We start from the raw sequence: 114,912 nt of genomic DNA, 5'->3' as shown, positions 1-114,912 counted from the left end.
TCAGAAAGGGGAATGCATGAAAAAAGGCAAATGCTGGACACGGTTGCTAGAAAGCTAGCTAAACTGCCTAAAGACTGTAAGGTTCAGAAATTGGAAATTGAAGGATTGTACGCTGAATGGCTTTCCTCCGAAAACAGTTCGGAAGAAAAAGTAATCCTTTATTTACATGGTGGAGGATATGCATTTTGCTCAGCTAATACCCATCGACCACTTGCAGCTAGTATCGGGAAGGCAGCTGGTATGAAGGTTCTTTTTCCAGAATATCGTCTCGCACCGGAACATCCTTTTCCTGCTGCCATTGAAGATGCCGTCATTGTGTATCGCTGGCTCTTGCGTCAAGGGTATGATCCAGCCAATATTATTTTTGCAGGTGATTCAGCAGGCGGGGGCTTAAGTGTAGCAGCCACCTTAGTCTTAAGAGATCAGAATGAGCCGCTGCCACGGGCAATAGTTTGTTTATCACCATGGGTCGACTTAACCAGCAGCGGGGAAAGTTATCGGAAAAATAAAGTGGTGGATCCTTATCTAACGATTCAAGGTGTTAAAGATGCCGCCCTAATGTATTCAGGGCATAAGACTCCCCTCGATCATCCGCTTATTTCACCTGTCTTTGCAGACCTTACTGGTTTCCCGCCCTTACTTATCCAAGCAGGGAATCATGAAATTTTGCAAAGTGACGCGGAGCTGCTGGCAAAAAAAGCACGACAGGCAGGCGTAGAGGTCACCTTTAAAATATGGGACAAAATGTGGCATGTTTGGCAGATTAGTGGTGGTCGATTACCAGAGGCGAAGAAAGCTTTAGGTGAAATAGGAGACTTTATAAAAAAAGTATTCTATTCATAAAAAACAGTACTCCTGCACCGTAATTGCAGGAGTTTTTCACGTGTTGATCATTCAATATTTACACCATGAACTTTATGAACAAAATGGTAATTAAGTTTTTAATGCATTTTAAATGAATAATCTATGAAATCTTAAAAATTTTTGTAAAATTAAGAAAATGTTTACAAAGGGGGAAATGAAATGTTTTCGTTGAAAAGAATTTCAGCAGTTATGTGTGCAGGAGCTTTGGCACTAAGTTTGGGGGCTTGCAGCAGTAAAGAAACTGCGAGCTCAGGGAAAAAAGAGGCAGGAACTGGTTATCCAACTAAAGCGATTAGTGTTGTCGCACCTTCTGGAGCAGGTGGAGGCTGGGATTTAACCGCTCGATCGTTCACAAAAGTGCTAAGCGAAACAAAGCTAGTAAAACAACCATTAACTGTTGAGAACAAGCCTGGCGGCGGTGGAGCTGTATTTATGGCGGAATATTCCACCCAGCAGGCAGAAAATAACGACATGTTGTTTGTTAATTCACCGCCAATTATTATCAACAATTTAAAGAAAGAAGGAAACAGCCCTTACGGTTATAAGAATACCACTCCATTAGCACAGCTTACCAAAGACTATGGCGCGATTGTAGTCAAAACTGAATCAAAATTTAAAGATTTAACATCAGTTTTGGAAGAGGTTAAAAAGGATCCAGCAAAGTTGACTTTTGCAGGAGGATCCGCACCGGGCTCAATGGACCATTTAGTTTCGATTCTACCAGCCTATAAATACGGGGTGGACCCAACTAAAATTAAATATGTTTCCTATGATGGCGGTGGAGAGGCCATTACAGCATTACTTGGTGGAAACGCGGATGTCATTGGGACAGATGCCTCTAGTGTGAAAGAATTCCTTAAAGCTGGTAAAGTTCGCGTGCTTGCAATTACTTCATCTGAACGTTTAGCTGGCGATTTTAAAGATGTTCCAACTGCGAAGGAACAAGGTGTTGATGCAGAATTTACGATTTGGCGTGGAGTTTTTGGACCTGAAAAAATGTCAGCGGAAGCAAAATCATATTGGGAAAAAACAATTGATAAATTAGTCCAATCACCTGAATGGAAGAAGGAAGTTGAGACACAAGGCTGGGAATTAGAATATAAAAACGGTGCAGATTTTAAAAAGTTCTTAGAAGATCAAGAAACACAAGTTCAACAATTATTAGAAGCATTAGGAATGCAGAAGTAATTAAAGAGGGAAGGATGACTTTCTCCTTCCCTTTCATTTTTTAATGTAAACGGATTGGAGGGATTTAAATGGACATTAAATTTGATCGTATAGCTGCTATATTGTTTCTAACTGTAGGAAGCTTATTTATTATCGGAAGCAGGAATATTGCCAGCTCCTCATATGGGAGTGTAGTTGGTCCGGATATCTTTCCATTTTTTCTCGGGGGTCTGTTAGTGATCTTAAGTATTCGGTTATTTTATGAAACCTTTAGTGGAAAAAAGCAGGAGAAGGAAAAAGAAAAATTGCAGTACAAGCCTTTTATCATCATTTTTATCGCCACTCTCGTTTATATTTTGACGCTAGAATCCGTGGGCTATGTGATCACAACCTTCCTATTTCTTTTTGTCTGCTTTCAAACAATGGAACGAGGAAAATGGCTTACCTCACTATTCATTTCTGGAGGTTTCTCTGCCTTGGTTTATTTCATTTTTGTCGAAGTCCTAAAAGGAACACTTCCAGGGTGGCCCATTTGGTTTAATTGATTAGATCATGGTGTCAGGCACCATATTATTTAGGATGAAAGGAGGAGATAGAATGAATACTCTGGATTATTTGTTGCATGGATTTGGTTCTGCACTTATTTGGTATAATTTGATTTTTGCTTTTGTTGGGGTATTAATTGGGACAGCTGTCGGGGTGTTACCGGGGATTGGCCCGATGAGCGGTGTTGCCTTACTTATTCCTGTTACTGCTTCCATTACAGGAGGTCTTCCTCCTGAGCAAGCGGCCACGAGCGCTATTATTCTCCTTGCTGGTGTATACTACGGGGCTATGTATGGGGGATCGACTACTTCTATTCTATTAAATACTCCTGGAGAGTCATCGTCCGTGGTGACCACATTAGATGGTTACCAAATGGCTAAGAAAGGACGGGCAGGGAGTGCCTTGTCAATTGCCGCGATTGGGTCGTTTGTGGCGGGTATCGTGACATTAATTGCCCTAATTGTTTTGGCGAAACCATTGTCAAATCTAGCCCTTAAATTCGGACCCGCTGAATATTTCTCGCTTATGCTCTTAGGCCTTGGGGCTGTTAGTGGGTTGGCAGGTAAGTCCGTTACGAAAGCATTGATTATGACGGTATGTGGCTTGCTGCTTGCTACGATCGGAATTGACAATGTTTCAGGGATTGGTCGGTTTACCTTTAATATCCCTTGGTTATATCAAGGCATTGAATTCTTAACGATTGCGGTAGGCTTGTTTGCCCTAGGAGAGGTATTCAAAACGATCTTGGAAAAAGAAGAAGAAGATACACAAATGGCAAAGATTAATAATTTAATCCCTTCTAAAGAAGAGTTGAAAGAATCGGCCGCACCAATCGCTAGAGGTTCCATCTTAGGTTTCTTTATCGGGATTTTACCCGGAGCGGGAGCGACCCTAGCATCCTTTTTTTCGTACATTTTAGAAAAGAAGATAGCTAAAGACCCATCTAAATTTGGAACGGGGGCCATTGCTGGTGTGGCAGCGCCGGAATCGGCAAACAATGCGGCCTCAGGCGGAGCAATGATTCCATTATTAACCTTAGGAATTCCAGGATCGGGTACAACCGCCATCCTGATGGGGGCACTGATGATGTATAATGTTCAGCCAGGTCCGTTATTATTTGAAGATCATCCCCAAGTTGCGTGGGGGTTGATTGCTAGTATGTTTATTGGAAATATCATGTTGCTCATTCTTAACCTGCCGCTCGTAAAGGTGTTTGCAAAAATTATTCAGACTCCAAAGCGGTATTTAATTCCTCTTATTATTGCAATCTCTATTTTCGGCGTTTATGCGGTACAAGTCTCTGTTTATGACCTGTTACTATTATTAGGCTGCGGTGTCATTGGCTATTTCTTAAATAAACATGATTACCCGATTGCCCCATTAGTGTTAGGACTTGTTTTAGGGCCAATGGTTGAGAATAATCTGCGTCGGGCTTTAACGATTTTCAATGGAGATTTTGGACCATTTTTCACTCGTCCGATTTCATTAGGATTCCTAATTATGACGGTTCTTTGGTTGGTGATCCCGGTATTAATGAAGATGAGAGGAAAAAATGTGGTCATAAATGAAGAAGGATGACATTCTAAAAGTTCTGATTATTGCAAAAAACTCCTTTTTTTAAGGAGTTTTTTTCTATATGATAGAAGTAGAGGTGCATGTATGCGATTACATACGAAATTAATGCTAGGAATTTTTATAGTAATTATCTTCATCGGCGGGATTTTCGAACTAACCTTTAAAAATATTATGGAATCCAATCTTAAGCATGAAAAAGGAACGAAGGCTTTATCTGTGGCTCAGTCCATTTCAAATATGCCTGAGATACAAAAAGCTTTTTCTAATAAAAACCCTTCTGCCATTATTCAACCAATCGCTGAAAAAATTCGCAAACAGGTTGGTGCGGAATTTATAGTTATCGGTAATCGCCAGGAAATTCGCTATTCTCATCCCGATCCTAACCGTTTAGGGAAAAAAATGGTAGGTGGAGATAATCAGCGAGTCTTTAAAGGAGAATCGGTTATCTCTGAATCAATCGGAACTCTCGGTCCTTCTCTAAGAGGGAAAGCGCCTATTTTTAGTGAGGGCAAAGTAATTGGTGTTGTTTCAGTAGGCTATCTTCAAACAGATATTGAAAAAGAAGTAGGAAAGATACGAAGGAAAATTTTTATCACCACCATGATTATTTTACTAGGAGGATTACTAGCTGCATTATTAATCTCGTTAAATATAAAAAGAGCTATTTTTGGACTTGAACCGAAAGAAATCGCCTGGATGTACCAGGAAAAACATGCCATATTAGAATCCATCCATGAGGGGATTATCGCCATCGATACGAATGGACGAATAACCGTCGTCAATGAAACTGCACATAAAATTCTCAATGTTCCATTAAACGTTCTCCTCCGTGGAAAGAAGATTGATGATGTTATTGAAAATACTCATCTATATGAAGTAGTTCGGACAGGGTTGGCAGAGTATGATCGGGAATTTACGATTTGGGGTGAGATATTTTTGGTGAATCGTATCCCTATTTTTAATAAAAAAGATGAGGTAATTGGAGCTGTTGCCAGCTTCAGAAACAAGTCAGAGTTATCTAATTTGATTCAGGAATTGTCTCATGTTAAAGCATATGCTGAAGGCCTGCGGGCTCAGACACATGAGTATTCCAACCGGCTCTATACACTGCTAGGTTTGATCCAGCTTGGTTCCTATAAGGAGGCGATTGATTTCATTTCAAGGGAAGTGGATGTCACACAAGGATTTATTAGCTTCTTAATGAGGGAAATTCCTGATCCGATTATTGCTGGATTTATTTTAGGAAAGGTTAGTTTAGCCAGTGAATTGAAGATTCATCTTACAATCGATCGTGACAGCAGTTTTAGAGATTTGCCTGATGAAATTAACAGGGATACGTTAGTGACGATTATCGGTAACCTTGTTAATAATGCTTTTGATGCTGTGAGAGAAAATGGGAAGGTAGAAAAAAGAGTTTCTCTGTTTTTAACCGACTTAGGAAAAGACCTGATCATCGAAATTGAAGATAACGGGAAAGGCATAAACAACAGCATTGGTGAAAAAATTTTCCAAAATGGCTTTTCTACGAAAAACCGTCAAAGCAATTCCGGAATCGGGTTAAGCCTTGTAAAAGAAGCGATTGCAGGTTTAGGGGGATATATAACTTTTTCCTCGCATGAAGGCGAAGGGACGATTTTCACAGTTGTGATTCCAAAACACAGGGGGTGTTTAAATGAATCTGAAACCCAATATAGAAGTGTTAATAGTTGAGGATGATTTACGGATTGCAGAAATTCAAAAACGGTTTATCGAGCAGATTCCAGGATTCCAAACAGTAGGAATTGCGGCAAGCTATTTAGAGGCAAAGACGTATATTGATTTATTACAGCCAGACTTACTTTTGTTAGATGTCTATTTTCCGGATATGAATGGAATTGATTTGCTTAAAGAAACAAAGCAGCAAAGGAAGCAAATGGACGTGATCATGATCACCGCCACAAAAGAGATTCATAAAGTTCAAGAGGCAATTAGTATTGGTGTTTTTGATTATATTATTAAACCTGTGGTGTTTGAGAGGTTTAAACAATCGTTGCTGAGGTATCAAGAATATTATACAAAGCTAGCAGAATTGAAGAATGAAAATCTCCATGTCACACAGCAACAGGTGGACAAGCTGCTGCGAAAAGAAATAGAGGGAACCAAAAGCGACAAACCTTATCTGCCTAAGGGAATTGATCCACTGACGCTGGAAAAGGTACTCGAGGTCCTATCTAAGGTTGCTGATGGCTTAACGGCCGAGATAGTTGCTAAAGAAATAGGTGTAAGTAGAACGACGGCTAGAAGGTATCTTGAGCATCTCATGTCAGAGGAAAAAATTGATGCGGATTTAGCTTACGGAACGGTCGGGCGCCCAGAACGTGTTTATTTGGTTAAGGGGGCAATCAAACAGAATAACCACATCTAAAGAAGAAGGCTCAAATGGAGTCTTCTTCTTTTTACAGCAGAGTATTGGAAATTTTCTAGGGTAAAATCGAGAGTAGCCCTAAATTGTTTTTACTTAAATAAGTTTCCCTTTTGGGTATGATACAAGTGCGTTTCTTTAAAGAAAAATTTGTGGTAAACTAGACTATCTTTGAAAAAGAATTATAAGGTGTTTGATTATAAATGGAAATTAAACAGTTGCAATTTTTTATTGAAATTACGCGTACTGGTAGTTTTACCAGTGCAGCAGAAAATCTTTTCATTACCCAGCCTGCCCTCAGCCGAACTATCAAATCATTGGAAGACGAACTTGGTACAAAGCTTTTTGTTCGAACTAGGAAAAAGTTGATCTTAACTGATGCAGGACGTGTCCTAAAAAAACATGCATTAAAAATTGAAGAACAGCTGCAGCAATTGGATGAGGAAATGGATAAGATGTTAATGCCAAAAAAAGGACATATCCGTATCGGGCTCCCTACAGTAACCAATTCTACTTTTTTCTCAAAACTTCTTGCTTCTTTTCATCAAGAATATCCAGAAGTTACGTTCCAATTGGAAGAGGACGGATCAAAGACAATTGAACAGAAGATTGTCAATGGCCTACTGGATTTTGGTATTGTCTTTCTCCCTGACAAAAATGAAAGTATTGACTATTATACGTTTATTAATGAGAAACTAAAACTGGTTATACCCGCCTCCCACCGTTTTATCGGCAAACAGGAAGTGTCATTGCAAGAGCTGAAAGAAGAAAATTTTATTATGTTTAACCGAGATTTTGAATTAAGGAGTCTGGTTATTGCTGCATGCAAAGGAATTGGTTTTCAACCGACCATTATTTCGGAAACATCACAATTAGATTTTATCCAAGAAATGGTTGCTTCTAATTTGGGTATCACCTTGCTGCCTGAGAGTATATGTAAGGATTTAACACATGATATTCAAACAATCTCAATAACCAACCCGACAATCCGATGGAGTTTAGCCTTGATCTGGAAAACGAATGGATACATGTCACAGGTTGAGAAAGAATTTATCCGGTTTGCAAAAGTGAAGCTGTCGGAAGCATCCTTACCGTGATTCATAATCTATTGTAGAAGATTTCAGCAATGGATTTTAATACCGTGTCTACAAACAAAATGAGGCTTGGAGGGTAATTTCCTCACAGCCTCGTTTTATTAATGAATCACAGTTGGACCGGCTAGTTCCCTTGGCGGGTTTCCTAATGCTAACTTGCTGATATTAGCATAACTCAATTGTTCATACTCTTTTAGCAACTGTTTTAGTTCAGAAAATTTTTGGTCCTTTTTTAACTCTTCGATTTCCTTTTGATAGACGGACAAAACATATTCATCTTGTCCTACCGGCTTAAATTCGCTTGGGTCTTCATCCATGAGTAATGCTCCCATATATTGGTATCCAAAATTAAGTTTACGAGTTAGTTCAATGATATTTAAGAACATATGATAAATTGATGGTTTTGTTTCACCTAAGTGTTCAATGGCCATTTTTGCGTCAATCAAATCTTCATAATTTGCTGAGACTAACATGTTTCAACCCCCTAAGTACATGCTTTTTTCGGTGAGAGTCTGGATACGAGTTCTTTATTTTGCTCCCTTTTGAGTTTGCGGATTTTTTCGCGTTCTTTTCCGGTTTCGTAAAGAAATTTTTCTTCGTCTGTCTCTGGAATAACTTTTGGCACTTCCAATGGTCTTTTATTTTCATCTAGAGGGACGAAAGTAAAGAAAGCTGTAGCGGCAATTTTACGTTCCCCTGTTTCGAGATCTTCAGCAATTATTTTACAGAAAATCTCCATCGACCTTTTACCTGTATAGCAAACAAATGATTCGATACCGACCGAATCGCTTTGCTGAATGGGGTGAAGAAAATTAACGGAGTCTGTCGATGCCGTAACACATTGCTTTACTCGTGAATGCCGGCGAGCCGAAAGTGTCGCACATGCATCCATCTTCTTCATAAGAACCCCGCCAAATAATGTATCATAATTATTCAAATCATTAAGTAACACCTGATCGGTATGAATTACACGCGTTTCACTAATTTTTTTCGCTTCCATTTTATCACCCTATATTGAGCAATTTCTTCATATTTCCCTTCCGCTTTTCTTAGTGTTGGGAGATGTTATCTCAATTAAACCAGTTAGATATTTCCTGAAATAATGAACAAATGAGGATCAGTTAATTTGTTATTTTGTACACCTCATATTGGAATGGTTTACTTGTCTTTTAATGTTCCTGCCAAAAACGCTTCCATACAGTTTTGTTATGAATTCCATATATTATTGGCATTGTACCTTTCTACTGTGGTTATATTATAATCACCTATGTGATGTATGAGAAGCGAACGCTTCAAAAACATTATATTTATATAGGGAGAAATTAAATGGAAGCAAAAAAAATTAAAAACACACGTGTTGTTCAAACCGATCAAGTGCTCATTAACGATTTGAACAATTATTCTACATTATTTGGTGGAGTTCTAATGAAGAAGATGGATGCTTGCGCGACGCTTTCCGCCCGTAGGCATTCACGGGTAAAGGAATGTGTTACTGCATCGACAGACTCTGTTAATTTCATAGAACCAATCCGACGAAGTGATTCAGTTTGTATCGAGTCATTTGTCAGCTATACAGGTACAAAATCAATGGAAATTTTCTGTAAAGTGATTGCAGAGAATCTTGAAACCGGGGAGCGAAGAATTGCTGCTACTGCATTTTTTACTTTTGTCCCTCTAGATGAAAATAAAAGACCGTTGGAAGTGCCAAAAGTAATTCCAGAAACAGACGAAGAAAAATATCTTTACGAAACGGGAAAAGAGCGCGAAGAAATCCGTAAGTTAAAAAGAACACAAAATAAAGAACTTGTGGCCAGACTTACACTAGATAAACCATGGGATTAATAGTGAAACAAAGGGGAAGATAGTATGATAACACAATCAAATTACACTGAATTGAAAAATGCACAACTTGCTATCGAAAACTTACATGCAACAAAACCTTCTATTTATAAAAAATTTATCAATATCGTAAAACTAACACGTCAATTGCATTGTGGATATCAGTATATGGGAACAGTCATTATGGATGAAAACACAAGTGATTTCTACCCTAAGTCCCAGGATGACTACGTAATGTCCATCTACCATCGTGAAATTGAAAAATTAAAAACAGACGAAAAATTCTCTGAATTAAAACAGGTTCTAAAAAAGTATAAACAAGTATCCTATGTCAACATTAGCAAGTTGGCATTAGGCGAAAATCCAAAAGAATTAGTTGGTCCAATTTTGATCCATTAATAGTTCGAAGGAAACAAATGGGGCACTTATATTTTTCAGTCTTTCATTGATATCTTATATTAATAACCTAAAACATATTAGTTGGGTGAATCGAAAATTTAGTTCGATTCACCCAATTTGCTTTTAACACTCCATTGCCAGTGGGATATTTACGGAAAACCGCAAATGTGGAGATTCTTCAATAATTTTGTGGTTATTATAGAGTAAGATGAGTTTTTTTAAAATAAAAAGTACCGGACCGAATATAAAATAAGGTCAACCAGTAATATTTTCTTATCTGGCTGACCTTATAATTCCAACGGGTGCGTTAGTCGAACTACCAGAACACATATTTTAATTATACAAAAGTGAATATTTCTCCCTTATGTGATACAATTCCAAAGAATAAAATTACGTGCTAATATGGAGGAGCCTGTCACCATGGGATTATTATGCCTATTTGGTAACAAGCTCCTTTTGTGTTTTCATGACAAATGAATAATTTTTTACTCATGTTTAATTGAATTTTTATATACGATCTAACAAGCTATGTCTAAAAACACATATTCTCTGTGATTTTTAAAATATATAAATATAAGGGGTAAGCTTTATGAATACAAGTGAAGAAAAAAAGAAAATAAATCATAAAAAATTATCTGTAAGAAATGTTGTCAAAAGGTCTTTTTTTATTACAATAGGTGCTAGTATTATGGCTTACGGGTTAGAAGCTGTTTTAATTCCGAATAATATAATTGACGGTGGAGTGACGGGCTTATCTATGATTTTAAGTCACGTTACTTCAATCAGCCTTAGTATATTTTTAGTCATTTTAAACTTACCTTTCTTCTTCTTAGGTTATAAGCAAATCGGTAAAACATTTGCTTTTAGTATGCTCTATGGAATCATAGCTCTTTCTGTGATTACTTCATTCATGCATCATATAGACCCAATGGTACATGATCAGCTTCTGTCAGTTGTTTTTGGCGGTGTCATATGTGGAATTGGGGTAGGTTTAGCAATCAGAAATGGAGGAGTTTTAGATGGTACTGAAACATTATCTATTTTAATTGAAAAAAGGGTGCCATTTTCAGTCGGGGAGATCATCATGGCTGTGAATGTGATTATCTTCTCATTGGCTGCCTTTGTATTTTCTATAGAAAATGCTTTGTTTTCAATGCTTACCTATTTTATTGCGTTTAAAACCATTGATATCGTGGTAAAAGGATTAGGTGATATGAAATGCAAATATATCATTAGTGATAACACCGATGAGATAGCAGATGCCATTACAGAACGATTAGGGCGTGGCGTCACTTTTCTCCATGGAGAAGGTTCTTTCAGCGGTGAAGATAAACGTGTTATTCTATGTGCTTTTACAAGGCTAGAGGATACAAAGCTAAAAGATATTATTAAGGAGATAGATCCTGAAGCATTTACCATTACTTCAGATGTTTCTGCAGTTTATGGTGGTCGGTTTAAGAAAAAGGACATTCATTAATCCGTAATCGAATAGGTAGTGGATATAAAAATTAAATAGCTGCTGCTAAAGCTCAATTTTTAACGGGTATATTATAAAATTTAAGATAATCAAACTAGACAAAAGAAAGCTAGACAAAACACATTATTAAAAAATGTCTTATCTAGCTTTTTTATAATCTTATTTATTATTCTTAATCGTCGTTACGAGGGCGAATTAAGCGATTGTTTTCATACTGTTCCAAAATATGAGCGATCCAGCCTGACGTGTGGCTCATCGCAAAAATAGGTGTGAAAAGGTTTTGTTTTATCCCTAAGCAGTGATAAACCGACCTCAGAATAGAAATCAACGTTTGGCCTTTACGCTAGCTTTTTCATCTGGTAGATTACAAGTTTACCGAAAACAAGATAAAAAATATTTTTATATTATAAAATTCTATACAACCAGTAAACTTTCACGAATACCTAAACGAGACGTATCCCTTGCAATCATGATTTCTTCATTAGTCGGAATGACCATCACTTTGACCGGTGAATGCTGATAACTAATGAACGTTTCTCTGCCGCTTACTCTATTAAGGCTAGGATCCCAATACACGCCCATAAATTCTAGACCTTCCAAAACACGAGCGCGGATAAGGTCACTGTTTTCTCCAATACCAGCAGTAAAGATAATCGCATCAAGACCTTTCATCCTTACCGCGTACATCCCGATATATTCCTGAATTCTTTTTGCAAACACTTGCAGCGCAAGCTCTGCCCGTTTGTGTCCCTTCTCTGCTGCCTCCTGAATATCTCGGAGATCACTTGAATAACCAGATATCCCCAGCAAGCCACTTTCCTTATTTAATATGCTCACCACTTTCTCAGCGCTCTGACCTGTTTTCTCCATGATATAGGTGATCAGTGCTGGATCAATATTACCTGAACGTGTTCCCATGGTCACCCCTGCCAACGGCGTAAATCCCATCGACGTGTCAATTGATTTACCTCCATCTATCGCTGTAAGGCTTGCTCCATTTCCGAGATGGCAGGAAATTAGACGAAGCTCTCTTATTGGACGTTTTAACAACTCTGCGGAACGTTGTGATACATATTGATGGCTTGTCCCGTGGAATCCATATTTACGAATGCCATATTGTTGATAATACTCGTATGGCAAACTGTAAAGAAAAGATTGTTCTGGCATCGTTTGATGAAAAGCAGTATCAAATACTGCTACTGAAGGTACATCAGGCAATATTTCACGAAACGCATTTATCACGATAAGGTTGGCAGGATTGTGAAGCGGCGCGAGCTCCGATACATCCTCAATTTCTCTTAATATATCATCGTTGATCAGTACCGATTCACTAAATTTTTCGCCCCCATGAACAACTCGATGACCAATCCCATCGATCTCATCAAGCGATGAAATAATTTCTAAATTGATCAGCTTATGCAATAGGATTTTAACTGCCTCCAGATGGTCATTGATCGTTTGAACTAATTTCATTTTCTTGTTGTGGACTTCAATAGTAAACATTGAATCTTTTAAACCGATCCGATCCACCATACCTTTTGTTATTATAAATTCTTCTGGCATGTGCAATAGTTGATATTTCAATGAGGAACTTCCAGCATTAACTACAAGAATTTTGGACATTCAATTCATCTCCTTTAGTTGAATTTATTAAATGTACTAACCTTTCTCTAAGGAAAAATCTCTATAGTTTTGTTAAATCAAGCGCTTTCAAAACAAGTAAGTGTTTTTCCTTTATCTACTCTTCTCCTTACTTAAACAATTTTGGCACTTCGTCATGGACGATTCATGTTCATCTTCTATAATGGAACCACAATAGATGCAAACACTTGGCGGAAATAGTTTTTGATAGTTTTTATGATTAGAAGCTTTCAGTTCCTTCATTTCTTGTTCGCTCATAATAAGTCTTCCTCATCTTTTTTATTGTTACTGTTACTTCAAAAGATACTTTTCTATTTGCAGTAAACTATCCAAAATCACTAAGGGTTCAACTTAAATCGAACTAGAAATCTTTTGATATGACTTGATCCTAATCAATATCCGCCTTTCTGAACTATTGTCTTATAACAGACTGATTATTTGAGATTATTTTACAGTATATTTGTTACACTTGTCTGAATTTTTGGATATAACATTCTATTTGAGGATGAAAGAGAATAATAGATGGATAAAACAGAATTTTTATGAATAATTAATTTAAAAATCAAATAATTTAAATGATTGACATAATATCCCGATAGGTGTAAATTACATATATAGAAGAATTAAGGAGAAAATCCAAATGCAAAAGATAGCGCCAATAAAACCATTCAACCATCAAAGAGTTTTGTTCTGCCTTTATATTATTAATTCTTAGTAGAATGTCACTTCATGGATACGAGCTATTTCAAAAGCTTGAAACATTTGGGTTTCATCCGATTGATCAAGGAAGCTTATATCGGCTCCTTCGTCAACTTGAAAAGGAAAACCTTTTTTCATCTGAATGAGATACTAGGGGAAATGGTCCGGCAAAGAGGTGTTATAAAATTACAGAGGTAGGAGTTACATACTTAAAGGGATATGCAAATCAATTAGAAACCTACCAATCAATGTTAGATCAATTCCTCAAAACGTATTCTAATTTACTAAAGCTCTTTATCCCTTCATTTAAAAGGAAGGATCTAATAGAGAAAGGCACCAGTGACAAGAGGAGGAATGAAAATGAGTACAACGTCAAAAAAAAGTGAGCAAGTAAAAAAAGCTGTAGTTAAGGAAGAAGGTTATCAAGTCATGCCATTTGTAGACACAATATGGAATCAATTCGCGCTATCGTTAGATTGGGCAAAGAAACTACAAGAAAGTGGAGAAGAAGTTTATCTAAAGACTGTAAAAGAAACGATTAAGTTTAATAAAGACTTTAGAAATTCTTTTTTAAATCTTTATCAAGAATCAAAAAGGACCAACAGTGAAATCGTTGATAGTGTAAGCGCCCTTTATGAAAAAAATGATGCCTTACAGATTGATTTTCCAGAGCTTACAGACCAATTTCGAGATGTAACTGATCGTGTAGAGAATCTAGCATTAACCCCAATTAAATTATCTTTCGATCTAATGGATCGATTTGATAATAACCTTGTGGAAAATAGTGAGAATTATGTACTCTTTGTAAGAGAGCGTCGTAACGACTTGCTAAAAGTTACAAGTAATTATGTAGAAATTGTAAAAAATAACCATAAAAACATCTATTCCATGATCGAGAAAAGTGTAAAAGTGCATGTAAATAATTAATAATGATAAATCATTAAGATTCATACCTTAAAAATAGTAAAGAGACAATCGTTCGGGCGATTGTCTCTTTTTTAAATTCAAAATCTATTTTTTAAAAGTATTTATTTACGTCGCATTGCAGAACATTTTTTTTGCGTTTATACAGAATATAGGTGTTGTTTTTCGAAGAATTGCAGCAGGAAATGAATTTTTTGTCATATTTTGCTTATAAAAAATGTCCAGTAGGACAATAATGAATGAGGTCTTATTACAACAAGAAAGAGGATTGAAATGAAGATTTGGTTTAACAGATGGTTTACAACGGTTTCCCATTTCATCGACATGATTCGGGATAACGAAGAAAAGCGAAAATTTATTATTTATGGCACCAGTCCGAACAAGGATGCCCTGTATTTACAATATTGTGATTATGCCTTCGTCGAGCCGGATATATCTGGGGAAGAATATATTGATTTTTGTCTTGATTTTTGTCAACGGCACGAGATTGATATTTTTATCCCGCGGAAGGAAAATGTCCTCATCTCCCACCGACTGAGTCAATTTGAGAAGTTGGGAGTGAAGGTGTTAGTTTGCCCAGATGCTAGTCTCATGGAGAGCATGGATAATAAAGCTGAGACATATCAAATGTTTACACGTGGACCGGCAAACTCGTTGATCCCTGATTATCACGTCGTTAATAATCTTGAAGCGTTTAAAATAGCGTATGAACAATTAAAGGAAAAAGGCCATACTGTGTGTTTTAAACCAGTGATTGGTGAAGGTGCGAACGGATTTCGTGTCATTAAAGACCAGATTGATTCGATTACCCAGCTTTTCAATCATGGAACGAGCTACCGTATTCCTTACCACTATGCCTGCGAAATTTTAGGTCAGCAAGAAACATTCCCTGACTTAATGGTGTTGGAATTTTTAGAAGGCAGAGAATATAGTATCGATTGCCTATCCTCCCAAGATAAATTGTATGCCGCCATACCTCGAATGAAGGGGGATGGAAGGATAAGGGAGATTGTGGAGCAGACTGAACTTATAAAATTGGCTCACGATTTTCACCAAGAATTTAAGGTGCCATATGTATTTAATATTCAAGTCAAATACAACAACAATGGTGAACCCAAGCTGTTGGAAGTCAATCCGCGTATGAGCGGCGGCATGCACTTTAGCTGCTTATCGGGGATCAACATCCCGTATTTGGCTGTTAAAATCTTGCTAGGTGAAGATGTAAATTTGATTAAACCGAGGTTTGGCATTCGGGCAAGTCATATTGAAAAAGAAATGATTTTGAAATACGGAGAAATTAGTTAAAAAAAAGAGCAGGTTTCGTAAGTGAACCCGCTCTTTCAACTATTTATAGAACACTTTATCAATGTTGTATTTAGCATGTAACGTATTGATGAGGTAAGTTTCGTAAATTTCTCTTTCCATTGGATCTTCCACAACGCATACTGCAATTTTATAAACTTCATCACGGTGCAATTTGATCGGTGAGACAGAATCTTCGAAATGTCTTTTTACGCGGGGGCGTAATTTCCTAGCTTTGCCGACAAACAGTAATTCATCATTTGCGTTTGAAAAAAGGATAATCCCGCCTTTGTCTCTTGGAATTTTATTATAATCTGTAAAACCATAAACGCTGCTAAGCGGCGCCTCTACTTTTTCACCAACTTGATTTTTTTTCGTAATCACTATATCAGGATTAGGGATTTCAATTTTAATCATTTAGAAAATCTCTCCTTGCCTTACTTAAAATAAACGGGTTTCCCGTTTTGCTAGCAGTTCATTATAGCATAAACAATTAATAATAGTTATCTTAACCATTTTTTGATGCTCAAAACCAGTGAATCTTGTATTTATTAAGAAGAAGGTCATTAAAAAGTAGAAAAATATTCCTTGTTTTTGTAAACTTAAAGTGAAACATTGATAATATTAAGATTGAAAGGGTGTTTGTATGGCTATTTCCTTATCTAAAGGTCAAAAAATTGATTTAACAAAAACAAATCCTGGTTTATCGAAGGTCATTGTTGGTCTTGGCTGGGATACCAATCGTTATGATGGCGGAAATGATTTTGATTTAGATGCAAGTATCTTCTTGTTAGCATCTAACGGAAAAGTTACGTCTGAAAAGGATTTCGTTTTCTACAATCAACTTGAAGGTGGAAATGGATCTGTAGTACATACCGGTGATAACCGCACAGGAGAAGGGGATGGGGATGATGAGCAAGTAAAAGTGAATCTTAGCGCGGTCCCTGCTCAGATTGAAAAAATTTCCTTTGTTATTACCATTCATGATGCAGAAGTTCGTGGTCAGAATTTTGGTCAGGTATCTAATGCATTCTGCCGCATCGTTAACGAAGAAACGAACCAAGAACTCATTCGCTATGATTTAGGAGAAGATTTTTCGATTGAGACTGCTATCATCGTTGGCGAACTGTACCGTCACAATGGTGAGTGGAAATTCTCAGCCGTAGGTTCAGGCTACCAAGGCGGCCTAGCCCGTATCGCAACAGACTTCGGCCTAAACGTAGGCTAAAAAATATATATAAAGGACAAAAACTGTAGAGTAACTGTTTTTGTCCTTTTTTTGTTTATTAGAAGTGTCTCAATTATTTATTTGTAGAGACGAGGTATTTGCGTTATGGTAGAAATAAAATAACATATTTGATTTGAGGCTGGTGCTATTACCAATGAAATTTTTGCTGAAAACACAGATTCTTGCTATTATTATTGCGATTTTTTGGATTGTGTATCTTAATGTAGTGGCTATTTTTGATCGGCCTAGTCCGATCCTCCAATATTTGAATTGGTTCGTTTATGGATTTGCTATACTGTTTGCCATCATTTATTTACTATTGACGAAATACATAACTGGTCACAAATGGCTGGCGATTCCTTTGGTGATTCTACCCTATCTGATGATATACAAACCGATACTGGAACAGATCCTACTAAGTCTAGTAAATAAAAGCTATGGTATGACAATCAACTTTTTGTCTTTATCAACTGGCTCCACGCATTTAATGGCGATCTTAATTGGATTAATGTTCGGTGTTATCATTTCTAATCGATATAATAGGGAGCAGCAACACTAATAAGCATTATTTACAAAAATGCCGCGAAAAAGGCTTAACTAATCAAAAGTATACAAATGAAAGAAGGACAAAAGATGGAAGGAAAGTGGCTGATTGCCGATCGCGATTTGAACGAACGTGAAGGATTAAAATGGTTATTGAAAACCTCTTCCATCCCCGTTACCACTATTTTGTCAGCTTCTCATTATCAGGAATTCGTCGTATGGTTTGAACAGGAGAAGCCTGATGTTGTCTTAATAGAACTTGATATGATCACGAAGGATGATTGGTCCACCTTTCGTGACCTGATGCAGATTTATGACCCCATTTTACTATTAACATCGGCAGAAGGAACCTTTGAAAAGGCGCGACTGGCCATCGATATGCAAGCGTTAGATTTAATGATTAAACCTTTTTCGGCAACCAAGGTGAAAAGCGCCTTTCAAAAAGCCGCACGTAAGCTTAGGTCCAAAAGTCAGGCGGATGGAATTCACCATGCAAATTCCTATAAAGATATATCATATGAAGCCTTATTACTATCGCAAGACCCAGGAGCAGAAATATACCATGTAGCTGCTTTTCAAACGGAAAGTATCACTGCCAACCGGACTTTGCATTCGTTCTTAGCAGAATATCCATTCAAGGATGTTCACGGAATTTTTGCATTAGACGACATGGTCGTTGTTTTGTTTTCTGCGATGGGTAATGATATCACGGAACAATGTCAAAAAGCGATGAGAAAGTGGGAGGAGGAATTTTCTGAGCCTCTAGCGGTCGTAGTTCATAAGGGAAATTCATCAGCCGTTACTTTGAATCAAAAATATCTGCAAACGAGGAAAATGCTGGAGTTGACCTATTATAAAGGGTACCGCCAAGTGGTTGAATTTGGACACTCACCCGCATGGGTCCATATCGATCCTTTTTTAGCTCCGCCTGAACAACGAACGTGGGTCGACATGTTAACTAACGTTGATTTAGAGAAAATAAAAAATTGGCTGTATGATGAATTTTTGCAATTGAACGATCCTTACCCTGACCCAGGTTTGGTCCGAATTAGACTAACGAGTATCCTGGCCCAGGTTAGAAGATATATGAAGACGTATCATTTAGACGAGAATCAAAGCTATGAACAGGAATACCGCTATATTTTCAATTCGATTTTATATGATCGTGTCCTTTATCGTACGGTTCAAAATCTCATCTTATTTATTCAAAAATTGTTTTTGGGTACTGAGAGCAGTAATAGAAATCAGATACAAGATCCAATTGAACGCGGCATAGTTTTTATGGAGGAAAATTTTTCAAACAGTATGCTCAGGCTGGAGGATGTGGCAGCCTATGTGGACCGTAACCCTTCTTATTTCAGCCATTTGTTGATCACGAAAACAGGCTCTAGCTTTACGGAATCACTAACAGCGATTCGAATGAAGGAAGCGAAAAGGTTGCTGATTGAAACAAATAAACCGATTAAAGAAATTTCAATCCTGGTGGGCTATCAAAATGCCAATTATTTTAGCCGGATGTTTAAGGAATTAATAGGTGCTTCTCCTAAAGAATTTCGATTATATAAAACGGACGAGTATGGTTGAATTAATAATTAATTTGAAATAGATCAAACTGTAGACCGATCATCAAAGTGAGCGGTCTTTTTACATAAATCAAACCTAAAAATAATATACATTTATGAAAGTTCTATTGGTTATTTGAACAAACCACCTAAATAAATTCTAGTTAAACCTATAAATATTATCTTATATCTAATGTTCCTTTCGTATTTTTCAGAAGATTTTATTTTTATAATAAAAATAGATCGATAATGAAAAAGGGAGTGGAATGGATGGAAACAAACACAGCGAAATCAAGAGTGATAAAAAATTATAAAGGTACGGAATTACATGCGAAAGGCTGGATTCAGGAGGCAGCACTTAGGATGTTGATGAACAACCTGGATCAAGAAGTGGCAGAAAGACCAGAGGATCTAGTTGTTTATGGCGGGATTGGTAAGGCCGCTCGGAATTGGGAGTCCTATGATGCCATTGTGAAAACATTGTTAGAATTGGAAAATGACGAAACCTTATTGATTCAATCTGGTAAGCCGGTGGCTGTATGGAAGTCGCATAAGGATGCCCCGCGTGTACTTCTTGCTAACTCCAACTTAGTTCCTGCTTGGGCAAATTGGGAGCATTTCCACGAGCTAGATAAAAAAGGTCTAATGATGTACGGTCAAATGACAGCGGGGAGCTGGATCTATATCGGCAGCCAGGGAATTGTCCAAGGGACGTATGAAACGTTTGCCGAGCTTGCGCGTCAAGCCTTTGGCGGTACATTAAAACACACAATCACATTAACTGCTGGACTTGGCGGCATGGGTGGTGCTCAGCCGTTGGCAGTAACAATGAATGATGGAGTGTGTTTAGCGATTGATGTCGATGAGACTAGAATTGACCGCCGAATTGAAACTGCTTATCTTGATGTGAAAACTAAGGATTTAGATGAAGCTTTGAAATTAGCACACGAGGCAAAAGTGGCTGGAAAGGCACTATCGATTGGATTATTAGGAAATGCCGCAGAAATTTTGCCATTGATGATTGAAATAGGCTTTAATCCAGATGTATTAACCGATCAAACTTCTGCACACGACCCATTAAATGGTTATGTTCCAGTTGGTTTCACATTAGAAGGAGCGGCTGGATTACGAAAAGAAGATCCAACTAAGTATGTAGAACTTTCCAAGCAAAGCATGGCACTGCATGTGAAGGCCATGCTGACGATGCAGCAAAAAGGTGCGGTTACCTTTGATTATGGTAACAACATTCGTCAAGTTGCGAAGGATGAGGGAGTGGAAAATGCATTTGATTTCCCTGGTTTCGTACCAGCATATATCCGTCCATTATTCTGCGAAGGAAAAGGTCCTTTCCGCTGGGCAGCACTTTCAGGTGATCCGGAGGATATTCGCAAAATTGATGAAGCATTGCTTCGTGAGTTCAAAGATGATGAACATTTATGCAAATGGGTAAAAATGGCCCAAGAAAAAATTAGCTTCCAAGGTCTTCCTGCTCGGATTTGCTGGCTTGGATATGGTGATCGTGCCCGTTTTGGTAAAGTTATCAATGATATGGTTGCTTCGGGAGAAGTATCGGCACCCATCGTTATTGGCCGTGACCACTTAGATGCAGGTTCTGTTGCTTCACCAAATCGTGAAACAGAAGCGATGAGAGACGGAAGCGATGCAGTTTCTGACTGGCCGATTTTAAATGCGATGATCAATGCAGTGGGCGGCGCGAGCTGGGTTTCATTACACCATGGCGGCGGTGTTGGCATGGGATATTCTCAGCATTCCGGAATGGTTATTGTAGCTGATGGCACGAAGGATGCGGAAGTACGATTAGAACGTGTATTAACAACGGACCCTGGCATGGGTGTGGTCCGCCATGCCGATGCGGGTTATGAAATTGCGATTAAGACGGCAAAAGAAAAGGGCATTAAAATGCCTATGCTACAACAAGACTAAGACAGAGGGGATGGAAGATTAATGAGTACACCAATTTTTATTAGAAATGCCTCTCAACTCGTTACATTACAGGGGAGTTCCGAGGCTCCCCGTGTAAAGGGGGCCATGTCTGAGCTTGGCATTATTGAGAATGGCAGTGTTTGGTTGGAAGACGGAGTGATTCAGGCAGTTGGTCCGGATGAGGAACTTGCCCGAAAATATGCAGATCGTTTAGGGGAAGTTGAAGTGGTGGATGCGAGTGGTAAACTCGTAACTCCTGGACTTGTGGACCCACATACACATATTGTTTTTGCAGGCAGCAGGGAAAATGAGTTTAACATGCGACTGCAAGGTGCTACTTATATGGAAATTATGAATAGCGGCGGCGGGATTTATGCGACCACTAGAAGGACACAGTCTGCGACACATGAAGAACTTTTTCAGGAAAGCTATGAGCGCTTGAATCAATTCCTGCGTCACGGCGTCACAACGGTTGAAGCAAAAAGCGGCTACGGGATGGAATGGGAAACCGAATTAAAGCAGCTCGAAGTAGCAAAACAGCTCAATGAGAAGCATGTGATTGATGTGGTTTCAACCTTCATGGGCGCTCATGCTGTTCCGAATGAGTACAAACCAAATCCGGATGAGTTCGTTCACTTGTTGATTGAGGAAATGATTCCAAAAGTGGCAGAGCTCGGATTGGCTGAGTTCAATGATGTCTTCTGTGAACACGGTGTGTTTACTCCAGAGCAATCCAGGAAAATTCTTGAGGCCGGTCGTCGCTATGGCTTGATTCCGAAGATTCATGCGGATGAAATTGAGCCCTATGAAGGAGCAGAATTAGCGGCTGAGGTTGGGGCCATTTCGGCTGACCACTTATTAAAGGCATCGGAAAAAGGTATGAAAGCGATGGCTGAAAAAGGGGTAGTCGGTGTGTTGCTCCCGGGGACAGCGTACTTTTTAATGGCAGAATCGGCAAATGGCCGTAAAATGGTCGATTTGGGTGTACCGGTGGCACTGTCCACAGATTGCAATCCTGGGTCATCACCTACGGTATCCCTGCCATTCATTATGAACTTAGGTTGTTTAAAAATGGGGATGACACCGGCAGAAGTCATTACGGCAACGACCATTAATGCGGCCCATGCCATTAATCGCGGCAAAGAAATTGGCAGTTTGGAAGTGGGTAAAAAAGCAGATATTACGATTTTTAACGTCGGGAATTATATGAAACTGCAATACTCTTATGGCGTGAATCATACCGATACGGTGGTGAAAGGTGGTCAGGTAGTTGTCAGGGGAGGTCAGTTAATTGAAGAGCTTTCTCTATCCTAAGTTAAATCCCCCTTGTTTTACATGGGTAAGACCAGATGAAGGAGCCGGGATGGCGAAGGTGCATGAATGGATCCAACCTCTAACGTCTGAGTCTGATCCTGAAAAAAGCAAGGAGGCAGACTTTGTTGTGGTTGGAGTTCCGCTGTCTCGATCATCCATTAGCGCCTCGGGTGCCTCCGAATTTCCTGAGGCGTTCCGACGCGCGTGGAAGAGTTTCACTACCTATAACCTTGATGAGGATATTGATTTGTCTGAAATGATAGCACTGGATGCCGGCGATGTCCCTATGCATGTTACCGATATCCGTCGCTGCCATGACAATATCATTGAAGCGTCTGCTGCCCTTCATGAGCATTTTAAGAAATCCAAAGTTTGTGCAATTGGCGGCGATCATTCGATAACTGCGATGATGGTCAAAGGTATGCAGCAAGCAAAACCCGAGGAGAAAATTGGGATTCTCCAGTTCGATACCCACTTCGATTTAAGAGACATGTCCGATAACGGCCCGTCTAACGGAACACCGATGCGGAATCTTATTGAAAGCGGTGTGGTCGAAGGCAGGAATATGTATAACATCGGTCTGCATGGATTCTTTAACACAAAAGATTTAAAGCAATATGCTGATGCACAAGGGGTCAATTATTTCACGCTCCGGGAAACTAGGAAGAAAGGGATAGAAGAGACGGTTACCGCATGTTTAAACGAGTTGGCTGAAAAGGTGGATACGATTTATTTAACAGTCGATATGGATGTTCTTGATATTGCCTATGCTCCAGGAGTACCGGCTTCAACGCCGGGGGGGATGACAACGGCGGAACTCTTAGAAGGGGTTTTAACCGCAGCTAAGCATCCAAAAGTCAAAGCCATGGACATCGTCTGCCTTGATCCCCAAAAAGACACCCATGTCCAACCAACCGTCAAACTCGGAACACACGTATTTCTCACCTTCTTAACAGGGGTAATGATGAGATAAAAAACCTTGGTGTCAGGCACCACTAATAAACATTTAGATCATTGTGTCCGTCATTGGCGGACACTTTTTTATTTTGGAAATAAAAAAAGGAGTTGTAGTTCGATTTTTATTGACTGAATAATCAGAATCTTCGCATGTAAGGGTTTTCGTGGGAAATAAAATGTAGGGGACTTAAACACTATTATTCCTTGGGAAAGCGCAAGATTAGACAATTATCGATACATTTTTTAATAAAGCTTCGCATCTATTTCCCAACTTGCCTTTTATGATTATTGGAAAACTTATTAAATGAAAAGGACATCCTTTTGGGATATAATCTAATAATTAGTAATTAATAGGAGTCGCTGCTATGAAAATTATCGTACTCTCGGATACTCATATGCCAAAAAGGGCTAAATCCTTGCCGCCACGACTACTGGAAGAACTAAAGGATGCAGATTTGATTATCCATGCAGGGGATTGGCAAACAATCGATGTTTATAACCATCTTATAACCTTTGCAAAGGTAGTAGGGGTTTTTGGTAATGTTGACAATGAAGACATCAAGGACATGTTTCCAGAGAAACGAATCGTAGAGGCAGGCGGATATAAACTTGGTATTACCCATGGTCATGGCACCGGAAAAACAACTGAAAAAAGAGCCCTTCAGAAATTTGCAGACGAAAAAGTAGATTGCATCATTTTCGGTCATTCACATATTCCGATTAAAAAGTATGAACAAGGTATCTTTATTTTCAACCCTGGTTCGCCAACAGACAAAAGAAGGCAGGAAAATTATTCATTTGGTATCATTAATATCGGGGAATCATTAGAGGCGGAACATATCTTTTTTACAAAAGAGTCAACCAAAAAATTAAACAAAAGGGGAACAAGAAAATTGAACAAGCAGGTAATCGTCTATACTACAAAAGACTGCATAGAGTGCACGATGGTCAAAAAAGTCCTAAGTGAGGAAGGAATTCCTTTTGAGACTAGAGATTTATCAGTCAATCCAGAATATCAAAAGGAAGTAGAGAAATACGGTTTTCTTGGTGTTCCAGTAACAGTCGTTGAAAATCTGGCTGTCAAAGGATTTACCAATGAACTAAAAGAGTTAATGGAATTGGCAAAAAAATAAGAAAGACATTGAGTATTCGGTACTGCACCAGAAATCAGATTAAATAAAAAAATGGCTTGGAGGAAATCCCCCAAGCCATTTTTTAATACCGATTATGCACTTATTGATTTATCTTCTTTTGCCGTTTGAATTTCACCTGAAGGATGGAACTCATTCTCCATCTTAGAAACAACCACTGTTGCCACACCATTTCCGATTAAGTTAGTAATCGCACGAGCTTCAGACATGAACCGATCGACACCTAGTAATAAGGCAATCCCTTCAACGGGAATGACAGGGAAAGCAGACAGTGTCGCAGCTAGAGTAATAAAACCTGATCCGGTTACACCCGCTGCACCTTTTGATGTCAGCATTAAGATTCCTAACAAGGTGATTTGATGCCATATTGTAATATCAACATTGTATGCCTGAGCAATAAAGAGCGCCGCCATCGAAAGATAAATCGCAGTCCCATCCAAGTTAAACGAGTATCCGGTTGGAACAACGAGGCCTACTACCGATTTGGAACAGCCGTATTTCTCTAGTCTTTCCATCATTCTCGGGAGGGCAGATTCAGAAGAGGATGTACCTAACACCAAGAGAATTTCTTCTTTAATATAAGCGATAAATTTCAAAATATTAAATCCATAAAGCTTTGCGATTGCCCCGAGGATAAATACGATGAAAATAAACATCGTTGCATAAACGCTTCCCATTAATTTACCTAGTGAGACTAAAGAGCCTAGCCCAAAATTACCGATTGTATAGGCCATTGCACCAGAGGCGGCGATGGGTGAAAATTTCATTACCATATTAACAATCTTAAAAAATATTTCTGTAAATTGCTCAAACAGAGCAACGACTGGCTTCCCTTTTTGTCCTAATGAAGCAAGGGCAATTCCGAACAGGACCGCAAAGAATAAAATCGGGAGCAGATCACCTTTTGCCATCGCCCCAACAAAATTATCAGGAATAACTCCTAAAATAAACTCCATAAATCCATGACTGGACTCCTTTGCCTGCTCAGTAAATTGTGAAATGTCTCCGCCTTTTACGGAGTCTGTGTTAAATCCAGATCCAGGTTTAATGATATTGACGAGTAATAACCCGATTGCAAGCGCAAAAGTAGTAACAATCTCAAAGTAAAGGAGCGCTTTTCCCCCAATCCGTCCAACCTTTTTTAAATCCCCCATGTTACCAATACCGATGACAATTGTTAAAAATACAATCGGAGCTATTACCATCTTAATTAATTTGATAAAGATATCCGCCAAAACTTTTAATTCTGTACCGAATTTTGGAAACAGAAATCCGATCACAATTCCAAGTACAATCCCCAATAATACTTGGACGGTCAAATTCTTAAAATTAATTCTCATTTTCCCGTACACCCCTTTGTTTAATTAGAACTGTTAACGCTTTCAGTCTATCTATTGACAGAATAAATGAAAATTCAGATAATCGTAAGGTTTTGGTCATATTGGTCTTATTGTTCCTTTTGTTATAGAAATAACATAAAAAAACAACGAAAAATATCATCGATTAATTTACTATTTTGATAAAATAGGCCATGATAAGCATATAAATGAGAGTTCTTTAAGGGGGAGCAGGGGATGTTTCCATTAAAAGTTATATTGATAGAAGATGACCCGATGGTTCGGGAGGTTCACCGCCAATTTATTGATCGGGTGGAGGGATTTTCGATAATCGGCGTTGCTGCAAACGGGATTGAAGGTCTGAGATTAATCAAAGAGCTCCGGCCCAACCTTGCCATTATCGACATTTATATGCCATATATGGGTGGATTGGAGATGCTAAGAGAACTTCGTTCAGAGCTCTATTCCGTTGATGTAATTGCCATAACAGCGGCCAGCGATATGGAAACCATCCATGGAGTTCTTCAACAAGGTGCGTTCGATTATATCATGAAACCATTTACCTTTGAGCGTATAAAAAAATCACTAGATAACTATAAAACTTATCGTATGAAATTAGCGGAAAAGAAGGCCCTTTCACAAGAGGAACTTGATCACATCTTATTCATTGATCAAAAAGAAGAATGTGAAAGAGACAACCTGCCAAAGGGATTAAATATGAACACTTTAACAAAAATTACCGACTTTCTTTCGCAAGAGAAGGAACCCGTCTCTGCTGAGGAGGTGGCTGAAGGCATTGGTATGGCTCGGGTAACAGCACGAAGATATCTTGATTATTTAGAAAAAGAAGGAAAAGTAAAGATACATATCCATTACGGGGGTGTGGGAAGACCAGTCAACCGATATGGAGTGTAAATATAAAATACGATGTTTGTGAAATGGGAGGGAGCATGTTGGACTGGAACATCAGGATTGAAAAACCAAAACTCCGTTTACAGACGACGATTACCCTGCTAGTTTGCATTGTAGTTGTGATGGCATTGTTTGTTACCGAGATATTAATCACTAACAGAATTTCACAAGAAACAAAGAAAGGGCAAGCTGAGAAAGCCACGGATATTGCGCGGATTGTTGCCCAATCGTCCCTTGTGATAAACGGGTTACAGAATAAAAAAGCTGAGAAGGATATCCAAACATATGCGAATGATATCAAGCGTTCCACCCATGTTGAATTCATCGTCGTCATGGACATGAATGGAATAAGAAAATCACATCCTAATCGGAATCTATTAGGCCAGCATTTTGTCGGGGGAGATGAAGGTCCGGTATTAAAAGGGAAAGAGCATATTTCGACTGCCGAAGGAACATTAGGATTATCATTACGCTCGTTCGTCCCTGTATTTGATAAGAAAAATAAACAAATAGGGGCCGTTGCCGTTGGGATCTCGTTAGAAAAAGTAAATCTGGCCATCGAACAGAGTAGAAGAATTATTTTGATTGGAGTCGGTGTGGGTGTTTTAGTTGGCATCCTAGGAGCTCTGTTTTTGGCAAGAAAAATTAAATCGATTCTGTTTGGCATGGAGCCTAGTGAAATAGCCAAACTGTTGGAAGAACGAAGTGCGATGCTGGAATCAACCAAGGAAGGGACGCTGGCGGTTAATCAAGATGGGATAACCACTCTCCTTAATAATGAAGGGGTTAGGCTCCTCCATATGGCCGGTATTGAAGGTCCTTTTTTAGGGAAAAGAGTGGACGAATACATGCCAAATACCAAACTTTCTACCGTCCTAGGGACTGGGGAAGCACAATTAGATCAAGAGCAGGAAATCAATCATATTACCATCCTAACCAACCGTGTCCCTGTAATCGTGAAGGGAAAGATTGTTGGAGCAATTGCCACCTTTCGGAAAAAAACTGAAATCAAGGAGTTAGCTGAACAATTGACCGGAGTCAAGTTATATGCAGAGGCACTTAGAACCCAATCACATGAATTCATGAACAAACTGCATGTAATCTCAGGTTTGGTTCATATGAAGGACTATCAAATGGTTTCGACGTACATTACCAAAATTGTGAATCACCAGCAGTCTGAGGTAGAATTTGTCGTCAGTCGTTTTAAAGATCCTGTATTAGCAGGGTTTATTTTAGGAAAACTTAGCTTTGCAAGGGAAAAAGGCTGTGAAATGATCATTGATGGAGAAGGATTGTTACCAGAACCGCACAGGCAGGAAACAACACATGAAGTGGTCACGATTCTTGGAAATTTAATTGATAATGCACTGGATGCGGTCGCGGACCAGCCCCTTAAAAAAGTAACGGTCAGGTTTGATTATTATGAAAATATCCTTGTGTTGGAGGTCCATGATACAGGACAAGGTATCGATGAGGAAATTATAAATAGCTTATGTGTGAAAGGATTTTCAACTAAGGGAGAAAATCGAGGAATTGGTTTATTTTTAGTACAGCGAAGCTTGGAAAAATTAGCAGGACAGTTAGAAATTCATTCTCAAAAAGGGAAAGGGACTGCTTTTATTGTTACGTTCCCATACAACAGTAAACAGTAACGATATTATGTTAACCTGATTATAAAAATTTGAAAAAATAATTATATTATGTAAACTACTATACGTTGTAACTATTTTCTTTACATTCTAGTTTCATAGCGTTATTATGTACTTAATTTAATAAACTAATCGATCTACTAGGGGTGCCCTGTTATCAGGCTGAGAGAAAACGCTATGTTTTTAACCCTTTGGACCTGATCTGGGTAATACCAGCGTAGGAAAGTAGCCAAGTGAATGTTTTTTCTCTGACTTACTAACCAGGTCCATTTATGGATCTGGTTTTTTTATTTTTTGGTTGTGTTTAACTTGTCTGTTGATTTCCGTTCCAGGCACTTCAATCAACAAAGTGCCAAAACACATGCTATATATTAAAAAGAAATGGAGAGATTACAATGGAAAAAATTAGTTTATATGAAACGTTGGAAAAAGTAAGAGAGGTAAACCCGCTTGTACATAATATCACCAATGTCGTGGTAACGAATTTTACCGCGAATGGGCTGCTCGCTTTAGGCGCTTCGCCTGTGATGGCGTATGCTGCTGAAGAAGTGGCGGAAATGGCTAAGATTGCTAGTGCACTGGTTTTGAATATTGGTACCTTAAACCCACAAACGGTGGATTCAATGATTATTGCTGGAAAAGCAGCCAATGAATCCAATGTACCGGTCATCTTTGATCCGGTTGGTGCTGGGGCTACCACGTACCGAACCGAAACGGCGCAACGAATCATGAGGGAAGTCAATGTTTCAGCGATTCGGGGAAACGCGGCTGAAATTGCAAATGTCCTTGGTGAAAAGTGGGAAATTAAAGGTGTTGATGCGGGGGCGTCAGCGAATGAGGATATCGTGAGCCTTGCGATTAAAGCAGCAGAGACTTGGAATTGTGTGGTCATCATCACAGGAAAAGTGGATGTCGTCTCAGATGGCGAGACTAGCTATCTTGTTAACAACGGCCACCCAATCATGACAAAAGTGACCGGTATGGGGTGCTTGTTAACCTCAGTGATTGGGGCGTTTGCAGGAGTGGAGAAGGACCTGCTTAAGGCTTCCGTGGGAGCTTTGACATCCTATGAGGTTGCCGCTGAAAAGGCAGCAGCGAAAACAGCTGAAAAGGGATCAGGAAGTTTCCAAATCGAATTCTTAAACCAATTATCACTTGTTTCAAATGAGGATATCAATCAATATAGTTCTTTCAAAAAAGTTAATTAAGTGGGGTAATTTAAATGAAAAAAGCATTAACAATTGCAGGTTCAGATAGTGGCGGCGGGGCAGGAATTCAAGCCGACATAAAGACATTTCAGGAATTAGATGTATTTGGAATGTCGGCGTTAACAGCAGTAACAGCCCAAAATACATTAGGAGTTCACGGAGTTTATCCAATGTCGAGAGAGGCTGTGGTCAAACAGATTGAGGCGATTGGATCGGATATTGGTGCCGATGCTGTGAAAACAGGAATGTTGTTCAATGCTGAAATCATCGAGGCGGTTGCCGCTCAAATCAAGATTTTTGGTTGGGAGAATGTAGTGGTTGATCCAGTTATGATTGCCAAAGGTGGCGCATCACTGCTGCAAATGGAAGCTATTTCTGCCATGAAAAAATGCTTGTTGCCAGTTTCCAAAGTAATTACACCGAATATCCCGGAGGCAGAAGTCCTAACGGGGATGACTATTCTGACCTTAGAGGATAAACAGGAGGCCGCTAGAAGACTCCATGATTTAGGTGTGAAACACGTTGTGATTAAAGGCGGTCACGATGAAAACCAATCCGAGTCGACTGATTTATTGTTTGATGGGAAGGAATATTACACCTTTACAAGTCCGCGAATTGAGACAAAGAACACACATGGTACTGGTTGTACTTTTTCGGCGGTAATTACCGCCGAACTTGCTAAGGGTGCGACTGTTTATGAAGCCGTTTTGACAGCGAAAGATTTTATTCAAGCTGCGATTGAAGATCAATTGGAGATTGGTCAAGGGCATGGGCCTACGAACCATTGGGCGTATGGAAAAAGAAACCTTGTAAAGGAGCTACCCGTGTCATGATTGATTTGAGAGAGGCGTTACGTGTTTATTTTATTATGGGCAGCAACAACTGTTTGAAAGAACCCGCTGAAGTATTAAAGGAGGCAATTTCAGGAGGGATTACGCTTTTTCAATTTCGTGAAAAAGGGGAAAGTGCACGAACTGGTTCTGAAAAATATGCACTGGCAAAAGAACTCCAAACTCTTTGCAGAAACCACCAAATTCCTTTCATTGTGAATGATGATATTGACTTGGCTGTGGAGATTGATGCAGATGGTGTTCATATCGGGCAAGAAGATGAATCGGTAAAAATGGTACGAGAGAAAATCGGTGCGAACAAAATTCTTGGGGTATCCGTCCATACGACAGAAGAAGCCATGGCAGCGATCCAAGAAGGAGCAGATTATTTTGGAATTGGCCCTGTGTTTCCGACAAGGACAAAAGCGGATGCCAAGCCATCGCGAGGGACGACACTGATTGAAAAGCTAAGAAATGAGGGTTGTGAAATGCCGATTGTTGGCATCGGGGGGATTACGATTCAAAATGCTCGGTCCGTGATTGATGCGGGAGCAGATGGAGTTTCTGTAATTACGGCTATAAGTCAGGCAGAATCCCCTTTGGAAGCTGCGAAAGCATTAAGAAATAGTGTGATGTTTAAAGGGGTGGTCTAATCCGTGAATAAGACTCGCAAATTGACGTTGACGGCCATGATGATTGCGATTGGAACACTTACAAGTAACCTATTCTATATTCCAATCGGTTTTACAAAGGTCTTTCCAATTCAACATTTTATGAATGTCATATCAGCGGTGTTGTTAGGACCTTATTATGCTGTCGCTCAGGCCTTTGGTGTTTCATTGCTTAGAAATTTGTTGGGAACAGGATCGCTTTTTGCCTTTCCGGGGAGTATGGTGGGAGCCTTGCTCGCCTCACTATTATTCTGGAAAACTAGAAAACTATATCTAGCTCTTATTGGTGAAGTAATAGGGACAGGAATCCTTGGTGCCATGCTTTCTTACCCTATAGCTACTCTTTTCCTTGGTCAAAAGGCAACATTATTTGGATTTATTCCCTTATTTATTTTCAGCTCGTTTGCAGGGGCGCTGCTAGGGTTCCTTATTCTAACTGTTTTTTTAAGAAAGAAAGTATTGATTGTTAATGAAAATGACACAACCATCAGGAATTAACGATAAGGGCGTGAACAAATGAAAGAGGATCTGCTTGGTAAAATCTCACAAGAAGTAGAAGCGAGAGAAGCGGAATTAATTGAATTGTTGTCGACACTCATTGCTTTCCCAACGGAAAGTCCTCCTGCACGGAATACGAATGAGGTGCAGGATTTTATAAAAGGTTATTTAGAAGATCTGGGATTTCACACTGATAAGTGGGATGTCTATCCGGGAGATCCTAATGTAGTAGGTGTTTTACCAGGGGAATCTACTGATCAATTTAAAAGTTTAATTGTAAATGGTCACGTGGACGTCGCTGAAGTGGGGGATTCTACAGCGTGGAAGGAGTCTCCATTTTCAGCATACTGCAAAGATGGCCATATATATGGTCGTGGTGTCGCTGATATGAAGGGCGGACTTGCAGCATCACTGATTGCGATTAAACTTTTAAAAGAACTGGGAATTTCACTTCAAGGAAATCTTCAATTTCAATCCGTTATTGGCGAAGAGGTTGGGGAGGCAGGTACCCTGGCATGCGTGGAAAGAGGTTATACCGCTGACTATGCGGTTGTGGTAGATACCAGTGATTTACATATTCAAGGGCAGGGCGGCGTAATTACGGGATGGATTACCATTCAAAGCAACGAGACCTACCATGATGGAATCAGAAGGAAGATGATCCATGCTGGTGGCGGCGTTCAAGGGGCAAGCGCGATTGAGAAAATGATGAAGATTATTGCAGGACTTCAAGAGTTAGAACGTCACTGGGCAATTACCAAAAGCTATGAAGGCTTTCCTCCTGGTACCAATACGATTAATCCCGCGGTGATTGAAGGTGGACGCCATGCAGCATTTGTGGCTGATCGCTGTGCGCTTTGGGTTACTGTTCATTTTTACCCAGATGAAGATTATGAAGAGGTCATCAAAGAAATCGAAGAGCATATTGGAGCAGTTGCAGCTGCAGACCCCTGGCTTCGTGACAATCCGCCTCAATTTGTGTGGGGTGGAAAATCGATGATTGTCGACCGAGGCGAAATTTTCCCTTCATTAGAAATAGATACTGAACATCCAGGAACGAAGCTATTAGCGAACTCCTTTGAAAAATTATTATCGGCCAAGCCAGAGGTTGGGATGTCCACCACGGTTACAGATGCAGGCTGGCTGGGACGTGCCGGTATTCCAACCGCCATTTTTGGACCAGGTAAATTAGAAGAGGCACATGGCGTGAATGAGAAAGTTGAAGTTAGCCAATTATTAGATTTTACAAAAGTGTTAGCCGTTTTCATCGCTGAGTGGTGCAACACGAGAAAGGAGCAGTAGGGGAATGAGATTTACCCAAAGACTTTTTGAAAAAGTAAGTGATATTTGGGGCAAAACCCATCAACATCCATTTGTTGTCGGGATGGGCACAGGGGAGTTGCCGGTTGAATCATTTATTCGCTATATGAAACAGGATTATGTGTATTTAATCGATTATTCGAAGCTATTTGCTTTGGGGGCTGTTAAAGCAACAGACGTGGAGACGATGGCGGCTTTTGCGAAACTATTGGATGAGACCTTGCATGGAGAGATGGATTTGCACCGTCAGTATGCAGAGAGGTTTGGGATTACCGCTCAACAGCTGGAGGAAACCACTCCAACGCCAATCAACTTAGCCTATACCAGATATATGCTCAATGTTGCTCAAACTGGTTCACTAGCAGAACTAGTATCTGCTCTCTTGCCGTGTATGTGGAGCTATTGGGAGATTAGCAAAGTGCTAGCAAATAACTATCCTGATGCTATCGATCATCTACTCTATGGGGAATGGGTAAAAATGTACTCTTCTGATGAGTTTGGTTCATTAGCAACCTGGCTTATTGATTTATTAGATCGATTAGCAGAGGGAAAACCGGAGCGAGAGTTAGTCATCTTAGAAGAACATTTCCTGACAACATCCAGGTTTGAATATATGTTCTGGGACATGGTCTACCAGGGAGGCGAGTGGCCTGTCTAACTCGAAAATGTTATCCATTCAAGGCCTCGCCTATTCTTTTGAAAAAGAAAAGCCCATTTTTCACGGACTTACACTTGATGTGAAGCGAGGAGAATTTGTTTCCGTTATTGGTGCCAGCGGATCAGGTAAAAGCACTCTTTTTAAATTGGTAACTGGTTTACTTGAACCAAATCAGGGGGACATCCTGATTGATGGAAAGCAGACCGGAAAGAGATTAGGAAGTGTTGGTTATATGCCGCAGAAGGATCTGCTGTTACCATGGAGAACCGTTTTAGAGAACGTGTTACTGCCTTTAGAAGTGACTAAGGAACATAAGCAAACGAGAATTCCTGAAATACGAGAGTGGTTATCTCGGTTTGGCTTGGCTGAATTTGAAAAAGCTTATCCCAATGAACTCTCCGGAGGAATGAAGCAGCGTGTTGCTTTTTTAAGAACCTTGATGACAGGGAAGGAGCTTCTATTATTAGATGAACCCTTTGGTGCTCTTGATTCGATGACAAAACGAAACATGCACAAATGGCTATTAGGGCTGTGGGGTGAATTGCAAAAGACGGTCTTGTTCATTACCCATGACCTTGAGGAAGCGATTTTATTAAGCGACAGAGTTTATGTGCTGCAAGACAAGGGAATCAAAGAACTTAAAGTCAATCTGCCGAGGCCAAGAAGTTCACAGCTAATCTATCAATCAGAGTTTTTAACAATGAGAAAAGAACTGGAGATGCTGATTTACGATGAAAGCTAGCCTGAAGAAATGGACAGAAGATTACGGTTTGTTTTTATTGGTGGTCCTCCTACTTATCAGCGGATGGGAATGGGCAGTAAGGCAGGCCATGATTCCGTCATTTATTTTGCCTGCTCCTTCAGCCATTTGGGGGGCTTTGTTAGAAAACAAGCAGTTGTTGTTTGAAGTGCATCTGCCTGCTACCCTCAAAGAAGTTTTGATTGGTTTTGGGCTCTCCGTGATTGGTGGATTGACACTTGGAGTTGGAATGCATTTTTCCCGTTCAATCGAAAAAGTTCTTTATCCGTTCCTTGTGATCTCACAGACGGTGCCGCTTATTGCCATATCACCAATTTTTATTATGTGGTTTGGTTATTCGATTTGGAGCAAAATTGCCGTGACCATTTTAACTGCTTTTTTTCCAATTGTCGTGAGTACGTATGATGGCTTGAAAACAGGTGGAAATGAATATCGTGAATTATTGTTAACGATGGGTGCGAACCGCTGGACCATTTTTAAAAAAATTCAACTGCCAATGGCGTTGCCCGCGATTTTTTCAGGCTTGAAGTTGTCTGTGGTTTATTGCGTCGTCGGAGCGACGATTGGTGAATGGCTGGGTGCAAGTGAAGGGTTAGGATATTTTAGTCGGAGAATGTCTGGTAACTTACAGGCAGATTCCGTATTTGCATCGATATTCCTTTTATCTATGCTGGGAATCGTGTTATTTCTATTAATTGGTTTATTGGAAAAAAAGGTATTGAAAAATAAATATCGATTCAACTAGAGAGGAAGAACGTAAAGATGAAAAAGAGTTTTTTGATTCTGGTAAGTTTATTGTTACTACTATTTAGTGCTTGCGGGAAAGAAACAGCAGAAAAAAATGGTAGCTCGAATGAAAAGCTTCAGAAAGTAAGCTTAATGCTGGATTGGTATCCAAATGCGGTGCATTCATTTCTATTTGTAGCTGAGGATAAGGGATATTTTAAAGAACAGGGCTTAGATGTGGATATCCAAATGCCGGCAGATACAAATGATCCGCTTAAACTTGTGGCAGCTAATCAAATCGACATGGCAATGAGCTATCAACCACAGGTGCTCGTGGCACGCAGTGAGGACATCCCTGTTCAATCATTTGGAGCGATTGTTCGTCATCCGCTAAATCAATTAATGGTCCAAGCAGATGGTCCGATTCAATCCCCTAAGGATTTAGCAGGAAAAACGATTGGTTATCCATCGATTCCGTTGGATGAAGCGATTGTAGGAACAATGGTTAAAGCCGATGGTGGAGATGTTAAGAAGGCAAAAATGGTGGATGTTGGCTGGGATCTTATTCCTGCGATGGCGACGAAAAAAACGGATGCCCTGATCGGCGGCTATATTAACCATGAGAAATTATTGTTAGAAAAAGAAGGCCATCCAATGCGTACACTGAATCCTGCTGATTACGGTGTTCCAGATTATTATGAATTAGTTTTAGTGGCTAGCGAGAAGGGATTAAAAGATAAACCAGAAGTATTTAAAAAGTTCATGGCAGCAATCACCAAGGGGCAAAAATACGTTCAGGATCATCCTGAAGATGGTCTAACGACATTAATGAACCATGAAGATAAAACCTCACCACTAGAGAAGGATGTCGAAACAAAAAGCTTAGAAATCCTCCTCCCGTTAATGGACGCCAAAGAAAAACCATTTGGCTACCAAGACCCGCAAACATGGGAAAAAACAGCCCAGTGGCTAAAAGACAACAAAGTCATCAAAGAAACCGTCAAAGCAGAGGATGCTTTTGTGAACTATTGATTTGGCATTTTATTAAGCAAAAGACTGACCGCTGCTTTATGGCAGCGGTCTTATTATGATTGATATATGTTAGACAAAACGGGTCTAGTAATAAGGTTCATGAGATAGGCAGGGATCCGAGCGTTGGGCTTTCTTTTTTTATTTAGGAAGGAAATGATGGTATCAGCCTTTTTAATCCCGACTCCATGGCCATAGTATTGGTCTTCAGCCATGAAAATCACATTTTCGGCACGCCAATGGGATTCATTGGGATTGACGTCTGGATTATTAAAATGCACGATATCACCGGGGATGAAATCATCCCCATATTTTTGGGTAAGCCTTAAATCGTTATCAAATTGCCAATCCAATAAGAGAAGGCCGTCAAAAAGGAGGTTAAACCTTCTGCTTCCAATGGTATAAAGGGCAGCAAGATATAAGACAATCGCAATTCCTGTTGAACAATCAAACGCATAAAGCTTTCCATTCTTTAAGACATCAAGAAGGGCTTCCGTGGGGCTTACATTTGGCTTTATGAGGAAACCGCCATTATTTAATCGATTCCAATACTTTTTATTGCAAAAGGCATATTCAAAGGTCGTAAACTGTACCTGACTATTATTAAGGTCTCGTGCAGCCTTTAGCGTATTTGTTCGAAACAGCAGCACAAATTCCAATTGACTTATTGTCTGGTATTGAAAAATTTCTTTGGATTTGTCCATTCTAGTAATGATGTCTTTCTGTTCTTTCGTTGTAAGGATGTTACTGAGATCGTCCACGTGAATCGTTTCCTGATTAATTTTAATCATTTCTATTCACCTCATTCCTTCTACACCAACTCCTTTTTAAAAGTATGAAACTACCACCCTAATGTTTACAACAATTGAAACAATTGATTTAGTTTGGATGCAATTTTTTAAAAATTATTATATGTACGCATCTGTCTCTAATGTTTTTACTTATATTAAAATAATTTTTAGACTGATTTTTCTAGGAAAATTGAACGTTTAATTCAAATTTTTGGCACTACAAGGACAAAAGGTTAGGGCAAATTACCTACAAAATTTTACAATAGAAATAATAATTTCCTTGAATGCATTTGCATTGTGTACAACCTTCTGTTATAGTAAAGGAGAATTATTTTTGTTGGTCGGTAAGGAATAAAAGGCGTAACTGCTTTTTGTCTGGAAGATTTGAACAAGGGTAGTAATTTTATTGTGTGCACAGCACACAGCAGGAGGATACAACAAATGGAACAAGGTAAAGTTAAATGGTTTAATGCAGAAAAAGGTTTTGGATTCATCGAGCGCGAAGCTGGAGACGACGTATTCGTACACTTCTCTGCTATCCAAGGCGAAGGTTTCAAATCTTTAGACGAAGGTCAATCAGTTACGTTTGAAGTAGAACAAGGCCAACGTGGACCACAAGCTACTAACGTACGTAAAGCATAATCTAAACCACATAAATGTACTGAAAAGGCTCTCTTTAAGAGCCTTTTTTTAATTTCTTACGGCTGTGTTAAAGGTTAATGCTGATTATTGACTCCTGTTGATTGGGAGTGGAAGGCACGAAGACTCCTGCGGGAGTACGGGGCAGGGGAGACCCCGCAGGAGCAAAGCGACGAGGAGGCTCCCCGGCACGCCCGCGGAAAGCGAAGTGCCTGGAACGGAAATCAACAGACTAGTTTAACACAGCCTTTCTATAAAAGAATTGGGAAAAGGAGTGGAAAAGCCCTTTTCCCTTTTTTATTGTCATACTTTAAAATATAATGAAACTACCTACATAACGGAAGGAAGTGGCAGGATGATCATCCAGCGGCCTCAATTGGAGCAATCTGAATTAACAAAGTATATTCCACCAAAAGGTGACTATGAATCGTTTCGTGACAACGACCATTATAAAGAGAAATTGAAGGAATGGGGATTATCCTCTGCGCGCGAAGCGAAAAAAGAGTTCTGGTACAAGGATCGAAATTATCAGCGCCTGGTGACTATTAAGGGTTACGAAACTTATGGAAATGCAATGGACATTAACACCCTAGTGATTGAGTTCCAAGACGGAAATCTTACATGTATCCACCCAGCTTATTTAAAAGAAATGCAGCAATCAAGCTTTGGAAAAGAAAGCTTATTAACTTTTGATGAAAAAGAAACGCCTGACAAAGGTGGTTCACCAGCTGAGGCGAATATTCATGGTGAGGTCATGACAGAAGATACCTCTACAGTGGCAGAAAAACCTGTTAAACGGGAAGCGGCACCAAAAGCAGCAAAAGCGAAGGAACCAAAACCGAAGAAAGCAAAGGCTCCTAAACTTAATCTCCCGGTTGATAAGGTGCATTTTACGGCTAGCGTCAAACAGTTCGCACTCGTTTACAATCCATTTAATGAAGAAAATGATGAGGTGGTCGTCCTTGAAAATGTACAGGTCGTCTCAGAAGAAAATCCTCTTGAAGTCGGATTAGCCTGGTGCAGCCATAGTAAGACACTCAAAAAGTTTGAACTGGCTATCGGTGATGAACTTGAATTTGATGGGAAGGTGGCTGCCAAGAAACTTGGAAAAGGGAAAGATGTGGAAGAAGAATTTTTAGTGGATGTTCCTGTTTTGTATAAAGTCAATAATCCGTCGAAAATCGTAAAGAAATAGGACGCTCTTCCTAGAGGTTCTATTTTTTTTCCTTCTTTTTGAAGTTGGGACGAAATCCAAATGAAAATGATGAAAAGGATTGAAAAAGTTAAATGGTAACGATTACATCGGATTTCACAAATTGCTCACATTCCTATATACTATGTTCTGTTGACAACGGACCCGACTTTCATGAGAGTTGAAAGTCATCTAAACAAGTGTGTGAAAATAGTTGTGTTAATACTGAAGAAATAAATATAGATAAACAAAGGGAGAGGTGCAAAGTTTGAATTTAAGTAAAATTAAATATTCATGGTTTGGAAATATCAAAGGCGATCTATTAGCAGGTATTGTTGTCGCACTTGCGCTGGTTCCGGAAGCGATTTCATTTTCGATCATTGCTGGTGTTGACCCTATGGTTGGGCTATATGCATCGATTTGTATCGCGATAACTATCGCATTTGTCGGCGGAAGGCCAGGGATGATTTCAGCTGCAACAGGAGCCACCGCCTTATTAATGGTGAATCTAGTGAAAGATCACGGGTTGCAATATTTATTGGCAGCAACGATTCTAACTGGTGTCATCCAAATCATCATGGGGACTTTAAAGCTGGGGCGATTAATGAAATTTGTCCCGCGGTCCGTCATGACTGGCTTTGTTAATGCCCTGGCGATTCTGATTTTTGCAGCACAATTACCTCATTTCGTCGGGGAATCATGGCAAATGTATGCCATGGTTGCAGGTTCGCTTGCAATTATTTATATTTTACCCCGCTTTACGAAAGCCGTCCCTTCGCCATTGGTTGCGATTATTGTAATTACAGCGATTGCTGTTTTTTCAGGCAGTGATGTTCGTACCGTCGGGGATATGGGGAAATTAACATCGCAATTACCTGTATTTTTAATTCCTGATATTCCCTTTAACTTTGAAACACTACAGATTATTTTTCCTTATTCATTATCAATCGCCATTGTTGGACTTGTGGAATCACTACTGACGGCAACAATTGTCGACGATTTGACAGATACCGAGAGTAACAAGAATAAAGAAGCCGTTGGACAAGGGATTGCCAATATTGTTTCCGCATTTTTTGGCGGTATGGCCGGCTGTGCAATGATCGGACAGTCTGGCATAAATGTTAGATCAGGCGGGAGGGGGAGATTATCCACTTTTGTCGCTGGTGCGTTTTTGTTAATCTTGATTGTTTCATTAAGAGAATTCCTCATCCAAATTCCGATGGCTGCACTAGTGGGTGTTATGATCATGGTGTCGATTGGAACCTTTGATTGGTCCTGCTTAAAGTCATTCAAAAAGGTCCCCATTACGGATACCATTGTTATGATTGTGACGGTTATCATCGTTATAGAAACTCATGACTTGTCTAAAGGGGTTTTAGCAGGAATTATTTTAAGCGCCATATTCTTTGCTTCCAAGATCTCTAAAGTAAGAGTGAAAGGTCTTTCACCAAAGGGCTCGACTAAAAAAATATATCAGGTGTCAGGTCAACTTTTCTTTGCTTCTGTAACTGACTTTGTTAACAGTTTTGATTATAAAGAAAACGTTAGTGAAATTGACCTTGACCTTTCCTACGCCCATCTTTGGGATGACTCTGCTGTGGGTGCAATTGATAAAGTTGTCTTAAAGTACCATCAACATGGAGTAATTGTAAATTTAGTAGGCTTAAATGCTGAAAGCAATAAATTAATTGATAGACTCGCCGTGCACAACAAGCCGGGTGGACTTGGAAAAGTAGTTGGTCATTAACTTCATTTAATTATTTCTAGGTGTAAGTGTAAAAAGGGAATTGCTGCGGCATTCCCTTTTTTTTCGATAAAGGATATTTTCTTTTAATCGCGCATTGCTCCTGCCTCACGGGATGTCATGGCACCTTGTCCTTGGCTTACATCTTTTTGAATTTCTTGTTTCACTTTTTGTACATCCGTTCCTGCAAATTCGGGTTGCATAATGGAACCTAAATTCTCTTTTGTTTGTTGATCCTGTTGCATACAAAACCTCCTCAGTTTTTGGTGTAACCTTCTTATTTTTTACATCCACCCTCATTTTATTTAAAAAAATAGGAACATTCTTAATGTGTTTTTATAACACGGCCTCTTTAATGGCCCTCCAAATTAAATGAGGAATATTCATCCAATATAGAGTATAATGAAGGTTCGGATTTTTATTTTTCAAGGAGAATCTATATATGAAGCAAACCTTTACCTTAAAGGAAAAAACAAAGCAAATATGTATCTTGTTAATTCCAATCTTAATTACACAGCTTGGCATGTTTTCGATGGTGTTTTTTAATACAATTATGTCGGGGAAGTACAACTCTACGGCGTTAGCTGGAGTCGCGATTGGCTCCTCCATTTGGAGTCCCATTTTTACTGGGATAAGCGGGATTCTTCTAGCTGTTTCACCCATTGCCGCCCAACGCTTTGGGGAAAAAAAGAGCCATGAAGTTGCATCCGTTGTGAAGCATGGAATTTATCTTTCAATATTGATTGCGCTAGTAGTTATCCTCTTTGGATTTTTTTTGTTAGACCCTATTTTAGACAAAATGAATTTGAATGCTGGTGTTCGAGATACTGCTTTTCATTATCTAATCGGACTTAGCTATGGAATTCTGCCATTATTTATTTTTAATGTACTACGATCATTTATCTATGCCCTTGGCAAAACACGAGTCATCATGATCATCATGCTTTTGTCGCTGCCATTGAATTTCTTTTTAAACTATGTGCTCATTTTTGGAAACTTAGGCTTCCCAGACCTTGGTGGGGCGGGGGCAGGTTATGCAACCTCAATAACGTACTGGGGGATTATGGTAATGACTGTGTTTATCGTCAGAACCAAAGAACCTTTCTCATCGTACCCGATATTTGCCGATTTCAAAGAATTTTCGTGGGATAAATGTAAGGAGATACTAAAGATCGGCGTGCCAATGGGTCTTTCAACGTTCTTTGAAACAAGCATGTTCGCAGTGGTTACGATTCTATTAAGTAAGTTTAATGTCACCACGATTGCTGCCTATCAATCAGCCTTAAATATCGTTTCCTTTTTGTATATGATACCAATTAGTATTTCGACAGCACAAACGGTTCTTGTTGGATATGAGGTAGGGGCTCGTCGCTATAAAGATGCGAAACAATACAGCTGGCTGGGGATTTATTTAGCGATCTTGATTGCGGTTGTCACCGGTTTATTTGTCGTGGTTTTCCGATATCAAGTAGCAGGTTTTTATTCGAATGAAACCGAAGTAATTAATTTAACGGCCAATTTCTTAATCTTTGCGTTGTTTTTTCAAATTTGTGATGCGATTCAGGCTACGGCACAAGCAGCCTTAAGAGGCTATAAAGATGTCAACCTAGCCTTTATTATGACATTAATCGCTTATTGGTTAATCTGTCTTCCGGCAGGATACCTGCTTGCCCATTACACGGGGCTGGGAGCAAGAGGCTACTGGCTCGGGCTAACATTCGGCCTCCTCGCCGCAGGAATAGCCCTTTCCATTAGACTTATCTACATCCAAAAACGGAAATTTGTCAACAAAGCAGTTAGTAGTAAGGTGTGACCAATTGAAACGAAAAAAAATGTAATGGTGTTCTTGCCATTACATTTTTTTATTTTTTGCCCTACGATTTTTGATTAATCTTCTAATGAAAAAAATACCTCCGGCTAGTGCAAATAAATTTAATGAATCACCGAGGTTAATAGTTAAATGGAATGTATTGTTTACTCGAACATCATTTTTATTATTATTTGAACCTGGTTTTTGATTAATCTTTCTAATTTCCCTCACAAAATAGCACCCCCACATTAAATATAGTATAGTCAAATTCACAAAAAATTCCAACATAAATAGGGGAGCTACTTGATATTCTACTAATCTACAAAATAATGACGCCATTCTTAAGGAGAATGACGTCTGTTAAAATATCAATATAGTTTTTTTAGATTAAATAGTTTAGAGAAGAAAGTTTGATTTTTATCAGTAATCTTTAATTCTTCCATAATTAGTTTTTCTTGATTGGTATTAATCCATTTTTGTAATTCTTGCTTGTCTTTACAAAGCGTATAATATGTTTCTCCACCTTTTCCAAGTGCGTTGACAACATATCTACAAGTGTTCGCCATAATGTCCACCTTTAATTAAAATTAGTTTCATATATGGATTATAACAGGCTTCAAAAAATAGTCCATCATTATTTTTCCCCATTTTTTTCAAATAAAAAAGACACTATAAATAGAAATTAGTGTCTCTTAAGTAATAGAAGGTAGTTAAACGTTTTCAGTAGGCTTTTGTTTAAATGTTATCCGCCAGGCTTTTTTATGCATAGTGATCGACAACCAGAACAACATCACAGCGATCACAGGGTGAGCAGCTGCTGCCCAAGGTAAAATAGATATAATATTCGCCGTGAAATACATCACGAAAATCAGTCCAAAGAGTGCATGACTTTGCCACATAGCCCAGCGCGGCAATTTGCCTACAAACGACATCACTAGCATTAAAATTGGAATAACCTCAAATAAGTGCACGAATCCTTCATGGAATGCCCAATTGCTAGGATTCACAAAAACAGCTAAGCCTGCCAAGAACACCTGTGCAACAATACAACAGACAAACAGGCTGCATAATAAAGCAAAACTAATCCTTCCTACACGAAATCTTTGTGGTGTATCATTTTTCTCCATTTATTATTTCCCCTATCCAACCAATAATTCTAGTTTAACAAGTTTTTCATAGGGGCAATATGAACCGGAGGTGTATATTATTCTAAGTCTGTGGTCTTATCTAAAGGCACGATTGATCCTCCGGAAGGATGAAGATGTTCCAGTTCGTACTAGGTAAAGAAAGCTGACAGTATTTTTCTGAGCCCCTATTTACCGAATCAACGTAAAAAGACGACTAACTGTTAATGGAAGAGTCTCCATTTACCGCTACAGCGAAAAAAAGATCCATAACGGTTAATGAAAGAGGTCTCCATTTACCGCTACAGCGAAAAAAGATCCATAAGGGTTAATGAAAGAGGTCTCCATTTACCGCTACAGCGAAAAAAGACCCTCAACGGTAAATGAAAGAGGTCTCCATTTACCGCTACAGCGAAAAAAGACCCTCAACGGTAAATGAAAGGGGTCTCCATTTACCGCTACAAAGAGAAAAGACCCTCAACGGTAAATGAAAAGAGTCTCCATTTACCACTACAACGAAAATGTCGCTCCAACGGTCAATAAAACCATTGGTAATAAGGCACTCAAGCAAAAGCAGAGACTTACTCACCAGACTTAACATATTAGGATTTAGATAATGATGGTGAATGATTTTCTTTTGCTTTCTAAAATGGTCAAGTTTATATTAGAAAGCACAAACATAAAGTAACTTTAAATAAAAACTTTTTACCCCCGTATCTTTTCATCCAACCTAAAACGTTTATAGGGTAGAGAGTGCAAAAGGAGTGAAATCAATGTCACACGAGCTAGAAATTGACTGCATAGATGGAGAGCAAGAAATTGGGTTTGCGGAGGAATTTTGGATGGAGAATTATCCAAAACTTCGACGCTATTGTCATTTTCTCGCCCAAAATGGTTGGGACGGAGACGAAATCGCACAGGAGACGTTTATAAAGGCTCTAAAATATGAAGGCCGCCAGCAAAAGGTGACGAAAGCTTTACTAAACAAGATTGCCTATAATCATTGGATTGATCTGCTTCGAAAAAGAAAAAATGAAACCATAGAGGCTGATCCCGATTTGGCGAATGAAGCTATACTTCATCAATTGGATGCGACCGCAGAAACAGTTGAAATACTCCTCAGAAATTTCACACCCAACCAAGCAATCATCTTTTTGTTAAAAGAAGGGTTTCAATACCAATTGAAGGAAATTGCAGCGATAGTAGATTCTACAGAAATGGCAGTGAAGGCCAATCTTCATCGCGCCAAAAAGCGGCTTGAAAAGGCAAACGAAGAGAGGCAGTTTCATTCAGTGGATTTATTTTGGAATGAGGAAGAAAGGGAGTGGCTATCAGATCTATTTTATGTAGCATTGAAAAATCAAGATCCCACCATCCTCATTCAATCGATTCGTTCGCGATTAATTACCAGTGAAGCCCCTAAACTTGTTTCAGGTAATATATGTACCAAACCTACTTTCACTCCTTCAAGCACTCTCTGTATGGCTGCTTAGCCAAATCGCTTTCAAGGAGGGATTGGAATGAGTACCATTCCATACGTAATTGAACAATCGAATCGCGGGGAACGTTCATATGACATATACTCCAGACTATTAAAGGATCGAATTATCATAATTGGTGATGAAATAAATGAACATACGGCCAATAGTGTCGTGGCCCAATTATTGTTTTTAGCAGCAGATGCACCGGATAAAGAAATTTCACTGTATATCAATAGCCCAGGTGGTTTAACCACTGCGGGTTTCGCCATCTTTGACACGATGCAATACATTAAGCCTGATGTGAGGACGATTTGTACAGGAATGGCTGCTTCTTTCGGGGCGATGCTACTTCTAGCAGGTAAGAAAGGAAAACGTTATGCCTTGCCAAATAGTGAAATTATGATCCATCAGCCATTAGGAGGGGCAAAAGGGCAGGCAACGGAAATTGAAATTTCTGCACGAAGAATCTTAAAGCTCAGAGAGCACATCAACCAAATTATTTCAGAACGGACCGGCCAACCACTTGAAAAAGTAGCAAAGGATACAGATCGAGATTATTTTATGAGTGCCGAGGAAGCGAAAGAATATGGGATTATTGATGAGATTCTCTATCCGAAATGAATTTGAAGTTAGTTTTAAAATTCCGCTAAATTCGGATCTATTACTAGCAAAAACCCAGGTAATAGGTTAATATTTTCCAATAAAAGGTCCTAAGGGGGATGTTGTTTGGAAATAAAAATCGATGATTTAACCGGAACAGATATTGCAAAATTGATAGGTGAACATCTTCACAATATGAAACAGAATTCACCGCCGGAAAGTATCCATGCCCTAAATCTTGATCAATTGTAAAAACCGGAGATTACTTTTTGGAGTGCATGGGAAGGGAAGGAATTACTTGGGTGCGGGGCTTTAAAAGAACTTGATACCAAACATGGGAAATCAAATCAATGCGAACCTCATCCTTGCACCTAAGAAAAGGAGTAGCTAAACAGATGCTCCAACATATTGTTGAAGAAGCAAAAAAGCGCGGAAACAACAGACTAAGTTTAGAAACGGGTTCAATGGATGCTTTTGAGCCCGCTAGGAGGCTCTATGCCAGCTTCGGGTTCCACCATTGTCAACCGTTTTCGGATTATACCGAGGACCCCAATAGCGTATATATGACAATGGAATTATGAGGATGTTGGCAGGAACCGATTATGGATCATGAATTGAAAGAAGTTATTAAAAAATAAATAGAAAAAGGAGTTGATATCCTGACATTGGCAGGTAATCAACTCCTTTTTTATCAACTAGCATAATTGGGCCCAAAATGTCGATCGATCTTCCACGTTATTTTCAATGATGGCGTAGGCAGCATTCGTAATGGCTTGTGAAAGGGTTTTACCGGTAGCATGGATATTATTGAAGCTAGCCTCAGATTCTCCATTAGATGTAAATGTATAGCCATAATCCTTTAATCTTTCAACAATGAGCATGGCATGGTCAAGGTTATGCTCAGGTTGAAAATCAGATTCATGAATGAACATAGCTTTATCATAATCATACCAACGATCCCATCGATTTAACTTCCATCCCAGAATTCTACGTGCAATTGAATCAGTTTTGTTCATATCAGTTACCCCTTCTCTCCCATTTTTAATTTTGGTTTTTCTGTTATGTAACAGATTTTAAATTGTAATTATATTGTATAACACAATAATTGATTTTACTACTATTTATTCGAATTTTTAAAAAATATTTTACTATTGTGATTGCTTATTTGGGCATTATATTTGATGATTAATGTTATAATTTGGATAGTAGAGGGGGTATTTAATGGAAACTTCTAACAAAGATTCAAATCAGTAAAATGCGCCTACTTATATTCATTGGTGTCGTAATCTATCAACTAATCGATTTTTTTTACACAATAAAATAAAAAAAGAGGTGGTCAGTTCACCTCCAAGGATTCGGTCCTTTATTACTTTTCTCGATGCGGGTACATTTGGTGCCATTGCTGCCATGTACCATGTGGATGTTGATGATGCCACTGCTGCCAAGGTACCCAAGGATGTTGTTGGTGCCATTGATGGTGAGTACCATGAGGATATTGGTGATGCCACTGTTGCCAAGGCATATATGGATGTTGTTGGTGCCATTGTTGCCAAGTTCCATGAGGATGTTGGTGATGCCACTGCTCCCAAGGCATAAATTGAGATTGTGATTGACCATGACCGTGAGTCATTCATTTCACCTACTTTATAATAAATTCTATATAGGTTATGCAAAGCATTTTTTTAAGGGTATATTTCTAATGAATTTAGGCAGTATTTCCGAATATTACAACTTGTGTGATATAAAACAAGACTGACCATACTAAGAATATGTGTTCATAAAAAGAACGCACATATTAGATATTAAATCTAACATGTACGTTCTATATTCATCTTTATCGTTTTTTCTTTTTGGAATTATCGACAACAAATTTACTTTTCTTATTAACGACCTCTAAGGTAACTTGAACATGAACATGTAGTTCATCTACATTTTTAACACTGGATACCGTTGCTTTACGCCCTTTAATTTTTAACTCTTCACCTTCGGTTGGTACACGTTGAAGCAGCTGAGTTAATAAAACATTATTGTTTTCAATAAAATGAACAGCGTACATGTTGGTCTCACCTATTTCTTTTGGTATGTGATTCATAAAAATGCTCATATAAAATATATGAGTTAGATGATGAGCACATTACAAAATAAAAAATATTTGAAACGTGTACCTGTTTGGGTCGAATAAGGAAAATCAACATGCATCTTTAAATAGACAGTACGATAACTATGAATTTAGGTAAGTATTAAAAAGATTGGGGGAATTTATATGAGTGGGATTGCAAATACACCAGAACCACCATACTACGCCGTTATTTTTGCTTCACAGCGAACAGAAGGGGATAGGGGGTATGGAAGAATGGCGGACAAAATGGTAGAGTTAGCTTCACAGCAAAAAGGATTCCTAGGTGTAGAGAGTGCGAGGGATGAGCAGTTAGGAATTACGGTTTCCTATTGGGATACCTTAGAATCCATCAAAGAATGGAAGGAAAATGCTGCCCATAAGGTCGCACAAGGAAAAGGAAGAAGGGAATGGTATAAAAACTTTTCTCTCAGAGTATGCTGTGTTGAGAGACATAGCTTTTTCGAAATGTAAATTTCATTTATGTAAATGAGTTAAAGTTAATTTAATAAGTTTCATCTGCCATCGAGGCAGGTGAAACTTAGTTTTTTATTAGACCAATATCTTCACATCTATAATCCTTACAAAACGGACTAAAGATGAATCAATCTTAAACGTGCCTTGGTCATTCTTTACGATATGGTATTTGTTTTGATTCAGCTTTTCAACGACTTCTTGTTCAACATCTTCTTTTTTGACATTAGATTCTTTAATCAATTTTTCAATAATTATCTCGTGATCAAATGTATAACATACTGTATATTCTTTCAAACTAATTACCCTTTCTTTAATTAATATGTAGATATTATTTCTTTTCGACTTTGACTAACCCGCTGCCTAAATTATTCTTATCGAAATAACATATAACGACCTCATGAATTTGTATCTTTTCACCTGAAAGGATGTTCTTAGAAGAAAAAATTATATCTGTTCCGTCCTCACTTTTTCCATAATATTGATTCCCTTTAATTTTAGTAATCTTATATTCTACTGTAGTGTATTTAGATGAAACTTCGTTTTTAGATATTGAATCATTAACAGGAGCTGAAGTATGATTTCTTACTAATACTAAAGCTAATAATATTGATGAGAGCACCAAAAGGATGATTACTCTTTTAAACATTGAATCTCAACCTCCTTCTATGTATTTTAAGAGATAAGCTGGGAAAGTAAATCCTCCTATTTTCCTTAGGTCTTTAGATCTATATAGAAATTCAAGCCCAAACGAAATGTAATTAGTGAGAATAAGATAGGTCACTGAAAAGTAATAAGCTTCAGCACTAGGCAGAAGCTTATTTTACCTTTTTTACATGTATTTCAAATGCTGATCCCCAAAAAAACCCTTCAAAATATATTCTCCATCAGGGACATTCAGTCTTTTATAACCCAGTAAGAACTCTTTATTGTCATAAGGTACTTCTCTAAAAGCAACGGAAACTTCTCCTTGATTACCTATTGTAAGCACAGCATAGGCTGCTAATGGCTGATAATTGCAGCCCAACGAGCTTGGATTGAGATATAGTCGGCCATTGGATTTAAAGTGGTGGATCACGTGATGGTGTCCAAAACAAACGATATCGGCAGTAGATGTACGGTAATGTTCATCAAGCTTTGCTTCGGTTGGTTCTTTATCTAAGGGGATAAACACCTGTTGGTCACTTAAATGGTAATGAACAAAAAACAATTTCTTATCATTGTATACTGCATCTAAAGTCACAGGAATCTCATCTAAAAACGGAATAAACTCCTTGTCAATGTGAGCAGCAATCCATTTATGATGGACTTTCTCTTTCCCTCTGCTATAGGGTTCTTTACCAGCAATGATATCCAGAATCGCTTCATCGTGGTTTCCCATGACAAATGAAATATCAGTACGTGAAGTCAAGAGCCGAAGAACCTCGTTTGTCTCATACCCAATCCCAATCAAATCCCCTAAACAATAAATATGTTCCGTCGTTTGATCCTTATCAATATCATCCAAAACCGCTTTTAAGGCTGAATAATTCCCATGAATATCTGTAATGATAGCTATTTTATGTTCCATTTTTTTATCTCCGTTTTTCATATAGTTTAACTACTTGTATCCAAAAAAATACAAATAATTGAAACCATGTATCTAAGGAGTATTTACGGTCTTTCCCATCCCGACTTTAAAAATCCACCTAAGAATGGGAGGAACGACAAAGTAAATAAAAAGGAGGCGAAAGATTTGATAGCCCGTCACCATGGATAAATCGGCATGGATGACATGCGCGAGAATTCCCATCTGATCCATGCCCCCAGGAGCTAGGGCTAAAAAACTAGTGGCATGGCTAATATGATAAAAACTAACGAGCAGCATACTTAACCCAATGGAGACAAGAATCATAACCATCCCACTTATGAGTGCAAGCGAAATAATTTTTGTTTTATGTTCGAGTTTCTCGGGTTTTAATAATAGCCCAATGTAAGCTCCAATAAATAATTGGGAGGCATCCAGCAAGGATGGGGGTAACGATGGCCCATGTGCCCCAATTAAATTGAAGATGGCTGTTCCTATTATTGGTCCTAATAAATACGGCGTAGGAAAATGAAGTTTTCTAGCAAGTAATGCACAAACCACACAAATCAACCCAAACCAAATAATGGTTGGAAAAAAGGGCCCAGTGGAGACAGCACCACCAGTAACTATGTTAGGAACTGTGTTGGAAGTATTATTAAACAGCGGTCCAAAGATAAGAAAGGGAACAAAGAAAATTATCATTATCAATCGAGCAACTTGGAGAAACGTCACGGTTGTTATGTTAATTCCTTTTAATTCTTCTGCAAATATTATCATTTGAGAAAGCCCGCCAGGAATACTGCCAATCAAGACGGTCGGATAATCGACTCCAGACAGTTTGGATACGACAAAAGCGATTCCAGCACAACAACAAACGAGCAATACCGTCATCAGCAACATAGAAGGCAGTTTTGCCACAATTTCCAGCAGTGCTTCTTTTGAAAACGAGAGACCGATGGAATATCCAACTATAACTAAGCCGGTATCTCGAATCATCCTTGGCCAGTAAAACTGAACTTTTCCGAACCGAGAGCCAATTAATAATGCGGTCATTGGTCCAAGCAGCCATGGAATCGGTGAATGGATGCTGGAAAATAACCCCCCTCCAATTAATGCGGTTACCAATGTTACACAAAAACGAAGCCTTTTATCGTCAATAGTAAATTTCATCAAAGAAGACCCTTCTGTCTAAATAAAATGTTTACTTGTTACGTCCCAAAAATAATTTTATCATGATGTGGAAATTTTATCTAAACTTAAGTAATTTAGGGTTAATCTACACATAATAATGGAGAAGTTATCCAATATATTCTTAAAAGGAGAGGAATATATGAAAGCACCAGTTATATTTGGACTCGGTATTACCTTCATCTTATTCGTCCCACTAGGAATCTATACGAATATCTTCCCGTTTGTCACGATTGGTTTAACAGGCGCGGGTTTATCCTTTATTTTATATAGTTTAAAAATAAAAAACGACTGGAAAGGTTTTAACAGGGTGCAAAAATTACCCATTATTGGTTCATCAGTTGTTTGGATTTATCGTTTAGGTATTCTTGGACTTGGTGCTGTAGCCTTATATAGTGCTTCTTCATTTTGGGCGGATTCACCAGCATACATTAAAAAAAATTACGCAAAAATAGAAGGGATTCCTTCCAAAATTGTTTATGAGAAAGCTACATCCAAAGGTCAAATAGAAGGAACGATTACCGTAATCATCAATAATAAACGACTAAGCATTGCTCCAAATCCACGTTACCCAATCAAAAACAGTGTGGAAGGCCGCCATTTCCTGATAAACTACTTGCCAAACACCGAATGGGTCATGAATTATTCAATTGAATGAATGAAAAAAACTAGGAAAATCACGTACTGTTTCCTAGTTTTTTCGTTCGTTAATTTAATTGTGTCTGGTGAACGACTTCTTTTCGTTTTTCAATGATAATTAATCCACCCAATAACCCTAGAAGGGAGAAAAGTGCAGGGATGATAAAACCATAATGGTAGCCGACACTGATTGCAGATGAATGGAAATGGTCTAATACTTTCCCGAAAATACTTGGTAATAGAACTGCGCTTAAAAATCCACCCATATTGGCAAAACCAGAAACCACTCCGACCTCTTTGATATCAAAAGATTTTCTGACAATCGCAAAGGTTAAGGCACTAGCCCCGTTTCCATATCCAATAACAAAGAAAATAATCGTAAGCATCAGGAGGGGCGGCTTTCCGTTCATGATTAAAAATGACACCCAGGATAAAGCAATAATACAGTGAACAACAACATAAATTCGTTTAATGGAGTCTAAGCGGCTAGAAATCCAGCCAGTTAACGGAGCACCAATAATTGCTCCGATGAGACCGATCATAATCAGCTGACTTGAATCTGAACGAGACAACCCATAAACATGCATCCCATAAGGGACAGCCCAAGAACCAATAAATCCTACATACGTACCAACAGCACCAAAGTGACAAAAGAAGGCGGCCCATGCCTGACGGGTGGTAAAAATGCGGCGTAATAAAACCAGTGTTTTTTCACGAGGTTTCTTAGGCTTATTACTAGTAGTACTTTTCCACGTCATTTTCTTAGGTTTTTTAATAAGCACGATATATAGAAGAACGCTGCAAAGAACCAACATTATTCCTGCTGTTAAAAAAGGTACGCGCCATCCGGATAGCGTTATCCATGACGAAAGGGGCACGGTCGCTAACAAAAAGCCAAAACTTCCAGCCATTCCCGCGACACCCAGTAATCCTACAAATTCTCTTACTTTAAACCATTGACTGAGGATTAAAACTAAATTAACCCATATCGCCGCATCACCCATACCTACCAAAAATCTAGCCAAAAGAAATACGACTTCATGTGAGGCCGTACTATAAATTAATGTACCTATCCCTGTAAGCAGTGCCCCAATCACTAGAAAGAAATTTGGACCAAATCGATCGGACAAGATCCCTACCGGAATTTGTAAGCCAGCATACGCAAAGAATTGAATACTTGCCAATAATCCAATCGTAGAAGCGGTTATGTTAAAATCTTTCATTAATTGGTCGGAAATCAATCCAGGAGCCGTTCGTTGACTCACAATTAATAAATACGTTAATAAGACTGACACAAAAACGACCCATCGATACTTGCTATTTTGTTTTTCCAATGATCTCTACTCCTGTTAGCTATAATTTTTTTATTATACTACATAAATTTGGATTTTTGTCTTTTAAGGTACTGACTTTGTTTAGTGCTACTATTATATTGATATTATTAATTTGGTAGTAAAAAAGTCCTACAATACTAACGCACTAACTTTAATTAGGAAAGGCTCATTTTATCATGAAAATGATGTAAACTCATATACTTAGTTTACACCATTATTAAAGGGGGAATTGGTTCATGAATCAACAAACCTTAATATTGGATTTAGATGACACCTTAATTCATTGCAATAAATATTTTGTAGAATCGAGAAACAGATTTGCAAATGTGATGAAGAAATGGTTTACATCGGTATCAAAGCAAGAAATTCTCGAAAAGCAATCTGAAATTGACATAAAAGGCGTGGAAAAAAACGGCCTGCATTCATCCTTATATACGCAATCCTTAGTGGCAACCTATCGGTATTTTTGCCTAAGATTTGGAAGAAGACTGAAGGGGGCTGAAATTAATCAAATTCAAAAAATTGGTCAAAGTGTTTTTCAACGAAAGGTAAAACCGTTTCCATATATGTATGAAATCCTGGATACCTTACAAGCTGACGGACATCAATTGTTATTATTTACAGGAGGGGATGAAGCAAACCAAAGGAGAAAGATTACTCAATTGAGGTTAACGGATTACTTTGAGGACAGAATCTTTATATTTGAACATAAAAACACCGATTCACTGCAGCAGATTCTAAATAATATCAACACAGATAAAAAGTGTACTTGGATGATTGGAAATTCACTCAAAACGGACATCAAACCGGCGCTTGAACTGGGAATCAATGCGATCCATATACCTGCTGAGATCGAGTGGAGCTATAATATTGTCGATATCGAAATCGAACCAAGCGGGACTTACGCTCAATTAAAATCACTTGTACATTTGCCGGAGTTTATCAGAGAACAAGCATATAATACTGCATTAAATAGGGGAAGGAATTCTGTCAAAGAAATACTGTCAATTTATTTAAATAAAGAGGTTCAAGCCTAAACATTGAAGTAGAGTGGTTTCCTTTCGGGAGCCACTCTTTATTTGTTTAAAAAGTTAATTTGTTAGAATAGTAGTTATGGCTGATTTAGAGTATAATAAACTTATCTATCTTAGTAAGGAGATACCTACATGAGCATTAAACAAAAGTATAATTTTTTTCAACGTTTTGGACGTGCTTTTAAGTTAAATATAATTAAACTGCTCAGGTCTCCTGGTGGAGCCAAAAAAGTATCCTTAGGATTTGCACTTGGCCTTGGCTTAGAAATGTTGGTTCTGTCAACAGGATCACTTATCTATATATTATTTGTTCCAATTGTCCGATTAGCGAAAGGTTCATTACCTGCATCGATTATTGGAAATGTGATCGGAAAATTAACACTGCTCCCGGTTATTCTATTACCTTTTGCAAAAACATTAGGGAAATTTCTATTTCCAATGAAGGTTCATTTCGGGAACCATTCCTCGTTTTCGTTTAAAAAATTAATCCATGGCGATTTTCATACGCTTGTAAGTATCCTTCATGGAGGAATTCATACGTTAATAGGAATGTCCATTTTTGGGTTAATTCTTGGTATTTGTTCTTATTTTATTGTGTATCATTTTTATGAAAAGGAAAAAGCCAAAAGGCAAAAAAGAAGAAGAGATAAACGGGAAGTTCCTCTTAATTCAATCAATCAGAACTATATTTAAGTAGTGTTGCTAGGAAAACGTCTTCAATGGAAGGGGTTTTCTTTTTTAATTTGGACTAATCTTTTCTGGAGAATGTACATATTAATAGTTGAGGTGAAAATTGTGGAAATTTTACATTCGAAATTTGATTTACATACCCATCATGAGCGGTGCGGTCATGCGCGCGGAAAAATACAAGATTATATCGAAGCCGCCATTGAAAGAGGATTAAATGTGATCGGTATCGCTGATCATTCTCCATACTTCAGCAGTGAGGAGGATCAACTCCATCCCAACATCGCCATGGCAAAAAGCGCATTTCCCGAATATATTAATGAAGTCCTTCAATTGAAACAAATCTATAGAGAGAAAATCGACGTGCTGCTTGGGGTAGAGTCTGATTTCTTTCCTGAGTCCGTTGAGATTTACCGCTCCTGTTTTGAGCCGTATCCTTTTGACTACATCATTGGATCTGTTCACTATGTGGACGGAGTAAGTATTTTTAATAAAAAGCGATGGAACGGCTTAACAGAAAAAGAAAAGATCAAGTCGAAAGAAAATTACTACTCGCTGATTGAGCAATCCGCACGAAGTGGTCTGTTTCAAATCCTCGGCCATATTGATGCCATGAAAGGATTTTATCCTGCTTTTTCTTCCATTCAGACAGCTGCGGTTGAACATACCCTAAAAGTGATTGGAGAAAATGATATTGCAATTGAAATCAACACCTCTGGAAAAACCAAGGACGTTGGCGGCTGGTATCCGTCGGACGATATTCTTGAAATGGCTCTACACTATGGTGTGAAAGTAACCTTTGGATCCGATGCCCATGATCCGCATCGAGTGGGGGACGATTTTGATCTAGTTCAGCAGCGTCTCAAGGAAATTGGGTTCAAGGAATGGGTTTATTTTAAGAACAAAGAGAGAATGATTGTTAGGATTTAGACAGCCGGTCGTCGATTTATTCAATAAAACGCCCTTCACATTCATTTAGAAAAATGAATCGTGGCGGGTGTTTTTTTGTTGCTCAAAATTGTCTAGAATTTTGCTTTCCATTATGATGAATAAGGGGGAACCTTAATGTTTGCAATGGAGGAAAAAAATGAAATTCAAAAAACGATTAAAAAGACTCGGACTATTTTTGATTTTATTAATTGTATTTATGTTCTTTAATAATAGCTCTTTATTAACGAAGGATCGTAAGGGTGAGCCATTCTTGCTGGCACATCGTGGGCTTGGCCAAACTTTCACTATGAAAGGGATCGAGTGGGATACATGTACAGCGGAGCGCATTTATAAACCAGAGCATCCCTACTTAGAAAACACGCTTTCCTCGATGAAGGCTGCCTTTGATGACGGTGCTGATCTAGTCGAATTAGATATAAAACCAACAAAAGATGGTCAATTTGCGGTGTTCCATGACGGGACCCTTGAGTGCCGCACAAATGTGAAAGGGTCCACCAAAGACTACACGATGGCAGAACTAAAAAAGCTAGATATTGGTTACGGATATACAGCTGATAATGGTAAGACTTTTCCGTTCCGGGGAAAAGGTGTGGGCTTAATGCCTTCACTTGACGAAGTGATGACTCAATTCCCTGATCAACCCTTTCTGATACATATTAAAAATGCGGATCCAAAAGAGGGGTCGATGCTTGCTGGATTTCTATCAAAACTAGCGGATAAACGTCTTGATCAGCTTACTGTGTATGGTGATGATCAACCAATTGCTGCATTAAAACAAGAGCTTCCAGAACTACGAGTGATGTCTATGGCTACACTAAAAAGCTGTTTGATCCCATATTTAGGAGTGGGATGGACAGGTTATATCCCATCAGCGTGTAAGAACACACAATTACATGTTCCTGAAAAATATGCACCACTTTTATGGGGCTGGCCGAATAAATTCTTAAATCGGATGGATGAAGTAAATACCAGAGTCATAGTGGTCGCAGGTGATGGAGGGTGGTCTGAAGGATTTGATTCAGCGGAAGATCTAAAACGACTTCCAGATCACTTTACTGGAGGCATATGGACGAATCGGATTGATAGAATTGCCCCGTTAGTTAAAGGGGCAGGGCAATAGTCTATGTTAACACAATAAACCGAAGGAAATGAGTCTTCCTTCGGTTTTATACTGAACTTTTTCTAAATTGATGTTTAAATTGATCCATCATTTGCTCTGAAATGGCGGTATACCCAGCCAGGTTTGGATGGACACCATCAGGAGAAAGATTCTGCAGATGTGCCCCGTTTATGACCTTCGTTGTCTCGATGACGATTGACCCGGGGACTTTGTTTGCAGCATCATATATATTAATATTCCACTTCGGGAGCATTTTATCTGCCAATGGATACAATTGGTCATCAGGTGATAATGGATTGTATAATTCTAAAAAAATAATCGTGGCGTTTGGGTTAAGCATGGTTATTTTCGCCGTAATATCTGTTAGATTTTTCGAGAAATTGGTCTTTAATTGGTCGTAGCCTTGAATCACCGAACGAAAATTTTGACCCTTTGCCAGTTGTAGAATATCATTGCCGCCTACATTAATCGTGACAATATCAGACTGCTTGATCGATTCATCAAATCGACCTTCCTGAACCAGGCTGTTTAATTCACTACTGGTAATTCCATTGATTCCTTCGTTTTGTGTGACAATTCTTTTGGAAGTTTGTGCTGCCAATTTGCTAGAAAATAGACTGACAAAATTCTTCTCCTTTGGTGCACCGACTCCGCGAACGATAGAATCGCCAATGGCCAAATGATGAATTTGAGCCATTTTTGCATTACGATAATAATTAAGATAGGAGGTTTGGTTAGAGCTTTTGTTCACCACAACCGAATGTTTTTTCATCTGATGTATTTGATACTGCGGATAATAAATCCACGCAGAAATACTAAGTCCAATGAGCAATATACAAACAAAAAGATATTTTACTAGTTTCATACCATCCACTCCTTGAATATTCTATTATATCAGAATATCAAGTGAAGAAAGTAGAATGTGATTTCCAATAAAAAGGAGGATAATGTCAAATCTCTTTTGAAAACCAAAGAAAAAGGTCATCATCCAGGTGATGATGACCAATCACATCAAATTATCTAAACATCCTGTTTACGAAATTTGAAAAGTCGTCCCAAAGGTCGTTTCTGTTTGTTCCAGTCCGAATATCATTCGAATAGTTCGTCATTTGACCGAAAGTATCGGTATCGTAAGAAATGTAAACATTGTCGATACTGCGGTCAGCTGCACGAACTTGGTTTATGATTTTTTGATCTAGTGTATTGATTCCGCGTGCATTTGTTCTTGTTCCTCTGGTTCCAGTAATATTAGCGTTGTTGATATTACCTGTTGTAGCATGCAAATTGGCAGAGCCATTGGTACCTGTCGTACCTGAATTATAGCCATTTCCATAAGTGGCATTCATATTTGGACCAGTCCCCGTTGTGCCGCCACGTGCACGAGTCCCATTTTGAGTCCCCTTTAATCGAACAGCTACATATGCATCATTGTTGCGAATGATCACATTTGCTTGATCAACTTCCTTTAAGCTCTCCACGTTTCGAGTCGCACGGGCCGAAACACGTAAATTTTGGTTAGCGACATTCCTTACATTCACACCATTAATAGCATTGTTTCTAACATTATTGAAACCTAAATCGTTGGTATTATTATTGGCCGCATTATCATTGTCATTTGCACAGCCTGTTAAACCCAATAGGGTCGTTGCTAAAACAAAAGTCATCCAGCTTTTTCTCACCACAAAAGTCACTCCCTTAAAAAAGTCTTACAAACTTATCGTGACCTGTTTAAGTGAATGTATTCGAGGGGAAATGCAGGGAAATTTTGAGTGGAAACAGATCAAATGACTGTTTCCCCAAGTAGCAGTACTTTTAATTGTTCCTGGGGAAGCTGCTGTTTTTCCCATTCACGGTGCAGACGCTCTAAGGCTTCTGGTCCAGTGTCATCAGCTAACCGATACGTACCATAATGCATGGGAACGAAGGATTTTGCTTTTAATTCAATGAAGGCCTTCACACTATCTTCTGGTGAGATATGTGCAGGGGCCATGAACCATTCTGGCTCAAAAGCACCTATAGGCATAAACACTGTATCAATAGAAGTAAAACGCTCCCCTATTTGTTTAAATCCACTAAAATATCCTGTATCCCCGACAAAGTAGAGCGTTTCTTGGGGGGATTGAACTATCCAGCCTCCCCAATGAGAGGTATTCATATCAGTAAGAGATCTTCTTGTCCAATGTTGCGCAGGAACAAAATGGAACGTTATCCCGCCATATTCTAAATTTTCCCACCAATTCAATTCCGTCACATCCGAATAGCCTTTTTTGTTGAAAAGAGACGTAAGACCAGCGGGGACCAAGTATTGGGGATTTCCTTTTAATTTTTTCAAGGTAGGGAAATCCAAATGGTCATAATGGCCATGAGAAATAACGACCACATCAATTTCTGGGAGATCTGCTAACGAGATGCCAGGTTCGGTTAATCTTTTTTCTAACCCCATCCTTTTTGCCCAAACAGGATCGGTAAGAATATTGATTCCATTTAGTTGGATCAAAAAAGTGGAGTGGCCCACCCATGTATAAGATGTCCTAGTTTTATTTTCCTTTATTTCACGTACCATTTTTAAAGGATATTGTTCAATGTTAATTGTTAAATCTTTCACTTTCTTTTTCCGTTCTCTTTGCCATTTCCGCAGCTCTTTAAACGATTTGTAACTAGTCACATTATCCAAATTCGAATAGATCTTCATGATTCGTCTCCTTGATTTTCCACCTTTTATGTTTAGTACAGAATATCATGATTCACGGTAAACAACCTAAGAAAACAGTCAGCACCAAACCAGAATCATTTTACAGCGCCAAGTAAATAATACCTTTAAATGTCTCTTGGTGATGAAGGAAATGATTAGAATATAGGGCGAAAGTAGGGATTGAAAGGCAAAAAAAGAAAAGCACCCATTAGAGTGCTTTCCATCATATCTTTACTTACTGAATAAACCTTTTACGCCCTTGTAAATTAAGACGAGTGAGAAGACAAGAACGGTCAGTATGCCAATGATATCAGTAACCGGGGAAATGCTTTCAAGAAATGAATCGGCTAAAGGAACTCTAATAAGTGCAAAACCAGACAAAATCGAAACAAAAAATAATAAAATTCGATTATCCATTGGTTCACCCTCCTTCCTATGCGATTGATAAAATATATGTCAATCTCGTTACAAATATGTCAATTATGTGAAAGAATAAAATATAAAATTTGTATTTACAATTATATTTATGCCGAAAAGGTTAACATTAAAAGAAAACAGTATTTTAAATCTGTAGAATTCTTTGATGGAGTTGAAAATCAATGGAGCACCATAACCCCAAGATAACATCGGCTGAAATTTCAATGTTATGGAGTACATATGTTGGTGATTCAATGGCGATTTGTATTTTAAGTCATTTTTTACAAACGACCGAAGATCAGGATATTAACCCTATTATTGAATTCGCTCTAGAATCTGCTCATGACCATCTCCATCTAATATCAGAGTTATTTACAAAAGAAGGTATTCCTCTACCAAATGGATTTGGAAAACAGGATGTGAATTTACAAGCAAAAAAACTATTTTCTGATGTAACGTATATGCGTTACTTGCACCATATGGGAAGGACGGGATTGAATACATATAGCTTAGCTAAATCCATTTCCTCTAGAGAAGATGTGCGTTACTTATTCAAAAGATTTTATGACCAAACGGAAACCCTTTATGACAGAAATACAAAAATGATGCAGGAAAAAGGGGTATTTATTCGGTCTCCATATATTTCCTATCCAGAAAAGGTAGAATATATTACGGATAAATCTTTTCTTGGAGGTTTACTCGGGCACCGGCGTCCACTGCTTGCCATGGAAATTGCCCATTGCGGGGTAAACATTGAGGTATCAAACGTAGCTAAAACGATGCTTTTAGGATTTAGCCAAGTAGCTCAGTCGAAAAAAATTAGCGACTATTTTAAAGAAGGGTATGATTTAGGTAAGAAAATGGTGGAAGATTTTATGATAAAATTAAAAGAGGATGACAATTCCTATCCTTCCACATGGGATTCAACGATTACAGCAAGCACGGAAGCTCCTTTTTCAGATAAACTAATGCTATTTCATACCAATACGCAGAGTGCGATTGGAATTGGGGACTTCGGACTTGCCATAGCCGCCTCACTTCGTAAGGATTTAGCCCTATTGTATGAGAAATACCTTTTGAAGGTTGGAGCTTATGCGGAGGATGGGGCAAAAATTATGATTGATCATGGTTGGTTTGAAAAACCGCCTCAATCGATAGATAGAGAAGCTATCAGAAACCAAAATAAATAATCACAAAAACAATGTGAATGGAGGGTTATTTTAGCTTTAGCTAAAATAACCCTTCTTTTTTATGCGGCTGTTGTTATTTTCTTAAGGTTGAAAAAACCCAACATATTGACAGATTAACGAAAAATATGATATTAAATATATGGAATTAGCACTCGGTAAGTTAGAGTGCTAATAGTTCTGATTTACTGCCTAAATCAGAGATTACATAATCGCATTTTAAAGTGGAAAGGGGATTTTTCTATGTCGAAGAAACAATTTCAAGCAGAATCGAAACGATTACTAGAAATGATGATTAACTCCATCTATACACACAAAGAGGTATTTTTAAGAGAGTTACTATCCAATGCAAGTGATGCGATTGATAAAATCTATTACAAAGCTTTAACTGACGATTCTTTACGATTTGACAAAGACAACTATTTCATTAAATTGATTCCGGACCAAGAGAACCGAACATTGAAGATTCTAGACACTGGGATTGGAATGTCAAAGGAAGACTTGGAAACGAACCTTGGAACAATTGCCAAAAGTGGCTCCCTAGCCTTTAAAAAGGAAAATGAAATTAAAGATGGCTATGACATAATTGGTCAATTCGGGGTGGGTTTTTATGCTGCATTCATGGTAGCTGATGTTGTTACCGTTATTAGTAAGGCATTAGGCAGTGATGAGGCATATAAATGGGAATCCACAGGTGCTGATGGTTATACAATAGAGCCGGTTGAAAAAGATTCTGTCGGTACAGAAATTATTTTAAAGATTAAAGAAAATACCGAAGATGAAAACTATGATGAGTATCTACAGGAATATCGCTTAAAATCAATCATTAAGAAATACTCTGATTTCATTCGTTATCCGATTAAAATGGATGTTACCAGCAGAAAACTTAAGGATGGCAGTGAGTCCGAATACGAGGAATATCATGAAGAACAAATCATCAATAGTATGGTTCCAATTTGGAAAAAGAATAAAAGTGAGTTAACTGATGAGGATTACGAGAACTTCTATGCGGAAAAACGCTATGGTTTTGATAAACCGATCAAACATATCCATATCAGCGTAGAAGGGTCCATCCGGTACAATGCTATTCTTTACATCCCTGAAAAAACGCCTTTCGACTTCTATTCGAAAGAGTTTGAAAAGGGCCTAGAACTCTATTCAAATGGCGTTCTGATCATGGATAAATGCGCAGACCTGCTGCCTGACCATTTTAGTTTTGTCAAAGGGATGGTGGACTCCGAGGATTTATCGCTTAACATTTCAAGGGAAATGCTCCAGCATGACCGCCAGTTGAAGCTGATTGCGAAAAATATTAATAAGAATATCAAGAGCGAATTACTAAGCCTGCAAAGAAAAGAAAGAGAAAAATACGAAGAATTTTATCAATCGTTCGGTCGTCAATTAAAGTATGGAGTCTATAGCGACTTTGGTGCCAATAAAGAATTATTACAAGACTTGATCATGTTCTACTCATCTAAAGAGAAGAAACTCGTTACGCTGGATGAATATGTGTCAAGAATGCCTGAAGATCAAAAGTACATTTATTATGCTTCCGGTGAATCAATTGATCGAATTGAGAAATTACCACAGGCTGAATTCGTGTCAGAAAAGGGCTACGAAATCCTTTACTTTACTGAGGATATCGATGAATTTGCCATCAAAATGTTAATGAACTACAAAGAGAAAGAATTCAAATCAATCTCTAGTGGTGACCTAGGAATCGAAGGGGAAGATACCAAAGATGATTCCGAATCCAAAGAGCAAGAAAGCAAAGAACTCTTTGATTATATGAAAAACATTTTAGCGGATAAAGTGAAGGATGTAAGAATCTCCAAAAGACTGAAGTCCCACCCAGTCTGCCTGGCAACAGAAGGAGACATTTCAATTGAAATGGAAAAAATTCTTGCAGCTATGCCTGATAATCAAAATATCAAAGCCGACAAAGTATTAGAAATCAATAAAAACCATGAAGTCTTCCAATCCTTAAAAGAGGCTTTCGAAAATGATAAAGGTAAATTGGACTTGTACACCAAGTTATTATACAATCAAGCCCTATTGATCGAAGGACTACCAATCAGTGACCCAGTAGAATTTACAAATGATATATGTAAAATAATGGTGTAAACCATTGATACTCTTATATGCCGTCCTCACAATAAAGTGAGGGCGGTTTTTTGTACCACTGCTGATACAGTTCAAACAAACTTTATTCCAATAACAATAATAATCATCCCGTTACAGAAATTACCTTCATAGTGAATGGGTACTTGGACAACCTTATTATTGAAAGAAGAAAGGAGTCCAAAAAAATGCCTGTAACAAAAATGGAAGAAAAGAATTCTTGGCAAGAAGTGCTAAAGGTAGTAAAAGCACTTGATCCGAAAAAACTTGAGGTTATTAAGGCAACTTTACCTGTAGTTAAAGAGCATGGTGAGGCTATTACCAAGCAATTTTACAAGCGAATGTTTAAAGAGCATCCGGAACTTCTAAACATTTTTAATCAAACACACCAGATTACGGGGCATCAGCCGAAAGCATTGGCAGATGCCGTTTATGGAGCTGCCGCAAATATTGAAGATTTTAGTCAGATCATGCCAGTTCTAGAGCGTATTGGGGAGAAACACCGGAGCTTACAAATAAAGCCTGAGCATTACCCCATCGTGGGGGAAAATCTTCTGGGAGCTATTAAGGAAGTATTGGGCGATGCAGCTACCAATGAAATCATGGACGCATGGGCAGATGCCTATGGTGTAATCTCCGATGTGTTTATCCGAATGGAAAATAAAATGTATCAAACCACAGAGTCGATGCCGGGAGGTTGGGCAGGATTCAGGGATTTCACGGTCGAGAAAAAAGTGAAGGAGAGCGATGTGATTACGTCCTTTTATTTAAAGCCAAAGGATGGAAAACAAATTTCTACCTTTATCCCAGGGCAATACATAACGGTGAAAATGGAGAGTCCAGATGAAAAATATACCCATCTTAGGCAGTATAGTTTGTCTGATAGTCCCGGTTTAGACTATTATCGTATCAGTGTAAAGCGGGAGGATTCGAAAGGGGACATACCGGCCGGAGTGGTATCATCCTATCTTCATGATCATGTCAAAGAGGGGGATATTATCCCGATTACTGCGCCTGCAGGTGACTTTTATTTAGATATAGAATCAAAACGTCCATTAATATTAATTAGTGGAGGGGTCGGGCTTACCCCAATGATGTGTATGTTAAATACAACAGTGAAAGAAAAACCAGATCGTGATATTTATTTTATCCATGCCGCGATAAATAGTCATTTTCATGCATTTAAAACACATGTAAACGATTTGGCAGCAGAGCATAAGAACGTAAAATCATTTGTTATTTATGAAAAGCCATCAGAAGAAGATCGGGAAATGAAAAGATTTGATAAGGAGGGGTATATAACTCTTGATTGGATTCAACAAGTGGTGCCTTCCAAGGATGCTGATTTTTATTTTTGTGGACCAGAGCCTTTCATGAAAGTGGTCAATAAATCATTAAAACAATGGGGGATACCAGACGAACAAATTCATTATGAATTCTTTGGTTCGTTCGGAAGTTTAGACGCTGACATTTAAGACAAAAAAACACCATTTACGACTCTCTTCTGAATTAAGAAGGGAGTTTTTGAATTGGACAAAAAAGGCGGGATATTAGTAAGTAATAATGTACTAATTTCAAAAAAATATTTGTTTTTTTATCGATTTGATATATAATTCATTACTATAATAGGAGTTGATCAAAGATCATGTCTGAAATTAGTAAAGAATATATCGAGTTAATTCCGAATGTATTTAACAGTTTTCAGCGAATAAATCAAAAAGCTAGTAACCTGTCGCATTTACAGAACCAAATCCTAGAATTCGTATTTATGAATCAACGTGCCCTGACAATCAAACAAATAAGCGATGGACTGAATATACCTAAACAGCAAATGACCGACTTAGTTAAGCGTTTATTTGAGCAAGGATTTATTACGAAAAGTCAAAATAAAGATGATAAAAGGTCGTTTGTTATCGAGCTAACGGAAAAAGGAAAAGCCTCACAGCAAGAAAAATGGACGAAAATTCACCAAAATTTTATGAATGATTTGTCGAAGCTAACGAGTGAAGAGCAGCTGGATCTTCAATATGCTTTGCATAAAGTTAATTATCTGCTTAAAATAATGGAGGAAAGATAGTATGAAATTAGATTTACAATCCGTTCAAGGCACGATGCTAATACCCCTTTGGGGACGCGCAACAGCAAGTGAGAAGAATCCAGAAATTTTATATGACAAAGAAGCAATAGAGATCATTGCAGGCTGCCACTTTGATTTTACCGAAATCGCCAAAACTTTTGGTGAATACGGCGGGATTAGCTATCTCGTTCGTGCACGGAAAATGGAAGATACCATACGCAAATTTATCAATAAGCACCCTCGGGCGACCATTGTTAACATTGGTTCTGGACTTGATACAACCTTTTCAAGAGTAGATAATGGGACAATAAACTGGTACAACCTTGACTTACCTGATGCCATCGCTTTCCGCCAATCTCTTATCCCGGATACACCTCGGAACTCCAGTATCGCCAAATCATTTTTTGATGTGTCATGGTTTGATGATGTAATCTTTAATAAGGAAGACGGTATACTTTTTATATCTGCAGGGGTTTTCTATTATTTTCAGGAAAGTCAATTAAAAGAAATCTTTCAGAAAATGTCGCTCTTTTTTCCAGGCGGCGAAATGTACTTTGATGCAGAGTCAAAAATGATGCTAAATATCTCTAATCGAACCGTGGAAAAAACAGGGAATAAAGGTGCGAAGATGTATTTTTATGTAAATAATCCTAAGGCGCTTGAAGGCTGGTCGCCAAACATAAAGTTACTTTCCTCTGTATCGTACTTCAAAGGAATCCCTGCAAGGAAAGAGTGGGAAAGTGGAACGCGTGTAATGGTAAGGTTGATTGATTTATTTAAACTGTTGAAGTTTATCCACTTGGGTTTCGAAAAGGAAAATTAGTTAGTTGTGACAACAAGAAAGGCTGATTAGATGTTATTTGATTTAGATCCATCGTTATTATTTATTTTAGTTGTTTTTGGCTTTTTAGCTGCATTTATTGACTCTGTGGTTGGCGGCGGGGGGCTGATTGCCTTGCCGGCCTTGTTATTTACCGGTTTGACACCAGCGGCTGCCGTGGCAACCAATAAACTTGCTGGAACAATTGGTTCCTTAACAAGTACAGTGATGTTTTATCGGTCAGGAGAGCTTAATTTAAAATCGGTCTACAAATTGTTTCCACTAACATTTATTGGTTCGATGATTGGTGCGTGGACGGTTCATTTAATGAATCCCGAGTTGTTAAAGCCATTGATGCTAATCATGCTCGCAGTGGTAGCAATTTATACGATTTTTAAAAAAGATTGGGGCAGTATTTCGACGGACAAAAAATTCGCCATCCACCATCAAATCATGTTTATGTTGGCCATCTTTGCCATCGGATTCTATGATGGCTTTATTGGTCCTGGAACAGGTTCATTTTTAATCTTTGCCTTTTTAATGATGGGCTTTAATTTTTTAAAGGCGGCTGGAAATGCCAAGTTTTTAAACTTTGGAAGTAATATTTCTGCATTGTTGATGTTCATTTATTTAGGACAAGTTAATTATGCCTACGGGATACCAATGGGTCTGGCACAAGTAGCTGGAGCTATTGTAGGTTCGAAATTTGCAATCAAACGCGGCAGCGGCTATGTCCGTGCCCTTTTTATCGTTGTTACCTTTTTATTGTTAGCAAAAAATACCTATGATTATTTTCAATAGCAGGGAATAAACACAGTTAGAATTGATTACTAGGAAATGAATTTAAGTGACGGATGTAAGAATTAAAGAACTAGCCGCCGTTTTGGCCGCTGGTTCTTTTTGTGCTGTTGTAGGGATATAAAATATTATCTTAGAATATGACTGAGAATAAAGGAAAAACTAGTAGGAAAAGTAGGTTTAGGGAGTCTTCATGAAAACAATTAAGCCGATTAAATTAAACACATATAAAACCTATATAAATGAAAATTTAACGTCAGCAGAAATGGGTAAACTTTGGGCTACCTATATGGGAAACAGCATGGGAAAGTGCATTTTAAGTTATTATCTTCAACATGTTGAGGATAGTGATATTAAGACTTTGTTAGAAAATGCCTTAAAATTAAGCGTAGAATTTATGAAAATCACTGAAGGGATTTTTCAAAAGGAGAATTTCCCTATACCAAAGGGATTTTCAGAAGAGGACGTAAACCTAGGGGCTCCACGGTTATTTCAAGATGAATTCTATGTTCACTATCTTAAATATGCGTCAAAAGCAGGAATGAGTATTTATAACGTCGCCATCCCTCTTGTTTATCAAAAGGATGTAAGTGAATTTTTCAGGTATTGTATGGATTGCACTATGGATTTAATGAACCAAATCAAAGAAATATTAATGAATAAAGGTCTAATAATTAAGCCGCCTTTAATTCCAATTCCAGATAAAGTGGAATTTGTTCATCAGGATTTTTTAAATGGTTTCTTTGGACATGTAAGACCTTTGCACCCATTAGAAATCGCACACTTTTACGATAATATTGAAAATAATGTAACGAGTAAGGCATTAATTATGGCTTTTGCCCTAGTGGCAAAGGATGAAAAGATTCGGAAATTATTTGAAAAAGGAAGAGATCTTACAACAACAAATATTCAAAACTATATGCAAAAACTACATGATGAAAATTTGCCTGCACCATCTTTTCTTGATGATTTAGTGACAACATCTACTTTTTCTCCCTTTTCCGATAAGATAATGCTATTTCATAAAATGGATATGTTTTCAATGAAAATAAGGGGATTTGGAAATTCGATAGCTGTAAATGGTAGACACGATGTTGGGCTCGTTTATACTAAATCGTTTACGAAAATTGCTTCTTTTGTTGAAAGTGCAGCAAAAATCTATATTGAGAAGGGGTGGATGGAACAAGCACCACATGCACCAGAAAGAGAAAAATTAGCTACCAATTAGTCGAGTGTAATGTAATTCAAAATCAAAATATACCAAAAAAAGCCCGAAATCAAATGAATTCGGGCTTCCTTTATTGTTATTCCATCAGACTCTTTCTTTTTTCTGTCATATACGGCTTGATCGACTTCCAGCATGCTTAAAAAAAAGGGGACCGTTATTTTCGCTAACAAATGTGGAGCCTAAAAGCGGAACTTAATTATTGTTATGAGGCGGATTTTTTCTTGTACCAGGTATAAAAAGTTCCTGCGTCTTCCTTCGAAACTCCATATAGTTCAGTATCATGTGTTGGTTTAGCCTTATTGGTGAATTGGAGGGTTGCTACACCAAAGCGACGCTGCAGCCATGTATGTTTTACCGTAATCTGTTGAATCCGTTCACGATGGGTAACAAAGGTTTCATTTGTTAAACCGCCTTTTCTGACTTGGATGGTATTTCCTTCACGCAGATAACTAGTAAACCAGTAGTCTAGGATCCGAAGTAAAACTGAAATGACAAAGACAATAGAAGCGATCCAAAGCCACTCCGGTTTAAAAATCCATAGCCCATTAATCGCCAGAATCGTTAAATAATAGGGATGGAGGAGTTTAAGCCAGAGGACTTTCAGCGGGAAACGCTCCATATGTTCTTCAATCCGATATTCAGGCAGGATTGTGTGTAAAACCCGATAGGCTTCCTGCTTAGGCATAAAAGGATATAATGAACTGGTTTCTTCCTTTTCTTCTTCTTCGAAGCCCCCTGCACTGATAAGTTTGATAGCAGCGAGTCCGAGTATCCGCTTCAGAATGGATTGTTCAACGACTATGGCTTGTACTCTATGTTTCGGGATGGAAAAGCTGACAAAACGGCCAACGCCTTTTTCAATATAAATCCGCTCATCATCGTCACTAATGACAAAATTCCCATACTTCCACATGGTTTTGAAAAAGCCTAACACAGCGGATAATCCAAGGGCAAGGACAAAAAGAATTATCATTACCCACCAATGGATCAGTAAGTAATCAAGCGCATTCTTCGCAGTTTTCTCGATGTGTAAATAATCCGCTAGATTGGTATAAATCGCACCTAATAAAGGGAAAATAGCCAAGAAACTGAGTGAAGTGAAAGATGCCTTTACGATATCCTTTTTGGTGGAGCGGAAGTGAACCTTACCCAGTTCGGTTTGAACGACTACTCCTTCATCTCTCGCCTCAATCGAATCTTGTTTTTGCTGCAAATGGATGATAATTCGTTCTTTTTCTTCGTTTGTAATCATGGGAAACTCAGCAGAGGCATTTTCACCACTTGTACCGGTTTCAAGAGTTAGGGAAGTAAGACCAAACCATTGATGTACAAAAGTGGTACTCGAAGTTTGGTTATGGACCCGGTCTAAAGCAAATGTACGCTTTTCTTTAACAAATACCCCTTCATATAGAACAATGGAATCCCGGTCAATTTCATAGCGGTGAAAAAACCATCTCAATAGAATCGAAACCAATCCCCATAATGTAATAATGAGAAAGAGATAACGGCCCCAAATGACCCAATTTGAAGTGGAGGAAGCTTTAAGCACAAATAAAAAGAGAAAGAACCAAATCGAACTTTTGACTAACTTTACCGTTTCAACAACGATAATGGCGGGGTGATACCTTTTTGCCGTTTGGTTCATGCTCTTTCTCCTCCTCCTACCTGTGAATCCTGGATTTTTGCATAAATAGCAATTTCTGCTTGTAGTCTTTTTGCTTGTTCCGAAGCAATGGCAGGTATGACATGACTAGAAGTAGTGGTGCCAATTTCTATTTTGTATAGTTGATAATGCCGCATGATGGGTCCTTGTTCAGTGCGAACGTATTCAACTTTTTCCATCGGGATTAACGTGTGTTGTGTTTGCCATTTCCCATGTTTCAATTGAATAAATTGGGGGTCAATTTTATACCGCCACGTCTTCTGCAGAAAGACTGGTTCAATCAGTATGGAATAGATCGCGGATAAGATGGTTATTCCACCAATTATATAAAGAACGACACCAATCCATCCATACCAGTTCAATATCTCCGTGCAAACAATTAAAACCCCAATAATAAGAAAGACGATTCCATGCCCAACAGAATTTGATATTCTCCACATTTTTACCGCATCAGCCGAAATAGTTTCTGTGGGTTCCTCTATTTGTATGTACATATATTTCACCTCAAATATCGTATACGTTTCATTCTATCAAGAAGTTTCACTAGATACAGAATCGTTATATTTTAATTTTTTATTTGACGCCAATATTCCTCTTGTTTTTAGCTTTTTTCATATTATGCTACGATGGAAAGGAAGAGAAAAATTCAATTATTATATGGAGGCACAATCATGTATAGCTTTAAGAACGATTATAGCGAAGGCGCACATCCTAGAATTTTAAATGCATTAATAGAATCCAACCTCGTTCAAGATGATGGATATGGAGAAGATCAATTTTCTCGACAAGCGGTTGAACTGCTAAAAGAGAGAATGGGAGAGCCGGACGTTGATGTTCATCTCTTATCAGGCGGCACACAAACCAACTTGATTGCGATTTCAGCTTTCTTAAGACCGCATGAAGCGGCCATGGCAGCTAGTACCGGCCATATTCTTGGCCATGAAACAGGGGCAATCGAAGCGACGGGCCATAAAATCCTCTCGATTGAAGCGGAAAACGGTAAATTAACTCCATCAGATGTACAAGTGGTACTTGATGGTCATCCTGATGAGCATATGGTCAAGCCAAAATTAGTATACATATCAAATTCAACTGAAATAGGTTCCATATATACCCGAAATGAACTGGAGCAGTTAAGTGATTTTTGCAAAAAGAACCATCTTATATTGTATATGGATGGGGCACGACTTGGCTCTGCTCTCTGCTCGGAAGAGAATGATCTCCAGTTAAGCGATCTCCCTAGACTGGTCGATGCATTCTATATCGGAGGAACAAAGAACGGGGCACTTCTTGGTGAGGCTCTAGTCATCTGCCGTGAGTCATTAAAGGAAGATTTTCGGTACCACATGAAGCAGAAAGGGGCGCTGCTAGCAAAAGGGAGACTATTGGGCATTCAATTTCTTGAACTGTTCCGGGACAATTTGTTCTTTGAATTAGCCACTCATGCAAATAAGATGGCAGCAACACTTAGAGAAGGAATCAGCAAAGCAAATATTCCATTTCTAACCCATTCTCCATCGAATCAAATCTTTCCGATATTACCTAATGAGTTGATTACAGAATTAGAGAAAAACTATGGGTTTCATTTCTGGGAAAAGGTGGATGAGGAACACGCGGCCATTCGCCTTGTGACATCTTGGGCAACTAAAGATGAGGGGGTAGCAGCCTTTCTTGAGGATTTAAAGGGAATTATTGAGAAGATCAATAGGAAATCAAAATAACAAAATTGTGAAGTCAATAAGTTTTATAAAAAAAAATAATCTTTTAAAAGGTCAATATGCTTGAATATTCTCTAAAAATTTGTTATTTTTAGAGAAATAAAAAAAGACGATGTGTAACTGGCGAAACACGGATTACCGTGAGGGAGCACATATAAGTCGTAGCCGTTCGCCTGGGCAGAGGTAAGGAAACAAATCCTTGCCTCTTTCTGTATATTAGGGGGGGGATAGGAACGGCTAGAAAGACTGTTAAATTTCTTCATTCTAATAGAAACAGATCCTTATAGAAAAAGAGATATTGAAAACTATAACAGAAGAGTAGAGGAGAATATAAAATGAGCACAACTATCCTAGACAAAAAGCAAACAATTAAAACGTTAAATAATATTGCTGAGAGCGGGCTAAAGGTCTTCAATCAGGATACATTCACGATTGATAATGACAGTGTTAATCCGGATGCTATTGTGGTTCGCAGTTTTAATATGCATGCCCTTGAATTGGGCAATGAATTAAAGGCCATTGCACGTGCCGGAGCGGGAGTCAATAATATTCCAGTCGATAAATGTACAGAGCAAGGGATTGTTGTGTTTAATACTCCTGGTGCAAATGCGAATGCGGTAAAAGAAATCGTTCTTACTTCATTAATGGCTTCATCACGTAACCTGTTTGACGGTATCGAGTGGACAAAGAATTTAGCAGGGGAAGGCGAACAAATTCCGAAACTTGTCGAAGCTGGTAAGAAGCAATTTGTTGGAAAAGAAATTAAAGGAAAAACACTAGGTGTGATTGGATTAGGTGCGATCGGTGCACTGGTTGCAAATGATGCTCTTGATTTAGACATGGATGTCATTGGCTTTGACCCGTTTATTTCTGTTGATACAGCTTGGAATTTGTCCCGTAATGTTCAGCGTGCAATGACCATTGAACAACTCTTTGCTAATTCTGATTATATCACTGTGCACGTTCCATTTACTGATGATACAAGAGGGATGTTTAACGAAGCAACTTTTAGCATCATGAAGCCTGGCGTTCATATTTTAAATTTCTCTCGTGGAGAGCTAGTGAATGAAAAGGATATGGCTGCTGCCTTAGAAAGCGGTCAGGTTGGTAAGTTTATTACAGATTTCCCGAATGAAAATGTATTGGGAATGAAAAATGTTATTCCGATTCCACATCTTGGTGCTTCTACCCAAGAATCAGAAGAAAACTGTGCCGTCATGGCGGCACGTCAAGTGAAGGATTTTCTAGAAACAGGAAATATCAAAAACTCTGTGAATTTTCCAAACGCATCACTTGATTATACAGGAAAGCGCCGTGTGGCAGCATTCCACAAAAACGTTCCAAACATGGTAGGCCAGTTGACACTAGCAATCTCAAGTTATAATCTAAACATCGCTGACATGATTAATAGAAGCCGCGGAGATTATGCTTATACGATGATCGATATTGATAATAAAATAAATGGCGATGTCATTCCTGGTTTGTTAGAAAAAATCAATCAAATTGAAGGTATTGTCACAGCGCGTGTTATCTAAGCTTTTCTTTTGCCAAATATAGAAAATAGATAATAAAAGGGAAACACAAGTCATGCCCAACTACTAAAAAATAGTAGAGGGCATGGCTTTTTTTATCGATATTTTCTGTAATGGTAAGAGACTCTTTTTCTTATGGTAAAAAGGTTAGTCGAAATAAGCTTCAAACAAGGATTTGATCCGTAAGGCAAGTCTAATTTGCATCGTTGTTTCTGAATCCTTTAAGCTTTTTCCAAGGATCTCTTCACACTTTTCAATTCGATAGATGACCGTGTTACGATGAACAAACAACCGTTTGGCCGTTTCGGAAATTTGGCAGTGTGTTTCTAAATAGACAGACAACGTATCTAGCAGTGTTTGTTCATCTTCCACTTTTGTGTTTGCCAATCGACTTAGGGCAAATGTATAGAAATTCTTTAACTCATCTCTGGGGACCATTCGCAATAATTCCATGACATCCTTGGTATGATAGGTTTGGATATAGGCCGTTTTCCTTGAAAGCTGCCCCTGTGATAAGGCGTCTACCGCATCTTTGTAAGCATTTTTTACATCAAGAAACGAATGACTTAAATTACTCACCCCGAAGGATATCGTATTCCGGAAGTAAGTAGATACTTTTTCCTGAAGGGAAAGCAAAGTCGATTCACAGTAACTGCTGGACGTTGAGATGGTTTCTTGAATTTCAAATAAAAGAATACAAGTTTCACCTTTTGTGAAAAAGTGGATGTATGGAGTGATAACAGAGACTTCCCCTTCGATAAAATCATAAATATCATCTGCTTTTTCAAGGCGCTCAGTATAGGTAGGGTGATGGTCGTCCCTGTCGATTTGCCCCACTGCACAAATATACTTCTGGTCATTGGGTAATGAAAACTCCGCTGCTCGACCGATTATTTCCTCTTGAGAAGAAAACGTACCATCTGAAAAATGAAGAAAGAAATCATTTCGTATACTTTGTTCTTTCTGTCGGAGTGCATGTTCCTTCATAAGTGCAAACGAGATTACATTGGTAGCTTGTTCGATCGTTAATGAAATCAGCTGATTGGTTTTCTCAATCTCCCCTATAATCATAAGAAATCCTTGTTTCTTTTCACTCATGTGTACAGGGAATAAAGTACAGGTCTGTTTAGTGGCTCGGACTGACATGGAAATGGGTGAAGTCATCGAATAAGGAATCTTGAGACCATCCAGAATGAAGGGAAAGTCTAGGTTGGTCATAGGTTGATAAATCGGCTTAACATACTGATCCAATAATATAACAGGACGCTCGATCACTTGAGATAAATCTTGCAGTAAGAATTCAATCCCTTTTCCTTCCATAATGATCTTGGTAAATTGCTTGTGGATCTCTAATGCAAGCGTCAATTCAGCAGCCCGTTGATCAAGCATTGCCCGTAATGTATGATTGACAATTTCCCCAAGTGATAATTCTAATGGGAGTTCAATAATGGGGAAGGCTAGCTCGTTTGCCAGATTTATAGCTTCTAATGGTACTTTATCTAGAAAGCGTTTCGTCTTGATTCCTAATCCAGCACACCCTTGTTCAGCCATCGCTTGAACCAGCTCGGTTAGCTTAGAGGGCTGATCTTTGAAATGATATGCGGTTGTGATAAGAAATTCATTCTCATGTAAGAATGGAATAATATCGGGTGCATCCATCATATTGACCGATTCCACTTCGCGAGCAGTTCCAGATTCTCCGGCGATAACCGTCATTCCTGATAAATGTGGGATTATTAAGACTTCATGTACTTTCATGGAAAACACTCCTTGTGAAAAAATCAAAACACTGAAAATATTTCATTTATTTTAGCATGGTTTAGTTAATTTGCCTAAAAATTGTTGATATTTTTTACGTTTCCTCTAATGATGTTCATTTTTAATGATTGTAAACTAGGAATATAAGTATATATGGTGAGGGGTGAAGTGAATGGACATTCAAGTAGACAACTTGGATAAAGGTCAGGTGGGAGCCATGATTGAATGGCTTGCTTCGATTGGAGAAACAGAAAACGGGGGGGTAACAAGACTTTTGTATTCTCCATCCTGGTTAGAGGCGCAGCTGGCATTAAAAAATATAATGGAACAATCGAAACTGCATACGTACTTTGACAGTGTCGGGAATTTATTTGGACGATTACCAGGGACTGATTTACATGGGAAGACAATCTTAACCGGCTCTCATGTTGATACGGTCATCGATGGTGGGAAATTCGATGGTGCTTATGGAATTCTTGCCAGTTTTATAGCGGTAAGGAGGCTCTTTCAAGCATATGGGTACCCTAAGAAAACAATCGAAGTGGTCTCTCTGAGTGAAGAAGAAGGGAGTCGTTTTCCCCTTACCTTTTGGGGATCAAGAAATATCTGTGGTACGTACACCCTTGACCGGGTAAAAGAGGTGAAAGACTCAGCAGGAATTCCATTTTTAGAAGCGATGAAAAAGGCAGGATTTGATCCTGAAAAGTATTCATCTCCCGTTCGTAATGATGTGGAACGCTTTGTTGAGGTTCATATTGAACAAGGGATGGTCCTTGAGAAAAATCAGAAACAAGTGGGAATCGTCACTCATATTGTCGGACAACGCCGTTATACCATTCAGATAAAGGGAGAAAGTAACCACGCAGGGACGACCCCGATGTCCTATCGGAAGGATGCGGTTACTACCGCTTCCCAGTTTATTTCTTTTTTAACGGAAAAAGCGAAAGCGATCTACCCGCAATTAGTGGCAACGGTGGGAAGATTACAGGTAAAACCGAATGTGCCGAATGTGGTCGCTGGTGAGGTAGAGTTTAGCCTGGATATCCGCCATCATCAGGAAGAGGTGATTGATCAATATTGCAATGAGATCTTCACGGAATTTAAACGATCTGCTGAAAGCTTACAAATCGAAGTGACGATTTCCCAATGGATGGATGTACAGCCAGTTAAGATGGACGGAGAGATGTGTGAGTGGACTCGCGAAATCGCAGAGCGGAAGAACTACCGTTATCAAGACATGATATCGGGTGCAGGTCATGATGCACAAGTATTCGGTACGAAATGCGCCACATCTTTAATATTTGTCCCGAGTCAAAAGGGAATCAGCCATTCACCAAAAGAATTTACGAGTTTGGAAGATTTAGAAACAGGAATTGATCTATTAACTGAAGTTTTATATAAACTAGCATATTAGGGAGTGGATAGAGATGGCTTTTTCTGAGTTGCACACACCAATGAGAACGATAATGACCCCAGGGCCCGTGGAAGTTGACCCTCGAGTATTGCGTGCGATGAGCACACCTATTTTAGGGCAATTCGATCCAGCTTTTACTGACATTATGAACCAAGTTATGGAAATGCTTCGCCAAGTTTTCCAAACGAAGAATCGCTGGGCTTTTCCCATCGATGGCACGTCCCGTTCCGGAAATGAAGCAATCCTTTGCAGCATCATCGAACCAGGAGACCGGGTACTTGTGCCGATTTTTGGGAGATTCGGACATTTGTTAGTGGAAATCTGTGAAAGATATGGTGCAGAAGTGTATACAATGGAATGTCCGTGGGGAGAAGTATTTGATCCGCAAACAGTCATTGATGAAATGGAGCGGGTTGCGCCGAAAATACTAGCGATTGTTCATGGCGAGACATCAACTGGTCGAATGCAGCCCCTGAAAGAGATTGGGCAAGCATGCCGTGAACAGGACGTGTTACTCGTTGTGGATGCGGTCGCTTCCATCGGTGGTGTTGATGTAAAAACCGATGAATGGTGTATTGACGGTTTAATTGGCGGTACGCAAAAATGCTTATCCGTTCCATCTGGGATGGCACCAATTACCTTTAATGAACGAATTGAAACTATTCTTGCGGCCCGTAAAAAGGTCGAACGCGGGATCGCGACAGAGGAGGATTTTCGCTATTCGCGAAGCAGTCATCCGATAGCGAGCAACTATTTTGATTTAAGCATGCTCCAGGATTATTGGGGCCCAAGAAGACTCAACCATCATACCGAGGCCACTTCGATGATTTATGCTCTATACGAGGGGCTTCGATTAGTGTTAGAGGAGGGACTTGGGCAGCGATTTGAACGCCATAAGTATCACGAAACCGCGTTAGTTGCAGGGCTAGAGGCAATGGGATTGCAGCTATTTGGGGATGCTGAGCATAAACTGCCTTGTGTCACCTGCGTCGAAATTCCAAGCGGGGTGGACGGAGAATCCGTCCGAAAAATGCTGCTTGATGCTTTTAGTATCGAAATAGCGTCCTCCTTCGGACCACTCCACGGAAAAATCTGGAGAATTGGAACAATGGGGTATAGCTGCCGAAAGGAAAATGTATTGTCAGTTCTTGGTGGATTAGAAGCAGTGTTGATTCGTCACGGAGTAAATGTAAATCGTGGACAAGCATTACAAGCTGCACTTGATGTCTATGCTGTAGAGAATCATATTTTAGTGTTAAACCAAGCATAATTGTAACTATAGTAATTATGGAAGACGCGTTCCGATAAATTCCGTTTAAAAAATATCAAGTGAATTTTAAAATTTAACGATAATATGTACTTGTAAAGGAGGGAAATGGATGTTACAAGAATTCAATCATTTAATGGATTACATTGAAACACATTTAACGGAAGAAATCTCTGGAAAAGATATATCGAAGATTGTAGGACTATCTGATTATCATTTTAAAAGAATGTTTTCGTATATGGCTGGAATGTCATTAAATGAGTATATCAAAAATAGGAGATTATCGGTTGCGAATGTTGAATTAATTAACGGAGCCAAAGTGACAGGTATTGCCTATAAATATGGCTATCAATCAATCGAAGGATTTTCAAGAGCCTTTCGTGAATGGAGTGGTTTTTTACCTTCAGAAGTAACTAAAAACAAAATTCAAAAGTCATTTCCCAAATTTTCATTCTATATAGATATAAAAGGAGGAAAATCTATGGAGTTCAAAATTGAAAAGAAAGAGCCATTTAATATTGTAGGTGTATCCAAAAGAGTGCCCATTCAATTTGAGGGTGAAAATAAAGCTATCATAGAACTGGCGCAGTCTATTACCGAACAACAAAGAAATGAAATGCATCAATTAGCTGATTTATATCCTCATCAAGTCTTAAATGTGTCCTTTGATTTTGATGATAGCTACCTGGAGGAAAAAGGATATTTAACTCATATGATTGGTTTTGCAACAACAAAAGAGAATCCATTCGATGATTTAGAGCAAATTACAATTGAAGAAAGTTTATGGGCAATTTTCCCTAATCAAGGACCATTTCCTGCTGTACTTCAAGAAACCACCGCCAAAATTTATTCTGAATGGCTGCCTTCTTCAGATTATGAACTAGTAGAGTTACCTGGAATTTCTTTTACAAAGTACAAAGGTACATCGGATAATGTCTATAGTGAAATTTGGGTGGCAGTAAAGAAAAAGTAAGCGATCATCTAGGATGATAATTTTTTAACAATCCTGACCTTCTTTGAATATAAATAAATGATTGCAATTTTTTATTTATGGTCGAAGGAGGGGTAACTTTGAAAGTTGAGCACGAGTACACATTCGGATTGCCAAGGCACATTGTCTGGAAGTATATAAAGGATGAAAAAGTTCTAAGGAGCGCCATCCCAGGGTGTAAGTCTTTTATTGAAATTTCTAAGGGTGTATACCGAGCGGAATTGGAGTTCAAGATGGGTCCGATTCAAGATCTCTTTACTCTTGAGATTCGGCTTGAGGAGAAGAAGTCCGCTTCCTTGTATCGGCTGCATGTGAAAGGTACAGGTAATATCGGTGATATCGCGGGAAAAGCCGATCTGTATATAAAAGACTTCAACCGGGAGGCTAGCTTGCACTGTCAAGCTGAGGCAGAAGTTACCGGGGCAATTGCCTTAGCAGGTCAGCGTTTTTTAGAGAGCGGTGCTAACAAGAATATGGAAACTTTTTTTCAAAAAGTTGAAAAAGAAATCAAAAGAACTCTTTATTATTTGAAACGAAAAAGCAGGTGACTGGGGTTGGACAGTCACTTGCCTTTTATTATTTATAGTGATGTATGATTTGCACCTTTCAATGTGATAAATATCAGTTAGTTGACTAAATCAACTAATGCTTGTATGATATTTTTATTGTTAAATATTCTCAATATGAAGGTGGTAGATGGATGGAAAAACATCAATATGTAGAAAAAATTCGTAAATTTAATCGCTATTATGCAAATGTTCTAGGTAAAATTGACCAAGAAATTTATAATAAACCTTTTCCGTTAACTGAAGCACGTGTGATTACTGAAATCAATTTTAGTAATGGTTGTACTGCAACAGAGGTTAGAGAAAATCTTGGTATAGACCGTGGGCAAATGAGTAGAATCCTACAAAAATTTGAGGAAGATAAAATTATAGTTAAAAAGCAAGCAACAGACGATAAACGACAATACTTACTTTATCTCACAGAAAGTGGGAGAGAAATTTTTAATGACTTAGTTGAAAATGCAAATCGTGAAGTTGGAAAAATGATTCAAGAAATATCTAATCGTGATTTGACCAAGCTGATCAGTTCCATGGAAACCATAGAATCTATTTTCATTAAAGATTGTCCATCTCAATCAGAGGTAAACATTCGAACTTTTCAACCTGGAGATGTTGGTTTCATAGCACACCTTCATGGAACCTTATACGGAAATACTTATAAGTTCGGACCCGTGTTTGAATATTACGTGATGAAGGGCTTAACAGAATTTATGATTAATGTCGATGGGGGAGAATTGTGGATTGCTGAAGTAGATGGTAAAATTGCAGGTTCGATTGCAATTACGAAAGCCAATGATAATGTTGCCCAATTAAGATGGTTTATTTTGGATGAGAATTATCAAGGGATAGGTATAGGTAAGAATCTAGTCGAGACTGCCATCGATTTCTGTAAAAAACAAGGATACAAACATGTTTTCCTATGGACAGTAAGTATTTTAGAGACTGCTCGATGTCTATATCAAAAATATAATTTTAGAAAAACAGAGGAAAAACATAATTATGAATGGACTGGAGCGAAATTAGTAGAAGAGCGATGGGACCTAGAACTAACCAAATGAAGTGCCTAATAAAGCTTGTAAGAGTAATGAAAGGACCTAAAAGAACCTGAGACTTTTTTCTGTCTCAGGTTTTCTCGGGTTAAGAAATGGATCTTATTAATTTTGCATTGCTCCTCCTTCATGGGAAGTTATTGAACCGTATGAATTTAAGAAATAATTTCAAAAATAGTACCTTGGTTAAAGTCGGTCACTTTCATAGAACCATAAACCCCTAGATAAAGTCTGGTTTGATGCAGATTCGTTCCCAAACCAACAAAATAAGCGGATTGTGACCCAAAATTATAATCGGTTTCGATCACGCTATAATCATTTAGTTTACCATCCGTTCTGACCCTCGTATAAGCTAAAACTCCTCTAACCGCCGATTGAGATTCTTCTTTCCGGGCAAGATCGGTAAACACAACGCTTCCTGTTAATTCAGGGATTCCATTCCCCATAAAGGCTTGCACCCCTGTAAGTGCCGTTCCTCCAAACTTATCGGGCCTTTGATCTTTATGATAATAACTAGTTAGCGGCTGAATACGTTTCACTGAAGTGGTAACTGCTTCATTGAAATAAGCGATGGTTTTCTCATCCAAAGCCGGATTAGCAGAGCAGTCCCTTTTAATTGAAGTAGGAAAAGCACCTTCCCAGCCTCGCCAGCCAAAATTAATAAATCCTTCTTGGTCAAGTTCAGTTTTCATTAAGGAAGATTGAACAACCTGAGTAACTGGTATTGGTTTATAGGGAACGAATGAAAAAATCGACTCTACCAAATCTTGTCCCACATTTCCCACATACTTGATATATTGATTATTTAACCTTTGAAATGAAATCCCTGGTATATTGCGAACTCCTTTGGCCAATACCGTAAGCGTTTCATGAATAGATGGGGGTAGTTCATGAAAACGTGTGACAACTGGTGGGTTAGTGATAAATGTATTCTTATCTACGTCAATTTCAATAATTTTACCAGCTATTTCCATATCATCCTGACTTAAATTAAAGGGATCATAGCCTGAACCACCATCTCCAGTGGTTAATATAAGTTTCCCTGTTTCAGGGGAAAAGTTTAAGCTATTGAACCCATTATGATTTAAAAATGGTCTTCTTATGTTGAGTAATGTCCGTCGTTTTTGAGGTTGACCATTCGATGGTAGAATCCATTCCTCCACCGTATCAATATGATCATACTGGTTTTCTCTATTTATCCATCTTAAGTTTAAAGTTTTGGGATCACAAGGGTCAGGGGTAAAACCTCCCGAAAGGGCACCGGGACCTTGTGAACCGGCTGCTGAATAATGAAGATAAAAAAGTCCGTTATGATAAAATTCAGGATGAAACGCCAGCCCCAATAATCCACGTTCATCATATCCGCCGCCAGAACTGCCTAGTTTTATGATCTGTGGGCGAATGTCTAAAAAAGTCCTTATCACTCCATTTCCTATGTAAAAGATTTCTCCAACCTGGGTTGCAATGAATAATCGTTCAATAGAGTCACCTGGAAGGACAGTTGTTTTCAAAACTGTGGGTAAATTTAACTTACTAACAATGGGCACTAAACGAACCTTGACTTTTTTCAATCAAATTTACACCCTTTCGTATGGTTTTCTTATAAGAATATGATTAAAACTGTTCTATTAGTCTCAAATAAGTTCCAGTGAAACTAACAAAGCATCACACATACATTGTATTAATTCTGGAATAAGATATGATTCTAGGGAGGACGAAATGCCGTTCAAGAATTAAAAGATGAAGTGAATTTTTAATTTTGTAGGATCTTAGTGGATCGTCACCAAGGTCACGCCCATATATAGTATAGACGGGCTCCAATTTCCTCTCAGAGTGTATTATAAAGTGTAAGGTAATTCTTACTCTTTATACATTTTCGAAAGGAAGTGAAAAAAATGAACAATGCCTTTCCGATTACTAATGCCTTACCGATTACTAATGCGCTACCGATTACTAATGCCCTACCCCAACCTACATTGCCTTACTCCTGTGGAGCTCCTGTTTATGCAGGTTGTTTTCCTGCACGTAGATGCGATGATTTTATTCTCATTGTAGTGTTGTTTATTTTATTAATCATTGTTGGTGCAGTTTGTTTCTGTTAAAAGATGTATATAAATATTAATGCTCAGAGTTTATACACCCTGAGCATTTATTTATGATGATTATTGTGTTAATAGACTCGTTAATCATTATGTGATGAATATAATGATGATGACTTAAAATTCATATTTTATGAACCCTGATGTTTCTAAGCAGTTCTTTTGCTCTTGATCACCATCTGCTTGAAATCCACTTCCATAAGAATAATAGAAATCATAATAAGCATTCCCCCAACAACTAACTGAACTGTAAATGATTCAAATCCAAACATTACTGAAAAAATACTTCCAAAAACCCCTTCAAGCATCATGATTAATCCAGCAGATGTTGCGGAAGTATGCTTTTGAGCTAAAACCTGAACAGTTTGACCAACAAACGAACATATGATTCCCATATATAACAATGGCACTAATGCAACAGACCAATTGATATGAGTAAGCTGGCTATCCTCAACGAACAAGAAAAAAATCAATCCTCCTATGGCTTGTACAGCCGCAAGCATAAAAGCTACAATGCTGACATCAGTTGCTCTTGCCCCGTAGCCAAGATAAACAATAGAAGCTGCATAAAAAAACGCACAAATAAAAGAATACACGTCACCGATATTTATGTTTAGTTCTTTATTTAAAATACCAGTTAATATGGTCATTCCAAATAAACATAAGGCAATGGAAAAAAAGCTTTTTCCTGGGAGTTTCTTTTGATAAATAGCCCAGGCAAAGAAAGGTATAATTACTACATATATTGCTGAAATAAAGGCGTTATTGGATGGAGTCGTATACTGAACACCAATAGTCTGTGTAATAAATCCGCCAAAATTAAGCAATCCCGCAATTAGCCCAATTTTAAAGTCCGTAATGGTCATTTTAAATATCTTTTTATAAAAAAACATAAGGATCAAAGCAACAAAGAGAAAGCCTCTGAAAAAATTGATGAGTCCTGCGGACGCATTTGCATCTAGCGCTATTTTCGTTACAACAAACCCTGAACCCCAAAATGCAGAGGCTATCAATAGTAGCACGTTTGCCATTGATTTAGTCATTTTCATATGTAAATTCTCCTTTTCTATAAAAAAATATCCCGCCTCTTCAAGAAAAGAGACGGGAACAATCTACTCTTATACAGTTTTCATTGATAATTCAACGATAATTAGTAACGGAATTAATTTTCCGACACAACCCAAATCGAATTCCGAGTATGGGGGTTATTAAGAAGCATTGTTCATTGATGATAAATATACCTTTCGACATTCCCAAACAATTCTTCTTTATACATTTTTTATACATTACTAATTTACTAAAATATCTTAAAGTAATCAACCCATGTTTTTTTTAAAAGAGATTGTGAAGGATTGCACTTCTGTGGCATGGTATTTAACTATGAGTCTCTTTACATAAAGTGCAACAGAAAAGAAAAAAGCGTCAATTAGACGCTTTATTGGTAAGAGGTATTGTAAATGTTTTAGTTAAAGGATTACTTTATATTATGATAGCTTGTTTCAAAAGGTCATGGACAAACATGGACTTTATAAAAATATTTGTTTGACATTGACTAAAATTGTATACGAATGAACTGTAATAATCGAATATGAATATTTAAGTCATCACCTGTTTTGTTTTATAAAAGCTGATAAAATAAACCAAATTTGGTATCATACCATAACAGTTTGCCATGTTTACGTTTTGGGATACGTGTTTGTAAACTCCATTCAGGATACTGTTTAATAATCTGAACTTGATCACCCGTAGCAACAGCAATAAATGAAATATAATGATTTTTGGACATAGGATGATCGCTTGAAATAAACCATTCATGATCAATTTCTGTAATTAATAGCTTTTCTTCGACTGTTGCTTTCTTCGCTTCTAATCGTTCTATCTTTCTCCCACAGCAAGATAGGCTGATATCTCCAGTTGCTAACACAATATTATTACATGACGGACAAACAAAATAATTCGACTTTTTCATATTTCCCCCTACAAATTGATTCGACGATAATTCACCATCTAAAATATTTTCTATATTTACTCCCAATAGGGTAGATAAGCTTGGTAATAGCGTTACATCTGGGCAGCCATACCCACGCTCCCATTTTGAAATCGTTCGATCAGAAATGTTCATTTGATCAGCTAATTGTTTCTGTGTTAGTCCTTTTTCCTTTCGCAAATGATAAATTAACTCTCCTACTTTACTATTATCCATCATTGTCTCCTCCTGCTCTATTTTCATCTTAGAGGTTTATACGGTTGGTAACAACAAACGCTCCGTAGAGTTACGCTTCATATAGGTATCTTTTCCTTGTTTTTTCCTATACTTGCATAGAGGGAAGGCTAGTTTCCAACATGAAATACACACCATTGTTTTCAGAAATTTTATGTGATACATTATCAGCATAACTTATTAAAGGACTTTAATAAGTTTTTTGTTCCATACTTATTAAAGTTCTTTAATAAGATTATTTTAAGAGGTGGTGACTCTTGTGAATACGACTCCAAAATCGATGGGGAAAGAAATCCTCCGTGGTATTCGCAAATCTCTTCTAGAACTTGGCAATGCAACAAAAGTGGAACTCAGCGAAAAGTTAGGCATTAGTTTCCCTACGATCAGCAAATTCTTAACCCAAATGGAAAAGGATGGGGAACTTATTTCAGTTGGTCTTGATCATTCGAGTGGGGGAAGAAGGGCAGAGAGATATACATATAATCCGGAATATATGTTAGGGTTGGCCATCTTTTTAGAAAGAACAGAGACAAATTATATTGTCTTTAACTGTTTAGGTGAAAAGAAGGATGTTGGAAAAACCTCAAGTCTCTTAGCAGATGGAGAGTTAAGTTTATTAACTGACTGTGTTGATGAGATACTAGGGAGCTATCCGAAGATAAGATCTATAGCCATCGGTGTACCAGGTTCCGTTGATGAGGGACGGATTTTTTATATACCAGGGTATGAACATCTTCAAAACATTGACTTAAAGGAATACCTAGAAAATCGTTTCTTTATACCTGCAGTCATTGAGAACGATATGAACGCAGCCGTGCTTGGATATCACAAAAGTAAGGGGATTAAGAAAGATAAATCTCTTGTTTATATCTATTCAGGTCATAATGGTCCAGGTGCTGGAATTATGGTAAATGGAGTCGTGGTACGAGGAAGCACTAATTTTTCAGGAGAGGTTTCATTCGTTCCACAGTACGATGACCAAAATTTTGGCCAGGCTTTGAAAAATGAAAACAGGACGAAAAAAGCTTTTATAGTTGAAGACTATGAGATCGACGCCATTAGTAGATTAGTTGCTTCGTTTGTAGCTATCATTAATCCTTATTCAATTATTTTCTCTGATGATGAAGTCAACGCAAATACCTTAGTGCAAATTGTTGATCAAAGCTCTAAGTATATTCCAGCTGAACATCTTCCAGAACTTATCTTGAGTGATTGGAAACAAGACTATTTATTGGGATTACAAAGTCTGGGGCTTGATCTCATGATTACCGGGATAAGCAGTAAAGAAAAATAAATACTCATATGAATAATGTAAAGGGGGACTAGTATGGCAACATTCTTTTTATTAATTATTTACTTGGCATTTATCAGCTTAGGGCTACCTGATTCATTGTTGGGCGTGTCATGGCCAATGATGCAATCGGAGTTTGGAGCACCGCTTGAGACGGCTGGATTGCTTTTTATGACGATTGCAGGAGGAACGATTATTTCAAGTTTTGCTAGCGGAGCTGTATTGAAACGCTTCGGGACAGGGATTGTCACATTTTTTAGTTGTTTAATGACAGCTGGAGCACTGCTCGGCTTTCATTTTGCACCTTCGCTTTTTTGGTTATTCATTTGTGCCATCCCATTGGGCTTAGGGGCAGGTGCAGTGGATTCAGGATTAAACAATTATGTTGCTTCACATTACAAAGCACACCACATGAGTTGGCTGCATTGTTTTTGGGGAGTGGGAGCTACCCTTGGTCCCGTCATTATGGCTCAGTTTATTTCAGGGCAGCATTCTTGGAGAAGCGGGTATCTTGCCATCGCTGGTCTACAGTTTGTATTAGTTGTCATTCTTTTCTTCACGTTGCCTTTATGGAACAAGGTTGGAGGAAACAGCGCGGTGAGCCCAGCAAATGAACAAGAGAATACGGACCAAAGATATAGTGGAGCAGATCGTAAAAAACAAAAACCATTGCAAATTAGGGGAGTTAAGCTAGCTTTAATCACTTTCTTGTTTTATTGTGGCGCAGAGGCAACGATGGGACTATGGGGAAGCAGCTTTTTGATCAATGTGAAAGAGCTATCGGTAGATACAGCGGCAAAATGGGTATCCATCTATTACGGTGGAATAACCTTTGGTAGATTTATAACAGGCTTTATTACCCTAAAAATAAGGAGTCGGACGCTCATTCGGGCGGGGCAAATAATCGCATTGGCTGGGGCCGCCTTCCTATTCCTGCCGTTGCCTTCTACGTTCTCTCTTACTGGTTTTATGATGGTTGGAGTTGGATTGGCACCGATCTTTCCATGTATGTTGCATGAAACGCCAACACGATTTGGGCAGGAACAATCGCAGACCATCATGGGGTATCAAATGGCTGTTGCTTATACAGGTAGTACGTTCCTGCCGCCTTTGCTTGGTTTCCTTGCTGCACATATAACAATAGGAATCTTCCCATTTGTCATTGCAGGTTTCATTGCAATCATGCTCTTAGGATCAGAGAAATTAAATGCCATCATGAAAAGGAAAGAATTAATGAGTGTAAAAAAATAACAACTCCACAGTCATGTAATCTTAAGATTAAATTGATAAAATTGTATGAATTGGAAAATAATAGTGCTTAAGAAAGGAGGGCTTGGTTATGTATTTGAAAAAGTGGTTAACTGGATGGGTGGTTGTACTTGCGATGATGGTGGTGATGGCAGCTCCAGGTTCACTCTCGGTATTCGCTAAATCCAGCGTCGCAGCACAGCCTGAACAGACAGTGAATGCGATAGAGGTTCAACTGCACGATGATTACTTTAATCCGAAAGCCATCACTTTGCAAAGTGGACAAACGACAACGTTAATATTGAAAAACCAAGGGAAGAAAAAGCACACCTTCACCGTGGAAAAGCTCGGAATTAACACCGAAGTCCAGCCGGGAACAGGAACAACTATTACAGTGACACCGAAAAATCCAGGTACATATGACCTGATTTGCCGGTACCATTTCCAGTCAGGAATGGTTGGAACAGTAATTGTGAAATAACAAGCAAGGCCAAATGATTATTCTAGTAAAAATAAAGCCTCTCAAAATCAGCCAATCTAGCTGATTTTGAGGGGCTTTTGCTGTTTAGAAAGTTGGTTACGCGTTGATGAAGACTCTTTTTTCATCGCCAACAAGAATATCAATCCAATGATACAAGCTGTCCCAACCCATTGGAAAGGACCAAAGGGTTCTTTTAACCAAAAGACTGTTGTTATAACGGCAGCAAGCGGCTCAATACTGCCTAGAAGACTGGATTCTTTAGGTGCCAGACTTTGTAAACTTTCTATATAAAACCAGAAGGCAATCATCGTACCAAAGATGATCACGAAGACTAAATAAAAATAAGCTTCGAGCGGTAAGCTTGTAAAGTCCATTTGCCAAGGCGGTTGGATAAAACTTAAGGCAAAACCACCGATCATCATTGCCCATCCAACAATGACAAGGGAATCGTATTGCGCAAGGAGTGGAACGGCGTATAGCGTATAAAAAGCTAAAGCGATTCCAGATAAAACACCCCAAACGATGGCAGGTGTAGACACAGATAATTGAGAGATGGAGCCATTTGTTAATAAGAAAAAACAACCAACTAATGCGAGAATAACAGTAATCAAATCTCTTAGTGTTAAAACCGTTTGTTTACGGAAAATTAGATAAACGATAATCATAACAGGTGCTAAATACTGTAGTAGTGTTGCAACAGCCGCATTTCCATGTTTAATGGAAGCCATGTAGGTATATTGTACCGCAAGCATTCCGACTAATCCGAAGATAATTAATTGAATCGCAGTCTTTCGAGTTTTCCAAACACCAAATATCTGGGACCGTTCTTTTCCGAAAAATTGAACGGTTAAGAGTAATAACCCTGCTATAAGCAAGCGGGTGGTTACCAGCCAATCTACATCGATTTGATATTGATGAAAAAGCTTTTTTGCTACGGTGCCACCAATTCCCCAAAATACTGCTCCTGTGATAACAAGAAGTATTCCCTTTTGTCTATTCATGATAGATACTCCACCTTAAAATATAAAAATAGTGTTATAATATTTTCAATCATAAAGGGAAAATCTCTGAAATAATACCCAAATTGAATAAAAAAATATAAATATATTGAGGTGGGCAAATGCAAATGAAAGACTTTCTGGTCGACCAAAGCTTAAAAGAATTAACGGAACATCGAACAACTGTCTTACCTATTGCATGTTACGAAACCACGATTAACCATAATATTAATGGATATATACCGCTTCACTGGCATGATGAAATTCAGTTTGTTCTCGTTGTAAAAGGAGAAGCGGTTTTTCAAATAAATGAAGAAAATCTGATGGTTCAAGAAGGAGAGGGGCTCTTTATAAATAGTGGCTGCCTGCACATGGCCAAAGATCTGAATGATTCGGCCTGCGTCTATATTTGTTTAAATGTTTCTCCAAGGTTCGTTTTATCACAAGAGCTTTATTCAACCTTTGTATCCCCATATATACAGGCAACTAACATTCCATATTTACCTTTGATTCCTAAGGAACTTTGGGCGAATAATATTTTGAGTTCTTTAATGAAAATCAACCAGTTGATAAAAGAAACTCCACCATATTATGAAATCGACATCAGCCACCATCTCACGTTAATGTGGAAAAACCTCATAATGAATGGGATTCAATTAGAGTATGAACAGCCGGAAATGGTGAAGAATCACCGAATGAAGCAAATGTTACATTGGATTCACCTACATTATGCTGAAAAAATCCTTTTAGACGATATTGCACGAGCAGGTCAATTAAGCCGCTCTGAGTGCTGTCGATACTTCAAACGAATTTTAAAGACATCCCCTTTGAACTATGTAACCGATTATCGAATTCAAAAAAGTTTAGTATTACTACAACAACCAGAAGCCAATGTCACAGATGTTGCCTATCAAGTAGGATTTAACAGCACAAGCTATTTTATTGATAAATTCCGAAAGTCGGTGAACATGACCCCATTGGCCTATAAAAAACATAAAAATACCAGTTTTCTTGTGAACTAGTACATTTTAAGTAACGGTGTAAAAGTTGAAGAACCAGCTGCCAAAATTCTTGGTGGCTTTCTTTTTGGGTTGTTAAGAAGTTTGCAATTAAATGTTATACGGAATAGCTTGTCTACATAACTATGTATAAAAGGCATAGGGTGTGAAAAATTCATGCGAATATTAAAGAATGTATCTTTATTTTTTCTAGCCTCTATATTACTAATGCTTACAATTATGTTTTTGAACGATAGGTTTCATTTAGGTATTTCTAATAATGATATAGACATTTTTCTTGGACCTTCAATTATGTTAATTTACTTCTGGATTGTTTCTCCGGACCTAAGGAAGCACTTCTTTAAACAATTCATTAGAGTCAAGGCTTTTGATAGAGTGGTATTGTTACCCGTTCTATTAGCAATATTGGTGCTTTTTTTGTTGTATTCCTATTTCTATTTTCCAGCATTATTTGCTAAAGAGCCATTATCGGTTGGTAATGCTCAATATTTAGGGCATCAAGAACTTACTACTGCTGGCGAGATTTTATTGTTAGGGATCATAGGACCTTTTAGTGAAGAATTTCTATTCCGCTTCCTTCTTATTGTTTATTTGCCATACCTAGCCCTCCATCACACGTTTATAAAAAAGCCTCTCGAAACAAAGAAAAACGTGAATAAAAGTATTTCTAAACCTTTTATATTCTTAGTAAATGCAGTGAATAAGGTTTACTACCGAGTATTTGAAATGAAAGATAAAAAATTAATAAGTGGCTGGGTGATACTGGTTTCATTTTTCTTTGCTTTCGTTCATGGACCTGACCTTTATTCATTTCCGCTCTATTTCTTACCTGGTATACTATTTAGCTTTGTCTATTTAAAGTACGGGTTTTTAGCAAGTTGGATTTGTCATGGAACTGCTAATACATTATCAGGGATAGTTAATGCTATATTTATCTCATTTCTTAATGGGAGTTGAAAAGAGGTTAGTTGAAGTAGAAATGCAATTCAATTTTTCTTTATTTACATAAAAAAGTGGATGCCTTGTTGTTAAAAGTTTTGTTCGCTCCGTATTTTCTTGAGTAATACCTGGCAGCCAGCTGAAACAAGACGATAGGTTTCATCAAAATCACCTGTATAAAATGGATCGGGGACATCTTTCCTGTATTTGGTCAGGTCCAGCAGCCTAATGATCTTTGGATGTTTAGGCTTCCCGGTTATCCTGTAAATATTTTTTATGTTGCTTTCGTCCATACCGATAATATAGTCGAATTTCCAAAAGTCTTCTTTCTTTAGTCGTCGTCCAACAAGCCCATTAGAAGAGATATTGTATTTCTTCAGAATATCAAGAGTTCCTTCGTGTGGTGGGAAACCGATTTGCCAGGAACTGGTTGCAGCGGAATCAACTGCGATTTTGTTTGTCAAATTTGCTTTTTTGACTAAGTTGCGAAACAAAGCTTCAGCCATCGGTGAACGGCAAATATTCCCCAGGCATACAAATAAAACGTTGATCATGAAACCTAACCCCTTTAATAGCCTTCTTTTCATTCGTAATCACAAAGTATGTACCAAACAGAAAAACGGAACGGCGCTAGTGCTATTTTTAGAAACTGTTTCAATGCTCCCAATTGACAGCTAAAGACCTCAACTCTTTCCTCGTAAACACTAAGCGGATTAAGTTTCTTTGTTCAAAAGGAATTTGTTCAAAATCCAGAAAAACATAGGCTGCAGCAGGATTCCACCCAACGATTTGGAAATGTCGGTCTGTGATCAGTGTAGGGCAGTATTTTAATTCTGTTAAAATTTTTTCTAAAGAAGGGGAAAGTTTTGTTTGTAAAACTTCATGTTTATACACATTTGTGTTAACTTCTAATGCTAAATCCGTCAAAACTGTCTCGTAACTTAATACAAACTAGTCCGTCATATACAGTAAAAGGGGGATGTGTATGAAGAAATGGCTTTTAATATTCATAGCTCTTTTTGGACTTGCCATAATAGGTTGTTCAAATAATGGATCGTCAGGAGGAAAGCCGCCTAAAGCCTTTATAGAAATCAATAATAAAAGATTTGAAACTGTGCTTGGTACTTATTGTTGGCAAGAGAATGGAAAAGGTGAATGCGTCGATTCTGTTGGAACAATTGAACTATTAAAAAGTAAAAAGCCAATAGAAGTAAAACCTGGAGAGAAAATAACTTTCGTGATGGATTATGAACCAAAACCAAATAAATTCCATGTTTTGCAGATAAGCAATAACCAAGAAACTGAAATTGTTGTTAAGGATAATCATTTTTCTGCACCTATACAAAAAGGGCTTTATTATTACTCTTATGGAGTATGGTGGATGGATGAAAAGGAAGAGAATTTATCTCATGGCGATGCTTTTTATGCCTTCTCCTTAGAAGTAAAATAGTTAAAAGGGAAAGCCATTAATACTTTCCCTTTCTTTACTCCTTTATACCAGTCGGGACCTTCGTTTATGATTAAACTAATGTACCTTCTTGCATTTCAATGGTGCTGTTCATGAACATTTCCAAGTCGGCTTTCGTATTGGAAATGCCGCCTACACCAAAATTCTCAATTAAGAAGTTCGTTACGTTTGGTGATAAGAAAGCTGGTAATGTTGGGCCAACGTGAATATTTTTCACACCCAAGTATAGTAAAGATAAGAATACGATCACCGCTTTTTGCTCATACCATGCGATATTGTAAGATAACGGTAATTCATTTACACTTTCTAATCCGAATGCCTCTTTCAGCTTCAATGCCGTCATAACTAAAGAGTAGGAATCGTTACATTGACCTGCATCCAGTACCCTTGGAATTCCGTTGATATCACCTAAATCCAGCTTATTATATCGATATTTTGCACAACCTGCTGTTAAAATAATCGTATCTTGTGGAAGCTCTTCGGCAAACTCTTTATAATACGTTCTGCTCTTATGGCGGCCATCACAGCCAGCCATGACAAAGAATCGTTTAATATCACCATTTTTCACCGCTTCTACCACTTGATCTGCTACTTGAGCCACTTGATTATGCGCAAATCCTCCAACAATTTCACCTGTTTCAATTTCTACTGGCGGCTGGCATTTCTTTGCATGCTCAATGATAACAGAGAAATCTTTTGTTCCATCTTCATTTTTTGGAATATAGGTTACACCTTCAACAGCCGTTGCCCCAGTGGTATACATTCTTCCTTTATAAGATTCCTTTGGCGGAACAATACAGTTGGTTGTCATTAAAATCGGACCGTTAAAGCTTTCGAATTCACGAGTTTGTTCCCACCATGCATTTCCATAGTTACCGACAAAGTGGTCATATTTTTTGAAGGCTGGATAATAGTGTGCCGGCAGCATTTCGCTATGTGTATACACATCTACTCCCGTGCCTTCCGTTTGTTTTAATAACTGTTCCATATCTTTCAGGTCATGGCCACTCACTAAAATTCCCGGATTTTGACGTACCCCAATGTTTACTTTCGTCATTTCCGGATGACCATATGTGGATGTATTGGCGGTATCTAAAAGCTCCATGGCATGAACGCCATACTTTCCACATTCCATTGAAAGTTCAATCAATTGTTCCATACTTACAGAATCATCTGTAATCATGGCTAGTGCTTTTTGCATAAACGCATTTAGCTCATCATTTTCATAGTAAAGGTTTGCCGCATGCTCTAAATAGGCAGCCATTCCTTTCAAACCGTATGTTACTAACTCTCTTAATGAACGAATATCTTCATCTTTTGTGGCTAAAATACTAACTTCCTGCGAAGCAGATTTCATTTCTAGTTGATGATTGGTTTCAGCATCCCATGTAACATAATCGCTATTATTGTCTAACGTGTACCCAGCATTGGTAATGGCCGCTTTAATTTCTTCCCGGAGGTTTAAACCTTTTCTTACTGTATGAAAAAACTCATTTTTATCCCAATTGGCATTGGTAATCGTCATAAAAAGACCATTTACAATATATTCATCGGTTTTCTTTTGATTAATCCCGATTCCACGTGCCATTGTATTCACAATTGCTAATCCCTTCATTGTATAAATCAATAAATCTTGCATATTGGCTAAATCATCTTTTTTTCCACATACTCCAACAACTGTACAACCTGTTCCTTTTGCAGTTTCTTGACATTGAAAACAAAACATACTCATTTATAATTTCCTCCTGTGAATGTTTGCAGATTTTTAATTTTTCTAGGTTCTTAGTTAGTGGGAAAGATTGAATAAGGTTTAATAGCAATAATAATGTAATCAACTTATTTACATTGCTCATTATAAGTTCATTGATTTTAAATTTGGAGTTCTTTATGAATCTGTTCATAAACAAGTCAAAAAGATTTGAACACTTCGTGACAAAAAGGACAAATGGATGGGGGGCGGAAATCTAAAAAACAATATCCGATTAGAAAAGATTTAATATCCTTCCATTCTGAATACTTTTCAAAAATATAAGGAAATTAATAATATGTGAAGAAAAAGGAGGAAAATGAGGTGATTCGTGTTAGAAGGAGTCCTTTCATGAAGAAAGAAGTGAAAGATCATAAAGCTCCACATCAGACTTTATCACAGGACAGCCCTTTATCGAAAACACTTGAAAGCAATATACAATACTTCTCCTCTCTGTACAAGGAAAGTTCAGATGTCATTTTCCGAACCTTTATTGTTGATAAGAAAGACGCTGCTATTATCTATATAGAGGGATTAAGCGATACTCAACAGTTAGAACAACAAGTGCTTGAGACACTGTTAGATACAAGTGAATTGGATGAAACAGACTTCCTGCTTTCTATAAAAAATAGATTACCCATTTCAAACATCAACCGGGTCACGACGATTTCCGCCTGTATCGATGCCATTTCCACTGGAAACCCAGTTTTGTTGTTTGATGGATTTGAAGAGGCTTTCTCCTTAGGTTTAGTGAAATTTGAAAAACGCACCATTGAAGAGCCACAGGCGGAAACATCCATTCGAGGACCAAGAGAAGGTTTCACTGAATCTCTTGGTGTAAATACATCATTATTGCGTCGAATTATAAAAGACCCTGCTTTGAAAATGAAGACCGTCTATATAGGAAAATATACAAAGACAAAGGTGGTAATTTCTTTTATAGAGGGAATAGTAGATAAAGCTCTAATTGAGGAAATAGAAAACCGTCTGAATCGAATAAATATTGATGGAGTGTTGGAAAGTGGGTATATCGAACAATTCATTGAGGATAATCCCTATTCTCCCTTTCCGCAAGTTTTGTATACCGAGCGCCCTGATGTGGTTTGCGGTAATTTACTAGAGGGCAGAGCCGTTTTGCTTATTGAAGGGACCCCCTTTTCCTTGGTGGCACTAGTGAGTTTTTTTAGTTTATTTCAATCCCCAGAAGACTATTACGAACGTTTTTGGATAGGGGCCATTATCCGATCTCTCAGGTTTCATTTTTTAGTAATCGCCTTATTTCTCCCTTCAAATCTATGTTTCCATAGTCACGTTTCATCAGGAAATGATCCCCGTCTGCCTTGTTGCTAAGTATAGCATCGGCTAGAGAAGGCATCCCCTTTCCGGGCATTGTTGAAGCGATTATGATGGAAAATACCTTTGAAGCCATAAGGGAGGCTGGAGTACGTCTTCCTAGACAAGTCGGTTCAGCTGTCAGTATCGTAGGGGCACTTGTCATTGGAGAGGCAGCTGTTCAGGCGGGGATTGTTTCTGCACCCATGATTATTGTGGTGAGTAGTACAGGGATTGCCTCCTTTATGGTACCTCGCTATTCGATTGGTCTAGCCATCCGATTACTAAGGTTCCCAATTATCATTCTAGCAGGCTTTGTCGGGCTAATCGGGGTCATGCTTGCGTTAATTCTGCTCGTGATCCAAATGCCATTTCCAAGTTACAACTCAATGTACCGAGGAGACTGTTCTGGGGTCAATGTAAACTTTTTATTTTTGGAGACGAGCTTGCTAAAAACGGTATACGTAAAGAAATCGATTTTTTGGCACGCCATCCAAGTCCAAGAGGAAAATCACTTTTATATGTTAGTAAAGGGGAAGCGAGAGATATTTTGACATTAATTCCACCTTTAGAAAGATATTCAGGGGAGGCCCTGAGAAAAGTATCACAAATTGAAAATGGAATGATTACAACACTAAAAGATGTCGACATGGGGTTAATGGGTGAGAGTGAAAGTGTGTCTATGCCTTATATAAAAAAGTTGTCCCAAAATGATAAAACAAGGAAATCGAATCAGACCATACCTGTTTTTGAGGGAACGGCTGTATATAAGAAAGATAAAATGATTGGAACGTTAAACATGAAAGAGACACGTGGTTTACTTTGGTTAAAGGACGAGGTGAAAAGGAGTACCATATCCGTTAAGCCTAAAGGTGAGGACGGTAAAGTTACGATGACACCGACGATAGGAAAGATGAGTTTTAGACCTAAAATCAAAGAAAATCGCTGGATGATGCATCTAAATATCGCGATTGAAGGAGATATTGTTCAAAACGAAACGCAGCTAAATCTACTGAATGAGGATGTCCTGATGAAAATCCAGGGGGAATTCGAAGCCGCCTTAAAGAAAAGAGTAGGCCAAACCGTTGAGAAGCTTCAAAAGGATTTCAAGACAGATGTCATCGATTTTGGGAGGAAATTTCATCAACACTACCCGAAGGAATGGAAAAAAGTGCAGGATCACTGGGAGGAGAAATTCCCAGAGGTCGAGGTCCATATAACAGTGAATGCAAAAATAAGGAGACCTGGTTACATTGGCCCGCCCGCAGCCCTACCTAGAGACGAGGTGAAGGAGTAATGCAATGGAGTTGGGTCACAGTATTAGGCATACAAGGACTTTTGGTAATCATTGTGTTATTCGAGTGGAAGAGACTCAAAAAGGCGTCGAAGGCAGATATCATAACATTTTCAGCAATCCTGTTATTGTCAGAATTGATTGCCTTTTTTAACCTAGAAAACGTGCCGGGGCCTCTTACTCTGCTTCAATACATTTTTGGTCCTTTAAGTAAAATAATGGAGTAAAGCTGCTAAAGGGTTCCGTTACCTGTGGCAAATATTTTGCGAAAGAAAACGGAACCCGTTAGCGGTTTGCTCGGTTTTTCTTATTTTTTGTATTGTGAACATTAGATTTATTCAGTATATTTAATGTAATATCAAGCAGCGAGGAAGGTAAAATGAACCAATCCTATTTTTATTTAAAACTAGAAACACATCAATTACATATGTCTTATAAAAATGAATCTCGTCGTGTGCGTGTTTTATTGCCGAAAAATTATGATAAAGATGTGGCTGAAAATTATCCAGTTGTCTATATGCATGATGGACAAAATGTTTTCTATAGTAGTGAAGCGTATAGCGGGTATTCATGGAAAGTAATTCCGGCAATTAAACAAAACTCCGATTTACCGAAGATGATTATTGTGGGGATCGATAACGCTGGACAAGATCGAATTAATGAATATACGCCATGGAAAATTACTGAAAGCCCACTTCCTGAAGATATTGAACTAGGCGGAAGAGGAGCGGAGTTTGCTGAGTTTGTCATGACGGTCGTGAAGCCGTTTATCGATGATCATTATCGAACAAAGGCGGATAAATATCATACAGCGGTGATTGGCAGTTCACTTGGAGGAAATATTTCGGCTTTTATGGGTATTGAATATAAAGAACAAATTGGTGGTTTAGGTATTTTTTCTTTAGCCAATTGGATTACAAGTAAAGCCTTTGACAGTTATATTGCCGGGAAAGAGTTGGATCCTGAACAACGTGTGTACATTCAAGTGGGGACTCAGGAGGGTGACGATACCGATCGACAAATGATGTATGGGAATATGAAACAGGCCTATATCGATTGCTCGCTTAAGTATTATAAACAACTGATAAAAGGCTCTGTTCCTATTGATAGCATTCGTTTAAATATTTTTGCGGATGAAGAACATAATGAAAAAGCTTGGGCAAAACACTTGCCAGAATGTTTACGTTTCTTAAGTGTGAAGTGGTCTTGAATGAATTGAATATTTATATTTGACTGAATCTGAACAAAATAGGAATCTATCAATTTTTTGAAAATTTTTGAAAGTTTATATTGAATATATATTGAAATAATTGTACCCTAGTTGAGAAAATAATGAATTTTTTGATTCTGTGAAAGGGGCTTTTTGTATGAATTATATTTTGATATCACCATATTATCCAGGTAATTTTCAGCCATTTGCTCATCGTTTAAACGATGCAGGTGTCAATGTATTAGGAATTGGCGAAGAGCCATATGACCAATTAGGTAGCGAATTACAAAACTCTTTAACAGAATATTATCGTGTAAATAATTTAGAAGATGTCGATGAAGTGAAACGTGCCGTTGCATTTTTATTTTATAAACATGGTCCAATTGACCGGATTGAATCCAATAACGAATACTGGTTAGAACTTGATGCACAGTTGCGTGAGCAATTTAACGTGTTCGGCAATAAATCAAATGACTTGAAAAAAGTTAAATATAAATCTGAAATGAAAAAGTTGTTTAAACAAGCAGATGTGCCTGTGGTAGAAGGAAGAGTCGTAAAAACTAAAAAGGATTTATCTAAAGCTATTAATGACTTAGGACTGCCAGTTATCGCGAAACCTGATAATGGAGTGGGATCCGCTGCAACCTTTAAATTAAGTTCAAAAGAGGATGTACGCCATTTTGAAGAAGAATGGGGAGAAGCGCAAGTTTACTTCTTAGAACCATATGTCGAAGGAGGCGTGCTTTGTACATTTGATGGTTTAGTGGATCAGCAAGGGAACATTGTTTTCCAAACCAGCTTTACCTATAATGTGCCAACACTGGAACTCGTAAATGGTCAGTTGGATTTAGCTTATGTGATTCAAAAAGAAATCGATCCAAAACTCGAGGCTTATGGAAAGGCGATTGTGAAAGTTTTTGGCATGAAAGAACGCTTTTTCCATATTGAGTTTTTTAAATTAGAAAATGGGGATTATGTTGCACTTGAATACAATAACCGCTTGGCTGGCGGCTACACGGTTGATATGTACAATTTCGCGTACTCCATTGATTTATTTGCACAGTATGCTTCGCTTGTAACAGGAGGAGAATTCAAAGAGCCAGATGTCGAAAACCAGTTTTGTGTCGGTGTTACACAGCGTGATGTGTATGAGTATAAACATGATACGAATGCTATTTATGAACGATTTGGCGACCGTGTGAAGTTTGAACAGCGCATGCCTGATGCGTTTGCGGAACTTCAAGGAAATCAATTTTATGCGATTAATGCAGATTCGCAAGAAGAAGTGGATGAGATTATCCGTTTTGTCCATGAACGAAAAAATTACAGCATTGTAAACGTATAGGGATAGGAGATTTTTTATATGCATATAGAACAGTTACATCATTGGAGTGGCGAATTAGGCCGTGAAATGGTGTTGAACAGATATGGACACAGCGGCATGCCAATCGTAGTTTTTCCTTCATCTGGAGGGACGCATACGGAATACTATGATTTTGGGATGATTGATGTGTGTCATCACTTTATTGAATCCGGAAAAGTTCAGTTTTTTACATTGTCTAGTATTGATAGCGAAAGTTGGCTGCACGACTCAAAACCGGCGCATGACCGTGCCTTAGCTCACGCGGCATATGACCGTTATGTGATTTCAGAAGCTATTCTATTTATTAAACATAAAACAGGCTGGTCTGATCCAATGATGACAACGGGTTGTAGTATGGGGGCATACCATGCACTGAACTTTTTCTTGCGACATCCGGATGTCTTCCAAACAACCGTTGCACTTAGCGGTATTTACGATGCGCGTTACTTTTTTGGGGATTACGGAAATGATCCGCTTGTATATGAAAATTCACCGAGTGATTACATATGGAATCAAAATGACGGCTGGTTTATTGATCGATATCGTTCAGCAGATATCATTATTTGCACTGGTCTGGGTGATTGGGAACAGGAAGGGCTGCCTTCATACTTTACATTAAAAAAAGCCTTTGAAGAAAAACAAATTCCTGCATTGTTTGATGAGTGGGGCGAAGATGTTTCGCATGATTGGATTTGGTGGCGACGCCAAATGCCGTATTATTTAGGAAAATTATTTTAATAAAATGTCAAAAAAACATCAGGACGGTTAAGTTGCTGGTGTTTTTTGATGGGGGATTTTTTGATTTTTAGGTTATTCGAGAGAAATGTCCATCCGGTATTTTAAAGAAAATTCAAAAATAGACAAAGTATGATAACTTTAAAGTATAATATGAAATAGTTATGTTTGTTCGGTCAGTAGATAAAATGAAAATCAATTTTTTCTGCACCAATCAGATATTGAACAGAATATGAAGGGTAACAAAGATGAGCATAATAAAGGATTTTTTGCTGCAACTGGCGTTTATGGTAATACCCATTTTTATTTACTTTACATTTATAACGGAGAAGGTAGAAAGCACTAAAAAGAAGACAGTAATAATGTCCGTTTTGTGGGGTATATCCATATTATTTTGTATGTCTTTCCCAGTGAGTTTTGGACAAAATGCTCGCTTGGAGTTAAGAATTATTCCTCTATTATTAGGGACGCTTTACGGCGGTTTTTGGTCAGGCATTTTCCTATCAGCGCTAATCATATTTTTTCGACTTTATTTTGGAATCAGTTTAGGATTTTATAATACTGTTCTTGTCTTATTATTTGCATTGCCTGTAATATTGTCTTTTCAAAAATCGTTTGCAAGTTCAAAAAAAGAAAAAAGAGTTAAAATTGCGGTTGGTCTTTCCCTTTACTACTGTCTTATTGGCCTTACTTTATTTTGTATGCTAAGAGGTTTTTCAATAGATTATTTTAAAGTACAGATTATTCATCTTCTCTTTGTAGTCGCCGCTACTTGGTTCTTCACTGTGTTATACGAAGCTATCAGGGAGATTCACCAACTTCGGTCAGAGATGCAAAACACTGAGAAATTAAAAGTAATTAGCGAGTTAGCCAGCGTTTTTGCTCATGAAATTCGAAATCCGATGCAAGTGACTCGTGGCTTTCTGCAACTTCTAAACGAGCCTGATTTGCCGAAGAAAAAGAAGGAATATATTCATCTCTCTATCGAAGAACTAGATCGAGCAAATGAAATAATAAATGATTTTTTATCTTTTGGAAAGCCTTCTATAAATAACATCGAAAGAATCGATGTGGGTTATCAGTTACAACGTGTTGTAAATATGATTCAAAGTTACTCTCTAAGCCATAATGTTGAGATTAAAACTGATTTTTATAACAACGGTTGGATCCATGCTAATCCTCAAAAATTAAACCAATTATTGATAAATATTTTGAAAAATGCGATAGAGTCTATGCGAGATGGTGGAATTGTCTGGATTACAAGTTGTTCAACAGCGGATGGATATATAAAGATTACTATTAAGGATCAAGGGATTGGTATGACAAAAGAACAAATTGATAGACTTGGATCCCCTTTTTATACCTTAAAGGAGAGTGGAACAGGACTAGGAATGATGGTAAGTTTCCAAATTGTCCGTTCTTTTAAAGGTAAAATACAAGTGGCAAGTGAAAAGGGGAAGGGGACAGAATTTATTATATTACTACCGCAAATAACTTAAAGGTTATCTCATTTTCAAGAGTGGAAGAATCATCTGCTTATATTTTCATTTACTTCGATAAAAAGGAAGGAGTGCAAACGATGGATTTCGAAACGGTTATGCAGGAACTTGAAGCCCTCGGCAAGGAACGTACGAAAAAGATATACACAAGTAATGGTGCACACGAACCGCTTTTTGGAGTAGCTACAGGTGCAATGAAGCCGCTTGCAAAGAAAATCAAGAAAAATCAGCCTCTCGCCGAGCAGCTTTATGCAACCGGGAACTACGATGCCATGTATTTTGCCGGTGTCATTGCGGACCCCATGATCATGACGGAGGCAGATTTTGAGCGTTGGATCGATGGGGCGTATTTTTATATGCTATCTGATTATGTGGTTGCCGTAACGTTGGCCGAAACTGATATTGCACAAGATGTTGCTGATAAATGGATTGCAAGCGGTGAAGAACTTAAAATGTCGGCAGGATGGAGTTGTTATTGCTGGTTGTTAGGTAATCGCAAGGACAGTGAATTTAGCGAAAGCAAGATTGAAAGCTTGCTAGATCAGGTGAAAAATACGATTCACGATGCTCCTGATCGAACAAAATCCGCTATGAATAATTTTATGTACACAGTCGGGATTTCCTATGTACCGCTCCATGATAAGGCGGTTGAAACGGCAAAAGAAGTAGGCCCAGTAGAAATTAAGCGGGACAAGAAAAAAAGCAAGATTCTCCTCGCTTCCGAAAATATCCAAAAGGAAATCGATCGAGGAAAACTTGGTTTCAAACGTAAATATGTAAGATGTTAGCATCGTTTGTGGAAAGTGGCTTAGTAATTACATTACTGAGCTATTTTTTTATACAAAATTTGAATATATTTAGGATGGATTCACGAATACACGACAAATTATTCATTCTATCATGGGACTTTCTAATTAAAAGGGTGAAAAATGAGGATTTTTGCAAGATTAAGCAGGATTTTTAATTTTTATAAAAGAATATATTATATACAATTCAAATCACTGGTTCATACTGGAAAAACTGTGCTAAAAAAGTAATGATATGCTCACACAGGATGTTGTTTTCACTATGCAAATAGTCACTGATAAAAATAGGTCAAAGCATATTATTCATCCATTCTATCAAGGTATGAAAGAGGGTATTCGATATGATTGAAAATTTCTTTGCTGACTATAAAAAATATATTGTAGTACCGGAAGATGAAAAGGCTGGTAATGAAGTATTTGATCCCCAAAATTTTGAAGCATATTATATATTAACACTGTCCATTTTTGATTCCCGTATATCGAGCTGGAAGGATGCTAGTAAATTTGAAATTGATGTGGAAAAAAGTATCAAAATAGTCCTGAGTGATTTCAATCAAAGACAGCATAAGCAGTACCATCTTCAATTACTAGAATTTGATCGGTATAAAAACTATTTTATCTTGGCTTTTTCATCTAAAACAAAATTTAACCCAGGGGAAGAAAAAGACCGTATCGTGTATGTCATTGATAATATACTCACAAACCCTTTTTATGTTGGACAAGGCTGGTTTAATTTGATTGGTGAAAAAGGAAAAGTGGCTCGAAAGCTCTTTTGCTGCTCCTTCAAGGAATATGTTGTGGAGGACCGAGACCTTTCTAAAACGGAAGAAAAATATGAAAACATCAGTGAATTTATCCCTAAGAATGGAGAGATCAAGCTGATTAAAAGCATCTGAGCAAGGTTTTTGATGATGACCCAAATCTTGGGGTTAGAACATTTATGAAAATAATTTACCTGTTTTTGGGCATCCTCTTTGTGAGGATGTTTTTTTTGCTAACCAAAAGGGGTGAAGGTGTTTGAAATGCCCACAATGTGTTTATTCCAATCCAGATGGAGTGAAGTTCTGCATAAGCTGCGGCGAAAGGTTTATTAAGGATAACACACAAGAAGATGAAAACAGTTTTTTTTATGAGTTTGCCCATTATGTCGATATGGTTCCGAAATACCAACGCTCGGTTGAGCCGAAATTTCAAAATGTATTTTCGCGTGTGTTCCGGAATCATAGTGAACTGGAAGCTGAACGGCTGTTTATCGTTGGAACGGCACTAACGACACCCAAGATTTCAGAAGTGAAAGACACTTGGCCGAAACCGTGGCTTTTTGCAAGGGTATTTATCATTGCTCTTCTGGCCTTCGCAGGATTTTACATGGGTGTGACATATTTCGGTAATGTAAACTTTATACCTGGACTGATTATTGTTGGCGCATTTGCTGTTCCGTTTACAACGTTAATCTTCTTTTGGGAAATGAATGCTCCGCAAAATATTGCTTTTTATAGGGTGATTTATATCGTGTTGATCGGCGGAGTTCTCTCGATGTTAGTCGCACTTGTGTTTTTCGATATTCTGAAAAATATGATCAATCCGATTACAATTGGCATTGCAGAGGAACTGGCCAAAGCTATAACGGTCATTACGTTTGTGAGATACCGAAAATACAGATATATACTTAACGGGCTTCTCATTGGTGCAGCCGTTGGAGCGGGTTTTGCCGCGTTTGAAACAGCGGGCTATGCACTAAGGTCATTGCTTTCTGGGGATGGTGCAAATCTCTACAATACCATCCTGTTTCGAGGAATCTTTGCTCCCGGCGGGCATATTGCCTGGGCGGCGCTGACTGGTGCAGCATTCTGCAGAGTGCAAGGGGACCATCCATTTAATCTTAAAATGCTATTCCGTTTTAGGTTTTTACGCGTCTTTGTTTTAGTGGTATTGATGCATGCGTTATGGGACACTCCCATAACAGGAATGTTCCCATTTGGACAGATTTTTTTAATGCTGGCTTCATGGGTAGTTGTCTTCCTGCTCATCCGTGCTGGCCTTAAGGAAATCGGAGAAAGAAAAATATCTGTATAAGAGGCAGAGGAGAGATCCTCAACAGGTTCCGTTACTTATTGCAATATACAAAATGTAAAATAAAATGGCCAACAAATTTGTAATCTAATTTGTTGGTTATTTTTGATTGCAGGAGAACTTCCGGTATCTCTTCTGGTTATTTATCCGATTTAAAAAAGTTAATAAACCGATGATAGGGGCATTTGGACAATGACGTATCATCGTCACGAAGAAAATATTGTCTCCACTCAAAATTATCCTCTGCTCCATAGCTGTTTAAATCGGGATGGATCGGAGCGGAATCGTAGGCTGCCAGTCTTTTTCTAACTTGCTGTTTAATCCCTTTTGCAAAATTGGGTGACTTATTAAATTCATTAAGGACCCAGCGAGGAGTAATCGCGAGCATCAGTTCATCAAAATGCCTGCTTTTTCGATTCTTATGGGCAGGGGTTGCGCAGTACATAAAATATTTCTCTCCATGATAACAAAACTCCCATATTGGAAGATGGGGGTCCATAGGGATATCCTCTGGCCAATCATATGGGTCGATGCTCCGTAAGCCACTGAGATGCTTCCAAAATAATTGTTCGTAATCTTCAACCCTATAGGCCATCTTCATGTCCTCAGGCGTTTCATAAAAAACAATCAGTGATGTGTTGCTGCCAATTTCCCTTGAAACTTCTGTGTAGCTGCTCAAGGCTTCAGCAAGTTCAAATACAGTAGAAGCTTCCCTTGGATTCCCAATAAAGCTGTATCGCAGCTGATTCTTTGCGAATCCAATAGTGGCAGGGATGCAGGGAAAGGGTTTGTCTTTGTCACTCATTTTAGTAGAGAATTTCTCAATCGCATTCTTTTTCCAGTCCGTTAATTGTTTCCGGCTTAAAGGATCATCTCTATATAGTCCTTTCATGATTGACACCTCCATACTGCAGTATATTCATACGTACAAGAGTGGGGAGATGTCCCGATTTAAATGGGCAAACATCTAGGTACATTGGAATGTCGATTGGTATAAAGAATCATAGGGACAATGACCTTCCGCCTGTCCTTTTAAAAAATTCAGGCATCAATTGTTGATCCAAGAATAGATGTTAAAGATGGTTCAATTTCCATACTCTATGAGGAACTGGGGCAGATTGGAGCGCCATTTATCAATTGGAGGAGGATGCTTATGAGATTGATAACTTGGACTTTGGGAATATTTAAAAAGAAGCATCGGATTACAGCCGTTCCGTATACCAAGAATATGAATCTTGTTGTAGGGAGCCTATTGGGTGGTTTCGCTGCTATCCTTCAATCGGCAGGATTGATAGGCGGGATTGGCTATGCGCTTAGCATTATGGCTACCGGACCGATTATCCTCGCAACCGTCCTTTCTATTCGAATTGGCCTGTTAACATATGCGGTCACTACTCTATTATTGATCATCCTCCAGCCAAGTGAGGTACTGATTTTCCTGTTTACCACTGGACTTCTCGGGATTGCCCTAGGGATAGGATTTAAATTCTATAAAACGGGATCTATGGTTTCGGTCATGGGTGGAACATCTCTTTCGTTTGGGATTCTTATTTTACTTTATATATTTCAGTTCCCCGTGTTAGGCCCTTCTATTTCAAGGCAGGTAAGTGGAACAGTGATAGCAGGCGTTTTTCTATTTAGCCAGTTTTATAGCTGGATTTGGATGAATCTTAGTATAGTTGGAATGAAGCATTTAAATAAGGTCATGTTGAGAAAGATATGGGTAGAGAAAGACGAGTCAAGTTGAAGGTTATGGGGGATATTGAATGGCTGCTTAAAAATAATTTTTTGTTAAAAATCATGCACGTTTCTTCTCCATCAACATAAATTAACTTCTGTGAGTAATTTGATTGGAAGGAAGAAATAGCTATGAACAACCATGAATTAAAAATTAAAACGACTAAAAATTCATTTAACAGTGGAGGGACTGAATATAAAGTTATTGAAATAAAGGTATATGATCTTTCTGAGAATTTATATGCTGTCGTAACTCCTATTAAAATGAAATAACTATGTTTTGAGTGCAAGACTAGATAAATCATACTGCGGATAACCAATCGATCGAACGTGTGGCCTCATCCAATCCAGGGAGGCCTTATTTAAATTTTGCTCTTTTCTAAAAGATAGATGTGTCTTAAATTCGCTCGAATATATATTAGTGCCAATTCTTTGTACATGGGTTAACTCCCGTCATTTTTCACTAAAATTTGAAAAAAATATCTTGAAAAAGATTCATTTTCCGATTATTATGTAAATATGTTGTAAGCATTATGCCGGTTTAGCTCAATTGGTAGAGCAACTGACTTGTAATCAGTAGGTTGGGGGTTCAAGTCCTCTAGCCGGCACCAAAGTATTTTGCGATAGCAAAATAACTTACATTATTCCGCAGTAGCTCAGTGGTAGAGCTATCGGCTGTTAACCGATCGGTCGTAGGTTCGAGTCCTACCTGCGGAGTTTAGTCTAACAAAATTTACATTAGAAGAGAACATAAAGTCACATCCAATTATCGGGTGTGACTTTTTATGTTCTATTATTTGAGAAGGAGGTGGGATACCAACTTAAAATGATGTTTTAAAGAAGCTTTTTTGTATTGTGACTAATATTATTGATATATTGAAAAAAGTAAAAAACTAAACACCTTAAAAAGTGTATTGCAAAATATTGGGATTTGGTTAATCCATCTATGGAAGCTATTTTAAAACGTTTAAGTAATTTTAATCCTCCTAAATAAATAAAACAAAAGTGAAGAATTAGATTAGAAATTAGATATAAGGGAAATTTACCAAAAGTTAATTTTAACATCCAAAGACTTGCTACAAAATATGGACCAAAATTAAAAAAGTTTGCACTATCCAATGGTGGTACCCCTTCATAAATTTTCCACCATTTTTTCTTTTCACCGAACAAGTCTAAAGCTTTTGTGAATATACTAATAAATAACCCGGCTGGTAAATATTTTTTTAATGAATTCCTACCTAAAAACGGAACGGTTAGCCAAGGTAGAATTAGCAAAGCTATATAAAATAATTTTGAGTTTTTCATTAAACCACCTCTAAATTTATGTTATGTACTTTATTACAATTTAACCAAGCTAATTTCATTAAACTATTTTTCACGAAATAAAATTATCATGTCAACGAAATACCATAAAAATTTCCACTTGAGAAGTAATCGAAACAAAGCGACAAGACGAATATATAAGTAAGATTAAACAAATAGTAGAAGGTGAGAAAATGGAAGCAATCGTCCTGGCAGCAGGATTTTCCAGCCGTGCGAATGCATTTAAAATGACTTTGCCATTGGGAAAAATGAGCGTATTAGAGCAAACGATTTCTAAATTTGAAGGATTGTGCAGCAAAGTCATCGTCGTAGCTGGTTTTCAAGCAGAACTCATCCAAGTAGAAATGGAAAAAATCATCAAGAAAAATGCCTATTCCTTTCAGATAAAATATATTTACAATGAAAACTTTAATCGGGGAATGTTTTCTTCCATTCAAAAGGGCTGCAACGAAGTAAACGCGCCAACGTTTTTTATAACTCCCGGAGATTGTCCGCTTGTCAAAAAAGAGACCGTTCAGCAACTAGCAGAACAAGAAGGGAACGTAATTATTCCTAGCTTTAACTTTAAAGGGGGTCACCCCATCAAATTATCTAGTGAAGTGCAACAGAAAATTCTTAAAACCAATCCAGACAGTAATTTGCGTGTGGTCCTTAACAAATATGAAAAGAAGTATCTAAATGTAGAGGATCCAGGAGTACTGTTGGACATGGATACACCGGAGGAGTATCAAAAAGCAGTTCATTATTATCATGATTGCATTTGTAAATAATCTACTATGTTTTTAAGATTTTGCGGCTTACCCCAACTGCTTGTTTTAATGCGAACAGGCAGATTGGTTGGAGCCGCATTTTTTTTTGTTTTTTTAACGAGGCAGTTGATCGGAAATGAGCAAGCAAATGATCTGAAAATACTATGTCAAATATTCTTACATAAATAGGTAAAGCCTTTCGATATTAAAATATAATTAAAACAACGAAACTTGAATGAAATGAATCATAAAATAGGATTCTCATTTATAAAATCATAGGAAGAGGTTTCTATTAATAAAGTGTCCCCTTTAAAAAAGAGTCGAAGGGTGTTGTTGGAATGAACCTAAAAGACATAAGCACCTCAGTGCCCAAAAAGGATCATAGTGGTAAAGTATCGGGTCAGCTGCCCTACATTAGTGACGTGAAAGTAGAAAATATGGTTTATGGTGTTTTGTACAGGTCGCCAATTGCATATGGAAAAATCAAATCCATTCAATTGCCGAAACTACCGGAAGGATATGAAATGGTTGGAGCCGAGCAAATTCCAGGACCGAATTATGTCAAGATCATCCAAGAAGATCAGCCCATTTTTGCGAATGAATGGGTCAATTATATTGGAGAGCCGATATTGATGCTCGTAGGCGAAGACCTAGATACCTTGTATAGGTTACTAAATGAAGTAAAGGTTGATTTTGAAGAGAATCAGGCTATTTACACATTGGACGAAGCGATCCATCAAAAATCAAAACCTGGGGTTACGATGGCAAGCTATGAGTTTGGAGAAAGCTTAGCTGTCATTTCAGCCATCGAGCAAAGTGCCTACAGAATCATCGAAGAAGTGTATGACACGGGTTATCAGGAGCATGTCTACCTTGAGCCACAAGGAATGCTCGCCATCTATAAGGAAGAAGAAATTGAAGTCCAAGGTTCTATGCAATGTCTATATTATATTAAAAATGCCTTGCTTAGTGCTTTAGCCTGTGGTGACGATGAAGTCAGAGTAGTTCAGAGCCCGACTGGCGGAGGCTTTGGCGGCAAAGAAGAGTTTCCTTCCATGATGGCCTGTCACGTAGCGGTGGCGGCCAAAGCAGTCAAAAAATCAGTGATGCTCGTGTTTGACCGTGCGGAGGATATGGTGGTGACCACGAAAAGGCATCCCGCTAAACTCAACTATCGAACGGCCATAGATAAGGAAGGAAATATCTTGAGTCTGTGTGTGGACATCTATCTCGATGGCGGAGCGAATGTGGGGCTGAGCTCTGTCGTGCTGCAGCGTGCATTAATAAACAGTGCCGGTGTATATAAAATTCCACATTTTCATGCAAAAGGCTATGTATTAAAGACGAATACCGTTCCGAATGGCGCTTTCAGAGGCTTTGGTGCTCCACAGAGTTTTGCCGGTATCGAAAGTCATATGGGACATCTTAGTAATCAGGCAAATATCGAACCACTTGAATATAAACGAAAATACCTCGTCAAGCAAGGAGATCCTACCATCACTAAAGGTATATTCCGCGATCCAATCTTGGTAGAAGAAATGATTGAGGACCTGCTTAATTCCTCAGATTACAAAAAGAAAAAACAGGAGTTTCAACGATTCAATCAACAAAGTCAGCGGTATAAAAAAGGCATTGGAACCTCCTTATTTCTCCACGGCTGCGGATTTACGGGCAGTGGCGAACGAGACCATATTAAAGCAACGGTAAAACTGGTTAAATCAAAGGACGACCAGGTCTCACTAAAAATCTCAAATTCTGATATGGGACAAGGAATCTATACGACGTTGAGTAAAATTGTCGCAAAAGAACTCGACCTACCATACGAAAGAGTTTCGTATCCTTCTCCTGATACAAAAGAGGTTCCAGACTCCGGCCCGACTGTTGCCTCCCGGACAACGATGATCGTTGGAAAATTGCTTGAACGGGCTGCCAAAAAACTAAAGGATCAGTGGAGGGCAGGGGAGGAACAAGAAGTAGCGGAGCATTATGTTCATCGTGAAATGATTCCGTGGAACGAGTTGACCTTCACTGGAGATGCTTATCCGGCATATTCATGGGGTGTGAATATCGTTGAACTGGAAGTGGATACGTTAACAGGGAATGTAAAGCTAGAAAAAGTATACGGCAATTATGAAGTGGGGAAGGTCATAGATGACCGGATTATGAAAGGCCAAATTGACGGTGGTCTGGCTCAAGGGTTAGCGTACGGGTATTTAGAGAAGATGACATCACATCTTGGCAAGATCCAACAAAAAAGCATATCGGATTATGGACCTCCGACTTCCTTGGACGTGGTTCCAATCGAAAGCAAGGTCTTTGATAACCCCTATGCGGATGGTCCATACGGGGCAAAGGGAGCAGGTGAATTGACGTTAATCGGCGGCGCTCCAGCCGTCCAAGCGGCCATCGAGAATGCATTGCAAACTTCTTTTCAGCAAATTCCGATTACACCGGAAGTCATTATTGAAAGTCTTAGGGTGAAAGAGGGTGAAGAAGGTTGATTAAATTCACACTAAATGGAAGAACGATAGAAACGGACGCCTCTCCCGCAATAAGATTACTAGATTTAATAAGAGAAGAGTTTGAGTTAATTGGAACAAAGGAAGGCTGCGGTGAAGGGGAATGCGGTGCCTGCAGTGTGTTTGTGAATAACCTCCTGCAAAACAGCTGCCTGATTCCCATTGGTTCAATTGAGGGAGCTGATGTCCAAACGATAGAAGGGATTATGGAGACGGAACAATTTAAGATATTAGACGAGAGTTATTCTGAAGCCGGTGGGGTGCAATGCGGTTATTGCATTCCTGGGATGGTCATGGCAAGTGCCGCTTTATTATCCAAAAACCCTCATCCATCAGAGGAAGAAATCCGTGAAGGTATTTCCGGAAATCTGTGTCGATGTACGGGCTACAATATGATTGTAAATGCGATCAACCTAGCAGCGAAAAAAGGGGACGGCATATGGCAGAAAAAATAACCTCGTATCGCTTCGATCATTTAGACGACACGTTGAGTCAATTGAACAAAGAAGATTGTGCCATCATGGCGGGTGGAACTGATGTCATGGTCCTCCACAAAAGCCGAAGAGGAGCAGCTCCGAAAATTCCCAAACCGATTATTTTTATTGATCATTTGTCTGAACTAAAGCGGGTCTATCAAAATGAGAAGGATCTTCACATTGGGGCTTGCTGTACCTATAGCGAATTACTGGAAGAACGGTTAATCCCAGTCCCATTAAAGGACGCGATCAGAACGATTGCGGCACCTGCCATTAGAAACAGAGGGACATTAGGCGGGAATATTTGCAATGCATCTCCGGCTGGTGACACACTGCCATTATTATACGTATATAATGCAAAACTTGTACTGCGCTCCATTCATGGTGATCGGATTATGGCTATTAGCGATTTTATTCAAGGCCCCCGAAGGATCGGGCGGAATCAAAATGAGATTTTGGCTGAAATCATATTACCGTCTGTTTTGGAAGAAGGAGCTCATGTCGTTTTCGAGAAAGTCGGCAACCGCAACGCTGATGCCATTGCCAAAGTAGGGTTCGCAGGATACATCCGAATCAATGATGCTCGAATCGATGATGTGCGTTTTGCCTTCGGGGCGGTCGGGCCTACAATGGTTCGTTCGATGGATATTGAAAAGACTCTGGTCGGAAAAAGCGTACCATTAGCCGATGCCGACATCGGGCAGGTAGTGGCAGCATTCGGTAAGATCATTCGGCCAATCGACGATCAGCGCTCCACAGCAGCATACAGAAAAACCGTTTCCTTAAATCTGTTACGTTATTTTCTTAGCATGAAGCATTATCAACCGACTTAATGTTAATAAAAAGGGGGGAGCTTATTCATGCTATTGATGGAAAAAGTCGCCATATTGAACCGTCAAAACAAAACCTTTGCCTTAGCCATGATCATCGAATCAAAAGGCTCAACTCCCCAGCATGTTGGAAAAATGATTGTATACCGTGATGGAACAATTGAAGGTACTGTCGGAGGGGGCTTGGCTGAATACTATATCATCGAAGAGAGTGTTAAAGCGATCCAAGATGGCAAATCGAAAATCGTTGAATACAAATTAAATAAACATGCAAAAGACGGAATTCAAATGAATTGTGGCGGAACATTGCGGGTGTTTATTGAAGTCTATAAAAGCAGGCCAGAACTTGTTCTATGCGGTGCCGGACATTTAGGCCATGCGTTAGCAAAGCTGGCGGATTTCCTTGAAATCCCTTATTGCGTTGTCGATGATCGAGTGGGTTATTGTACGCAGGAGCGCTTTCCAAATGCGACGAACGTTTATGTGGACGAGGATATTGAAAAAGCCTTGCTGGAAGCCGGCCTAAATGAGAACTCCTATGTAGTGATTGTGACAAAGGATGGAGATGATATCGTCTTAAAAACGGCACTGCAATTTCCGATTGCGTATGTGGGCATGGTCGCCAGCAAACGCAAGGTCATAACCATATTTGAAAAATTAAAAAAGGAGGGCGTCAGTGAAGAACGGTTGGAACAGGTACACTCTCCCATCGGCTTGAACATTGGATCAGAAACCACACAAGAAATTGCCGTCAGTATTATTGGAGAGATCATCAAGATAAGTAAGGAAAAAAAGATGACGAAAGTGAAACAATTGAATAGATAAAGCGTATTTTAGAGATTTCGCTTAATGATGGAAATTAAAACATTTACCAGGAGAATCAAGTTCCGAGGTAAGTGTTTTTTTGCTGGAGCACGCATTTCATGAAAACTATTCAAAATTATGCTAATCTTAAGATATTACAAATAAGGAGGGATTAAATAATGAGTAAAACTATTCCAGAGATAACTCTTAATGATGGGTTAACTTTGCCGGTAATCGGATTGGGTACATATAAGCTAAAAGGAAATGAAGGGGTTACTTCCATCCAAAGTGCAATGGATCTTGGTTATCGACTAATAGATACTGCTTATAATTATGAAAACGAAGGAACGGTAGGTGAAGCAGTTAGACGCAGTTCGGTTCCGAGAGAAGAGTTAAGAATCACTTCCAAATTACCGGGACGTTATCAATCGTATACCAATGCAGTAACGACCATTGAAGAATCCTTATATAGGGGCCATCTCGATTATTATGATTTATATTTGATTCATTGGCCGAACCCAAAACAAGGCCTATATGTGGAAGCATGGCAAGCATTAATTGACGCAAAAAAGAAGGGGATTATTCGTTCCATTGGTGTATGTAATTTCTTGCCGGAGCATATAGAGCGTCTAGAGAAGGAAACAGGTGTTAAACCCAGTGTAAACCAAATTGAATTACACCCATACTTCAATCAAGCAGATCAAAGAATTTGGCATGAAGAACATGAGATTAAGATCGAGTCTTGGAGCCCATTAGCTCGCGCCAATGATATTTTACATAATGATTCACTTCAAATGATTGCCAACCAGCATAATAAATCCATTTCACAAATAATTCTTCGTTGGCAGTATCAATTGGGGGCTATTTCGATTCCAAAATCTGCTTCTCCTACAAGGCAACTTGAAAATATCTCAATCTTTGACTTCTCCTTGGATGCATCAGAAATGGAACTTATTTCAGGATTAACTCGTCCGGATGGAAGGATCAATAATCAAGACCCCGCTGAATACGAAGAATTTTAATCTACTAATGTGATAGAAAATTACTCAAAATGGAAAAAACGCCTTCAAATGTTATTTTGAGGGCGTTTTATTAGGGAGACTTTTTAGGTGATTTTAAAGTTCGACTGATTCAGACTTATTAATTTTTACTCCAATAACTAACATAATGAACATGGAAGAGGGGTATACGAACGAATTCCTCATTGGAGACCATATGAACAGTATCATCTTTTACCTCACAAATTACCCCTTTAACTGCCTCAGAATGGCCATGATTAATTTTTACCCAATGATATTTCAATAATTTTAGTAAGTCGTTGAAGTTCTCAGCTTCTTTAAAATTCTCAGGAACGACATTGTCGAAATCCACTTTCTGTTTCGTATTCTCTGTAAAACTATTAATGTGATGAGTATTGTAATAAACGATTTCATCCGCTTCTGTTAGAACGGCGATATAATCGTGACCTTCATACAATAACTTCGAATTTTTGGATTCCGATCCGTCTCGATTAACCTTGATAACTGATTCTTTAAAATATTTCTTGAGGTCTTCGCTCATAGATAAAGTCTCCCCTTACGTTATTTAATGATACATCATCATATGTATAACGGGAGGAACTTGTCCTAAGCAAATGGCCTGTCTTTTAATGGTCAGTTCTATTCGTTTGAAGAGATATATTACTATCTAGCCCTTAACCACGAGCCAAAGGGAAACTTCTGAATCTGCATTTGAGGCATTGTGAAGGATTAAAACCATGACATTTGTCTCTTTTGGACCATTTTGTAAAGAATAGATGTGTTCCATTGGATCCGTAAAGTATCCCGAAGTGATAACGTTTTCGTTTTCTCGTGCAATTAATCGAAAATCTAGATATTCATGACTATTGATCTGGACCCCAGGTCTCCACATATACCGTTTGAAACCATGGCCAAGATCCTCTTCAACAGCATTTTGATAACTCAAATCGTACCGTCTTTTATTCATAATATGGGGGGATTGTTTCGGTGGATTCGTAAAATGCAGCCATCCGTTTACAGTTGAAAATTTAGTCATAAGAATCATCTCCAAGTCTATTAAATATAAAGTATTATTTTATTAAAGTAATCAATTAGATCGTTCATTACCTTATGTATATTGGACTTTATGGATGCTATTCCAGAATTTTTCCTTCCAATATTCATCATACCATTTTTTGAATATATGGCTGTTTGAAAAGTCATTGTTGATTTCATCATTCATATTTTAGGGGTGTGCTACTTTTGGTGCACCTGAACTATTTACTGGGATCGAAATAAAGAGGAAGGGAGGAGTCGTTATCCCGGTTATTAGAATGATTTTGGTTGTTAATAATAAGTACAAAGAAAAATGGTTGACACTCTCACTACTCGGTGTTACGATGTACTTGTAATAAGCAATACTTAATAGTACGATTGCCCTAAGTTATTAGGTAAAAATTATTGTTTAGTACTAAGTTATACTGAATATAAGTCAGACAATATAGAGGAGGTGGTAGTGTCAAAACTTCTATGAAAAAGTGACCTGAAGTTTTTTTCTTCTCTCTTTTTTGTAGTGGAGGTACCCGCAATCGCTCTTGACAAACACACCAATGGTTTGAGGTTCCTTTAACAAGGGCGA

Annotated in this window: 119 protein-coding genes, 2 tRNA genes, 4 pseudogenes and 2 riboswitches (1 of these 127 only partly in view); of the genes and pseudogenes, 88 read left to right on the top strand and 37 right to left on the bottom strand. The window is 38.3% G+C overall.

Going from position 1 to position 114,912, the window contains the following annotated elements:
- The 7 genes from M3610_RS19640 to M3610_RS19610 all read left to right on the top strand — a co-directional run.
- Positions 1-843: the 3' portion of an alpha/beta hydrolase gene (locus M3610_RS19640; protein WP_251461589.1), read on the top strand. The gene continues 75 nt to the left of window position 1, outside the view; the window shows 843 of its 918 coding nt (coding positions 76-918); the start codon falls outside the window, past its left edge; its stop codon occupies positions 841-843.
- Between the two features lie 180 nt (positions 844-1,023).
- Positions 1,024-2,052, top strand: coding sequence for a Bug family tripartite tricarboxylate transporter substrate binding protein (locus tag M3610_RS19635; protein WP_251461588.1), 1,029 nt, complete (start codon positions 1,024-1,026; stop codon positions 2,050-2,052).
- Between the two features lie 68 nt (positions 2,053-2,120).
- Entirely contained in the window at positions 2,121-2,576 is a 456-nt protein-coding gene (locus tag M3610_RS19630) for a tripartite tricarboxylate transporter TctB family protein (protein WP_251461587.1), read from the top strand.
- A 52-nt stretch (positions 2,577-2,628) separates the two neighbouring features.
- Positions 2,629-4,155 (top strand): tripartite tricarboxylate transporter permease, encoded by a 1,527-nt coding sequence (locus M3610_RS19625; RefSeq protein ID WP_251461586.1) that lies wholly within the window; start codon positions 2,629-2,631, stop codon positions 4,153-4,155.
- Between the two features lie 81 nt (positions 4,156-4,236).
- Positions 4,237-5,862 (top strand): ATP-binding protein, encoded by a 1,626-nt coding sequence (locus tag M3610_RS19620; protein ID WP_251461585.1) that lies wholly within the window; start codon positions 4,237-4,239, stop codon positions 5,860-5,862.
- On the top strand, positions 5,825-6,556 hold the full coding sequence (locus M3610_RS19615; protein WP_251461584.1) for a response regulator: 732 nt from the start codon (positions 5,825-5,827) through the stop codon (positions 6,554-6,556). Before M3610_RS19620 ends, M3610_RS19615 begins: the two co-directional genes overlap by 38 nt.
- 200 nt (positions 6,557-6,756) lie before the next feature.
- Entirely contained in the window at positions 6,757-7,650 is an 894-nt protein-coding gene (locus M3610_RS19610; protein ID WP_251461582.1) for a LysR family transcriptional regulator, read from the top strand.
- A 98-nt stretch (positions 7,651-7,748) separates the two neighbouring features.
- Here M3610_RS19610 and M3610_RS19605 read toward each other — a convergent pair whose 3' ends face one another.
- Positions 7,749-8,120 (bottom strand): hypothetical protein, encoded by a 372-nt coding sequence (locus M3610_RS19605; protein ID WP_251461580.1) that lies wholly within the window; start codon positions 8,118-8,120, stop codon positions 7,749-7,751.
- A gap of 11 nt (positions 8,121-8,131) precedes the next feature.
- Positions 8,132-8,647 (bottom strand): acyl-CoA thioesterase, encoded by a 516-nt coding sequence (locus M3610_RS19600; protein WP_098575368.1) that lies wholly within the window; start codon positions 8,645-8,647, stop codon positions 8,132-8,134.
- 326 nt (positions 8,648-8,973) lie between these two features.
- On the opposite strand from M3610_RS19600, the gene M3610_RS19595 reads away from it, so the two are divergent.
- The 3 genes from M3610_RS19595 (at position 8,974) to M3610_RS19585 (ending at position 11,362) form a co-directional block, all read left to right on the top strand.
- The gene (locus M3610_RS19595) at positions 8,974-9,489 is read left to right on the top strand and encodes an acyl-CoA thioesterase (protein WP_251461578.1); all 516 of its coding nucleotides are present in this window, start codon (positions 8,974-8,976) and stop codon (positions 9,487-9,489) included.
- 24 nt (positions 9,490-9,513) lie between these two features.
- Positions 9,514-9,885, top strand: coding sequence for a hypothetical protein (locus tag M3610_RS19590; RefSeq protein ID WP_251461575.1), 372 nt, complete (start codon positions 9,514-9,516; stop codon positions 9,883-9,885).
- 589 nt (positions 9,886-10,474) lie between these two features.
- Complete coding sequence (locus tag M3610_RS19585) at positions 10,475-11,362, top strand: YitT family protein (RefSeq protein WP_251461573.1); 888 nt, start codon at positions 10,475-10,477, stop codon at positions 11,360-11,362.
- A gap of 172 nt (positions 11,363-11,534) precedes the next feature.
- On the opposite strand, the pseudogene M3610_RS19580 reads toward M3610_RS19585, so the two are convergent.
- The 3 genes and pseudogenes from M3610_RS19580 to M3610_RS19570 form a co-directional block, all read right to left on the bottom strand.
- Positions 11,535-11,697: pseudogene (locus M3610_RS19580) on the bottom strand (citrate/2-methylcitrate synthase); the annotation flags it as partial.
- A gap of 79 nt (positions 11,698-11,776) precedes the next feature.
- Positions 11,777-12,985, bottom strand: a complete 1,209-nt coding sequence (locus M3610_RS19575) for an acetate kinase (RefSeq protein ID WP_251461571.1) — start codon at positions 12,983-12,985, stop codon at positions 11,777-11,779.
- Positions 12,986-13,096: 111 nt separating this feature from the next.
- Positions 13,097-13,261 (bottom strand): hypothetical protein, encoded by a 165-nt coding sequence (locus M3610_RS19570; protein ID WP_251461569.1) that lies wholly within the window; start codon positions 13,259-13,261, stop codon positions 13,097-13,099.
- A 461-nt stretch (positions 13,262-13,722) separates the two neighbouring features.
- On the opposite strand from M3610_RS19570, the gene M3610_RS19565 reads away from it, so the two are divergent.
- From M3610_RS19565 to M3610_RS19555, 3 genes are all read left to right on the top strand, one after another.
- Positions 13,723-13,848 (top strand): helix-turn-helix transcriptional regulator, encoded by a 126-nt coding sequence (locus tag M3610_RS19565; protein WP_251461568.1) that lies wholly within the window; start codon positions 13,723-13,725, stop codon positions 13,846-13,848.
- A gap of 214 nt (positions 13,849-14,062) precedes the next feature.
- A complete protein-coding gene (locus M3610_RS19560; protein ID WP_251461566.1) occupies positions 14,063-14,629 on the top strand; it encodes a hypothetical protein in 567 nt (188 codons plus the stop codon).
- Positions 14,630-14,899: 270 nt separating this feature from the next.
- Positions 14,900-15,931, top strand: coding sequence for an ATP-grasp domain-containing protein (locus M3610_RS19555; protein ID WP_251461564.1), 1,032 nt, complete (start codon positions 14,900-14,902; stop codon positions 15,929-15,931).
- Between the two features lie 39 nt (positions 15,932-15,970).
- Here the strand turns inward: M3610_RS19555 and M3610_RS19550 are convergent, their stop codons facing one another.
- Positions 15,971-16,345 (bottom strand): nucleotide excision repair endonuclease, encoded by a 375-nt coding sequence (locus M3610_RS19550; RefSeq protein WP_026567028.1) that lies wholly within the window; start codon positions 16,343-16,345, stop codon positions 15,971-15,973.
- A gap of 229 nt (positions 16,346-16,574) precedes the next feature.
- Here M3610_RS19550 and M3610_RS19545 point away from each other — a divergent pair, with 229 nt between their 5' ends.
- The 7 genes from M3610_RS19545 to M3610_RS28360 all read left to right on the top strand — a co-directional run bounded on the left by M3610_RS19545 (position 16,575) and on the right by M3610_RS28360 (position 24,609).
- The gene (locus tag M3610_RS19545) at positions 16,575-17,156 is read left to right on the top strand and encodes a TerD family protein (RefSeq protein ID WP_098575375.1); all 582 of its coding nucleotides are present in this window, start codon (positions 16,575-16,577) and stop codon (positions 17,154-17,156) included.
- A 154-nt stretch (positions 17,157-17,310) separates the two neighbouring features.
- Positions 17,311-17,715, top strand: coding sequence for a hypothetical protein (locus M3610_RS19540; protein ID WP_251461562.1), 405 nt, complete (start codon positions 17,311-17,313; stop codon positions 17,713-17,715).
- A 74-nt stretch (positions 17,716-17,789) separates the two neighbouring features.
- Positions 17,790-19,283, top strand: coding sequence for a helix-turn-helix domain-containing protein (locus M3610_RS19535; RefSeq protein ID WP_251461560.1), 1,494 nt, complete (start codon positions 17,790-17,792; stop codon positions 19,281-19,283).
- A 248-nt stretch (positions 19,284-19,531) separates the two neighbouring features.
- On the top strand, positions 19,532-21,205 hold the full coding sequence (gene hutU, locus M3610_RS19530) for a urocanate hydratase (RefSeq protein ID WP_251461558.1): 1,674 nt from the start codon (positions 19,532-19,534) through the stop codon (positions 21,203-21,205).
- A gap of 21 nt (positions 21,206-21,226) precedes the next feature.
- On the top strand, positions 21,227-22,519 hold the full coding sequence (hutI, locus tag M3610_RS19525) for an imidazolonepropionase (protein ID WP_251461556.1): 1,293 nt from the start codon (positions 21,227-21,229) through the stop codon (positions 22,517-22,519).
- Positions 22,497-23,492 (top strand): agmatinase family protein, encoded by a 996-nt coding sequence (locus M3610_RS19520; protein ID WP_251461554.1) that lies wholly within the window; start codon positions 22,497-22,499, stop codon positions 23,490-23,492. Before hutI ends, M3610_RS19520 begins: the two co-directional genes overlap by 23 nt.
- Before the next feature lie 349 nt (positions 23,493-23,841).
- Positions 23,842-24,609 (top strand): YfcE family phosphodiesterase, encoded by a 768-nt coding sequence (locus M3610_RS28360; RefSeq protein ID WP_311315840.1) that lies wholly within the window; start codon positions 23,842-23,844, stop codon positions 24,607-24,609.
- A 92-nt stretch (positions 24,610-24,701) separates the two neighbouring features.
- On the opposite strand, the gene M3610_RS19505 is transcribed toward M3610_RS28360, so the two are convergent.
- Complete coding sequence (locus M3610_RS19505; RefSeq protein ID WP_251461552.1) at positions 24,702-25,967, bottom strand: dicarboxylate/amino acid:cation symporter; 1,266 nt, start codon at positions 25,965-25,967, stop codon at positions 24,702-24,704.
- Between the two features lie 234 nt (positions 25,968-26,201).
- Here M3610_RS19505 and M3610_RS19500 point away from each other — a divergent pair, with 234 nt between their 5' ends.
- The 11 genes from M3610_RS19500 to M3610_RS19450 all read left to right on the top strand — a co-directional run bounded on the left by M3610_RS19500 (position 26,202) and on the right by M3610_RS19450 (position 36,228).
- Entirely contained in the window at positions 26,202-26,879 is a 678-nt protein-coding gene (locus M3610_RS19500; RefSeq protein ID WP_251461550.1) for a response regulator, read from the top strand.
- A 35-nt stretch (positions 26,880-26,914) separates the two neighbouring features.
- Positions 26,915-28,528, top strand: coding sequence for a DcuS/MalK family sensor histidine kinase (gene dcuS, locus M3610_RS19495; RefSeq protein WP_251461548.1), 1,614 nt, complete (start codon positions 26,915-26,917; stop codon positions 28,526-28,528).
- Between the two features lie 129 nt (positions 28,529-28,657).
- A riboswitch (TPP riboswitch) is annotated at positions 28,658-28,766 on the top strand.
- Between the two features lie 154 nt (positions 28,767-28,920).
- On the top strand, positions 28,921-29,733 hold the full coding sequence (thiM, locus tag M3610_RS19490) for a hydroxyethylthiazole kinase (RefSeq protein WP_251461546.1): 813 nt from the start codon (positions 28,921-28,923) through the stop codon (positions 29,731-29,733).
- Positions 29,734-29,747: 14 nt separating this feature from the next.
- Positions 29,748-30,566: a bifunctional hydroxymethylpyrimidine kinase/phosphomethylpyrimidine kinase gene (thiD, locus tag M3610_RS19485; protein ID WP_251461544.1), complete on the top strand. Its 819-nt coding sequence runs from the start codon at positions 29,748-29,750 to the stop codon at positions 30,564-30,566.
- Positions 30,563-31,216: a thiamine phosphate synthase gene (gene thiE / locus M3610_RS19480; RefSeq protein WP_251461542.1), complete on the top strand. Its 654-nt coding sequence runs from the start codon at positions 30,563-30,565 to the stop codon at positions 31,214-31,216. The genes thiD and thiE overlap by 4 nt, the downstream gene beginning before the upstream one ends.
- 3 nt (positions 31,217-31,219) lie before the next feature.
- On the top strand, positions 31,220-31,732 hold the full coding sequence (thiW, locus tag M3610_RS19475) for an energy coupling factor transporter S component ThiW (RefSeq protein ID WP_098575389.1): 513 nt from the start codon (positions 31,220-31,222) through the stop codon (positions 31,730-31,732).
- An 18-nt stretch (positions 31,733-31,750) separates the two neighbouring features.
- A complete protein-coding gene (locus M3610_RS19470) occupies positions 31,751-33,034 on the top strand; it encodes an acetylornithine deacetylase (RefSeq protein WP_251461540.1) in 1,284 nt (427 codons plus the stop codon).
- A gap of 4 nt (positions 33,035-33,038) precedes the next feature.
- Positions 33,039-33,710, top strand: coding sequence for a thiaminase II (tenA, locus tag M3610_RS19465; RefSeq protein ID WP_251461538.1), 672 nt, complete (start codon positions 33,039-33,041; stop codon positions 33,708-33,710).
- Positions 33,711-33,717: 7 nt separating this feature from the next.
- Positions 33,718-34,452 (top strand): ABC transporter ATP-binding protein, encoded by a 735-nt coding sequence (locus M3610_RS19460; protein WP_251461536.1) that lies wholly within the window; start codon positions 33,718-33,720, stop codon positions 34,450-34,452.
- Complete coding sequence (locus M3610_RS19455; protein ID WP_251461534.1) at positions 34,442-35,215, top strand: ABC transporter permease; 774 nt, start codon at positions 34,442-34,444, stop codon at positions 35,213-35,215. The genes M3610_RS19460 and M3610_RS19455 overlap by 11 nt, the downstream gene beginning before the upstream one ends.
- A gap of 17 nt (positions 35,216-35,232) precedes the next feature.
- Positions 35,233-36,228 (top strand): ABC transporter substrate-binding protein, encoded by a 996-nt coding sequence (locus M3610_RS19450; RefSeq protein ID WP_251461532.1) that lies wholly within the window; start codon positions 35,233-35,235, stop codon positions 36,226-36,228.
- 53 nt (positions 36,229-36,281) lie between these two features.
- Here the strand turns inward: M3610_RS19450 and M3610_RS19445 are convergent, their stop codons facing one another.
- Positions 36,282-37,016: a protein-glutamine gamma-glutamyltransferase gene (locus M3610_RS19445; RefSeq protein ID WP_251461530.1), complete on the bottom strand. Its 735-nt coding sequence runs from the start codon at positions 37,014-37,016 to the stop codon at positions 36,282-36,284.
- Positions 37,017-37,457: 441 nt separating this feature from the next.
- On the opposite strand from M3610_RS19445, the gene M3610_RS19440 reads away from it, so the two are divergent.
- The 4 genes from M3610_RS19440 (at position 37,458) to M3610_RS19430 (ending at position 40,594) form a co-directional block, all read left to right on the top strand.
- Entirely contained in the window at positions 37,458-37,658 is a 201-nt protein-coding gene (locus M3610_RS19440; RefSeq protein WP_026567057.1) for a cold-shock protein, read from the top strand.
- Positions 37,659-37,765: 107 nt separating this feature from the next.
- On the top strand, positions 37,766-37,891 hold the full coding sequence (locus tag M3610_RS28055; protein ID WP_285851376.1) for a hypothetical protein: 126 nt from the start codon (positions 37,766-37,768) through the stop codon (positions 37,889-37,891).
- A gap of 119 nt (positions 37,892-38,010) precedes the next feature.
- Positions 38,011-38,850, top strand: coding sequence for a hypothetical protein (locus M3610_RS19435; RefSeq protein ID WP_251461529.1), 840 nt, complete (start codon positions 38,011-38,013; stop codon positions 38,848-38,850).
- 265 nt (positions 38,851-39,115) lie between these two features.
- Complete coding sequence (locus M3610_RS19430; RefSeq protein ID WP_251461527.1) at positions 39,116-40,594, top strand: SulP family inorganic anion transporter; 1,479 nt, start codon at positions 39,116-39,118, stop codon at positions 40,592-40,594.
- Between the two features lie 83 nt (positions 40,595-40,677).
- Here M3610_RS19430 and M3610_RS19425 read toward each other — a convergent pair whose 3' ends face one another.
- Positions 40,678-40,836, bottom strand: a complete 159-nt coding sequence (locus M3610_RS19425) for a hypothetical protein (protein WP_180230183.1) — start codon at positions 40,834-40,836, stop codon at positions 40,678-40,680.
- 197 nt (positions 40,837-41,033) lie between these two features.
- On the opposite strand from M3610_RS19425, the gene M3610_RS19420 reads away from it, so the two are divergent.
- Positions 41,034-42,404 (top strand): MATE family efflux transporter, encoded by a 1,371-nt coding sequence (locus tag M3610_RS19420; protein WP_098575397.1) that lies wholly within the window; start codon positions 41,034-41,036, stop codon positions 42,402-42,404.
- 39 nt (positions 42,405-42,443) lie between these two features.
- Here the strand turns inward: M3610_RS19420 and M3610_RS19415 are convergent, their stop codons facing one another.
- The 3 genes from M3610_RS19415 to M3610_RS19405 form a co-directional block, all read right to left on the bottom strand.
- Entirely contained in the window at positions 42,444-42,632 is a 189-nt protein-coding gene (locus M3610_RS19415) for a hypothetical protein (protein ID WP_251461525.1), read from the bottom strand.
- Positions 42,633-42,769: 137 nt separating this feature from the next.
- Complete coding sequence (locus tag M3610_RS19410; RefSeq protein ID WP_098575398.1) at positions 42,770-42,967, bottom strand: hypothetical protein; 198 nt, start codon at positions 42,965-42,967, stop codon at positions 42,770-42,772.
- Between the two features lie 144 nt (positions 42,968-43,111).
- Positions 43,112-43,528, bottom strand: a complete 417-nt coding sequence (locus M3610_RS19405; RefSeq protein WP_251461523.1) for a DUF6220 domain-containing protein — start codon at positions 43,526-43,528, stop codon at positions 43,112-43,114.
- A gap of 770 nt (positions 43,529-44,298) precedes the next feature.
- Here M3610_RS19405 and M3610_RS19400 point away from each other — a divergent pair.
- The 3 genes and pseudogenes from M3610_RS19400 (at position 44,299) to M3610_RS19390 (ending at position 46,187) form a co-directional block, all read left to right on the top strand.
- On the top strand, positions 44,299-45,018 hold the full coding sequence (locus M3610_RS19400) for a sigma-70 family RNA polymerase sigma factor (protein WP_251461521.1): 720 nt from the start codon (positions 44,299-44,301) through the stop codon (positions 45,016-45,018).
- A 27-nt stretch (positions 45,019-45,045) separates the two neighbouring features.
- Positions 45,046-45,627, top strand: a complete 582-nt coding sequence (clpP, locus tag M3610_RS19395) for an ATP-dependent Clp endopeptidase proteolytic subunit ClpP (RefSeq protein WP_166260093.1) — start codon at positions 45,046-45,048, stop codon at positions 45,625-45,627.
- Positions 45,628-45,732: 105 nt separating this feature from the next.
- A pseudogene (locus M3610_RS19390) lies at positions 45,733-46,187 on the top strand (GNAT family N-acetyltransferase).
- 114 nt (positions 46,188-46,301) lie between these two features.
- Here the strand turns inward: M3610_RS19390 and M3610_RS19385 are convergent.
- Entirely contained in the window at positions 46,302-46,622 is a 321-nt protein-coding gene (locus M3610_RS19385) for a BC1872 family protein (protein ID WP_251461519.1), read from the bottom strand.
- Positions 46,623-46,938: 316 nt separating this feature from the next.
- Between M3610_RS19385 and M3610_RS19380 the strand changes: the two genes are divergently transcribed.
- Positions 46,939-47,202, top strand: a complete 264-nt coding sequence (locus M3610_RS19380) for a hypothetical protein (protein WP_251461518.1) — start codon at positions 46,939-46,941, stop codon at positions 47,200-47,202.
- Between the two features lie 238 nt (positions 47,203-47,440).
- Here M3610_RS19380 and M3610_RS19375 read toward each other — a convergent pair whose 3' ends face one another.
- Complete coding sequence (locus M3610_RS19375; protein WP_251461516.1) at positions 47,441-47,662, bottom strand: hypothetical protein; 222 nt, start codon at positions 47,660-47,662, stop codon at positions 47,441-47,443.
- A 207-nt stretch (positions 47,663-47,869) separates the two neighbouring features.
- On the opposite strand from M3610_RS19375, the gene M3610_RS19370 reads away from it, so the two are divergent.
- Complete coding sequence (locus M3610_RS19370; RefSeq protein WP_251461514.1) at positions 47,870-48,196, top strand: antibiotic biosynthesis monooxygenase family protein; 327 nt, start codon at positions 47,870-47,872, stop codon at positions 48,194-48,196.
- Between the two features lie 78 nt (positions 48,197-48,274).
- Here the strand turns inward: M3610_RS19370 and M3610_RS19365 are convergent, their stop codons facing one another.
- The 4 genes from M3610_RS19365 to M3610_RS19350 form a co-directional block, all read right to left on the bottom strand.
- Positions 48,275-48,439 carry a hypothetical protein gene (locus M3610_RS19365; RefSeq protein WP_251461512.1) on the bottom strand — a complete coding sequence of 55 codons (165 nt, stop codon included), beginning with the start codon at positions 48,437-48,439 and terminating at the stop codon, positions 48,275-48,277.
- An 88-nt stretch (positions 48,440-48,527) separates the two neighbouring features.
- Positions 48,528-48,845 carry a hypothetical protein gene (locus tag M3610_RS19360; RefSeq protein ID WP_251461510.1) on the bottom strand — a complete coding sequence of 106 codons (318 nt, stop codon included), beginning with the start codon at positions 48,843-48,845 and terminating at the stop codon, positions 48,528-48,530.
- 183 nt (positions 48,846-49,028) lie between these two features.
- On the bottom strand, positions 49,029-49,766 hold the full coding sequence (locus tag M3610_RS19355; RefSeq protein ID WP_251461508.1) for a metallophosphoesterase family protein: 738 nt from the start codon (positions 49,764-49,766) through the stop codon (positions 49,029-49,031).
- A 72-nt stretch (positions 49,767-49,838) separates the two neighbouring features.
- On the bottom strand, positions 49,839-50,933 hold the full coding sequence (locus tag M3610_RS19350; RefSeq protein ID WP_251461607.1) for an AbrB family transcriptional regulator: 1,095 nt from the start codon (positions 50,931-50,933) through the stop codon (positions 49,839-49,841).
- Positions 50,934-51,093: 160 nt separating this feature from the next.
- Between M3610_RS19350 and M3610_RS19345 the strand changes: the two genes are divergently transcribed.
- Positions 51,094-51,609 carry a hypothetical protein gene (locus M3610_RS19345; protein WP_251461506.1) on the top strand — a complete coding sequence of 172 codons (516 nt, stop codon included), beginning with the start codon at positions 51,094-51,096 and terminating at the stop codon, positions 51,607-51,609.
- A gap of 49 nt (positions 51,610-51,658) precedes the next feature.
- Here M3610_RS19345 and M3610_RS19340 read toward each other — a convergent pair whose 3' ends face one another.
- A complete protein-coding gene (locus tag M3610_RS19340) occupies positions 51,659-52,924 on the bottom strand; it encodes an MFS transporter (RefSeq protein ID WP_251461504.1) in 1,266 nt (421 codons plus the stop codon).
- 236 nt (positions 52,925-53,160) lie between these two features.
- Between M3610_RS19340 and M3610_RS19335 the strand changes: the two genes are divergently transcribed.
- The 4 genes from M3610_RS19335 to M3610_RS19320 all read left to right on the top strand — a co-directional run bounded on the left by M3610_RS19335 (position 53,161) and on the right by M3610_RS19320 (position 56,716).
- Positions 53,161-53,961 (top strand): HAD family hydrolase, encoded by an 801-nt coding sequence (locus M3610_RS19335; protein ID WP_251461502.1) that lies wholly within the window; start codon positions 53,161-53,163, stop codon positions 53,959-53,961.
- A gap of 129 nt (positions 53,962-54,090) precedes the next feature.
- Positions 54,091-54,651 carry a DUF2062 domain-containing protein gene (locus M3610_RS19330; protein ID WP_098575413.1) on the top strand — a complete coding sequence of 187 codons (561 nt, stop codon included), beginning with the start codon at positions 54,091-54,093 and terminating at the stop codon, positions 54,649-54,651.
- Positions 54,652-54,753: 102 nt separating this feature from the next.
- Positions 54,754-55,575 carry a histidinol-phosphatase gene (locus M3610_RS19325; protein ID WP_251461501.1) on the top strand — a complete coding sequence of 274 codons (822 nt, stop codon included), beginning with the start codon at positions 54,754-54,756 and terminating at the stop codon, positions 55,573-55,575.
- Between the two features lie 157 nt (positions 55,576-55,732).
- Positions 55,733-56,716, top strand: coding sequence for a glycerophosphodiester phosphodiesterase family protein (locus M3610_RS19320; RefSeq protein ID WP_251461500.1), 984 nt, complete (start codon positions 55,733-55,735; stop codon positions 56,714-56,716).
- A gap of 46 nt (positions 56,717-56,762) precedes the next feature.
- Here the strand turns inward: M3610_RS19320 and M3610_RS19315 are convergent, their stop codons facing one another.
- The 4 genes from M3610_RS19315 to M3610_RS19300 all read right to left on the bottom strand — a co-directional run bounded on the left by M3610_RS19315 (position 56,763) and on the right by M3610_RS19300 (position 59,825).
- Positions 56,763-57,581 carry an SGNH/GDSL hydrolase family protein gene (locus tag M3610_RS19315; protein ID WP_251461499.1) on the bottom strand — a complete coding sequence of 273 codons (819 nt, stop codon included), beginning with the start codon at positions 57,579-57,581 and terminating at the stop codon, positions 56,763-56,765.
- Between the two features lie 151 nt (positions 57,582-57,732).
- Positions 57,733-58,398 carry a YhcN/YlaJ family sporulation lipoprotein gene (locus tag M3610_RS28355; RefSeq protein WP_251461498.1) on the bottom strand — a complete coding sequence of 222 codons (666 nt, stop codon included), beginning with the start codon at positions 58,396-58,398 and terminating at the stop codon, positions 57,733-57,735.
- Between the two features lie 98 nt (positions 58,399-58,496).
- On the bottom strand, positions 58,497-59,411 hold the full coding sequence (locus tag M3610_RS19305) for an MBL fold metallo-hydrolase (RefSeq protein WP_251461605.1): 915 nt from the start codon (positions 59,409-59,411) through the stop codon (positions 58,497-58,499).
- Between the two features lie 228 nt (positions 59,412-59,639).
- Positions 59,640-59,825 (bottom strand): hypothetical protein, encoded by a 186-nt coding sequence (locus tag M3610_RS19300; protein WP_098575418.1) that lies wholly within the window; start codon positions 59,823-59,825, stop codon positions 59,640-59,642.
- Between the two features lie 182 nt (positions 59,826-60,007).
- On the opposite strand from M3610_RS19300, the gene M3610_RS19295 reads away from it, so the two are divergent.
- From M3610_RS19295 to M3610_RS19265, 7 genes are all read left to right on the top strand, one after another.
- Entirely contained in the window at positions 60,008-61,015 is a 1,008-nt protein-coding gene (locus M3610_RS19295) for a DUF3231 family protein (protein ID WP_251461497.1), read from the top strand.
- 240 nt (positions 61,016-61,255) lie between these two features.
- Positions 61,256-63,136, top strand: coding sequence for a molecular chaperone HtpG (htpG, locus tag M3610_RS19290; RefSeq protein ID WP_251461496.1), 1,881 nt, complete (start codon positions 61,256-61,258; stop codon positions 63,134-63,136).
- Positions 63,137-63,336: 200 nt separating this feature from the next.
- Entirely contained in the window at positions 63,337-64,608 is a 1,272-nt protein-coding gene (hmpA, locus tag M3610_RS19285) for an NO-inducible flavohemoprotein (protein ID WP_251461602.1), read from the top strand.
- Between the two features lie 170 nt (positions 64,609-64,778).
- Entirely contained in the window at positions 64,779-65,210 is a 432-nt protein-coding gene (locus M3610_RS19280; protein WP_251461495.1) for a MarR family winged helix-turn-helix transcriptional regulator, read from the top strand.
- Between the two features lies 1 nt (position 65,211).
- On the top strand, positions 65,212-66,033 hold the full coding sequence (locus M3610_RS19275; RefSeq protein ID WP_251461494.1) for a class I SAM-dependent methyltransferase: 822 nt from the start codon (positions 65,212-65,214) through the stop codon (positions 66,031-66,033).
- Between the two features lie 30 nt (positions 66,034-66,063).
- A complete protein-coding gene (locus tag M3610_RS19270) occupies positions 66,064-66,831 on the top strand; it encodes a TSUP family transporter (RefSeq protein ID WP_251461492.1) in 768 nt (255 codons plus the stop codon).
- Between the two features lie 190 nt (positions 66,832-67,021).
- Entirely contained in the window at positions 67,022-68,056 is a 1,035-nt protein-coding gene (locus tag M3610_RS19265; protein WP_251461490.1) for a DUF3231 family protein, read from the top strand.
- 202 nt (positions 68,057-68,258) lie between these two features.
- Here M3610_RS19265 and M3610_RS19260 read toward each other — a convergent pair whose 3' ends face one another.
- Together M3610_RS19260 and M3610_RS19255 are read right to left on the bottom strand one after the other, a co-directional pair.
- A complete protein-coding gene (locus M3610_RS19260; RefSeq protein WP_251461488.1) occupies positions 68,259-69,701 on the bottom strand; it encodes a PH domain-containing protein in 1,443 nt (480 codons plus the stop codon).
- Positions 69,698-70,213, bottom strand: a complete 516-nt coding sequence (locus M3610_RS19255; RefSeq protein ID WP_251461486.1) for a PH domain-containing protein — start codon at positions 70,211-70,213, stop codon at positions 69,698-69,700. The genes M3610_RS19260 and M3610_RS19255 overlap by 4 nt, the downstream gene beginning before the upstream one ends.
- A gap of 177 nt (positions 70,214-70,390) precedes the next feature.
- Here M3610_RS19255 and M3610_RS19250 point away from each other — a divergent pair, with 177 nt between their 5' ends.
- Both M3610_RS19250 and M3610_RS19245 read left to right on the top strand, forming a co-directional pair.
- Positions 70,391-71,440 carry a threonine aldolase family protein gene (locus M3610_RS19250; protein WP_251461484.1) on the top strand — a complete coding sequence of 350 codons (1,050 nt, stop codon included), beginning with the start codon at positions 70,391-70,393 and terminating at the stop codon, positions 71,438-71,440.
- 103 nt (positions 71,441-71,543) lie between these two features.
- Positions 71,544-71,623, top strand: a riboswitch (ZMP/ZTP riboswitch).
- Between the two features lie 149 nt (positions 71,624-71,772).
- Entirely contained in the window at positions 71,773-72,972 is a 1,200-nt protein-coding gene (locus M3610_RS19245) for a phosphoglycerate dehydrogenase (RefSeq protein WP_251461482.1), read from the top strand.
- A 144-nt stretch (positions 72,973-73,116) separates the two neighbouring features.
- Here M3610_RS19245 and M3610_RS19240 read toward each other — a convergent pair whose 3' ends face one another.
- A complete protein-coding gene (locus M3610_RS19240) occupies positions 73,117-74,727 on the bottom strand; it encodes a PucR family transcriptional regulator (RefSeq protein WP_251461480.1) in 1,611 nt (536 codons plus the stop codon).
- A 172-nt stretch (positions 74,728-74,899) separates the two neighbouring features.
- Here M3610_RS19240 and allC point away from each other — a divergent pair, with 172 nt between their 5' ends.
- The 5 genes from allC to M3610_RS19215 all read left to right on the top strand — a co-directional run bounded on the left by allC (position 74,900) and on the right by M3610_RS19215 (position 80,023).
- Complete coding sequence (allC, locus tag M3610_RS19235) at positions 74,900-76,141, top strand: allantoate deiminase (protein WP_251461478.1); 1,242 nt, start codon at positions 74,900-74,902, stop codon at positions 76,139-76,141.
- 13 nt (positions 76,142-76,154) lie between these two features.
- Positions 76,155-77,411: a pyridoxal-phosphate-dependent aminotransferase family protein gene (locus M3610_RS19230; RefSeq protein WP_251461477.1), complete on the top strand. Its 1,257-nt coding sequence runs from the start codon at positions 76,155-76,157 to the stop codon at positions 77,409-77,411.
- A gap of 109 nt (positions 77,412-77,520) precedes the next feature.
- Complete coding sequence (locus M3610_RS19225; protein WP_098575430.1) at positions 77,521-78,381, top strand: AraC family transcriptional regulator; 861 nt, start codon at positions 77,521-77,523, stop codon at positions 78,379-78,381.
- A gap of 98 nt (positions 78,382-78,479) precedes the next feature.
- Positions 78,480-78,947: an SRPBCC family protein gene (locus tag M3610_RS19220; RefSeq protein ID WP_098575431.1), complete on the top strand. Its 468-nt coding sequence runs from the start codon at positions 78,480-78,482 to the stop codon at positions 78,945-78,947.
- Between the two features lie 152 nt (positions 78,948-79,099).
- Complete coding sequence (locus M3610_RS19215) at positions 79,100-80,023, top strand: bifunctional helix-turn-helix transcriptional regulator/GNAT family N-acetyltransferase (RefSeq protein ID WP_251461475.1); 924 nt, start codon at positions 79,100-79,102, stop codon at positions 80,021-80,023.
- A gap of 146 nt (positions 80,024-80,169) precedes the next feature.
- Here the strand turns inward: M3610_RS19215 and M3610_RS19210 are convergent, their stop codons facing one another.
- Positions 80,170-81,585 carry a PQQ-dependent sugar dehydrogenase gene (locus tag M3610_RS19210; RefSeq protein WP_251461473.1) on the bottom strand — a complete coding sequence of 472 codons (1,416 nt, stop codon included), beginning with the start codon at positions 81,583-81,585 and terminating at the stop codon, positions 80,170-80,172.
- Between the two features lie 405 nt (positions 81,586-81,990).
- Here M3610_RS19210 and M3610_RS28520 point away from each other — a divergent pair, with 405 nt between their 5' ends.
- Positions 81,991-82,116 (top strand): YjcZ family sporulation protein, encoded by a 126-nt coding sequence (locus M3610_RS28520; protein WP_375377071.1) that lies wholly within the window; start codon positions 81,991-81,993, stop codon positions 82,114-82,116.
- A 146-nt stretch (positions 82,117-82,262) separates the two neighbouring features.
- On the opposite strand, the gene M3610_RS19200 is transcribed toward M3610_RS28520, so the two are convergent.
- Entirely contained in the window at positions 82,263-83,162 is a 900-nt protein-coding gene (locus tag M3610_RS19200) for a DMT family transporter (protein WP_251461471.1), read from the bottom strand.
- Between the two features lie 569 nt (positions 83,163-83,731).
- Positions 83,732-84,319: a helix-turn-helix domain-containing protein gene (locus M3610_RS19195; RefSeq protein WP_251461470.1), complete on the bottom strand. Its 588-nt coding sequence runs from the start codon at positions 84,317-84,319 to the stop codon at positions 83,732-83,734.
- 295 nt (positions 84,320-84,614) lie between these two features.
- Between M3610_RS19195 and M3610_RS19190 the strand changes: the two genes are divergently transcribed.
- The 3 genes from M3610_RS19190 (at position 84,615) to M3610_RS19180 (ending at position 87,354) form a co-directional block, all read left to right on the top strand.
- Positions 84,615-85,628 carry an ROK family transcriptional regulator gene (locus M3610_RS19190; RefSeq protein ID WP_251461599.1) on the top strand — a complete coding sequence of 338 codons (1,014 nt, stop codon included), beginning with the start codon at positions 84,615-84,617 and terminating at the stop codon, positions 85,626-85,628.
- Between the two features lie 33 nt (positions 85,629-85,661).
- On the top strand, positions 85,662-86,876 hold the full coding sequence (locus M3610_RS19185; RefSeq protein ID WP_251461468.1) for an MFS transporter: 1,215 nt from the start codon (positions 85,662-85,664) through the stop codon (positions 86,874-86,876).
- Between the two features lie 88 nt (positions 86,877-86,964).
- Complete coding sequence (locus M3610_RS19180; protein WP_251461466.1) at positions 86,965-87,354, top strand: cupredoxin domain-containing protein; 390 nt, start codon at positions 86,965-86,967, stop codon at positions 87,352-87,354.
- A 56-nt stretch (positions 87,355-87,410) separates the two neighbouring features.
- Here the strand turns inward: M3610_RS19180 and M3610_RS19175 are convergent, their stop codons facing one another.
- Positions 87,411-88,355: an EamA family transporter gene (locus M3610_RS19175; RefSeq protein ID WP_251461464.1), complete on the bottom strand. Its 945-nt coding sequence runs from the start codon at positions 88,353-88,355 to the stop codon at positions 87,411-87,413.
- A gap of 119 nt (positions 88,356-88,474) precedes the next feature.
- Here M3610_RS19175 and M3610_RS19170 point away from each other — a divergent pair, with 119 nt between their 5' ends.
- Entirely contained in the window at positions 88,475-89,374 is a 900-nt protein-coding gene (locus M3610_RS19170; RefSeq protein ID WP_251461462.1) for an AraC family transcriptional regulator, read from the top strand.
- Positions 89,375-89,791: 417 nt separating this feature from the next.
- Positions 89,792-90,328, top strand: coding sequence for a CPBP family intramembrane glutamic endopeptidase (locus M3610_RS19165; RefSeq protein ID WP_251461460.1), 537 nt, complete (start codon positions 89,792-89,794; stop codon positions 90,326-90,328).
- Positions 90,329-90,399: 71 nt separating this feature from the next.
- Here the strand turns inward: M3610_RS19165 and M3610_RS19160 are convergent, their stop codons facing one another.
- Positions 90,400-90,864, bottom strand: coding sequence for a low molecular weight protein-tyrosine-phosphatase (locus tag M3610_RS19160; RefSeq protein ID WP_251461458.1), 465 nt, complete (start codon positions 90,862-90,864; stop codon positions 90,400-90,402).
- 103 nt (positions 90,865-90,967) lie between these two features.
- A pseudogene (locus M3610_RS19155) lies at positions 90,968-91,237 on the bottom strand (MmyB family transcriptional regulator); the annotation flags it as partial.
- Positions 91,238-91,295: 58 nt separating this feature from the next.
- Here M3610_RS19155 and M3610_RS19150 point away from each other — a divergent pair.
- Positions 91,296-91,760, top strand: a complete 465-nt coding sequence (locus tag M3610_RS19150) for a hypothetical protein (protein WP_251461456.1) — start codon at positions 91,296-91,298, stop codon at positions 91,758-91,760.
- Between the two features lie 70 nt (positions 91,761-91,830).
- Here the strand turns inward: M3610_RS19150 and hcp are convergent, their stop codons facing one another.
- Positions 91,831-93,504, bottom strand: a complete 1,674-nt coding sequence (gene hcp, locus M3610_RS19145; RefSeq protein WP_373561728.1) for a hydroxylamine reductase — start codon at positions 93,502-93,504, stop codon at positions 91,831-91,833.
- A 372-nt stretch (positions 93,505-93,876) separates the two neighbouring features.
- On the opposite strand from hcp, the gene M3610_RS19140 reads away from it, so the two are divergent.
- The 11 genes and pseudogenes from M3610_RS19140 to M3610_RS19090 all read left to right on the top strand — a co-directional run bounded on the left by M3610_RS19140 (position 93,877) and on the right by M3610_RS19090 (position 103,840).
- Entirely contained in the window at positions 93,877-94,875 is a 999-nt protein-coding gene (locus M3610_RS19140; protein WP_251461454.1) for a spore germination protein, read from the top strand.
- A pseudogene (locus tag M3610_RS19135) lies at positions 94,866-95,165 on the top strand (spore germination protein); the annotation flags it as partial. The gene M3610_RS19140 and the pseudogene M3610_RS19135, both read left to right, overlap by 10 nt.
- Positions 95,138-96,154 carry a Ger(x)C family spore germination protein gene (locus M3610_RS19130; RefSeq protein WP_311315841.1) on the top strand — a complete coding sequence of 339 codons (1,017 nt, stop codon included), beginning with the start codon at positions 95,138-95,140 and terminating at the stop codon, positions 96,152-96,154. The pseudogene M3610_RS19135 and the gene M3610_RS19130, both read left to right, overlap by 28 nt.
- Positions 96,154-96,378, top strand: a complete 225-nt coding sequence (locus tag M3610_RS19125) for a hypothetical protein (protein ID WP_098575464.1) — start codon at positions 96,154-96,156, stop codon at positions 96,376-96,378. Before M3610_RS19130 ends, M3610_RS19125 begins: the two co-directional genes overlap by 1 nt.
- A gap of 152 nt (positions 96,379-96,530) precedes the next feature.
- Positions 96,531-97,361, top strand: coding sequence for an alpha/beta hydrolase (locus M3610_RS19120; protein ID WP_251461452.1), 831 nt, complete (start codon positions 96,531-96,533; stop codon positions 97,359-97,361).
- Positions 97,362-97,518: 157 nt separating this feature from the next.
- Positions 97,519-98,706 (top strand): ATP-grasp domain-containing protein, encoded by a 1,188-nt coding sequence (locus M3610_RS19115; RefSeq protein ID WP_251461450.1) that lies wholly within the window; start codon positions 97,519-97,521, stop codon positions 98,704-98,706.
- An 18-nt stretch (positions 98,707-98,724) separates the two neighbouring features.
- Positions 98,725-99,462 (top strand): esterase family protein, encoded by a 738-nt coding sequence (locus M3610_RS19110; protein WP_251461448.1) that lies wholly within the window; start codon positions 98,725-98,727, stop codon positions 99,460-99,462.
- Between the two features lie 245 nt (positions 99,463-99,707).
- A complete protein-coding gene (locus M3610_RS19105; protein WP_251461446.1) occupies positions 99,708-100,958 on the top strand; it encodes an ATP-binding protein in 1,251 nt (416 codons plus the stop codon).
- Positions 100,959-101,038: 80 nt separating this feature from the next.
- Positions 101,039-101,746, top strand: coding sequence for a DNA alkylation repair protein (locus M3610_RS19100; protein WP_251461445.1), 708 nt, complete (start codon positions 101,039-101,041; stop codon positions 101,744-101,746).
- A gap of 359 nt (positions 101,747-102,105) precedes the next feature.
- Positions 102,106-102,660 carry a hypothetical protein gene (locus M3610_RS19095; protein ID WP_251461443.1) on the top strand — a complete coding sequence of 185 codons (555 nt, stop codon included), beginning with the start codon at positions 102,106-102,108 and terminating at the stop codon, positions 102,658-102,660.
- A 121-nt stretch (positions 102,661-102,781) separates the two neighbouring features.
- A complete protein-coding gene (locus tag M3610_RS19090) occupies positions 102,782-103,840 on the top strand; it encodes a PrsW family intramembrane metalloprotease (RefSeq protein ID WP_251461441.1) in 1,059 nt (352 codons plus the stop codon).
- A 136-nt stretch (positions 103,841-103,976) separates the two neighbouring features.
- Here M3610_RS19090 and M3610_RS19085 read toward each other — a convergent pair whose 3' ends face one another.
- A complete protein-coding gene (locus tag M3610_RS19085; RefSeq protein WP_251461439.1) occupies positions 103,977-104,729 on the bottom strand; it encodes a YqcI/YcgG family protein in 753 nt (250 codons plus the stop codon).
- Positions 104,730-104,990: 261 nt separating this feature from the next.
- Between M3610_RS19085 and M3610_RS19080 the strand changes: the two genes are divergently transcribed.
- From M3610_RS19080 to M3610_RS19065, 4 genes are all read left to right on the top strand, one after another.
- On the top strand, positions 104,991-105,584 hold the full coding sequence (locus M3610_RS19080) for a hypothetical protein (RefSeq protein ID WP_251461438.1): 594 nt from the start codon (positions 104,991-104,993) through the stop codon (positions 105,582-105,584).
- A 122-nt stretch (positions 105,585-105,706) separates the two neighbouring features.
- Positions 105,707-105,847 (top strand): hypothetical protein, encoded by a 141-nt coding sequence (locus tag M3610_RS19075; protein WP_251461436.1) that lies wholly within the window; start codon positions 105,707-105,709, stop codon positions 105,845-105,847.
- Positions 105,848-106,109: 262 nt separating this feature from the next.
- Positions 106,110-106,185 (top strand) — tRNA-Thr (locus tag M3610_RS19070).
- A gap of 34 nt (positions 106,186-106,219) precedes the next feature.
- Positions 106,220-106,291, top strand: a tRNA-Asn gene (locus tag M3610_RS19065).
- A gap of 117 nt (positions 106,292-106,408) precedes the next feature.
- On the opposite strand, the gene M3610_RS19060 is transcribed toward M3610_RS19065, so the two are convergent.
- The gene (locus M3610_RS19060) at positions 106,409-106,879 is read right to left on the bottom strand and encodes a hypothetical protein (RefSeq protein ID WP_251461434.1); all 471 of its coding nucleotides are present in this window, start codon (positions 106,877-106,879) and stop codon (positions 106,409-106,411) included.
- Between the two features lie 191 nt (positions 106,880-107,070).
- Between M3610_RS19060 and M3610_RS19055 the strand changes: the two genes are divergently transcribed.
- From M3610_RS19055 to M3610_RS19030, 6 genes are all read left to right on the top strand, one after another.
- Positions 107,071-107,667, top strand: a complete 597-nt coding sequence (locus tag M3610_RS19055; protein WP_251461432.1) for a nucleotidyltransferase family protein — start codon at positions 107,071-107,073, stop codon at positions 107,665-107,667.
- A gap of 317 nt (positions 107,668-107,984) precedes the next feature.
- A complete protein-coding gene (locus tag M3610_RS19050) occupies positions 107,985-110,147 on the top strand; it encodes a xanthine dehydrogenase family protein molybdopterin-binding subunit (RefSeq protein ID WP_251461430.1) in 2,163 nt (720 codons plus the stop codon).
- The gene (locus M3610_RS19045) at positions 110,144-110,620 is read left to right on the top strand and encodes a (2Fe-2S)-binding protein (protein WP_098575514.1); all 477 of its coding nucleotides are present in this window, start codon (positions 110,144-110,146) and stop codon (positions 110,618-110,620) included. Before M3610_RS19050 ends, M3610_RS19045 begins: the two co-directional genes overlap by 4 nt.
- A complete protein-coding gene (locus M3610_RS19040; RefSeq protein ID WP_251461428.1) occupies positions 110,605-111,474 on the top strand; it encodes an FAD binding domain-containing protein in 870 nt (289 codons plus the stop codon). Before M3610_RS19045 ends, M3610_RS19040 begins: the two co-directional genes overlap by 16 nt.
- A gap of 27 nt (positions 111,475-111,501) precedes the next feature.
- Positions 111,502-112,296: an XdhC family protein gene (locus tag M3610_RS19035; protein ID WP_251461426.1), complete on the top strand. Its 795-nt coding sequence runs from the start codon at positions 111,502-111,504 to the stop codon at positions 112,294-112,296.
- 158 nt (positions 112,297-112,454) lie between these two features.
- Complete coding sequence (locus M3610_RS19030) at positions 112,455-113,297, top strand: aldo/keto reductase (RefSeq protein ID WP_251461424.1); 843 nt, start codon at positions 112,455-112,457, stop codon at positions 113,295-113,297.
- 118 nt (positions 113,298-113,415) lie between these two features.
- Here the strand turns inward: M3610_RS19030 and M3610_RS19025 are convergent, their stop codons facing one another.
- Both M3610_RS19025 and M3610_RS19020 read right to left on the bottom strand, forming a co-directional pair.
- The gene (locus M3610_RS19025) at positions 113,416-113,835 is read right to left on the bottom strand and encodes a hypothetical protein (RefSeq protein WP_251461422.1); all 420 of its coding nucleotides are present in this window, start codon (positions 113,833-113,835) and stop codon (positions 113,416-113,418) included.
- 126 nt (positions 113,836-113,961) lie between these two features.
- Entirely contained in the window at positions 113,962-114,330 is a 369-nt protein-coding gene (locus M3610_RS19020) for a hypothetical protein (RefSeq protein ID WP_098575481.1), read from the bottom strand.
- Between the last annotated feature and the right edge of the window lie 582 nt (positions 114,331-114,912).

The sequence above is a fragment of the Neobacillus sp. MER 74 genome (genome assembly GCF_023714155.1).
This window is presented reverse-complemented; position numbering and strand designations above follow the sequence as displayed.

What these genes read in the sequence shown, in the direction of transcription:
- M3610_RS19635 (WP_251461588.1), top strand. Translation starts at nt 1,024, where the DNA reads ATGTTTTCGTTGAAAAGAATTTCAGCAGTTATGTGTGCAGGAGCTTTG.
- M3610_RS19630 (WP_251461587.1), top strand. Translation starts at nt 2,121, where the DNA reads ATGGACATTAAATTTGATCGTATAGCTGCTATATTGTTTCTAACTGTA.
- M3610_RS19625 (WP_251461586.1), top strand. Translation starts at nt 2,629, where the DNA reads ATGAATACTCTGGATTATTTGTTGCATGGATTTGGTTCTGCACTTATT.
- M3610_RS19620 (WP_251461585.1), top strand. Translation starts at nt 4,237, where the DNA reads ATGCGATTACATACGAAATTAATGCTAGGAATTTTTATAGTAATTATC.
- M3610_RS19615 (WP_251461584.1), top strand. Translation starts at nt 5,825, where the DNA reads ATGAATCTGAAACCCAATATAGAAGTGTTAATAGTTGAGGATGATTTA.
- M3610_RS19610 (WP_251461582.1), top strand. Translation starts at nt 6,757, where the DNA reads ATGGAAATTAAACAGTTGCAATTTTTTATTGAAATTACGCGTACTGGT.
- M3610_RS19605 (WP_251461580.1), bottom strand. Translation starts at nt 8,120, where the DNA reads ATGTTAGTCTCAGCAAATTATGAAGATTTGATTGACGCAAAAATGGCC.
- M3610_RS19600 (WP_098575368.1), bottom strand. Translation starts at nt 8,647, where the DNA reads ATGGAAGCGAAAAAAATTAGTGAAACGCGTGTAATTCATACCGATCAG.
- M3610_RS19595 (WP_251461578.1), top strand. Translation starts at nt 8,974, where the DNA reads ATGGAAGCAAAAAAAATTAAAAACACACGTGTTGTTCAAACCGATCAA.
- M3610_RS19590 (WP_251461575.1), top strand. Translation starts at nt 9,514, where the DNA reads ATGATAACACAATCAAATTACACTGAATTGAAAAATGCACAACTTGCT.
- M3610_RS19585 (WP_251461573.1), top strand. Translation starts at nt 10,475, where the DNA reads ATGAATACAAGTGAAGAAAAAAAGAAAATAAATCATAAAAAATTATCT.
- M3610_RS19575 (WP_251461571.1), bottom strand. Translation starts at nt 12,985, where the DNA reads ATGTCCAAAATTCTTGTAGTTAATGCTGGAAGTTCCTCATTGAAATAT.
- M3610_RS19570 (WP_251461569.1), bottom strand. Translation starts at nt 13,261, where the DNA reads ATGAGCGAACAAGAAATGAAGGAACTGAAAGCTTCTAATCATAAAAAC.
- M3610_RS19565 (WP_251461568.1), top strand. Translation starts at nt 13,723, where the DNA reads ATGTCACTTCATGGATACGAGCTATTTCAAAAGCTTGAAACATTTGGG.
- M3610_RS19560 (WP_251461566.1), top strand. Translation starts at nt 14,063, where the DNA reads ATGAGTACAACGTCAAAAAAAAGTGAGCAAGTAAAAAAAGCTGTAGTT.
- M3610_RS19555 (WP_251461564.1), top strand. Translation starts at nt 14,900, where the DNA reads ATGAAGATTTGGTTTAACAGATGGTTTACAACGGTTTCCCATTTCATC.
- M3610_RS19550 (WP_026567028.1), bottom strand. Translation starts at nt 16,345, where the DNA reads ATGATTAAAATTGAAATCCCTAATCCTGATATAGTGATTACGAAAAAA.
- M3610_RS19545 (WP_098575375.1), top strand. Translation starts at nt 16,575, where the DNA reads ATGGCTATTTCCTTATCTAAAGGTCAAAAAATTGATTTAACAAAAACA.
- M3610_RS19540 (WP_251461562.1), top strand. Translation starts at nt 17,311, where the DNA reads ATGAAATTTTTGCTGAAAACACAGATTCTTGCTATTATTATTGCGATT.
- M3610_RS19535 (WP_251461560.1), top strand. Translation starts at nt 17,790, where the DNA reads ATGGAAGGAAAGTGGCTGATTGCCGATCGCGATTTGAACGAACGTGAA.
- hutU (WP_251461558.1), top strand. Translation starts at nt 19,532, where the DNA reads ATGGAAACAAACACAGCGAAATCAAGAGTGATAAAAAATTATAAAGGT.
- hutI (WP_251461556.1), top strand. Translation starts at nt 21,227, where the DNA reads ATGAGTACACCAATTTTTATTAGAAATGCCTCTCAACTCGTTACATTA.
- M3610_RS28360 (WP_311315840.1), top strand. Translation starts at nt 23,842, where the DNA reads ATGAAAATTATCGTACTCTCGGATACTCATATGCCAAAAAGGGCTAAA.
- M3610_RS19505 (WP_251461552.1), bottom strand. Translation starts at nt 25,967, where the DNA reads ATGAGAATTAATTTTAAGAATTTGACCGTCCAAGTATTATTGGGGATT.
- M3610_RS19500 (WP_251461550.1), top strand. Translation starts at nt 26,202, where the DNA reads ATGTTTCCATTAAAAGTTATATTGATAGAAGATGACCCGATGGTTCGG.
- dcuS (WP_251461548.1), top strand. Translation starts at nt 26,915, where the DNA reads ATGTTGGACTGGAACATCAGGATTGAAAAACCAAAACTCCGTTTACAG.
- thiM (WP_251461546.1), top strand. Translation starts at nt 28,921, where the DNA reads ATGGAAAAAATTAGTTTATATGAAACGTTGGAAAAAGTAAGAGAGGTA.
- thiD (WP_251461544.1), top strand. Translation starts at nt 29,748, where the DNA reads ATGAAAAAAGCATTAACAATTGCAGGTTCAGATAGTGGCGGCGGGGCA.
- thiE (WP_251461542.1), top strand. Translation starts at nt 30,563, where the DNA reads ATGATTGATTTGAGAGAGGCGTTACGTGTTTATTTTATTATGGGCAGC.
- M3610_RS19470 (WP_251461540.1), top strand. Translation starts at nt 31,751, where the DNA reads ATGAAAGAGGATCTGCTTGGTAAAATCTCACAAGAAGTAGAAGCGAGA.
- tenA (WP_251461538.1), top strand. Translation starts at nt 33,039, where the DNA reads ATGAGATTTACCCAAAGACTTTTTGAAAAAGTAAGTGATATTTGGGGC.
- M3610_RS19460 (WP_251461536.1), top strand. Translation starts at nt 33,718, where the DNA reads ATGTTATCCATTCAAGGCCTCGCCTATTCTTTTGAAAAAGAAAAGCCC.
- M3610_RS19455 (WP_251461534.1), top strand. Translation starts at nt 34,442, where the DNA reads ATGAAAGCTAGCCTGAAGAAATGGACAGAAGATTACGGTTTGTTTTTA.
- M3610_RS19450 (WP_251461532.1), top strand. Translation starts at nt 35,233, where the DNA reads ATGAAAAAGAGTTTTTTGATTCTGGTAAGTTTATTGTTACTACTATTT.
- M3610_RS19445 (WP_251461530.1), bottom strand. Translation starts at nt 37,016, where the DNA reads ATGATTAAAATTAATCAGGAAACGATTCACGTGGACGATCTCAGTAAC.
- M3610_RS19440 (WP_026567057.1), top strand. Translation starts at nt 37,458, where the DNA reads ATGGAACAAGGTAAAGTTAAATGGTTTAATGCAGAAAAAGGTTTTGGA.
- M3610_RS19435 (WP_251461529.1), top strand. Translation starts at nt 38,011, where the DNA reads ATGATCATCCAGCGGCCTCAATTGGAGCAATCTGAATTAACAAAGTAT.
- M3610_RS19425 (WP_180230183.1), bottom strand. Translation starts at nt 40,836, where the DNA reads ATGCAACAGGATCAACAAACAAAAGAGAATTTAGGTTCCATTATGCAA.
- M3610_RS19420 (WP_098575397.1), top strand. Translation starts at nt 41,034, where the DNA reads ATGAAGCAAACCTTTACCTTAAAGGAAAAAACAAAGCAAATATGTATC.
- M3610_RS19410 (WP_098575398.1), bottom strand. Translation starts at nt 42,967, where the DNA reads ATGGCGAACACTTGTAGATATGTTGTCAACGCACTTGGAAAAGGTGGA.
- M3610_RS19405 (WP_251461523.1), bottom strand. Translation starts at nt 43,528, where the DNA reads ATGGAGAAAAATGATACACCACAAAGATTTCGTGTAGGAAGGATTAGT.
- M3610_RS19400 (WP_251461521.1), top strand. Translation starts at nt 44,299, where the DNA reads ATGTCACACGAGCTAGAAATTGACTGCATAGATGGAGAGCAAGAAATT.
- clpP (WP_166260093.1), top strand. Translation starts at nt 45,046, where the DNA reads ATGAGTACCATTCCATACGTAATTGAACAATCGAATCGCGGGGAACGT.
- M3610_RS19385 (WP_251461519.1), bottom strand. Translation starts at nt 46,622, where the DNA reads ATGAACAAAACTGATTCAATTGCACGTAGAATTCTGGGATGGAAGTTA.
- M3610_RS19375 (WP_251461516.1), bottom strand. Translation starts at nt 47,662, where the DNA reads ATGTACGCTGTTCATTTTATTGAAAACAATAATGTTTTATTAACTCAG.
- M3610_RS19370 (WP_251461514.1), top strand. Translation starts at nt 47,870, where the DNA reads ATGAGTGGGATTGCAAATACACCAGAACCACCATACTACGCCGTTATT.
- M3610_RS19360 (WP_251461510.1), bottom strand. Translation starts at nt 48,845, where the DNA reads ATGTTTAAAAGAGTAATCATCCTTTTGGTGCTCTCATCAATATTATTA.
- M3610_RS19355 (WP_251461508.1), bottom strand. Translation starts at nt 49,766, where the DNA reads ATGGAACATAAAATAGCTATCATTACAGATATTCATGGGAATTATTCA.
- M3610_RS19350 (WP_251461607.1), bottom strand. Translation starts at nt 50,933, where the DNA reads ATGAAATTTACTATTGACGATAAAAGGCTTCGTTTTTGTGTAACATTG.
- M3610_RS19345 (WP_251461506.1), top strand. Translation starts at nt 51,094, where the DNA reads ATGAAAGCACCAGTTATATTTGGACTCGGTATTACCTTCATCTTATTC.
- M3610_RS19335 (WP_251461502.1), top strand. Translation starts at nt 53,161, where the DNA reads ATGAATCAACAAACCTTAATATTGGATTTAGATGACACCTTAATTCAT.
- M3610_RS19330 (WP_098575413.1), top strand. Translation starts at nt 54,091, where the DNA reads ATGAGCATTAAACAAAAGTATAATTTTTTTCAACGTTTTGGACGTGCT.
- M3610_RS19320 (WP_251461500.1), top strand. Translation starts at nt 55,733, where the DNA reads ATGAAATTCAAAAAACGATTAAAAAGACTCGGACTATTTTTGATTTTA.
- M3610_RS19315 (WP_251461499.1), bottom strand. Translation starts at nt 57,581, where the DNA reads ATGAAACTAGTAAAATATCTTTTTGTTTGTATATTGCTCATTGGACTT.
- M3610_RS19300 (WP_098575418.1), bottom strand. Translation starts at nt 59,825, where the DNA reads ATGGATAATCGAATTTTATTATTTTTTGTTTCGATTTTGTCTGGTTTT.
- M3610_RS19295 (WP_251461497.1), top strand. Translation starts at nt 60,008, where the DNA reads ATGGAGCACCATAACCCCAAGATAACATCGGCTGAAATTTCAATGTTA.
- htpG (WP_251461496.1), top strand. Translation starts at nt 61,256, where the DNA reads ATGTCGAAGAAACAATTTCAAGCAGAATCGAAACGATTACTAGAAATG.
- hmpA (WP_251461602.1), top strand. Translation starts at nt 63,337, where the DNA reads ATGGAAGAAAAGAATTCTTGGCAAGAAGTGCTAAAGGTAGTAAAAGCA.
- M3610_RS19280 (WP_251461495.1), top strand. Translation starts at nt 64,779, where the DNA reads ATGTCTGAAATTAGTAAAGAATATATCGAGTTAATTCCGAATGTATTT.
- M3610_RS19275 (WP_251461494.1), top strand. Translation starts at nt 65,212, where the DNA reads ATGAAATTAGATTTACAATCCGTTCAAGGCACGATGCTAATACCCCTT.
- M3610_RS19270 (WP_251461492.1), top strand. Translation starts at nt 66,064, where the DNA reads ATGTTATTTGATTTAGATCCATCGTTATTATTTATTTTAGTTGTTTTT.
- M3610_RS19265 (WP_251461490.1), top strand. Translation starts at nt 67,022, where the DNA reads ATGAAAACAATTAAGCCGATTAAATTAAACACATATAAAACCTATATA.
- M3610_RS19260 (WP_251461488.1), bottom strand. Translation starts at nt 69,701, where the DNA reads ATGAACCAAACGGCAAAAAGGTATCACCCCGCCATTATCGTTGTTGAA.
- M3610_RS19255 (WP_251461486.1), bottom strand. Translation starts at nt 70,213, where the DNA reads ATGTACATACAAATAGAGGAACCCACAGAAACTATTTCGGCTGATGCG.
- M3610_RS19250 (WP_251461484.1), top strand. Translation starts at nt 70,391, where the DNA reads ATGTATAGCTTTAAGAACGATTATAGCGAAGGCGCACATCCTAGAATT.
- M3610_RS19245 (WP_251461482.1), top strand. Translation starts at nt 71,773, where the DNA reads ATGAGCACAACTATCCTAGACAAAAAGCAAACAATTAAAACGTTAAAT.
- M3610_RS19240 (WP_251461480.1), bottom strand. Translation starts at nt 74,727, where the DNA reads ATGAAAGTACATGAAGTCTTAATAATCCCACATTTATCAGGAATGACG.
- allC (WP_251461478.1), top strand. Translation starts at nt 74,900, where the DNA reads ATGGACATTCAAGTAGACAACTTGGATAAAGGTCAGGTGGGAGCCATG.
- M3610_RS19230 (WP_251461477.1), top strand. Translation starts at nt 76,155, where the DNA reads ATGGCTTTTTCTGAGTTGCACACACCAATGAGAACGATAATGACCCCA.
- M3610_RS19225 (WP_098575430.1), top strand. Translation starts at nt 77,521, where the DNA reads ATGTTACAAGAATTCAATCATTTAATGGATTACATTGAAACACATTTA.
- M3610_RS19215 (WP_251461475.1), top strand. Translation starts at nt 79,100, where the DNA reads ATGGAAAAACATCAATATGTAGAAAAAATTCGTAAATTTAATCGCTAT.
- M3610_RS19200 (WP_251461471.1), bottom strand. Translation starts at nt 83,162, where the DNA reads ATGAAAATGACTAAATCAATGGCAAACGTGCTACTATTGATAGCCTCT.
- M3610_RS19195 (WP_251461470.1), bottom strand. Translation starts at nt 84,319, where the DNA reads ATGATGGATAATAGTAAAGTAGGAGAGTTAATTTATCATTTGCGAAAG.
- M3610_RS19190 (WP_251461599.1), top strand. Translation starts at nt 84,615, where the DNA reads ATGGGGAAAGAAATCCTCCGTGGTATTCGCAAATCTCTTCTAGAACTT.
- M3610_RS19185 (WP_251461468.1), top strand. Translation starts at nt 85,662, where the DNA reads ATGGCAACATTCTTTTTATTAATTATTTACTTGGCATTTATCAGCTTA.
- M3610_RS19180 (WP_251461466.1), top strand. Translation starts at nt 86,965, where the DNA reads ATGTATTTGAAAAAGTGGTTAACTGGATGGGTGGTTGTACTTGCGATG.
- M3610_RS19175 (WP_251461464.1), bottom strand. Translation starts at nt 88,355, where the DNA reads ATGAATAGACAAAAGGGAATACTTCTTGTTATCACAGGAGCAGTATTT.
- M3610_RS19170 (WP_251461462.1), top strand. Translation starts at nt 88,475, where the DNA reads ATGCAAATGAAAGACTTTCTGGTCGACCAAAGCTTAAAAGAATTAACG.
- M3610_RS19160 (WP_251461458.1), bottom strand. Translation starts at nt 90,864, where the DNA reads ATGATCAACGTTTTATTTGTATGCCTGGGGAATATTTGCCGTTCACCG.
- M3610_RS19150 (WP_251461456.1), top strand. Translation starts at nt 91,296, where the DNA reads ATGAAGAAATGGCTTTTAATATTCATAGCTCTTTTTGGACTTGCCATA.
- hcp (WP_373561728.1), bottom strand. Translation starts at nt 93,504, where the DNA reads ATGTTTTGTTTTCAATGTCAAGAAACTGCAAAAGGAACAGGTTGTACA.
- M3610_RS19140 (WP_251461454.1), top strand. Translation starts at nt 93,877, where the DNA reads ATGAAGAAAGAAGTGAAAGATCATAAAGCTCCACATCAGACTTTATCA.
- M3610_RS19125 (WP_098575464.1), top strand. Translation starts at nt 96,154, where the DNA reads ATGCAATGGAGTTGGGTCACAGTATTAGGCATACAAGGACTTTTGGTA.
- M3610_RS19120 (WP_251461452.1), top strand. Translation starts at nt 96,531, where the DNA reads ATGAACCAATCCTATTTTTATTTAAAACTAGAAACACATCAATTACAT.
- M3610_RS19115 (WP_251461450.1), top strand. Translation starts at nt 97,519, where the DNA reads ATGAATTATATTTTGATATCACCATATTATCCAGGTAATTTTCAGCCA.
- M3610_RS19110 (WP_251461448.1), top strand. Translation starts at nt 98,725, where the DNA reads ATGCATATAGAACAGTTACATCATTGGAGTGGCGAATTAGGCCGTGAA.
- M3610_RS19105 (WP_251461446.1), top strand. Translation starts at nt 99,708, where the DNA reads ATGAGCATAATAAAGGATTTTTTGCTGCAACTGGCGTTTATGGTAATA.
- M3610_RS19100 (WP_251461445.1), top strand. Translation starts at nt 101,039, where the DNA reads ATGGATTTCGAAACGGTTATGCAGGAACTTGAAGCCCTCGGCAAGGAA.
- M3610_RS19095 (WP_251461443.1), top strand. Translation starts at nt 102,106, where the DNA reads ATGATTGAAAATTTCTTTGCTGACTATAAAAAATATATTGTAGTACCG.
- M3610_RS19085 (WP_251461439.1), bottom strand. Translation starts at nt 104,729, where the DNA reads ATGAAAGGACTATATAGAGATGATCCTTTAAGCCGGAAACAATTAACG.
- M3610_RS19080 (WP_251461438.1), top strand. Translation starts at nt 104,991, where the DNA reads ATGAGATTGATAACTTGGACTTTGGGAATATTTAAAAAGAAGCATCGG.
- M3610_RS19075 (WP_251461436.1), top strand. Translation starts at nt 105,707, where the DNA reads ATGAACAACCATGAATTAAAAATTAAAACGACTAAAAATTCATTTAAC.
- M3610_RS19060 (WP_251461434.1), bottom strand. Translation starts at nt 106,879, where the DNA reads ATGAAAAACTCAAAATTATTTTATATAGCTTTGCTAATTCTACCTTGG.
- M3610_RS19055 (WP_251461432.1), top strand. Translation starts at nt 107,071, where the DNA reads ATGGAAGCAATCGTCCTGGCAGCAGGATTTTCCAGCCGTGCGAATGCA.
- M3610_RS19050 (WP_251461430.1), top strand. Translation starts at nt 107,985, where the DNA reads ATGAACCTAAAAGACATAAGCACCTCAGTGCCCAAAAAGGATCATAGT.
- M3610_RS19040 (WP_251461428.1), top strand. Translation starts at nt 110,605, where the DNA reads ATGGCAGAAAAAATAACCTCGTATCGCTTCGATCATTTAGACGACACG.
- M3610_RS19035 (WP_251461426.1), top strand. Translation starts at nt 111,502, where the DNA reads ATGCTATTGATGGAAAAAGTCGCCATATTGAACCGTCAAAACAAAACC.
- M3610_RS19030 (WP_251461424.1), top strand. Translation starts at nt 112,455, where the DNA reads ATGAGTAAAACTATTCCAGAGATAACTCTTAATGATGGGTTAACTTTG.
- M3610_RS19025 (WP_251461422.1), bottom strand. Translation starts at nt 113,835, where the DNA reads ATGAGCGAAGACCTCAAGAAATATTTTAAAGAATCAGTTATCAAGGTT.
- M3610_RS19020 (WP_098575481.1), bottom strand. Translation starts at nt 114,330, where the DNA reads ATGACTAAATTTTCAACTGTAAACGGATGGCTGCATTTTACGAATCCA.